This window comes from Pseudomonas cannabina, assembly GCF_900100365.1.
GTDB classification, from domain to species: Bacteria; Pseudomonadota; Gammaproteobacteria; order Pseudomonadales; family Pseudomonadaceae; genus Aquipseudomonas; species Aquipseudomonas cannabina.
Genome location: NZ_FNKU01000001.1, coordinates 4,487,899 through 4,603,241 on the forward strand (window position 1 = coordinate 4,487,899; position 115,343 = coordinate 4,603,241).

The window sequence follows — 115,343 nt, forward strand, 5'->3', positions numbered from 1 at the left end:
CGAAGCCCGCCACGATCATCGCCACGATGGCGCTGACTTTGAGGATGGACAGCCAGAATTCGGTTTCGCCGAAGACCTTCACGTTGTATAGGTTGAGCGCGCCGATCAGGAACACGATGCCCAGTACCCAGATCCAGCGCGGTACTTCCGGAAACCAGAAGCCCATGTAAATGCCGAAGGCGGTCACGTCGGCGAGACAGACGATGATCATCTCGAAGGCGTAGGTCCAGCCCAGCACGAAACCGGCCAGCGGGCCCATATAGCGCGTGGCGTAATGGCTGAACGAACCGGACACCGGGTCGTGAACGGCCATCTCGCCGAGTGCGCGCATCACCATGTACACCGCCGCGCCGCCGATCAGGTAGGCCAGCAGTACCGCGGGACCGGCCTGTTGAATCGCCGAGGCCGAGCCGTAGAACAACCCTGTGCCGATGGCAGAGCCCAGGGCCATGAAGCGGATGTGGCGGGCGGATAACCCGCGTTTCAAACCATCTTGTGACGTCATTTCAGGTCCATTTCATTACAGGTATGGCAAAAGCCGCGAGAGCGCCTGCATCCGGCTTCCCGCAGCGATGACCAAAGCGAGCCCTGCCAGGCTCACGGTGCATCACAGACTCGGTAGCAGACGTGCAGGAACCAGCGGGTTCAGGCAAGTGGAAGACAACAGCTGACTGGCAGCTTCGATGTCCGGTGCAAAAAAGCGGTCCTTTTCATAGAACGGGACCTTGCTGCGCAACAGGCTGCGGGCTTGTTCCAGCTTCGGAGAGGTTTTCAGCCCCTCGCGCAAGTCCAGCCCCTGGCAGGCAGCCAACCATTCTACGGCAAGAATCCCGCGAACGTTTTCTGCCATTTCCCATAACCGCTTGCCGGCAGCCGGAGCCATCGACACGTGGTCTTCCTGATTGGCGGAGGTCGGCAGGCTGTCGACACTGTGCGGATGGGCCAGCGCCTTGTTTTCACTGGCCAGCGCGGCGGCCGTGACCTGCGCGATCATGAACCCGGAATTGACGCCTCCGTTGGCCACCAGGAAGGGCGGGAGCTGCGACATATGCTTGTCCATCATCAGCGAAATACGCCGTTCGCTGAGCGAGCCGATCTCGGCGATGGCCAGCGCCAGATTGTCCGCCGCCATGGCGACCGGCTCCGCATGAAAATTGCCACCGGATATGACGTCGTTCTCGGCGGCGAACACCAGCGGGTTGTCGGACACCGCGTTGGACTCGATTTCCAGTACCTCGGCAGCCTGACGCAACTGGGTCAGGCATGCGCCCATCACCTGTGGCTGGCAGCGCAGCGAGTAGGGGTCCTGAACCTTGTCGCAGTTGCGGTGCGACTCCGACACGCCACTGCTTTCGCCCAGCAGATCGCGGTAGCAGGCTGCCGCATCGATTTGCCCGCGCTGACCGCGCGCTGCATGAATCCGTGCATCGAAGGGCGAGCGTGAGCCGAGCACCGCTTCGACAGTCAACGAACCGCAGGTCAGCGCGGCGGCAAACAGGTCTTCGCCCTCGAACAAACCGCGCAGCGCATAAGCGGTGGAAACCTGGGTACCGTTGAGCAGCGCCAGCCCTTCCTTGGCGGCGAGGGTCAGCGGTTGCAGGCCAGCAACGGCAAGTGCGTCGACGGCATTCAGCCATTCACCTTTGTGGCGTGCCTTGCCTTCGCCCAGCAGCACCAGCGACATGTGCGCCAGCGGGGCCAGGTCGCCGGAGGCGCCGACCGAGCCCTTGAGCGGGATGTGCGGATAAACCTCGGCATTGATCAGCGCGATCAGCGCATCGATCACCACCCGACGAATCCCCGAGAAGCCGCGGCTCAGGCTGTTGACCTTGAGCACCATGATCAAGCGCACGAGATCATCGCTGATCGGTTTGCCGACACCGGCCGCATGCGACAGCACCAGCGAACGCTGCAGGTTTTCCAGGTCTTCGCTGGCGATCCGCGTCGAGGCCAGCAGGCCGAAACCGGTGTTGATGCCATAGGCAGTACGGTTCTCGGCCAGAATGCGCTCGACGCAGGCAACGCTGTCGTCGATCTGCTGGTTCGCGCTGCTGTCCAGCGACAGGACAACCGGCTGCCGATGAATGGCGCGCAGCTGCGCCAGGGTCAACTGGCCGGGGATCAGGTTCAGCGTCTTGGCAGATGAAGTGGTCACGATGCAGCTACTCCTTGATTGATGTCAGCGACGGTTTTTGGCCGTCAGCTGCTTTTTATTGGTCTGGCGCATGATCGCGGCAGTGCTGGAAAACCCTTTCCAACGATGTTTCGTCTGTGAGCAGCGCAGCGCTGCTGGCGATGTCGGGGGCCAGCCAGCGATCTTCGTCGTAGGCCGGAACCCGCTCGCGCAGCAGCCGCCAGGCCATGTCCGTACCGACGCCAAAACGTTGCGTCTTTAGAAATTCGAACGCCTGCGCTGCCAGCAAATACTCGATGGCCAGAATCTGTGTGGCATTGCCCAGCACCTTGTGCAGCTTGAGCGCGGCGCTGGTGCCCAGGCTCAGGTGATCTTCCTGCAGGCCGGAGGTGACGTAGTTGTCGACCACTGCGGGCTGGGCCAACTGGCGGTTTTCCGCGCACAACGAGGCGGCGACGTACTGGACAATCATCATTCCCGAGTTGACCCCCGGCTGGCTGACCAGAAACGCCGGCAGGCCGCTGACCAGCGGGTTGATCAGGCGATCCAGCCGCCGCTCGGCGATAGAGCCCAGTTCGGCCATCGCCATGCACAGCACATCCGCCGCCATCGCTACCGACTGGCCATGCGGGTTGGCCTGAGACACCACGCGCCAGGCGTCGGGCGTGCCGAGCAGCATCGGGTTATCGGTGACCGAGTTCAGCTCGGTCTCGACCTGGCGAATGGCGTGGGCCAGTTGGTCGCGGGTCGCGCCGTGAACCTGAGGAATCGAGCGAATGCTGAGTGCGTCCTGCGTGCGAATGCCCTGGCTGCTGGCCAGCACGTCGCTGCCTGCCAACACGCTGCGCAGGTTCTTGCCCATTTGCTGCATGCCCGGATGCGGCTTGAGCGCGAGAATGCTTTCATCGAACGCATCGAGTTGGCCGCGCAGGGCTTCAAAAGTCATGGCGCCGATCACGTCGGCCCACTGGCTCAGACGCTCGGCATCGGCGATAGCCAGGCAGCTCAGGCCGGTCATGCAGGGCGTACCGTTGACCAGGCACAGCCCGTCTTTGGCGCCGAATATTACCGGTGCCAGACCTTCTTCGCTCAACGCCTGCACAGCCGGGACGATCTGCCCGCGATAACTGACCTGACCCACGCCCAGTAGCGCGATGCCAACGTGCGCCATGTGGGTCAGATAACCCACCGAACCCTGCGAGGGCACTTGTGGCGTTATGCCCCGGTTGAGCAAGGCCAGCAGCGCTTCGACCACTTGCCGGTGAATGCCGGACTTGCCCTGGCTGTAGTTGAGAATGGCGGCGCAGATGATCGCGCGGGTCTGTTCATCGGCCAGCGGCGCACCGACGCCGCAGGCGTGGCTGAGCAGGGTATTGCGCGACAGACGGCTGAGTTGTTCGCCCTCTAGCGACACGTTGCACAGCGCGCCGAGCCCGGTGTTCACGCCATACGCGCGCTCGCCGCTGAGGACGATCTGCTGCACGATGGCCTGGGCGTTATCGACTCGCGCCCATGCGGCGTCCGACAGGCGCAATGGCGCGCCATGTCGGGCCACGGCGACGACGTCCTGCCAGCCCAACGGGGCTTCACCGATGACGATCTGTTCTGCTCGCGACATCTGCAACAGTCCTTAAAGGGTGGCCACGCGGCGCTGAACGAAACGGTCCACGTAATCGTCGGCGGGCGAGTGAAGAATTTCTTTCGGCGTACCGACCTGAATCAATCGCCCGTCCTTGAGAATCGCAATGCGATTGCCGATGCGCACCGCTTCGTCCAGGTCGTGGGTGATGAACACGATGGTTTTGTGCAGGCTGGCTTGCAGTTCCAGCAACTGGTCCTGCATCTCGGCGCGGATCAACGGGTCGAGGGCGCTGAACGCTTCGTCCATCAGGATAATGTCGGTGTCTGCGGCCAGTGCTCGCGCCAGGCCAACGCGCTGGCGCATGCCACCGGAAAGCTGGTGTGGGTATTTGTTTTCGTAGCCTTTCAGGCCAACGGTTGTGACCCAATGCTGCGCGCGCTCCTGACACAGCGCTTTGCTCTCGCCGCGCACTTTCAGGCCGTAGGCCACATTCGCCAGCACGGTCTTGTGCGGCAGCAGGCCGAAGCTCTGAAACACCATGCTGATCTTGTGCCGCCGGAATTGGCGCAGGGCTTCCATGTCGTAGCGCAGGATGTCTTCGCCATCGACCAGAATCTCGCCGCTGGTCGGGTCGATCAGCCGGTTGAAGTGGCGCACCAGCGTCGATTTGCCGGAGCCGGACAGGCCCATGATGACGAAGATCTCGCCACTGCCGATTGACAGCGACAGATCGTTGACCCCGACCACGCAGTCGGTCTGCGCCAGCACCTGATCCTTGCTCTGGTTCTGTTTGATCAGCGCCAGCGCTTCCTTCGAGCGGTTGCCGAAAATCTTGAACACGTTTTTGACGACGATCTTGTTCGGTTCCACGCTACTCATTTGTGCGCCTCATGCCGTGGGCGGCCGTAGGCCTGCGTGATGCGGTCGATGACGACCGCCAGAATGACGATGGCAAGTCCCGCTTCCAGCCCGCGTCCGACGTTGAGGGTCTGAATGCCCACCAGCACGTCTTCGCCCAGCCCGCGTGCGCCGATCATCGACGCGATGACCACCATCGACAGCGCCATCATGGTGGTCTGGTTGATACCGGCCATGATGCTCGGCATGGCCAGCGGCAGTTGCACGCCGAACAGTTGTTGCCAGCGATTGGCGCCGAAGGCGTTGATCGCTTCCATCACTTCGCCATCGACCTGACGAATGCCCAGATCGGTCAGACGAATCAACGGCGGGGCGGCATAGATCACGGTGGCGAAAATCGCCGGGACTTTGCCCAGACCGAACAGCATCAGCACCGGGATCAGGTAAACGAAACTGGGCATGGTCTGCATGATGTCCAGCAGCGGCATCAGCACCGAGCGCAGGCGATTGCTGCGCGCTGAGAGAATGCCCAGCGGAATGCCGATCAGCACCGCAATGATCGTGGCGACCAGCATCAGCGCCAGGGTCTGCATCAGCTTGTCCCACAACCCGACCGCGCCGACCAGAAACAGCAGGCCGACGATCACCACCGTGGTGATGATCTTGCGCGTCGCGTGCCAGGCGATACCGCCGACTATGATCAGCATCAGCCACCACGGGGCCATGCGCAGCAGGCTTTCGAGGTTGACGATGGCCCACAGCAGGGTGTCGGAGATGTGCCGGAACACATCGCCATACTGAGTCACCAACGAGTCGACCCCGTCGTTGACCCAGTTGGCGATCGAGAAAGTGAAGCTTTCAGGGAACATAAGCGGCTCTCAAATGAGGTGTTTCGGGTCAACGGTCAGGGCAGACGGCTCGTCAGGCTGGCTGCCCCGGCGTTTACAGCGAGGCGTCCACCTTCTTCGCGGCGTCTTCACTGACCCACTTGTGCCAGACTTCCGGGTGTTCTTTCAGGAAAATCTTCGCCAGCTTTGGCGATTCGATGCGTTCCTTGGCCATGCGCCCCAGGTTCTGGTTGAGCAAATCGATAGGCAGGTTGACCTTTTCCAGTACCGCGATCAGCTCAGGTGCCTGTTCGTGGAACACTTTGGACACACCGACTTTGATGTCGATGGTCTTGTTGACCCCGGCTTTCTCTTCCAGACGCACCAGATCCACCTGGCCCATCAACGGCGTTGGCGACCAGTAGTAGGTCAGGATCGGCTCGCCACGTTTGTAGCTGGACAGAATAGCCGCATCCAGCGCAGGACCAGTGCCGGGGCGGAAGTTGGTGTATTTGTTTTCCAGTCCGTAGCTCTTGAGCATTTCGCTGTTTTCCAGCTCGCAGGTCCAGCCCGCCGGGCAGTTATAGAAGCGGCCTTTGCCGGGCTCTTCCTGATCCTTGAACACCGCCGAATACTGAGCCAGATCGCTGATGGATTTCAGGTTGGTTGCCTTGGCTTCCAGTTTGCGCTTGGCGTCACCTTCGATCACGTAACGCGGCACGTACCAGCCTTCGACAGCGCCGACGATGGGCGCGCCGACACCGACCACTTTCCCGGCAGCGGCAGCCTTGTTCCAGACTTCACTGCGACCGACCCATTCTTCGGCGAAAATCTGAATATCGTTGGTGCTCAGGGCGTTTTCCATGGCGATGGAGTTGCCGGGCAGGGCGTCGACAGCGCAGCCGTAACCCTTGTCCAGAATGACTTGAAGCATGTCGGTCAACAGCATCGCGCTTTCCCAGTTCAGGCCGGCGAACTTCACCGGTTTGCCTGATTCGCACCAGCCGGCAGCCTGACTTGCGCCTGCACTGGCGAGCAAACCTGCGGATACCCATGTGGTCAACAGGGCTTTTTTCATGTTCATTGTCGATGCTCCCAAGCGTGAAATGGATGACGGCAGCTTCAATCAGGCATCCGGCCCATGGGCATGCTTATGCCCGCTCCCGAGTTTGTCGGTTTGATAACCGCGAAACTCCTAACGTCCGATCATCGGCAGGTTCAAGCCCTGCTCTTTGGCGCACTCGATAGCAATGTCGTAACCGGCATCGGCATGGCGCATCACGCCGGTGGCCGGGTCGTTGTGCAGTACACGGGCGATGCGTTCGGCGGCTTCGTCCGTACTGTCACAGACAATGACCATTCCGGAATGCTGCGAAAAGCCCATGCCGACGCCGCCACCGTGGTGCAGTGACACCCAGGTCGCGCCGCTGGCGGTGTTGAGCAGGGCGTTGAGCAGTGGCCAGTCGGAGACGGCGTCGGAGCCGTCACGCATGGATTCGGTTTCGCGGTTGGGGCTGGCGACCGAGCCGGAGTCCAGGTGGTCGCGGCCGATCACCACCGGTGCCGACAGCTCGCCGCTGCGGACCATTTCGTTGAACGCCAGGCCCAGCTTGGCGCGCTGACCCAGGCCGACCCAGCAAATACGCGCTGGCAAGCCCTGAAAACTGATGCGCTCGCGGGCCATGTCCAGCCAGTTATGCAGGTGATCGTCGTCCGGGATCAGTTCCTTGACCTTGGCGTCAGTCTTGTAGATGTCCTGCGGGTCGCCCGACAGCGCGGCCCAGCGGAACGGGCCGATACCACGGCAGAACAACGGGCGGATGTAGGCCGGCACGAAACCGGGGAAATCGAAGGCATTGGTCACGCCGACTTCTTTGGCCATCTGACGAATGTTGTTGCCGTAGTCGAAGGTCGGAATACCGGCTTGCTGGAACGCGAGCATGGCTTCGACGTGTTCGGCCATCGACTGCTTGGCGGCCTTGACCACCTCGGCCGGCTCGCTCACCGAGCGGGCGCGGTACTCGTCCCAGGTCCAGCCTTTGGGCAGGTAGCCGTTGAGCGGATCGTGGGCGCTGGTCTGGTCGGTGACCATGTCCGGACGTACACCGCGACGAACCATTTCCGGCAAAATGTCCGCCGCGTTGCCGCACAGGGCGATGGAAATGGCTTTGCCTTCGGCGGTGTATTGGGCGATGCGCGCCAGTGCGTCGTCCAGATCAGCCGCTTGCTCGTCGACATAGCGCGTCTTGATGCGGAAATCGATGCGGCTTTGTTGGCATTCGATGTTCAGCGAGCAGGCCCCGGCCAGTGTCGCGGCCAGCGGCTGTGCACCACCCATGCCGCCCAGGCCTGCGGTCAGCACCCAGCGGCCTTTGAGGTTACCGTCATAGTGCTGACGACCGGCTTCGACGAAGGTTTCGTAAGTGCCCTGAACGATGCCCTGGCTGCCGATGTAGATCCAGCTGCCAGCGGTCATCTGGCCATACATCGCCAGGCCCTTGGCATCCAGCTCGTTGAAATGTTCCCAACTGGCCCAGTGCGGTACCAGGTTGGAGTTGGCGATCAGTACGCGCGGGGCGTTGCTGTGGGTCTTGAACACACCGACCGGCTTACCGGACTGCACCAGCAGGGTTTCGTCATCGTTGAGCCGGGTGAGGCTTTCGACAATTTTGTCGTAGCACTCCCAGTTGCGCGCTGCGCGACCGATACCACCGTAAACCACCAGTTCATTGGGGTTTTCGGCGACTTCCGGGTCAAGGTTGTTCATCAACATGCGCAGCGGCGCTTCGGTCATCCAGCTCTTGGCCGTCAATTGAGTGCCGCGAGCAGCCCGTACAACACCTTCGCGGTGGCGGGTCCAGTCCTGCTTCAGGTCTTGATTATTCTCGGTCACAAAAAAATCCTCAGCGATCAGTCCAGATCAGCCCCATGAAGGGCGGGCAGTGCCTGGCGAAGCAGGCTGGTTCAGTCCGGTGGAGCACAGGTTGGCTGGCCTGTCTCTACTTGTACATACAAGCATATGCAATCAAAAGACCAACTTTGTACCGCGCTGCTTTTTTGATTCTTACAGCGCTGTGAAAGCCCCGTAATCAGGGCATCGGGAGGGATATTACGATCTGACGGAAATTCCTGACGCACGACGAGTGACGTTACCCGATGAGTGTTTTGCGCCGTTTTGAGGCGGCCGGTAACAGATTGGTGCGCAGAGTGTGCACAGGGTTGCGAGGCCGGAAGCATTAGCGGTCAGTAGCGACTTTACAGCTGCCTGATTGCCTCGCTCTGGCATGGGAACGAACGCGCTCTGCCGCACGTCATACCGAGGCCTGAGCCAGCGTTCACCGGCCTGCGATTAGTCTTCGCAGGCGCTTTCATGTTTAAATTGAACGTTCATTCAAGTTAAACCGGTGGTTCGCTGCCCGCTCACAACTGGAGGCTTACCCTTGCCGTATCCGTTTTTTGCAGTTGGTTTTATCAGTCTGGAGGTACGTTCTCGATGAGTGCCACGAGTACACCTCCCAGCGGAATGGTCCGCATGAACGCCCCAATGTTCTACTTCGCTGCGAGCTTCATCCTGATCTTCGGCATCGTTGTCATCGCCTTCCCGCAAGCCAGCGGTGCCTGGCTGCTGGCCGCACAGAACTGAGCGGCCAATACGGTCGGCTGGTATTACATGCTGGTCATGACCCTCTATCTGGTCTTCGTGGTGGTCACCGCCTTGTCGGGCTTCGGCAAGATCAAGCTCGGTGCCGACCACGACGAACCCGAGTTCAGTTACCTGTCGTGGGCCGGCATGCTGTTCGCTGCCGGGATCAGCATCACGCTGTTCTTTTTCTGCGTTTCAGAACCCCTGACGCATTTGCTGCAACCGCCACAAGGCGAGGGCGGCACCACCGAAGCTGCGCGTCAGGGCATGCAGTTGCTGTTTCTGCACTGGGGCCTGCATGGCTGGGGCGTGTTTGCCTTCGTCGGCATGGCGCTGGCCTACTTCGCCTATCGCCACAACCTGCCGCTGGCCCTGCGTTCGGCGCTGTATCCGCTGATCGGCAAGCGCATCAATGGACCTATCGGCTATGCCGTCGATGGCTTCGGCATTATCGCGACCATCTTCGGCCTGGGCGCAGACATGGGTTTCGGGGTGCTGCACCTTAATTCCGGTCTCGATTACCTGTTTGGCGTGGCGCATACCCACTGGATTCAGGTCGGCCTGATCACTTTGATGATGGGCGCGGCGATTCTGGTGGCCATCGCCGGTGTCGACAAGGGCGTGCGCGTCATGTCCGACATCAACATGCTGCTGGCCTGCGCGCTGCTGCTGTTCGTGCTGTTTGCAGGTCCTACTCAGCACTTGCTCAACACGCTAGTGCAGAACATCGGCGACTACCTGGGCGCGCTGCCGAGCAAGAGTTTCGACGTCTATGCCTACAACGAGCCGAGTGACTGGCTGGGCGGCTGGACCGTGTTCTACTGGGCCTGGTGGATTGCCTGGGCGCCGTTCGTGGGCCTGTTCATCGCGCGTATTTCCCGTGGCCGGACCATCCGTGAATTCGTTTTCGGTGTGCTGCTGATTCCGTTGGGCTTCACCCTGGCGTGGATGTCGATCTTCGGCAACAGCGCAATCGATCAGGTGCTCAACCACGGCATGGTTGCATTGGGCCAGTCGGCGATCGATGACCCTTCGATGACGCTGTACTTGCTGCTGGAAACCTACCCGTGGAGCAAAACGGTTATTGCCGTCACGATGTTCATCAGCTTTGTGTTCTTCGTCACCTCTGCCGATTCCGGCACTGTGGTGCTGTCGACGCTTTCGGCCAAAGGCGGCAACCCCGACGAAGACGGGCCGAAATGGCTGCGTGTGTTCTGGGGTGTGGCAACGGCGCTGATCACCAGCGGCCTGCTGTTCTCGGGCAGTATCGATGCGCTGAAATCGGCGGTAGTGCTGACCTCGCTGCCGTTCTCGCTGATCCTGCTGCTGATGATGTGGGGCCTGCACAAGGCGTTCGTCATGGAGTCCCAGCGCAAAATCGCGCAGCTGTACTCGCTGGCCCCGGTATCCGGTTCACGTCGCGGCGGCTGGCGTCAGCGCCTGAGCCAGGCTGTGCATTACCCGTCGCGAGACGAGGTGTACCGCTTCCTCGACCAGACCGTGCGCCCGGCGATTGAAGAAGTGACGGCGGTGTTTGTCGAGAAGGGCTTGAGCGTCGTCAACGTGCCTGACCCGTCCAACGACTCGGTGACTTTGGAGATCGGCCATGGCGAAGAGCGCCCTTTCATCTACCAGGTGCAGATGAAAGGCTTCTTCACACCGTCGTTCGCGCGCGGCGGCATGGGCTCCAAACAGCTGAACAACTGCCGCTACTACCGCGCCGAAGTTCACCTGAGCGAAGGCAGCCAGGATTACGACCTTGTGGGCTACACCAAGGAACAGGTGATCAACGACGTACTCGACCAGTACGAACGGCATATGCAGTTTCTGCATCTGGTGCGTTGACAGGGGACTTGGAGCACCTATCTTTCCTCACGCTCCAGCAGACTGCCCTTCGTGGCGCTCCGCGTCATAGATCTGCGCCACGCCGCAGAGTCAAGACCGGACGCGGAGCGTCCAAAAATGCATCCATACGCAGAGTGCTCTTTGTGCTATTGAAGTCAGGAGAGCATGAGCGGACAGATAGATCTGAGTCGTGTGGAAATGTATTCCAGGTTTTCAGCTGTCCATACAGCAGGCCAGAACGCGGTTTTCATAAATCGACAGGATGTCTTGATGCAGACGATGATTGTTCGCTATTTCGACACTGCGTCGAGGCTGCCTGCATCGAGTCTTCTTGGCGCTGAAGTCTACGAGAACATTCGTGAAGCACTCATTCCGGGCCTGCCAGTTCCTCGTGCAGGAAAGGCATCCGGTCTACATCACCAGATGCTTCTCGACCTGTGATAACCATCGCTGGGAATTAATATCGGTTGTCGGCGAACCGGCTACGGCCTGCAGTCCAGCTGTCTTCAATATCTTCCTCAAAGCTCAAGACGTGTCTAAGGAGGTATTTCTCTACCAAACGCTCAAGAAGGACAAGAATCAGACAGTGTGGAAGATACTGAGGCCTGGAACATTGGTTGAGGTTGACTACGGCTTCGCTCAGCAAACGGGACGCCCGGATGCGAGTACGAAGACCAATAAGCGCTACAGCGACATGCTTCTGTGGGGAGAGATGCACAAGCGCCGATTAGCTGTGGTGGTTAAGGTTGTTTCAGCCAACCTCGTTCAGGTGGCTCCAGTGACGTCGGTAGCTCCCTCGCAGGGCGACAAATCGGTCTTCAAGATTGATCAGGCTACCCTGAACCGAATGCCCCGTTACAAATTTAGTGGTCATTCCAGTTATGTACTTTGTGGTCGTACAGAGGCCGTTTCGATTCAAAGGCTGTTACCTCCGATGAGCTTTGGTACAGGCAGCCCTTCGCGTAACGTGCGTTACACGGTCGCCTTGGCGAAGGCCGAAGAAAAGCTTCTCAAAGCCGCATTGATTCATGCGATTGGTGCCAGCAACTACGTGCCTTACAACCTGTTTCTTCAGGAAAAACTCAGGGCCGATAAACTCCAGCATGACGTCGAACGCCTCGCCCGAGAACTCTTAGTGTCTCTTAATACCTTCCAGAAGCTGAAGACTGTCGAGAATCTGGCGAAACGATGGGCGTCGGAGTGGGAGCTGGATTATGACGCCGGCCTTGCTTGTCAGCGCGGGCTGGATGGTGCTTCGGCCGAGTAGTGGCTGTCTGCTGTCTTCCGTCAATCAGGTTGACACGGGTCACATCCACTCACTAGAATCGGCGCCACATGGTCGAGCCAAGAGTGCAGGACTCCACCTCGGCGACACGGCTAATACCGTCTCCTGTGAAAGTAATATGTTCAAGAAAACCGTCCATCAAAGACGGTTTTTTTGTGTCTGGCGTTTAGTGAGTCGGGCCTGGAGATTCACGTACTCTCCCGCTCCACCAACCTGCAATCCAGCAGATTCAGCCGCTGTATCTCACCCTCCACCGGTAACACCCCAAGGCTTTCAAGTACGCGTGTCGCCGCCATGACGCCGATCTCCAGTGCGGGCGGTTTGATGGTGGTGAGGCTGGGTAACATCATTTCTGCGAAGGCGTAGTCGCCAAAGCCCATGACGGCGCAGTCCTGCGGTATGTGCAGGCCTGCGCGCTGGCTGGCGAGCAGGGCGCCAGCGGCGAGGTTGTCGTTGGCGAAGAAGATGGCGTCAGGGCGTGGCGTCTGGCTCATCAGTGTTTCCATCGCCTGTTTACCCGCCTCGAATGGCGCTCGCCCGGCGTCCGGGACGAACACCCATGGCTTGATGCCGAGTCTTTTCAGGGTGACGGCGTAACCGTCGCGCCGCTCCAGTGCGCTGAAGTCACCTGCGATGCTGTTCTGCACGAACGCGATGCGGCGATAGCCTTTGGCGTGCAGATAGCGGGCTGCGGTAACGCCGACGTCGTAGTGAGAGAAACCAATCTGGATCGGGCTGCGTTCGGGCTGGTGGTCCCAGGTTTCGATCACCGGGATATCGGTCTGCTCGATCATCTTTTCCGTAGCGGTGCTGTGAAAGCGACTGGTCAATACCAGTGCTGCCGGTGACCAGCCCAGAAACGCCCTTACGGCGCTTTCTTCCTGTTCGGCGGAAAAGTAGCTGGAGGCCAACAGCAACTGGAAACCATGCTGGCTCAACGTGTCGCTGAAGCCCTGAATGGTGTTGGCGAAGATAGGGCCGGAGATATTGGGAATCACCATGGCTACCACCTTGCTGCGCGCCGACGCCAGACCCCCCGCCACCAGATTGGGTACATAGCCCAGCGCGCTGACTGCCGCCGCGATGCGTTCGCGCAACTCTGGCGACACTTGTCCGGGCTGATTGAAATAGCGCGACACAGTGATGGCCGACACCCCCGCCTGGCGTGCCACGGAGGTGATCGTCACCCGGCCTGCGCCTCGGCGTTTGCGTGTCGCAGGTTTTTCGTCGGCCATGCTCGAGCACTTCATATAAAAGTAAAAGGAATATAAAACTAATTTTTCAGTATTGGACGATCTATCTGTCAAATCCTGATACTAGCGATGTTAGCGCTAACAACGATGGTTGTCTGCTACTCGCCACCGCGAATGCCCGGACCCGGTTTAGCCAGCACGAACACGCGTCAGTGCGCATTGCACTGTCGGATCAGGGCATATTTCAGGCAGGCACGCAGATGCACACAACTCATGGGGATGTCGTCGAACACACACTTCTGGCGCAAGCCATCGATCAGGCTCATGCGGCGCGGGGGCGTCGTTATGGATGGCTGTTGATGGGGCTGACGGCTCTACCGTGGGTGCCGGCCATGGCGGATACTGATGCAGCGCAGAATACGGAAACCGTCGCGCTGGAATCGGTCACCGTGACCGCCACACGCCGTGAAGAGTCGCTGCAAAAAGTCCCGGTCGCAGTCTCGGTGATTCAGGGCGAACAACTGGAGCGGGACAACCGCAACGGCGTGGCCAGCATCGTGCAGCAAGTGCCATCGCTGAATTTCCGTACTGGCGCTTCCAACAAGGACACCTCGCTGTTCATTCGCGGTGTCGGCACCATTTCCACCTCGCCGGGCGTCGAGCCGACCGTGGCGACCGTGATCGATGGTGTGGTGTATGCGCGCCCGGGTCAGGCCACGCTGGACCTGCTCGACCTTGAGCGCATCGAAGTGCTGCGCGGCCCGCAAGGCACGCTGTTCGGCAAGAATGCGTCGGCCGGTGTGCTCAACGTCACCACCAAGGCGCCGACCGAAGAGACCCACGGTTATATCGATCAGTCGTATTACAGCGGCAACGAAAGCCGCACCCGTTTCGGCATCGGCGGCAGCCTGATTCCGCAAACCCTCAAGGGCTCGATCACCACGCTGTTCGGCAGCTACGACGGCAACGTCGACAACAAGCGCAACGGTCAGGAAGTCAACGGTTACAACCGCAAGGGCGCGCGCGGCAAACTGGAATTCACGCCCAACGATGACATCACCTTCACCCTCGCTGCGGACTATATGCAATCCCACGATGACGCGCCCAATGGCGTGGTAACCAAGGCGCTGACCCCGTCGTTCGCCAGTGCGCTGGCACCGGTACGTGCCGGCAGTGACAACCGTAACGTGCTCAGCGATTACCGCAGCCATGTCGAGGACGTCAACAAAGGTTTGTCCGGCCAGCTTGACTGGCAACTGGGCGATTACACCCTGACGTCCATCACCGCCTGGCGCGGCTGGGACAACACCCAGTATCAGGATGGCGACCGTCTCGGCACCATCACCGCCGCCTTCCCCGGCACAGAAGACAAAGGTGATCTGGAGTTCAACCAGTATTCTCAGGAGCTGCGTCTGGCGTCGCCGAAAGGTCAGTTTGTCGAGTACGTCGGCGGGCTGTTCTACATGCACGGCAAGAGTGACGAAACCTATCAGCGCACGCTGATCACCCCGACCACGCAAAACCGTGGCATTGCCGATTACAGCACCACCACCGACAGCTACTCGGTGTTTGGCGAAACCACCTTCAATTTCACACCGGACTTCCGCGCGATTGCCGGTGCGCGCTGGACTCACGACGATCTGGAGTACGACCATCGCCGCGTTTCGACATCGGCGACCACGGTCAGCGGCATTCAGCCTGCGACCAGCAGTTCCGGGTCGGTGGACGAGGACGGCAAGTCCGGGCGTCTCGGCCTGCAATATGACCTGAGCGACAGCGTGATGACCTACATCACCTACTCGCGTGGCTACAAAGGCCCGGCCTATAACGTGTTCTTCAACATGCAGCCGCGCGACACCGAAGCCCTCAAGCCGGAAACCTCTAACACCTGGGAAGTCGGCCTCAAGGCCACCACGTGGGACAATCGCCTGACCACCAATCTGGCGGTGTTCCACAGCGATTACGACAACTACCAGGCGAACTTCTTCGACAGCGTTGCCGGGCAGGTCGTAACGCGGTTGATCAACGCAGGCAGCGTCAGCACCGAAGGCGTCGAGCTGGATTACGCCTTGCAGGCCACCCATAACCTGAAGCTTTCCGGCGCGTTGTCCTACACCCGTGCGCGCATCGACACGTTTGCCTGCCCGGCCGGTGCGGCGGCGTCATGCAATGTCGACGGTAAAACCCTGCCGTACAGCCCGGACTGGAAAAGTTACGTGCGCGCCGATTACACCATCCCGCTGGACAACGGCCTGGATATCGAACTGGGCACCGATTACAGCTGGCAAAGCGAAGTGCAGTACGACATCAGCCAGAACCCGGACACCAAGCAGGGTGCGTACGGAATCTGGAACGCCAGCGTGGCACTGGCCGATTACAACAGCGGCTGGCGCGTGGCGCTGCTCGGCAAGAATCTGGCGGACAAGTCTTATTCACCGATGCTGGCGACTGGCGGCAACTACGTTTACCGATCTGTGCCGCGTGATGATGAACGCTATTTCGGCGTGCAGCTGCGCAAGGATTTTTGAGCTGCTGCCCGCAGCAACACAGTAAGGAGTGAAGCATGAGCACGACTGCTCGACAGATGAAACTGGGCGCTTTTCTGATGGCCACCGGGCACCACGTTGCGGCCTGGCGTCACCCGGATGTGCCTGCGGATGCGGGGCTGGATTTCAAGCACTACCGGCATTTGGCCCAGGTCGCCGAGGCAGCGAAATTCGATGCGTTGTTCGTGGCCGACAGTGTGGCTGCGGCGACCGGTGATATCGCCAGTCGCATGGCGCGCTCCGATCATTTCGAACCGTTGACGCTGCTCTCGGCACTGAGCGCGGTGACCGAGCACATCGGCCTGATCGCAACGGCGACGACTACTTACAACGAGCCCTATCACGTCGCCCGCAAGTTCGCCTCGCTGGATCATCTGTCGGGCGGTCGGGCGGGCTGGAATCTGGTGACGTCGGATGCCGCCGCCGAAGCGCAGAATTTCGGTCGCGCCGAACATGTCGCCCATGCCGAGCGTTACAGCCGAGCGCGGGAGTTTCACCACGTTGTGACCGGCCTGTGGGACAGCTGGGCAGACGACGCTTTCACTCGTGACAAAGCCAGCGGCGAGTATTACGCCCCGGCTAAAGTGCATGTGCTCGATCATGTGGGCGAGCATTTCAGCGTCAAAGGCCCGCTGAACGTGGCGCGCTCGCCCCAGGGTCAGCCGGTGGTGGTGCAGGCCGGTTCCTCGGAAGTCGGTCGCGACCTGGCGGCGCAGACGGCGGAAGTGGTGTTCACCGCGCAGACCTCGCTGACCAGCGCCCAAGCGTTTTATGCGGACATCAAGGGTCGTTTGAGCGCTTACGGGCGTGACGCGGATTCACTGAAAGTCATGCCCGGCGTGTTCATCGTCGTGGCCAAAACCGAAGCGCTGGCGAAAGAGAAATTCGAGTCGTTTCAGGAGCTGGTCGAGCCGCAGGTGGGCGTTGCTTTGTTGGGGCGCATGCTGGGCAATTTCGACCTGTCCGGCTATCCGCTGGATGGACCGTTGCCGGAACTGCCGTTGACTGACAGCGGCCAGCGCAGTCGGCAAAAGCTGCTCACCGAACTGGCCGATCAGGAGAACCTGACCCTCGCGCAACTGGGGCGGCGGATTGCCGGTGGGCGAGGGCACTACAGCCTGATCGGTACGCCTGAGCAGATCGCCGATGAACTGCAAATCTGGTTTGAGCAAGGCGCGGCTGACGGCTTCAACGTTCTCGTGCCGCATCTGCCGGGCGGTCTGGAAGACGTCGCCCGGTTGCTGGTGCCGGAGTTGCAGCGGCGCGGGCTGTTTCGTACTGAGTACGAAGGCACAACGTTGCGCGAAAACCTGTGCTTGCAGCGGCCTGCTTACAGGTTTTGATTGTTACCGTGCATTCATCGTTATACACAAGGCCGCTCCCACGCCCTGCGGGCAGAGTCAAAGACAGATTTGTGTATGGCAATGGCTTTAGGGCATAGACCACTGAATTAAAGGATTACCCATGAAACCATTCACCTTCATCGCCGCCATTCTGGCTTTCAGTGGCTTGTTCAATACAGCCTCTGCCAACGATCCCGACACGTTGCGCATCGGCTATCAGAAAGGCTCGATCACGCTGGTTCTGGCCAAGGAGCACGCGCTGCTGGAGAAGCGTTTTCCTGATACAAAAATCAAATGGATCGAGTTTCCGGCCGGGCCGCAGATGCTTGAGGCGTTGAACATCGGCAGCCTGGACATCGCTTCGACCGGCGACATTCCACCGATCTTCGCTCAGGTCGCAGGCGCAGATCTGGTCTACATCGGCGCGGAACCCGCCAAGCCGCAGGCGGAAACCCTATTGGTGCGCAACGAAAGTCCGCTGCACAGCGTTGCAGACCTGAAAGGCCGCAAGGTCGCGTTGCAGAAGGGCTCCAGCTCTCATAACGTGGTGCTGCGTGCGTTGAACAAAGCCGGTTTGACATTCAAGGATATCCAGCCGATTTACCTGACCCCGGCGGATGCCCGCGCCGCGTTTGAAAACGGCAGCGTCGACGCCTGGGCGATCTGGGACCCGTACTATTCAATCGCCATGACTGAAGGTCATAGCCGCCTGCTGGCCAACGGCGAAGGTCTTGGGCTGTCGGGGCCTTTCTATACCGCACGCCGGGCGTTTGCCGAGAAAAACGGGCAGTTCGTGCAGCAGATCCTCGACGAACTGACTGTGGCTGATGGCCTGTCCCGCACCCAGCGCGCCGAGAGTATTCAGATTCTGGCGCGCAGCATGGGGTTGTCCGAGGCGGTCATCACTCAGTATCTTGACCACCGGCCCGTATCGCCGAGCTTGCCGATCACCCCTGAGATCGTGCGTGCGCAGCAGGCGACCGCTGATCTGTTTTACGACAACCACTTGATACCCAAGCGGGTCGACATTCAGCAGGTCGTCTGGCAAAAGCCATGATTCCCGCGCGGCGAGCAGACGCTTCACGCTCGCGAGCGCAGCGCAAGACGCCTCGAATATCCCCCAGACAAGAGAGGATTCAATGACCTACATCGCTGCCGAAAATCGTTACAACGACATGCCTTATCGCCGTACCGGCCGCAGCGGGCTGGTGCTTCCGGCGCTGTCTTTGGGCCTGTGGCACAATTTCGGCGACAGCACGCCGATCGACACCCAGCGCGCCATGCTGCGCACGGCATTCGATCTGGGCATCAACCATTTCGACCTGGCGAACAACTATGGCCCACCCTACGGCAGCGCCGAGATCAACTTCGGTCGTTTGTTGCGCGAAGACTTCAAGCACTACCGCGACGAGCTGATCATCTCCAGCAAGGCAGGCTGGGACATGTGGCCGGGGCCTTACGGGCAAGGCGGTGGTTCACGCAAATACGTGCTGGCCAGCCTTGATCAGAGCCTGCAACGCATGGGGCTGGATTACGTCGATATTTTCTACTCGCACCGCTTCGACCCGGACACCCCGCTGGAAGAAACCGCCAGCGCGCTGGCCACTGCGGTGCAGCAGGGTAAGGCGCTGTACATCGGCATCTCGTCGTATTCCGGCGCCAAAACCCGCGAAATCGCTGCGCTGTTGAAAGAGTGGAAAGTACCGTTGCTGATTCACCAACCGGCCTACAACCTGCTCAACCGCTGGGTCGAGAAAGACCTGCTCGATGCGACCGAGGAGCTGGGTGCTGGCGTGATTGCCTTCACTGCGCTGGCGCAGGGATTGCTGTCGGACAAATACCTGAACGGCGTGCCCAAAGACGCGCGGGTCAATCGTCCGGGCGGCGGTTCGCTGCAGGCTTCGCACTTGTCCGAGCAGAACATCGCCCATGTACGTGCGCTCAACGAAATTGCCCAGCGTCGTGGCCAGAGCCTGGCGCAAATGGCCCTTGCCTGGACCCTGCGCGATCCGCGTGTGACTTCAGCGCTGATCGGTGCCAGCCGCCCGGAGCAGATCATCGAAAACGTCGGTGCGCTGCAGAACCTGGCATTCAGCCCGGAAGAGCTGGCGGAAATCGACAGCTTTGCAGTGGAAGGCGGGATCAACCTCTGGGAGAAACCATCGCTGGCTGAGTAGGCACAGCGAGGGCCGGGTAATAAACCTGGCCCTGCGTCGGCCGCCAACGGACGTTGAAAAATGCGTCTGGCGGCACACTCGCTTGTGCTCGCAGCAGTGCCGGGTTGTTCAGAGGCTTCCACTGGATGACGAAGTAGCAGGTTGAGCTCATGATTTTTTTCTCCTGCCCTCGGTAATGACCAGTGGATCAGCTGAGTACTGCGGAGGAATTTCTTCCTGCGTCCAGATATGAAAGGCTGCGGGCGAGGCGAAATCCGGGTCTGGCGGGGCTTTGGTGTGGTACTCGGGATAATGGGTCTGGAAGTCGATGGCAGCCTGCACCAGCAATGGCTCACTGAAGCGTCTTCCCCAGAACGCCGCCGTGACGGGTAATTGCTTTGGAACGCCGGTTGCACCATAGCCGATGGGCAATGTGAGCATCGGCCAGGCCAACGCATTGGGCATATCGAAATACCTACGCTGTACCGGGAGCGTCTTTGTCAATTCGCCTGCCCGCTCGCCGACGTGTGCGCCGAGAGGCAGCACCATCATGAAGTCAATCTGGTGGTCATTCAGCGCCTTTTCAAAAAGCCTCTGTTGTTCACGACGTCTGTTCTCTGCTTCAACTCTTATCCCCACCGGAATGAGCGAGGCTACCTGATCAAAGAACTCGGAATACCGTTGCAGCAAATAGTTTTTGTCATCTTCATTCTCCAGTGATTCTGCGAAATCACGCACGGCCGACCAGTGCCGGGTTTCCACTTGATTGGCGTAGGTAGTGACTGCCTGGGCGTTAACGCTCATCAAGAGACCGCCATCACTGTCCGACACGTCATGAAACGGGTAAGGGGAGGAGTAAGGAATGTTTTCAATGTTTTCAGCATCCAGCCAGGGAAATTCAATGACTCTGGCACCCAGTGTCACTAACTGGTCCTTGAACCTGATGAAAGCCGTGCTGTAGTCTTGGTCGTAAGATTGCGCCGGAGGCTGACCCGGCTCAGACATCCAGTCCGTCTGCGGAATACCGATGGTCAGTCCTTCCAGGGGTGCAGAGCCTGCCGATGGTGTAATCGATAGCTGGTCGCCTATAGGTGGCGCAGACAGGCTTTGCGGGTCGTTTTCTCCATCAGGGCCAGCGAGTATCGACAGTACCAGCGACGCATCACGTATCGAGCGCGCCATGGGGCCGATCACGTCCCAGCCACTGCGTAATGGCATGACCCCGGCACCTGACACCAACCCCAACGACGGCTTTATCGCGCTGGCACCATTGGCAGCGGCTGGAATGATGATTGAGCCCGTAGTCTCTTCGCCCAGCGTGGCGGCGCACAGGCGTGCAACCGGAGCAACTCCCGAGCCCTGACTGGACCCGCCAGGCGTGCGGGCCGGGTCCCATGCATTACCGGCAAACTGCCCGACAGTATGGGTCGAGAGTTCGGAGCAGATGGTATGACCGATAATGATTGCGCCCTGGGCTCTGAGCCGGGCTACACATGTCGCATCGCGTAATGCCAGATTGCCTGAAAAAGCCTGGGTGCCGTTCTTGCTTTCAAGGCCCTTGATGGCGACAGAGTCTTTTATTCCGAAGGGAATTCCGCACAGCGGAGGTGCCGGGCCGCGTTCATCGTCCGGGTTTGTCAGCCATTCATCGGCAAGTCTTGCCTGTTCCAACAGTGTCGAAAGATCTTCCAGCCGGACGAAAGCGTTGTACTTGCCGTTATCGCCATAGATTTCTTCCGGGCCATTGAACTGAGTGATGCGGCTCCAGTATTCGACGAAAACCTGTTCCGCTGTCAGCTTTTCCGGATTGCATTCGCGCAACAGCGCGGCGAGTTCGACGATTTCGTAGTCAACAATCCGGTCGCGTTTTTCAACGCTGGCGCCACGCGGCAGTGCCGCCAGTAACCGCACGTTATTGGCTTGCTCTTCGGGCGTGGTGGCAGTTTCGATGGATAACTGACTTCTCATGGCGATAGGCTCCTTCCGACCCTTTGAGTAGGGTCAGAGGAAGTTAATCACTAGTAGGCGCTACGGGTAACTGTCAGAAATAACAGTTACCCGTCTGGTCAGGAGGGATTGCTCAGCCCTCATCAGCCTCGTCGTCGTCCCCACCATCGATCTTCATACCCAGTTCCTTGATCTTGCGGGTCAAGGTGTTGCGGCCCCAGCCCAGTAGCACAGCAGCGTCGCGGCGGCGGCCGGCGGTGTGTTTGAGGGCGGTTTCGATCATGATTCGCTCGAAGGTCGGCACCGCGCTGTCCAGCAGGCTGGACTGACCGCGCGACAACGCCTGATCGGCCCATTGGCGCAGCGCCTGTTCCCAGTTGGTCACCGGGGCGGCGTCTTGCGGCAGGCTGAGCAGTTCCGGCGGCAGATCGCTGATGTGCACTTCACGACCCGACGCCATGACCGTGATCCAGCGGCAGGTGTTTTCCAGCTGACGAACGTTGCCTGGCCACGGCAGATGCTTGAGGTATTCCTCAGTCTCGGCCTTGAGCAGTTTGGGCTCGACAGACAGCTCCTGCGCCGCGCGGCTCAGGAAGTGCTTGGCCAGCGTCGGAATGTCTTCACGACGGTCCGACATGCGCGGGATGTGGATGCGGATCACGTTCAGGCGGTGAAACAAATCCTCACGGAACTTGCCGGCCTGCACCAGGGTTTCGAGGTTCTGGTGAGTCGCGGCGATGATCCGCACGTCGACTTTGACCGGCGTGTGACCGCCAACCCGGTAGAACTCGCCGTCCGCCAGAACGCGCAGCAGGCGGGTCTGTGTGTCAGCGGGCATGTCGCCGATTTCATCGAGGAACAGCGTGCCGCCGTCAGCTTGTTCGAAGCGACCGCGACGCAGATTGGCCGCGCCGGTAAACGCGCCTTTCTCGTGACCGAACAGCTCTGATTCCATCAAGTCCTTGGGAATCGCCGCCATGTTCAGCGCAATGAACGGCGACGCCGAGCGCGGGCTGTGGCGGTGCAGGGCGTGGGCGACCAGTTCTTTACCGGTCCCCGATTCACCGTTGATCAGCACGGTAATGTTGGAATGACTCAGACGCCCGATGGCACGAAACACTTCCTGCATGGCCGGGGCTTCGCCGATGATTTCAGGGGTACGGGTCAGCGTCGGCGCAACGTCCAGGCCTTGTTGTTCCTGAGCGTGCTGATTGGCGCGTTTGACCAGCGAGACCGCCTCGTCGACATCGAATGGCTTGGGCAGGTACTCGAAAGCGCCGCCCTGATACGAGGCCACGGCACTGTCCAGGTCCGAATGGGCGGTCATGATGATCACCGGCAAGCGCGGATGCTGCTCGCGAATCCGCGCCAGCAGGTCCAGACCACTGGCGCCGGGCATGCGAATGTCGGAAATGATCACGTCCGGCTGCTGACGGGCCAGACGGCTCATCACCCCGTCGGCGCTGTCGAAGCTTTGCGTGGTCATGCCTTCCTGTTGCAAGGCTTTTTCCAGTACCCAGCGGATAGAACGATCGTCGTCTACGATCCAGACAGTTTCACTACGGCTCATGTCGAAGCTGCTCCTTGTTCCAGCGGCAGGAAGATCGAGAACGTGGTGTGGCCGGGATGGCTGTCACACTCGATCAGGCCCTGGTGCTGGCTGATGATGTTCTGGGTAATGGCAAGACCGAGCCCCGTACCATCCGGGCGGCCACTGACCATCGGGTAGAAAATGGTTTCCTGAAGCTCGGCCGGGATGCCCGGTCCGTTGTCGATGATTTCGATCTTGCTCACCAATCGGTGTCGAACGTGGCCGATGGTGAACTGGCGCATGGCGCGGGTTTTCATGGTGATCCGGCCCAGGCGCAGTTCGTTCTGGCCGCTGATGGCCTGCATCGCATTGCGCACGATATTGAGCACGGCCTGAATCATCTGCTCGCGGTCGATCAGTACATCGGGAATGCTCGGGTCATAGTCGCGCACCAGCGTGATGCAGCCCTGGCTTTCGGCCTCGACCAGGCTGCACACCCGTTCGAGCACTTCATGCACGTTGGTCATCGCCAGCGATGGCAACTTGTTGGAGCCCAGCATGCGGTCGACCAGATTACGCAGCCGGTCGGCCTCTTCGATGATGACGTTGGTGTAATCCTTGAGGCTTTCTTCCGGCAGTTCGCGGGCCAGCAGCTGCGCGGCGCCGCGAATCCCGCCCAATGGATTCTTGATTTCGTGGGCCAGGCCGCGCACCAGCATTTTGGTGGTTTCCTGCTTGGACAACTGCGCCTCTTCCTTGGTGATGCGCAGCAGGCGGTCACGTGGGTGCACTTCGAGCAGTAGCAGCGTTTCGCCTTTGCTAAGGATCGGCGTCACCGCGTAGTCGACGGTCAGGGTCTGGCCGGCGAGGGCGGTGAGCATCGCTTCGCGCTTGGTAAACGGGTGCGCCTGTTCCACCGCTTGGCGCAGTGAACTCAGTGCTTCAGCCGACTCGGTGAACAGCTCGCTGATGAATTGCCCATGGCTGCGCTGCCCGCTGATCGCCAGCAGCATTTCCGCCGCCGGGTTCATGTACTCAAGCCGCAGGTCGGAATTGAGCAGAATGGTGGCAGTGGTCAGGTTATCCAGTAACAGTCTGTGCAGCGCGTCGCTGATAGTCATGAATCGTGTTGACCTCTTTTGGCGCATTGCAGTCGCGCAATGCGGGTGCTGGGTGGTCTTCGCCAGCATGAGCAAAATCACCGATTCGGTGCTTGATAAGTGCTGTATCGGTGAAGTTGCAAAAACCAAACCAAGGCTCCGAAAAGAAGCGTTTTATCTGCAAAATCTGGGCGTTTTTTGAAAGTGTGCCCGCATACGGCGCTATCCAGTCAGCATTTCTGAACCAGTTTGGGCTGTATTGTTGCGCAGGCGGGTAAAAGGCGCACCAAAAAGGTGCTTGCAAAGGGCGGTCGTCAGAAGAACGGCAGAATGCTGCTTTTCGGCTCTGGCTTGTCCTTGAGTGGGCATTCCGGGCGGACACCGTATTGATCGTCCGTGCAGGGATGGGTCATGCGCTTTTGCGCGAGGGAAACACGCTGCACATGCAGCGGCTGATTCGGGGTCTTTTCCAGAACCCGCCCGAGCTCGTCAAAAACCTCTACCGACAGTTGATGAGTGCCACGATCGATATTGCTGACCGGAAACACCGGGCTGCGTCCGGGCTGGCCGACGGCAACGCCATCCAGCAGCAGTCGATAGCTGTGCCCTGGCTGTAACGCTGGCTCGCTGGTCACCGTGACGATGAAATCACCGCTCGGGTTGTTCAGGGTCGCATCCGGCTCCGGGACCAGAATTCTCAGCAACTGATAGTGAAACATCGGTGCCGGCGGCGCAGGCCTGGCAGGGCCGGCTTTCAGGGTTCTGGTGGGCGGCGTGCCGGTCATGTTGTTGCTGGGCGGGATGTCGACGCGTTTGGCGTTTTTGCGCGGTTGATCGGTAAAGACCCGATTACCCTGCGCGTCGATGTAGGTGTAGACGTCGGCCATGGCAGGCAGTGTCGCCAGTAACAGCAGACAGATCAGCAGGCCGCGCGTGTTCATGGTTTGCCGAGATGGACGCGTTGTACGGTCAGGGTGATCGTTTCGCTCTGTTGAATGATCCGTTCGCCATCCTTCACCACCACAGCGAAGCTGTGTTCGCCACGGTCGATATTGACCACCTGAAAACGTGGCAGGTTGGACGGCTGTCCATACAGATTGCCGTCCAGCAGCAGTTGCAGGCGATGATTTTGCTGCAGGCGCGGCTGGACTTTCACGCCGATGATGAACGTGCCATTGTTGGCGCGTAAGGCCTCATCGGTGGGCAGGTCTGTGAGCTCCAGTACGTCGTAGGCCGTTTGCGGCTGAGATTGCGCTGGCGCCTGGGGCGGGGCCGATGGCGGCGCGCTGTTCACCGCCGTCCTCGATGGCGTCTGGGTTTCGATGCTGTTCAGCGGTGGCAACTCGATCACTTCGGTTTTGGTGCCATTGGGTGGCTGATTGCTGAACGCGGTATTGCCGTTCGCATCGGTGTACTTATAGATCTGCGCCATGGCAGGCAGGCTGATCAACAGCAGCAGGCAAATCAGGCTTTGACGCATGAGGCTCTCGACAGCAAGGGGCATGAATGGCCGTCAGCATAGAACACATCGGCCTATGCTGCGCTACCTGCCTGCCATGTCAGCGTTTTGCAGCGCACAGGTCAGCGGTGGCCAGCACCAGCGCCTGATCATGAATCGAATCGGTCTGATAACGCTTCAGCGCGGCGTCGAGCTGAATCTTGCAGTCTTCGCTTGCCCGCAGCGGCTGGAAGTCGGCGTAGGCCTGCAACAATTGGGTTTGCAGACGGTCGAGTTTCGGGCGGATATCGTCCGTCAGGCTCAGCCTGACCGTATCAGGCGCCTTGCCCGCCGCATGCCACTGGGCGAGCAGGGCATTCTGCACTTGCTTGTTGGCTTCGATCTGCGCCCGGAACAGCTGTTGAACATCGTCGGGGTTCAGCTTGAACTCGGCCGCACGGGCCTGTGCGGCACTGATGACTTGCTGTTCGCGCGGCGGGTCCTCGACAGCCTTGCCGCTGTCCCATTTGCTCAGGGCGACTTGATCGGCAATGCTCAGGCGCTCGCTGATCGCTTGCAGCAGCGGATCGATAACGGAAGACGTTTGTCCGGCGGCAAACACAAAGCCTGTGGACATGAACGTCAGAGTCAGCAGGGAAGTGGCCAGAAGCAGGCGCATGGCGGTTCCATCTCGTATCGGTTGGGAAGATGCAGATTTAACTTCAGGTGATCGACCAGAGCAAGTGGCGCGGGGTGAACAAAACTTCACGCTGTGAATTGCGGGCAAAAAAAGACCTCCCGAACAGACTGTGTGAAAACACACTGATGAAGGCCCAAGCAAACGCCCCGACTTGTTCGGGGCGTTTTTTTTGTATTGGCAGCAGACGAAAAAAATGTCCGCTCAGCCCATCAAAGCCATCAGATGGCGCACACCGAGCACTTTAATCGCTCGTTTCAGGTTATAGGCATTCACCGCCAAGGCCATTTCAGCTTTTGTACCCTCCAGTTGTCGCAGCAAGAAACGGCCATTACCAAATAGCCATTGCTTGAGGTTGCCGAAGGGGTGCTCAACGATGGATCTTCGGTTGGCCATCATCTCAGGATGCGCCTGCATTCTTTGCTCCATCCGCTCGAAAGCCTCTTCATGGGCATGTCGTGAGACATAACGGCGCCGGGCTCGAGTGCATTGCGTTTTCAGCGCGCAGTTGGCGCAGTCATCGACCTCAGCCTGATAGATCCGATCACCTTTGTTGTGCTGTTTTAGCGTTAACCATTTGCCTGCCGGACACTGGAAACGATCGTGTCCGGTCTCATAGATAAAGTCTTTTCGCTCAAAGAGCTGCTCTTCCTGACTGCCAGGGTTTTTCGAACGATTGGGCGGTACATAGGCCGTAATCGAAGCATCCTCGCAGGCCTGAAACTGCTTGCCATTGGAGTAGCCGGCATCGGCAGTGACCGTCAGATCATCTTGCTGTAACTCTGCTTTGGCGGCCTTGGCCATCGGCTCCAGTTGCTTTCGGTCATCGCCATCTTGGGTGACCTCATGATGCAAAATCAGGCAATGCTCGGCGTCCACGACGGTTTGCACGTTGTAGGCCACACGTGGCCCTTTGGCCGTGCGCATCATTCGGGCATCGCTTTCATGGGTGTTGAACTGCTCGATGCCCATCGAACGCATCAGTGCCTGGCAACTCTGATTATCCTGTTGTCGAGCCTCAAGCTGTGCCAGGGCTACCTTGATTGCGCTGCGATCAATTGAATCTGTGGTTTCAGCCTTGTCGGCCTCATCCAGCTCGGCCAGATACTGAGCGATGCGCTTATCCAGTTTTTCTTCCTGGCGCTTGAGCTGCTTCAAATTCACATGACGCCGTGAGGATGCGACCGCCTGAAACTTGCTGCCGTCGATGGCCACCAACTCACCGGCGATCAAGCCTGCCGTGCGACAAAACCGAACGAAAGCACGGCAGGTCGCGATGAAGGCGGGTTTATTGTTCTTGCGAAAATCGGCGATGGTCTTGAAGTCGGGCTTGAGCCGGTTGATCAGCCACATCACTTCGATGTTGCGCTGACACTCGGCTTCAAGACGTCGCGATGAGCGAATCCGCTGAAAATAGCCGTAGAGGTAGAGTTTTAGCTGATCGGCGGGATCATAAGCAGGGCGCCCCGTGCTTTTTGGAATCGCTTTATCGAAGCCCAGTTGCACCAGATCGAGCCTGGCAACGTACAGGTCAATGACACGAACGAGGTGATCCTCGGGGATCAACTCTTCCAGCGAGACCGGGAATAGGCTGGTCTGGCTGCGGGACTCACCTTGGATGTAGGCCATAACGAAAAATGCTCTGTATCTTTCGATACGGAGCATTTTCTTTGAGCGCTGCGCAGATTGCTAGGTTTTCACACAGTCTGTTCTGGTGGGTTTTTTTGTGCCTGCAAAATCGGGCTGACCTAGAGGCTCAACCTTGGGGATTTCAGCCAAAAGCCAGAATGCAGAACGCCCGACGCAATGCGCCGGGCGTTTTCAAGTGTGAATCCTTGTAGCAAAGCGATCAGGAAAAAACTCCCGGGTCAGCCGAAAATGAAACCGGATACCAGCCCTGCCTTATCGACCTTGACATGCAGTCGCATGGGGTTCAAATCCATGGTTGTGATGTCGCCAGGGCCGATTACCTTCTGAAGACCGGTAATTTCGCTGATGTAAGCTTTGACGGTAGGTACGTAGCGGCTACCGACGAGGTATTCAAGGGATTGGGCGATTACTTCGTTAGTCATTTTCAACATCCTGTTTGAGTGAATGTCCTTCATTGGACGCACCTAAAATGACCCATACCCGCCCGAGCAAAGCGTTACTTATTTATGTGCGGCCGCTTCAAACACCACATAAATCTTGCGGCATGTTTCCAGCACCTCCCATGTGCCCTTGAAGCCTGCCGGGATCACGAATCTGTCACCCGCACGTAGCGTCTTGGCGTTGCCTTGCTCGTCGCGCAGCACGCTGACGCCTTGAACGATTTCGCAGTATTCGTGCTCGGTGTAATTCAACTGCCACTGACCGGGCTCGCCATTCCAGACGCCCGCGCTCATCTGGCCACATGGACTGTTGTAGTGGTTGTAGATGGTCTGAGCCGGATCGCCCTTGAAGACCTTTTCCGGCGCAGGACGGTAATGTTCGGCGCTGGTGCTGGCTTCGCTGAAATCGACGATGCTTGCGATACCCATGATGACCCCTTGTCTTGAACACGTTGACGATTTAACGAACAAACTAGGCAATAGTGCCTTGGCTGCGAACACCGACCGTTTAATAAAATCAACAAAAAAGCGCGAAAACAGCTATTTCTGTCAAAAATATTGGTTTTGCCTGATCGCTGGTTTAGGGTATTGACTGGCCTGAAACTCAGGATTGTGTCTGTAATCCATCATGACACGCCAACACTCAAAAGGAGGACTGCCGATGACCACCCTGACTCGCACTGACTGGGAACAACGCGCCCGGGATTTGAAGATTGAAGGCCGCGCCTTCATTCAAGGTGAGTACACCGCTGCCGCCTCCGGTGAAGCATTCGACTGCATCAGCCCGGTCGATGGCCGCCTGCTCGCCAAGGTCGCCAGTTGCGATGTTGCCGATGCCCAGCGCGCCGTGGAGAGTGCCCGCAGCACCTTCGACTCGGGCGCCTGGTCACGACTGGCTCCGGCCAAACGCAAGGCTATCATGATCCGTTTCGCGGGGCTGCTCGAGCAGAACGCTGAAGAGCTGGCCCTGCTCGAGACGCTGGATATGGGCAAGCCGATCAGCGATTCGCTCGGTGTCGACATCCCCGGCGCCGCCAGAGCCTTGAGCTGGAGCGGCGAGGCCATCGACAAGCTGTATGACGAAGTTGCCGCAACGCCCCACGACCAGCTGGGCCTGGTGACTCGCGAGCCGGTCGGCGTCGTCGCCGCCATTGTGCCGTGGAATTTCCCGCTGATGATGGCCTGCTGGAAACTTGGCCCTGCGTTATCCACAGGCAACTCGGTGATCCTCAAACCGTCGGAGAAATCTCCGCTGACCGCCGTTCGCGTTGCGCAGCTGGCCATTGAAGCCGGTATTCCGGCAGGCGTGCTCAACGTATTACCGGGCTATGGCCACACCGTCGGCAAGGCGCTGGCGTTGCACATGGACGTCGATACCCTGGTGTTCACTGGCTCAACGAAAATCGCCAAGCAATTGATGATTTACTCGGGCGAATCGAACATGAAGCGCGTCTGGCTAGAAGCCGGGGGCAAGAGCCCGAACATCGTGTTTGCCGACGCGCCGGACTTGCAGGCGGCGGCCAACTCAGCGGCCAGCGCGATTGCGTTCAACCAGGGCGAGGTGTGCACTGCGGGTTCGCGCCTGCTGGTCGAACGCTCCATCAAGGATCGCTTCCTGCCCATGGTGATCGAAGCACTGAGCACCTGGAAGCCCGGCAACCCGCTGGACCCGGCGACCAATGTCGGCGCACTGGTCGATACCCAGCAGATGGACACCGTACTGTCCTACATCGAAGCGGGTCACACCGATGGCGCCAAACTGGTCGCAGGCGGAAAGCGCATCCTGCAGGAAACGGGCGGGACTTACGTTGAGCCGACTATTTTCGACGGCGTGAACAATGCGATGAGGATCGCTCAGGAAGAAATCTTCGGCCCGGTACTTTCGGTGCTCACATTCGACAGCGCCGAAGAAGCGATCCGGATCGCCAACGACACCCAGTACGGGCTGGCCGCTGCGGTGTGGACTGCGAACATCTCCAAGGCCCACCTGACCGCCAAGGCATTGCGCGCAGGCAGCGTCTGGGTCAACCAGTACGACGGCGGCGACATGACCGCGCCGTTTGGTGGCTTCAAGCAGTCGGGTAACGGTCGCGACAAATCGCTGCATGCATTCGACAAATACACAGAGCTGAAGTCTACCTGGATCAAGTTGTAAAGCCGGAAAGCGGAACACCTGACCTCTCGTCGCCAAACTCCGCGTGGGCGTGCCGTTCTGGACGCTCTGCTTCCGCCTTCGACTGTGCGGTGCTGCGCGGATTTGTGACGCGGAGCGTCACCCAGGGCATTCCTACGCTGGAGCGTGCGGAACGAGCAGTGTACGGCTGGAACGCGCGGAACAAGCGGCGGCCGAGAAGGCTGATCGTGCCCATGCTCCGCGTGGGTATGCTTTTCTGGACGCTGTGCGTCCGCTCTTGATCGCATAGCGCCGGGTAGATTAGCAAACGAGTTGCAGGAGCTTCAAAATGCGTTGGGGTACCTATTTTGCCGTGCTGGCGTCGGTATTGGGCGTCGGTCTGGCAATGGGCGTCAGCATGCCGCTGGTTTCATTGCGTCTGGCAGGCTGGGGCTACGGTTCGTTTGCCATCGGCATCATGGCGGCGATGCCCGCCGTAGGTGTGTTGGTGGGTGCCGCACTGGCCAGTCGTCTGGCGGCGCGCTTCGGCACTGCCAATCTGATGCGTCTGTGCCTGTGGGGCGGGGCTGTGTCGGTGGGCGCGCTGGCGCTGTTGCCGTATTACGGGATCTGGCTGATCCTGCGCCTGACGCTCGGGGTGATTCTGACCATCGTCTTCGTGCTGGGTGAAAGCTGGATCAACCAGCTGGTGATCGAGCGCCTGCGCGGGCGACTGGTCGCACTGTATGGCAGCACGTATGCACTGAGCCAACTGGCGGGCCCGTTGCTGCTGGGTGTCATCGGCACACAGGCTGACTACGGATTCTGGATCGGCGTGCTACTGCTGGTCGGCTCGCCTTTTCTGCTGCTGGGAAGAACCGGCGCACCGTCGACCGAGTCTTGCAACGTCACCTTCACCGACCTGTTCGGCTTCTGTCGCGGCATGCCCGCCATCGCCTGGGCGGTGGCGCTGTTCGCAGCCTTCGAGGCGCTGATCCTGACGCTACTGCCGCTGTACTGCATACGCCACGGTTTCACACCGGAAATCGCCCTGATCATGGTCAGCGTCGTGGTGGTTGGCGATGCGTTGCTACAACTGCCGATCGGCATGCTCGCAGACCGCATATCGCGACGCGCCATGTTCACCGGCTGCGCGTCACTGCTGCTGGCGTCCAGTCTGCTGGTGCCACTGCTGATCGATACCGTTCTGATCTGGCCGCTATGGACTGTGTTTGGTGCCAGCGCCGGCGGGCTGTTCACCCTGTCGTTGATCCTCATCGGTGAGCGTTACCGCGACGACGCGCTGGTTCGCGCCAACGCACACGTCGCTCAGCTCTGGGGCATTGGCTGCCTGATCGGACCTTTAGCGGCAGGTGCGGGCAGCCAATGGGTCAGCGGAGAAGCCTTGCCGCTGCTGATGGCAGCAGGTGCGTTCGGGCTGTTAATGCTGATCAGGCGGCGCGGCGCTTTCGGAACACCGGCAGCGCCTGCTTAAAGCATCCGTTCAAGGCCGATGGCGCGACTCATCCATGCGTTGAAGCGCCGCCAAAGGTCGCCCGGCTCGGTGTGCAAGGTGTGGAGCTGGCCGTTGTCCTCGGTCACCCACACCACCTTGCCGTCTTCCAGCCGCGCCTCATACGTGAGCGATGGCGCCATGCCCTGCAAGGTCAACTCACGCAGCTCTTCGGCCAGTTGTGGGCTGTCGACCAGCACCCCGACTTCAGTGTTCCACAACACCGAGCGCGGGTCGAAATTGAATGAGCCGACGAAGACTTTCTGCCGATCAAAGATCATCGCCTTGCTGTGCAGACTGGATTCGGAACTGACCAGCGAATGGCTTTTCTTGAACAAATGCGGACCATTGCTGCGCATGGTTTCGGTATCGCCAGGCTGGCGGCGCAGCTCGAACAGCTTCACCCCGTGCTCCAGCAACGCCTTGCGATACGGCGCATAACCGCCATGCACGGCGGGCACATCGGTGGCCTCCAGCGAATTGGTCAGCAGGCTGACCTGGACACCGGCATCGGCACGCCCCGTCAGGTACAACAAACCTTCCTGGCCCGGCACGCAGTAGGCGGAGATCAGCATCAACTCCTTGCGCGTGTTCAACAACTCCGGGGCCAGCTGCGTGGTCAGCAACAGGTGCGAATCAGGCTCGCCCTGCGCCAGCACTTTGGTCGGCGCATCCCACAGCGCCTGGTTGTACGCCCAGACCAGCTCGTTGAGCCAGGTTTTCATGCGTGGCTGAGTCTTGTACGCCATCAGCCGCTCATAAAGGGCCTTGTGCTGCTGATGCGCCTGCTCCAGCGAATCGTCCAGGTTCTTGCGGGCCTGCGCCAGGTCCTGGCGGTCCGGCAGGAAATACATGAAGTCGCCGATCGGCTTGCTGAGCGTGCTATTCCAGTACTGATCGAAGCTGTGCCCCAGTTGTTCGGCGACCGGCCCGACGCTCAGCATGTCGATATCGGTGAAATTCAGGTTCGGCTCGGCATCGAAATACTCGTCACCCAGGTTGCGTCCGCCAACGATTGCGACGCTGCTGTCAGCCAGCCACAGCTTGTTGTGCATGCGCCGGTGCTGACGCGACAGGTTCATCAAGCGCCCCAGGCTGCGCGTGATGCCGGTCTGACGCCCGAGGTTCTGTGGGTTGAACAGCCGAATCTCGATGTCCGGATGCGCCGCCAGCGTGGCAATCGCCTGGTCCAGCCCGTCGCTGGTGGTGTCGTCCAGCAGGATGCGCACGCGAACGCCACGGTCAGCCGCCTTGAGCAACTCATCGATCAGCGCGCGTGTGCTCAGGCCGTCGTGGACGATGTAGTACTGCAGGTCGAGGCTGCTTTTGGCGTTGCGGATCAGTTCGGCGCGCGCCTTGAATGCATCACTGCTGTCAGGCAGCAAGCGAAAACCCGAGCGCCCCTCGTGCGGCATCGCCATGGCCTGGATCGAACGGCCAAACGCCGAGCCCGAGGGTGGCATGGCCTGGCTTGGCTCGCTGGCGATTTGCTGATGTGCGCAACCGCTGACGCACAAGGCAACCAGCAAGCAAAAGGGCAAGGCCCATGAAGTATTCAAATTGATTTCCGCGTCTGGACTCGACTTGGCGATATGACCCGCAAAACCGGGAAAGATTTGCCGGGTTCAGTCAGTTTGCGCAATCAGTGACGCAATGGTCTCGCCCACGATACGCACCGCGCTCTCGATTTCCCGCGTGGGTTTCGACGCGTAGTTCATGCGCAGGCAGTTTCGGTACTTGCCCGACGCCGAAAAAATACTGCCCACCGCGACCTGCACACCCTTGTCCAGCAAGACACGATTCAAGCGCTGGCTATCGAAATCTTCGACCAGTTCCACCCACAGCAGGAAAGCGCCTTGTGGGCGACTGGCGCGGGTGCCTTCTGGAAAGTAACGCATCACCCAGTCGATGATCTGATCGCGACTGCGCTGGTATTGCGTGCGCATTCGCCGGACGTGCGGCTCGTAATGATCGCCTTCGAGAAAATCGGCGATTGCCAGTTGCGGCTGCGGTGCCGTCGAGCCGGTGCCGATGTATTTCATGTGCAGCACCTGCTCCAGATAACGGCCCGGCGCTACCCAGCCAACCCGTAAACCGGGCGCAAGCGTCTTGGAAAACGAACTGCACAGCAGCACGCGACCGTCCTCGTCGAAGGACTTGATGGTGCGCGGGCGAGGGTAGTTGTAGGCCAGATCGCCATACACATCATCCTCGATGATCGCCACGTCAAAACGTTGCGCCAGGCTCAGCAACGCGCGCTTGCGGGCTTCCGGCATGATGTAACCCAGCGGATTGTTGCAGTTGGGCGTGAGCTGGATGACCTTGATCGGCCACTGTTCAAGGGCCAGCTCCAGCGCCTCGAGGCTGATGCCGGTCAGGGGGTCGGTCGGAATTTCCGTGGCCTTCATGCCGACGCCCTTGAGGGTCTGCATGGCGCCAAAGAAGCTCGGTGAATCCACCGCCACGATATCACCCGGCTGGCAGAGGGCGCGAATACTGGCCGATAGCGCTTCGTGGCAGCCGGTCGTGATGATCAGGTCATTGGCGGTCAGGTTGCAGCCCGAATCGAGCATCAGGCGAGCGATCTGCTCACGCAGTCGCGGCACGCCGTAGATGTTGTCGTAATACAGACCCGGCATGTCCTGATGGCGACTTAACTGCCCCAGCGCGCGCATCAGCGGTTTCAGCGTAGGGCTGGTGACGTCCGGCATGCCGCGCCCCAACTGGGTCACGGCATCGCGGGGCGCAACCCGAATCAGATCCAGCACCTGATCCCATTGCGAGATATCCACAGGCCGCTGCACCGGGCGCCCCACGGCGGGCAATGCCGGGGCTCGCTTGCTGGCGGACACGAAGTACCCCGATTTGGGTTTCGGCGAGGCCAGCCCGTTGTCTTCCAGCGCCCGATAGGCCTGCTGCACGGTACTCAGGCTGACACCATGCTCCACGCTCAAGGCGCGCACAGAAGGCAGGCGGTCGCCAGGACGGTAAAAGCCGTTTTCGATGCGCGAGCCGAGCAGCTCGGCAAGATTGACGTAGAGCGTCATGGCGTACTCTTGAGTTTTTCGGACTATAGAACCATACAGATGCAGCGAAAATATAGCATTCAGTCGAGCATTCACACTCACTGTATTGAAAATAAAAAATATTTTTGAATCTGTAATGGTTTTGCGATTCCTCTCATCATGGGCTCACACCCACCCAGGATGAGGGAACCGTAAATGAACGGGTTTAGCGATGTACGCCTAGCGCTTCACCGTCAGGAATTGAATGAATATCGGCCAGTCATGCTCAGGACGGTTCGTCCCGAGAAAGCTGACGCGCTGACGGAAATGAGTCGCTGGACGCTGTACCGTCACCGCTGGACATCGCGCCGCACGTTGCTGGATCTGACCGACGATCAACTGCGCGACATTGGTCTCGACTTCCAGCAGGCCAGAGCCGAGGCCATGAAGCCGTTCTGGAGGACGTAAGCGTTCAGCGCAGCTCCTTCAAGCGGTGCCAGAGCATGCCCAGCGCCAGTAGTGGCGAACGCAGATGCTTGCCGCCGGGGAAGGTCATGTGCGGCACGGTGGCGAACAGTTCGAAGCCATCGCTGTGTTGCCCGGCGATGGCTTCGGCCAGCAGGCGGCCGGCCAGATGCGTGGCGTTCAGGCCGTGCCCCGAGTAAGCCTGGGCGTAGAGCACGTTCGGATGCTGCTTGAGTCGGCCGATCTGCGGTAGGCGATTGGCACCGATGCCGATCATCCCGCCCCACTGATAATCGATCTTCACGCCGGCCAGTTGCGGAAATACCTCCAGCATCTTCGGCCGCATATACGCCGCGATGTCTTTCGGGTCACGGCCGGAATAATGACAGGCGCCGCCGAACAACAAGCGGCGGTCGGCGGACAACCGGTAGTAATCCACGGTCACGCGCTGGTCGCAGACCGCCATGTCCTGCGGCAGCAACTCGCTGGCCTGCGCCTCGCTCAGCGGTTCGGTCGCAATGATGTAACTGCCTGCGGGCAGCACCTTGCCGCTGATTTCCGGGTTCAGATCATTCAGGTAAGCATTGCAGCCCAGCACCAGCGTTTTTGCCGATACCGAGCCTTGCGCCGTATGCACGTTGACCTGCGGGCCGTAATCGATGCGCGTCACGGCAGAGTGCTCGAACAGCTGCACGCCCAATGACTGCGCGACAGCCGCCTCGCCCAGCGCCAGATTCAACGGATGCAGATGCCCGGAGCCCATGTCGATCAGCCCGCCAACGTAGCGTTCGGAACCCACCACACTGCGCATCTGATCGGGCGGCACCAGTTTCAGCGCATGGCGATAACCCAGGCTACGCAGCTCATCCGCATCTTCGGCCAGGCTAGTCAGGTCACGCGGTTTGTTGGCCAGATCGCAATAACCCCATTTCAGGTCGCAATCGATGCCATGCCGTTCGATACGCTGGCGGACAATTTCCACCGCTTCGATGCCCAGCAGCTTGAGCTGACGCACGCCGTCAGTGCCGATGACATTGGCGAACTGTTCGACACCATGCCCGACACCGCGAATCAACTGCCCGCCATTACGCCCGCTGGCCCCCCAACCGATCTTGCGCGCTTCCAGCAATGCGACGCTGAAGCCACGTTCGGCCAGTTCGATAGCGGTATTGAGCCCGGAGAATCCGCCGCCCACAATGCACACATCTACATTCAATTCGCCTTGCTGTGCAGGGTGATCCGGTTGCGGATGGCTGCTGGCGGCGTAATAGGAGGCGGCGTGCTGGTCGTGACGGGCTGGCTGCTGAACGCGGGCGTTCATGGATTTTTCCTGTTGGCGGCGTCTGAGTGGTCTGGAGGATAAGCCGCTGTCCTGCCGCTGCCAACTGAGGCAAACTCCCGGCATTGCGTCCGGGTGGTCTATTCAATGAGCTGCAACCGTCAGAAAGTCCTCGATTTGCGACGTCAGATTCCCTCGTTCGAGTGCGTGCCTGGCTGTCATGACTGCTGCGGCCCGGTCACCACATCGTCCGAAGAAATGTCGCGCCTGCCACGCAAGACCGCCGGCGAACAAGAAGCTGCGCTGGACGAACTCAACTGTGTGCACCTCGGCCCGCAAGGCTGCACGGTGTATGAAGAACGTCCGCTGATTTGTCGCCTGTTCGGCACCAGCGCCAGCCTGCCTTGCCCCAATGGCCGGCGTCCGGTCGAGCTGATTCATCCACGGGTCGAGAAGCAGATACACGCGTACATGGCCTCGACCCGGCAAGTGCTGGTGTAACTGCCGGCGTCAGTCGGCAATCGGCAGGTTCAAGCTCTCTTTCACCTCTTCCATCACGATATAGCTCTTCGATTCGCGCACGTGCGGCAGTTTGAGCAGGATGTCGCCCAGCAGCTTGCGGTAGGACGCCATCTCGGAAATACGCGCCTTGACCAGATAGTCGAAGTCGCCGGACACGAGATGGCACTCCAGCACATGTGGCAGCTTCAACACCGCGCGGCGAAACTCTTCGAAGGTGTCACCGGACTTGTAATCCAGGCTGATTTCCACGAACACCAGCAGGCTGGCCTTGAGGCTTTGCGGGTTCAGGCGGGCGTTATAACCCATGATGATCCCCTCGCGCTCCAGCCTGCGGACCCGTTCCGTGCAGGGTGTGGTCGAGAGACCAACCCGCTCACCGAGCTCGGTGAACGAGATGCGCCCGTCCGCCTGAAGAATGCGCAGAATGTTACGGTCGATCTTGTCCAGCTCGCGGTTTGACTGGTGTTGAGTGCGCACGGGTAAATTCCCCTCTGGCAAAGCGTTATTGGCCGTAAATAAACGCTAAATATAGACGTTTATACAGTGAGAAGCACTGCCTGTTGCTCAATATACTGCGCACATTCTTGCTTAAAACTCAGAAATATCAGCGGATATCCGCGATGAGGTCGTCGACATGCGTGTTCTGGTCCTTGGTAGTGGTGTGATCGGTACAACCAGTGCGTACTATCTGGCGCGTGCCGGCTTCCAGGTGACTGTGGTGGATCGCCAGCCTGCGGCGGGCATGGAAACCAGTTTCGCCAATGCCGGCCAGGTCTCGCCGGGCTATGCCTCGCCATGGGCCGCGCCGGGTGTTCCGCTCAAAGCCATCAAGTGGCTGTTGCAGCGTCACTCCCCGCTGGCGATCAAGGCCACAACGGATATCGATCAGTACCTGTGGATGGCGCAAATGCTGCGCAACTGCACCGCCAGCCGTTATGCCGTCAACAAAGAGCGCATGGTGCGGCTGTCCGAATACAGCCGCGACTGCCTCGACGAGCTGCGCATCGAAACCGGCATCGCCTACGAAGGCCGCAGCCTGGGCACCACTCAGCTGTTCCGCACCCAGGCGCAACTGGACAATGCCGCCAAGGACATTGCCGTGCTGGAGCAATCGGGCGTCCCCTACCAATTGCTGGATCGCGCAGGCATCGCCCGGGTCGAACCCGCACTGGCCGGTGTCACCGGCATCCTCAGCGGCGCACTGCGCCTGCCCAATGACCAGACCGGCGACTGCCAGCTGTTCACCACCAGGCTGGCCGAGATGGCAATCGCACTGGGCGTCGAATTCCGTTACGGGCAGAACATCGAGCGCCTCGACCACGACGGCGACCTCATCAATGGCGTGTGGATCGATGGCAAGCTGGAAACAGCCGACCGCTACGTGCTGGCGCTCGGCAGTTACTCGCCGCAGCTGCTCAAGCCGCTGGGTATCAAGGCCCCGGTGTACCCGCTCAAGGGCTACTCGCTGACCGTGCCGATCACCAACCCTGACATGGCACCGACGTCGACCATTCTCGATGAAACCTACAAGGTCGCCATCACCCGTTTCGACAACCGTATTCGGGTCGGCGGCATGGCGGAAATCGCCGGTTTCGATTTGTCGCTCAACCCGCGTCGACGCGAAACACTGGAGATGATCGTCGGTGACCTCTATCCTCAGGGCGGCGACCTGGCTCAGGCCAGTTTCTGGACCGGGTTGCGTCCGACCACGCCCGACGGCACGCCGATCGTAGGTGCAACACCGTTCCGCAACCTGTTCCTGAATACCGGTCATGGCACGCTGGGCTGGACGATGGCGTGCGGTTCCGGCCGTCTGCTGGCAGACCTGATTGCCTGCAAGACGCCTCGAATAAGTGCCGAAGGTCTTGATATCTCTCGCTATGGCAACACCCAGGAGAATGCAAAGCATGTCAATCCAGCGCCAGCTCACCAATGAGCGCATGAGTCAGGTTGTTGTCCATAATGGCACCGTTTATCTGTCGGGCCAGGTCGGCGATGACCTGACTGCGGGTGTCGAGCAGCAGACCAAAGAGATCCTCAACAGCATCGAGCGGCTGCTCGACCTGGCCGGCACCGACAAGACGCGCATTCTGTCGGTCACCATTTACCTGAAAGACATCGACGCCCACTTCGCCGGCATGAACAGCGTGTGGGACAAATGGCTGCCAAAAGGCTTTGCACCGGCGCGGGCGACAGTCGAGGCCAAGCTGTGCGAGCCGGAAATTCTGGTCGAACTGTCGGTGGTGGCTGCACTGCCGTAACGCGTCACACGTGCCCGGCGACCTGTTCACGGCGTCGGGCACTTTCCTCTGTCTACTTTCTTCAGGCGATCAACGTCACCATGCGTCCAGCCCGCGCCCTTATCGATCTCCAGGCACTGCGCCACAACTATCAACTGGCCCGCGAAAGCAGCGGCGGCAAAGCCCTCGCGGTGATCAAAGCCGATGCCTACGGGCATGGCGCAGTGCGTGTGGCTCAAACACTCGAAGCGCAAGCCGACGGCTTTGCGGTGGCCTGCATCGAAGAAGCGCTGGAACTGCGTGCGGCGGGTACTCGCGCACCGATTCTGCTGCTGGAAGGTTTTTTCGAGGCCGACGAGCTGGCCCTGATCGTCGAGCATGACCTGTGGACCGTTGTGCATTCGACCTGGCAACTGGAGGCCATCGAGCGCGCGCATCCCGGCAAGCCGCTGACTGTCTGGCTCAAGCTGGACACCGGCATGCACCGCGTCGGGCTGCATCCGTCCGAATATCGTGCGGCGTATCAACGCCTGCTGAGCACCGGCAACGTGGCGAAAATCGTCCTGATGACTCACTTCGCCTGCGCGGACGAGCTGAACAGCCCGTCCAGCGCGGAGCAATGCGCGGTGTTCGAAGCGACCTGCCAGGGCTTGGCGGCAGAGACCAGCCTGAAGAATTCTCCTGCCGTGATGGGCTGGCCGAAGATCCCCGGCGACTGGTCGCGCGCCGGCATCATGCTGTATGGCGCGACGCCGTTCGATCAGGCGCAGCCCTTGGCCGAACGCCTGCAACCGGTCATGACCCTGGAATCGAAAATCATCAGCGTGCGTGACCTGCCAGCCGGTGAAGCGGTGGGCTACGGGGCGACGTTCGTCACCGACAAGCCTTCGCGCATCGGTGTGGTCGCGATGGGCTATGCCGACGGTTATCCACGTCACGCCCCGACCGGAACCCCCGTGCAGATCGACGGCCAACGCTCCCGGCTGGTCGGGCGGGTGTCCATGGACATGCTCTGCGTCGACCTCACCGAGCTGCCGCAAGCGGGTATCGGCAGCCGGGTCGAGCTGTGGGGCAAAGCGGTGCTGGCAAGCGACGTCGCGGCGCAGGCAGGCACCATCCCGTACCAGATATTCTGCAATCTGCGGCGCGTTCCGCGGGTCTATTCCGAAAACTGATTTCCGAGCATTCCCGTTGCGCCCTCGCTGTGCCGGTGCCTGTCGAAGTGTTGTAAATATTGAACGCTGTTGCCATGATGGCGTTCATACCGACTTGACCTGACAAAAACTGAGGGAATATCGCATTGGACGTGGGTGAACGGCTGCAATCGATCCGCAAGCTCAAGGGCCTGTCCCAGCGCGAACTCGCCAAGCGGGCAGGTGTGACCAACAGCACCATTTCCATGATCGAGAAAAACAGCGTGAGCCCTTCAATCAGCTCCCTGCGCAAGGTGCTGAGCGGCATTCCCATGTCCATGGTCGAGTTCTTCTCGGAAGAGACCGTGCCGGAAAATTCGGCACAAGTGGTCTACAAGGCCAGCGAGCTGATCGATATTTCAGATGGTGCAGTGACCATGAAGCTGGTCGGCAAGTCGCACCAGGGCCGCGCCATCGCCTTTCTCACTGAAACCTATCCGCCGGGTGCCGATACCGGCGAAGAAATGCTGGTTCACGAAGGTGAGGAAACCGGCATCCTCGTGGAAGGGCGGCTGGAGCTGGTTGTCGGGCTCGATACCTACGTACTCGAGGCGGGCGACAGCTACTATTTCGAAAGCACCCGACCGCATCGCTTTCGCAACCCGTTCGACGTCCCGGCGCGCCTGATCAGCGCCGCAACGCCAGCCAATTTCTGACGCCTTGCCGCGATGAGTGCTGCGTGAAACTGACCCGGAAGATTGTGAGCATTGCAGGCATTCTGGCGCTTTGGGCCGTCAACGCCCAGGCTGCCCGAGCCCCTGACGAGATCATTGCCGCGCACTGCGTGGCCTGCCACAGCGTGGGCCTGCTCAACGCGCCGAAAATCGGTGATACGCCAGCGTGGGAAGAACGCGCGAAGAAAACCGGCGGCCTCGATGGCCTGCTGGCCAGCACGATCAAAGGCATCGGCATCATGCCCCCGAAAGGCACCTGCGGCGATTGCACCGACGACGAACTGAAGAGCGCCATACGGAGCATGTCAGGGCTGGAGTGAGCGGAGCTGTACTGGCCGCTCTGAGCACCCGCTATGCAGCACTTTCACTGCATCAACGGTCCAAGCTGCATCCAATAATAATTCAGGAGAGCCGGGATGCCGTATTCCTGTTCCATCGAGCAAGCCGTCGATCACGTTCTGGCGCAGTTACCCGAGCACATTCATCTCGGCATGCCGCTGGGCCTCGGCAAGCCCAACCGGTTCGTCAACGCCCTTTACCAACGCATCAGCCAGTTGCCCGAGCGGCGGCTGACGATCTACACGGCCTTGACGCTCGGCCGCCCCACGCCGGGCGAAGGGTTGCAGGCGCGCTTTCTGGAGCCTTTCCTGGAGCGGACCTTCGGTGATTACCCGGAACTTGATTACCTCGCCGCGCTACGTCGCGACAAATTGCCCCCCAACATCCGCGTCCAGCAGTTTTTCATGCAACCGGGCAGCCTGCTCGACAGTGCGCCCGCCCAGCAGGACTACGTCAGCAGCAATTACAGCCACGCCGCGCGCGATATCAACGCCAATGGCCTGAACCTGATTGCGCAACTGGTGGCGCGCGATGAGCAACGGCCGGGCACGCTGAGCCTGAGCTGCAACCCGGACGTCACCCTCGACCTGCTGCCGATGATCGCCAAACGCCGGGCCGCCGGGGAAACCATTCTGCTGCTCGGCCAGGTCCACATCGACCTGCCGTACATGCCAGGCGACTCGGAGCTGGACGTCGAGGCCTTCGACCTGCTACTCGACGAAGACGAGCGCAGCACGCTGTTTTCCACCCCGAACATGCCGGTGGGTTATCAGGACCATCTGATCGGCCTGCACACCAGCACGCTGGTCCGCGATGGCGGCACGTTGCAGATCGGCATTGGCTCGATGGGCGATGCGCTGACCGGTGCTTTGCTGGCCCGGCAGGCCGACAACGAAACCTGGCGCCGCCTGCTGGCCGATCTGAACATGAGCAACTGGCAGACCCTGATTGACCGAGAAGGGGGTACTCAGCCTTTTGCCAGCGGGCTTTACGGTTGCAGCGAAATGTTCGTCAACGGCCTGCTGGTACTGGCCGACGCCGGCATCGTGCGACGCAAGGTGTACGCCGATGCCGAGCTGCAACGGCTGGCCAATATGGGCACGCTGGACGAGGACGCACATCCCGACGGCGTGGTTGTGCATGGCGGGTTCTTTCTCGGGCCGGCGAGTTTCTATGAACGACTGCGCGAACTGTCAGCCGAACGGCTGGCGCAATTCAACATGACCGCCATCAGCTACATCAACGAACTGTACGGCCAGGAAGACCTCAAACGCCTGCAACGCCGCGATGCGCGCTTTATCAACAGCGCGTTCACCGTCACCCTGATGGGCGCAGCAGTGGCGGATCAACTGGAAGGCGGCAGGGTGCTCAGCGGTGTCGGCGGCCAGTACAACTTCGTCGCTCAGGCCCACGCACTGGAAGGCGCCCGTTCGATTCTGATGCTGCGCAGCTGGCGCGAGTCAGGCGGCGAGGTCAGTTCCAATATCGTCTGGCAGTATGGACATACCACTATCCCCCGGCACCTGCGAGATATCGTGGTGACCGAATACGGCATTGCCGATTTGCGCGGGCAGACGGACGCCACGGTGATCGAACGGATTCTGAATATCATCGACTCGCGATTTCAGCCTGGCTTGATTGAGCAGGCGCAGAAGGCTGGCAAGCTGCCCAAGGATTTCCAGCTCGACCCGCGCTTCACGCAGAACACGCCGGAGCGACTGCGGGACATCGCAACGCATTACCCGTCGCTGTTCACCGAATACCCGCTGGGCTGCGACTTCACTGCCGAGGAACGCGACCTGCTACGTGCGCTGAACTGGCTGAAAAGCAAACTCAAGCTGAGCGAGATCCTGGACCTGGGCAAAGCCACCCTCGACGCGCCGGAACCGGAAGCCTTCCAGCAGCACCTGCAACGCATGCAACTGGACAATCCACAGGGCCTGCGCGAGGAGCTGTATCAACGCTTGCTGCTGGCCGGGTTGCAGAATACAACCGGGCTGACGAGTTGATCACTCTCACTGAGCTAGACAAGTAGGGCTAAAACCGCGATATCGGGCTGGACAGAAAAGCTCTGTAGGAGTGAGCTTGCTTACGAAGACGTTGACCCAGGCAGCCCATTTTTCGGGAGCTATACCGGCACCTTCGCGAGCAATGCGATCGCCACTCCGGTCGCTGCCACAAGACTTGCGTATAACAACAAGCGCTCCAGCGTGGGCACAAGAGTCATAGAAGAACCAACGCCAGCTACACCACTGAAAACACCAACATCAATGCAGCAACAATCCCGCACACAGCAAACAGCTGCTGCACGCGCGGGCCGGCGAGGTAGCAGGCGATCTGCCTGCCGCCAATCAGGCCGAGTACCGCGCCACACGCAAACGGCGCACCCACCGACCAGTGCATCACGCCACTGAGCGACGCCGTGATGACGCTGCCGGTCGAAACCAGTGCGATCACCGCAAGTGACGTCGCCACCACGCTTTTCATGTCGAGATCGCTGTAGCGGGTCAGCGCCGGAATGATCACGAATCCGCCGCCCACACCCAGCAGACCGGACAACAAACCGGAGCCCATGCCGGTCAGCGTCAAGGCGCGTAGACACGGCATGGTCCAGCGCAGCCGCCCTTGCAGCGGGTTGAGCACGCAGGGCAGGGTTTCCGGGCGTGGAGCAGGACGGCCGTCGCGCAGTTCGCGACGGGCTCTCATGAACATGCGCCCGCAGGCATACAGCAACACGGCAGAAAAGATCAGCGCCAGCGGTGCATTGGGCAGACGATGGGCGAGCCACAGGCCGAGCGGAGCCGCGAGCACACCGATGCCAGCGATGTAGCCCGCAGCCCGATAGCGGACGATGCCCTGACGCAGCCCCAGCACGGCACCGACTCCGGCCGCCAGCCCCACTGCCAGCAGGCCGACAGGGGCCGCTTCGACAATCGTCAGCCCCAGCCCGAACACCAGCAATGGTACCGCGAGAATACCGCCGCCCGCCCCGGTCAATGCCAGCACCACACCGATAATCGCGCCCAGACCAGCACCCAACAGTTGATGCTCAACCATGCGGGGCATCAGTCTTTTTCGGCTTGGCCAGCCACTCGCGCCCTTTGAGCATGCCGTGCCAGTACAGCGCAGGCAGCGCGCGTTCCTTCAGCCACCAGGCCAGTCGTGTCGGCTTGCGCCCATCCAGCAACCAGTTCGGGAAGCTCGGTGCGACCTTGCCGCCGTAAGTGAACTCGGCGAGCACGATCTTGCCCTTCTCGACGGTCAGCGGGCAGGAGCCATAGCCGTCATACGTGGCCGTTTCGCTCAGGCGGCCCAACGCCAGCAGCAGGTTATTGGCCACCACCGGCGCTTGCTTGCGCGCGGCGGCAGCGGTTTTCGCGTTGCTGGTGTTGGTGGCATCGCCCAGCCCGTGAACATTGGCGAATTGCCGATGCCGCAGCGTGGCAGGGTCCACATCTACCCAGCCGGCTGCATCGGCAAGCGGGCTGCGGCGGATGAAATCAGGCGCAGTCTGCGGGGGTACAACGTGCAACATATCGAAGCGTTGCTCGACGGTTTCGCTGCTGCCGTCCGGCAAACTGCGGATGAACGTCGCACGCTTGCCCGGCCCGTCGACTGACACCAGCCGATGGCTGAACCTGAGGTCGATGGCGTAGCGATCCACGTAGCTCATCAGCGCCGGTACGTAGTCCGCGACCCCAAACAGCACGCCGCCTGCGTTATAAAACTGCGTATTGATCTGCGCGAGGCGCCCGGCTTTCAGCCAGTGATCGCAGGACAGGTACATGGCCTTCTGCGGCGCACCTGCGCATTTGATCGGCATCGGCGGCTGCGTGAACAGTGCGCGACCTTGTTTCAGTTCCTGCACCAGTTGCCAGGTGTACGGCGCGAGGTCAAAGCGGTAGTTGGACGTCACGCCATTGCTGCCAAGGGTTTCGACCAGCCCGTCGATGGCGGCCCAGTCCAGCTTCAGGCCTGGGCAGACCACCAGTTGCTGATAGCCAATCGTGCGCCCGTCTTCCAGCGTCAGCGCGTTGTCCTGCGGTTCGAAGCTTGCCACCGCAGCCTTGATCCACTGCACGCCTTCAGGAATCAGCGACACCATACTGCGCGCCGTCGACTGCGGCTCAAAGATGCCGGCACCGACCATCGTCCAGCCTGGCTGGTAATAATGAGTGTCGGCCGGATCAATCAGCGTGATCTGCAGCGAAGCATCGCGGGCGAGCAGGCTTGCGGCGGTGGCGATACCGGCCGCACCAGCGCCGACGATCAGGATCTGGCAGGTGGTGTTCGAAGCATTCATTGCAGGATTTCCAGAAGCGGACAGGGTTCAGAGCGCATTGAGCGGGATCTTCAGATAGACGACGCCGTTGTCTTCCGGCTCCGGAAAGTGTCCGCAGCGCATGTTGACTTGCACCGACGGCAGCATCAGCACCGGCATTTCCAGCGTCATGTCGCGGGCTTCACGCATGTTGACGAACGTGTCTTCATCGATACCGTCACGCACATGAATATTGCAGGCGCGTTGCTCGGCGACGGTAGTCATGTATTTCAGCGCCCGACCATTGGGCAGGTAGTCGTGACACATGAACAGGACGGTCTGCGGCGGCAAGGCGAGCAGCTTGTGAATCGAGCGATACAGCGTGCGCGCATCAGCACCCGGAAAATCACAGCGGGCGGTGCCGTAGTCGGGCATGAATAATGTGTCGCCGACGAACGCGACGGTCTTGTCCCCGACCTGCACCAGATAGCTCATACAGGCCGGGGTGTGCCCCGGCGTGTGCATGGCTTTCACCTGCAGCGTGCCGATGGCGAAAGACGCGTCATCTTCCAGCAGCACATCGAACTGACTGCCGTTGCGTGCAAAATCGGATGGGGCATTGAACAGCGCACCGAAGGTTTTTTGCACCGCCGTGATGTGGCTGCCGATCACGATCTGCCCGCCGAGCTTCTGCTTCAAATAGGGCGCTGCCGACATATGATCGGCGTGTACATGGGTTTCGAAAATCCATTGCACGGACGCCTGCAAGGCACGCACCCGGCCGATCATCCGGTCGGCAGACTCGGTGCGTGTGCGACCGGATTTGGGATCGTAATCCAGCACGCTGTCGATCAGCGCGCACTGCTTGCTGTGCATGTCCATCACCAGATAACTGATGGTCCCGGTATCGCTGTCGAACAACGCTTCGACGTAAAGCTTTTCACCAATGATCATGCGCACTTCCCATGGCTGTAATCGCCTTCCAGGCCGCTGCGGCGGGCTGGGCGGTTGGCAGTCGTCATTTGGCAGTCTCGATGGACCTGCCGACAAAGCTGAAACGCCTACCGCTTAGTAACTGCAAGGGAAGGTCGGTTCTGTGGTTTATCCTGCCGCCAGTCAGATGGCCCTGACTGGCATGCCCCCTCACGTAACTCACACCCAACGCTCAGCGTTATGCATAAGCCCTGAAGAGATCAGGAAAGTCGTGCTTTTTGTGGGAGTACCCTCGAGTGTTCTACCTGAACGTCACAACCCCGCCCGCCAGCGATTCGACCCTTGCCAGCGACTCTACACGATAGCCCTGTGCATCCAGCTCGGCGCGACCGCCCTGGAAGGACTTCTCGATGACGATGCCCAAGCCGGCAACCGTGGCGCCTGCCTATTTGATGATCGAGATCAATGCCTGCGCGGCTTTACCGTTGGCCAGGAAGTCGTCGATGATCAACACCTTGTCGTTGCTGTTCAGATGGCGCGGCGAGATGGCCACGGTACTTTCCACCTGTTTGGTGAACGAGTAAACGCTGGCCGACAAGAGGTTCTCGGTCAGGGTCAACGACTGGTGCTTGCGGGCGAAGATCACCGGCACCCCCATGTTCAGGCCGGCCATCACTGCCGGTGCGATACCGGACGCTTCAATGGTCACGATCTTGGTCACGCCTGCATCGGCGAACCGCCGGGCGAACTCGTCACCGATGTCCTTCATCAACGCCGGATCGATCTGATGGTTGAGAAACGCATCGACCTTCAGCACCTGATCGGACAGTACGATGCCTTCTTCGCGAATCTTCTTGTGCAGTGCTTCCACTTCAATTCCCCGGCTGCGCCATTGCGCAATAAATGATCAAGTTCGTGTGTCGGCTAGCGTTTCAGCATGGCGCGAATGTCGGCCAGCGCGGTGTTGCCGCGCACCGCTTTGACTTCTGTCGGCGTGTCGTCGTTGCCTTCCCAAGCCAGATCGTCCGGAGGCAGTTCATCCAGAAAACGGCTGGGTGCGCAGTCGATGATTTCCCCGTACTGCTTGCGTTTGGCCGCGAAGGTGAACGCCAGGGTCTGCCGCGCGCGGGTGATGCCCACGTAGGCCAGACGGCGTTCCTCTTCGATGGTGTCGGCTTCGATGCTGGAGCGGTGCGGGAGGATCTCCTCTTCCATGCCCATGATGAACACATAAGGAAATTCCAGCCCCTTGGACGCGTGCAAGGTCATCATCTGTACGCCTTCGGCACCGTCTTCCTCCTCCTGCTGACGCTCGAGCATGTCGCGCAAGACCAGTTTGCCGATGGCTTCCTCGATGGTCATGCCGCCTTCTTCGTCCTTTTCCAGCGTGTTTTTCAGCGCTTCGATCAGAAACCAGACGTTGCTCATCCGGTAGTCAGCGGCCTTTTCGCTGGAGCTGTTCTGACGCAGCCAGTTCTCGTAATCGATGTCCATGACCATGCTGCGTAACGCGGCGATAGGGTCGTTCTGCGCGCATTGCTGGCGCACGCCATCCATCCAGCGTTTGAAGCGCTGCAAGCGGTCGGTGTAACGGCTGTCCAGGTGCGCACCAAGACCGATCTCGTCGGTGGCGGCGTACATCGATACTTTGCGCTCGGTGGCGTAGTTGCCCAGTTTTTCCAGCGTCGTCGAGCCGATTTCGCGGCGCGGAACGTTGATCACCCGCAGGAACGCGTTGTCGTCATCCGGGTTTACCAGCAGGCGGAAGTAGGCCATCAGGTCTTTCACTTCCTGACGGCCGAAGAAGCTGTTGCCGCCTGACAAGCGATACGGCACCTGATGGTGCTGCAGTTTCAGCTCGATCAGCTTGGCCTGGTAATTACCGCGATACAGAATGGCGAAATCGCTGTAAGGCCGGTCGGTGCGCAGGTGCAGGGTGAGGATTTCCATCGCCACCCGCTCGGCCTCGGCGTCTTCGTTGCGGCAGCGAATCACCCGGATCTCGTCGCCATGGCCCATGTCGGACCACAGTTGTTTTTCGAAAGCATGCGGATTGTTGGAGATCAGCACGTTGGCGCAACGCAGGATGCGGCTGGTCGAGCGGTAGTTCTGCTCGAGCATGACCACTTTCAGCGACGGATAATCGTCCTTGAGCAGCATCAGGTTTTCCGGCCGTGCACCGCGCCAGGCGTAGATCGACTGGTCGTCGTCGCCAACCACGGTGAACTGGTTGCGCGAGCCGATCAGCAGTTTAACCAGCAAGTACTGGCTGGCGTTGGTGTCCTGGTACTCGTCCACCAGCAGGTAGCGCACCTTGTTCTGCCATTTCTCCAGAACGTCGGGGTGTTCCTGGAACAGCTTGACCGGCACCAGAATCAGGTCATCGAAGTCCACCGCGTTGTACGCCTTGAGCGTGCGCTGATAATGCGTGTAGACGATGGCGGCGGTCTGTTCCTTGGGGTTACGAGCGTTTTCCAGCGCCTCGGCAGGCAGGATCAGGTCGTTTTTCCACGAGCCGATCATGTTCTTGATTTCGTCGACGCCGTCGTCGCCCGAATACTCTTTCTGCATGATGTCGGTCATCAGGGCCTTGACGTCCGTCTCGTCAAAGATCGAGAACCCCGGTTTGTAACCGAGCCGCGTGTGTTCCTTGCGGATGATATTCAGGCCCAGGTTATGGAACGTCGAGACCGTCAGACCGCGCCCTTCGCCGCCCCTGAGCAATGTGCCGACCCGCTCTTTCATCTCGCGCGCGGCCTTGTTGGTAAAGGTCATGGCGACGATGTACTGGGCGCGGATGCCGCAGTTCTGGATCAGATGGGCAATCTTGCGGGTAATCACGCTGGTCTTGCCGGAACCGGCACCGGCGAGCACCAAGAGAGGGCCGCCGACGTAGTTCACGGCTTCCTGCTGCCGGGGATTGAGTCGGGACATGGCGGTATGAAGCATCGTCTGCGAAAAAGGTCGAGCATTTTAACAGGCCCACGGTTTTGTGCAGCGATCATCGTCACCGGCAGTGACCGCTATCTAATTTTTCTGGTTTTGTTACATTTGCGCCGCGACGCGACGATACGTGTGCCTGTCACGCTCCCTGAAGCGTGCGGCCACCGATTTTTCCTTTGTACTTAGGAAGTTAGATTGCCTACGCCTGTCGAACCCTTGCAATTGCTATTGTTGGCGCACGAGCCTTTCTGGCAGGCGCTCTTGAGCGACTGCCTCACAGCGCCAGGCAGCAACATAACGCTGGTGTCAGCCACCCATTGGGATGCTTTCGATGTGCGTTATGGCAACGAGCGCAACACCGTGCTGTTGACAACACCCGAGCTGCAACCCCGTACCGGTAGCTGCCTGTTACCAACGGTTGTGCTGCTCGAAGAGGAACCGCTGGTCGGACCGAGTGGCGTCAGTGACTGGCTGGTGCGGGATTCGCTGACCGGCGATGCCCTGCGCCGATGCCTGCGTTACGTGCACGAACGCGGCCGTCTGGAAGACAGCCTGCGACGCCTGGCGGGTCAGGACCCGCTGACCGGCATCGCCAACCGCCAGGGTTTTCAGGTGCTGCTGGCGTCTCGTCTGGCCGAAGGCGGCGATCTGGCGCTAGGCCATCTTGACCTCGACAACTTTCGAAGTGCCAATGATTCACTGGGCCATCAGGCCGGTGACCGGCTGATCATGCAGGTCGTGGCCCGTCTGAAGAATCAGCTCGATGCCGGTGACCAGATCGCGCGTCTGGGCGGCGACGAATTCGCACTGCTGATCGACACCCGCAACACACCCGAACGCGCCATGCAGCTGGCCGAACGAATCACCGACGTGCTGTCCGAACCTTACTGGGTCGACGGTGAAAGCCTGTTGCTCGGCTGCAGCCTGGGAATTGCCCATTCGCAAACCGAACCTGAAGTCGACCCGCTGATGTGGCATGCGCATATTGCCATGCGTCAGGCCAAGAGCATGCAGGGCTGCACCTTCCACCTGTTCGACGAGCGCATCAGCCGCAACGCCCGCAGCCTCGCAGACCTCGAAGGTGAACTGCGACGCGCCTTGCGCCGCGACGAGATGGAGCTGCATTACCAGCCACGGCTTTGCCTGCAAACCGGGCGCATCGTCGGGCTGGAGGCACTGGTGCGCTGGCGTCATCACGAGCGCGGGCTGCTGCCGCCCAGCGAATTCGTGCCGCTGGCCGAACAGAGCGGGCTGATCGTGCCGCTGGGCTACTGGGTGATTTTCCGGGCGTTGCGCGATATGCAGGCCATGCGCGAACAGGGTTTTGCGCCTTTGCACATGGCAATCAACCTGTCGTTCCGGCAGTTTCAGGACAGCCAGCTACTCCCGACGCTCAGCCGTCTGATTGAAGAACACGACGTCGATGCGCGCTGGCTGGAATTCGAACTGACCGAAACTTCGGTTATGCGCCGCAGCGATCAGGTCAGGCAGACCATGGAAGCGCTGGGCCGGCTGGGTGTTCGTTTTTCGCTGGATGACTTCGGTACCGGCTATTCGTCATTCATGCACCTCAACAGCCTGCCCATCGCGCTGCTCAAGGTCGACATGGGCTTCGTCGGGCAGATGGAGTCACGCGAAGAGAACCGCAAACTGGTCCACGCGATGATCAATCTGGCGCACAACCTGAACTTGGAAGTGGTTGCAGAAGGCGTCGAAACGATCGGACAAATGGCCTTGCTGCGCAGTTTCGGCTGCGATCAGGTGCAGGGCTATCTGATCAGCAGGCCGCTGCCGATGGCGGCGCTGGTGAAGTATCTGCGCTCGGGAGCCGGCTACACGGAGGTATCGACGTCGGGATGACGGTGTGCCGGTTCAGCCCGGCACCGCCACGCCCGAGGCTTCCCGACGTAGCAGGCGAGCCGTCTTCCACTCGAACGCGTAAGTCAGCGCCGCCGCCGAGCAGAACAGGCCCAACGCCAGCCCCCACCACACGCCCGGTGCGCCCGCGTCAGCATAAAATCCGAGCAGCCACGCGGCAGGCGCAGCGATCAGCCAGTAGCAACCAAGGCCGATCAGGAACGTGGTCCGCGCATCCTTTAGCCCGCGAATCGCGCCCATCGCAATGGTCTGAGTGCCGTCGAAGAACTCGAACCACGCGGCGATTGCCAACAGCTTCGCCGCCAGCACGACAATCTCGGCAAATGCCGGGTCATCGAGGTCCAGAAACAGACCGATGACCCAATGCGGGGCCAGCCAGAACAGAATCCCGAACATCAACATCACGGTGCCGCCAAAACCGATGCCTACACGTCCGGCGGTGCGCGCCATGAGCATATTGCCAGCGCCGTAGTGCTGACCGATCCGCATGGTCACCGCATAGGAAATACCCACCGGAATCATGAACGCCATGGACACCGTCTGCAGGGCGATCTGGTGCGCCGCCATCTGCGTACTGCCCATTGCTCCCATGCAGAAGGCCGCGAAGGTAAAGAGCCCGACTTCTACTGCGTAAGTCCCGCCAATTGGCAGGCCGAGGCGCCACAGCTCTTTCAGATGACTGCGCGACAGCTTCGAGAGCCCTTTGCTGATCGGATACGCCGCATAGGCCGGATGCTGCTTGATGTGCCACGCCAGCGCCAGCGCCATGCAGTTGGTCACGACGGCGGTGACCAGGCCGATGCCCATCAACCCGAGGTTCGGCAAGCCGAGCCATTGATGAATCATCGCGTAATTGAGCGCGAAGTTGGCGACCGCGCCGGCCACGCTGATAGTCATGACCGGCCCCGCACGGCCCAGCGCACTGGTGAAGCCGCGCAGCGCCATGAAGCTGAGCAGACCGGGCAAGGCAAGGGGCAGGGTGATCAGAAATTGAGCAGCCATGTGCACGTTGGCTTCGGCCTGACCGAACTGCAACAGCACCGGTTCCAGGTTCCACAGCACCAATGCGGCCACCAGTGCCATGCCCCACGCCAGCCACAACCCGGCCTGCGTCAGACGCGTCGCCCCCTCGGTATCGCCGGCCCCATGGCGAATGGCAACCAGCGTACCGACCGCCGCCATCACACCGACACAGAAGAACGAGATAAAGCTATAGGTCGCCGCCCCCAGACCACCGCCAGCCAGCGCTTCGGGGCCGATCTTGCCCATCATGACGGTGTCGGTGAACACCATCAGCATGTGCGCCATTTGTGAAGCGATCAGCGGCCCGGCCAGGCGCAGGATAATCCAGAGTTCTTTGAGGGCGGGCTGCTGCATGTTGGGGGTGCTCTACGGCGAAGGACTAATGAGCCGCGTATTCTGGGCATTTAAACAATGGAGCACAAAACGATAAATCCGATGCTCAGCATGACTAAAACTCATCTGAAGCAATTTGCAGTAAAGTAACGCTTCATCGCCAGCAGGACGCGCCGCATGCCTCGCAGTCTTCCGCCACTTTATGCACTTCGGGCATTTGAAGCCGCCGCCCGGCATACCTCGTTCACCCGCGCAGCAGCAGAATTGTCGATCACCCAAAGTGCGGTCAGTCGACATATCCGCACGCTGGAAGAGTACTTCGCCTGTCGTCTGTTTCAGCGCAACGGGCGCAACCTGCAACTGACCGAGTCGGCACGCGCCCTGTTGCCCGGCGTGCGTGATGGCTTTCTGGCGCTGGAGCGGGCGTGCAGCACCTTGCAGACCGAAGAAGGCATCCTGCGCATGAAAACGCCCTCCACCCTGACCATGCGCTGGTTGCTGGCGCGGCTCAGCCGTTTTCGTCATCTGCAACCGGGCAATGAAGTGCAACTGACCAGCGCCTGGATGGACATCGACGCTGTGGACTTCACTCAGGAGCCTTTCGACTGCGCAATTTTGCTCAGCCATGGCCACTTTCCGGCGGACTGGGAAGCGACGCTGCTGTTCCCGGAGTTACTGATACCCGTGGGTGCGCCCACGTTATTGCAGGACCCGCCGTGGAATGTCGAGCGACTGGCCAGGGCCGAACTGCTGCACCCGACGCCGGATCGTCGTGACTGGCGCACCTGGCTCAACCGCATGGGCCTGGCTGACAAAGTCTCTCTGAAAGGCGGGCAGGTATTCGACACGCTTGAATTGGGGATGATTGCCGCAGCACGCGGTTATGGGCTGTCGATGGGCGACTTGCTGATGGTTGCCGAGGATGTCGCGCAGGCCCGCTTGAGCCTGCCGTGGCGCACGGCGGTGTTCAGCGGAGAAAACTATTATCTGGTCTGGCCACGTACCAGGCCCGGCGCAGAGCGCTTGAAGCGTCTCAGCGATTTTCTTCAGGGGGAAGTGAAGGCTATGGAATTGCCACTAGTTGAAGTCTTGCACTAAAAATTAGTTTAGTATTGAACTGCCACTACTGATTAATGTCTCGCTACGCCCTCAAGTAACGAAGTTGCTGGCCGAATAATTGTCTGACGACCGCCTGTCCGGTGGCGTAAAAACCCAACCTAAATTCGCTGAATGGTAAGCCAGGGAACCGGCAACTCCAGTCATTTGGCGTGGAGTGCCTATGTCCAAGCCCCGTACCAGAATCGCCTCGCAACTCGGTATTGCTCTAGCAGTGATCCTTGCCGTCGTGATCAGCGGCAGTACGCTGTTCGCCTTGAGATCCCTGGACGCGTCCAACCTGGTCATTCGCGAAGAACATATGTCGAGCGAGGCCCGGCTGCTCGCCGACCAGCTCAACACGTTTCACAGCACGCTGCGCGACAGCACCCAGCGCCTGAGCGGGTTGTTCGAGAAGCGCTTCGCCGAAGGCTTGACGCTACAAGCCGACAAGCCGGTGACCGTGGCGGGCACGTCGACGCCAGGCCTGTACCTGCGCGATGCCGCACTGAACAACGACTTTACCGAAGTGGATGAATTCCGCTCGCTGACCGCAGGCGTGGCGACGATTTTCGTGCGCAGCGGCGATGATCTGATCCGCATCAGCACCTCGCTGAGCAAGCAGGATGGCACACGCGCCATTGGCACCGTGCTGGACCGCAAAGGCGCAGCTTACGAGCGCTTGATGGCGGGTCAGAGCTATGTCGGCAAAGCGGTCCTGTTCGATCGCTATTACATGACCCAATACAGCCCGGTTCGCGACAGCAGCGGCAAGATCATAGCGGCACTGTTCGTAGGATTCGATTACACCGACGCGCAGAAAACCCAGTTCGATAACCTGAAGAATTTCCGCATCGGCTCTACCGGTTCGCTGGCCCTGCTGGACGAAAAAGGCAGCTGGCTGGTTCCGCCTGCGGGCGTCAAATCCCAGGAAGGTGCTGCGAAAGCAGTCGCCGACCTCGCCAGCAAACCCGGCAAGGCGCAGTTCTGGAGTGAAGGCGACGATGACTATTACAGCGTCGGTCAGCCGTTCGCCGGCGGCCCCTGGACGGTCATTGCCAGCATGCCGCGCGATGAAATCAGCGAAGTGACCTGGAATGTCGGCACCCAGTTGGCCATCGGCAGTCTGCTGGCCATGATTATCGCGGTGGTCAGCGCCATCTGGCTGCTGCGCAGCAAGCTGCGTCCGCTCTCCGAACTGGTTCGCCAAGCCGATGCGCTGGGCGCAGGCGATCTGAGCGTTCGCCTCAACGTGACCAGTAATGACGAAATCGGTCAGTTGTCCGGCAGCTTCAACAAGATGAGCGAAGCACTGTCGTCCATGGTCTCGCACATCCGTACTGCCGCGCAGGAAGTCAGCAGCCGCGCCCACGCACTGTCCGGGTTATCCGGCGGCGCTTATGAGGGCATGGAACAACAGTCCGGCGAGATCACCAGCATGGCCGGCGCGGTTGAAGAATTCAGCGCCACATCGATGAACATCGCTGACAACATGGGTAATACCGAGCGTCTGGCGCAGGAAAACGCGCAACAGACCCGCATCGGTCGCACCTCCATGGAAGAAGCGTCTTCCTCGCTGCAACAGATCGCAACCTCGTTGAGCAGCACCGCAAAAGTCATCGACACGCTGGGCCAGCGCTCGCAGGAAATCGGCAGCATCGTCGGGGTGATCACCTCGATTGCCGACCAGACCAACCTGCTTGCCCTCAACGCCGCCATCGAAGCAGCACGTGCCGGCGAACAAGGTCGCGGCTTTGCCGTAGTGGCCGATGAAGTGCGCAGCCTGGCATCACGCACCCGCGAAGCCACCGACGAAATTTCCGGCATGATCGCCAGCATCCAGCAGGAAACCGGCAACGCCATCAGCACCATGCAGCAGGGCAACACCCTGATGCAGGAAGGCCTGTCGCTGAACACCAAAGTGGCTTCAGCACTGGCGCAGATCGACGAACAGAGCCGCTCGGCCGGGCATCAGTTCGCAGCCATCACCACGGCGACTCAGGAACAAAGCAGCACCGCGACCATGCTCAGCAGCAACCTGCAAAGCATCGCCATGGCCAACAGCGAACAACGCCAGGTCATGTCCAACCTCGCGATCACCGCCCAGGAGCTGAACGGCCTGGCAACCGAATTGCGCAATGAGGTTGACCGGTTTCGTTGAGGGCTCTCGCTGCCTATTTGCTAGCTGATAGCTGACGCTCGTGCCAGAGCATTGGTACGAGAGTCAGTCAGACTTGTGTATCACGAAATTAAACAGTCGGCCGATAGCCAATAGCGTGCGCAGGCATATCTGCCTCATCTAACCCGTCAAGGACCTCAACCATGAAGCAATATGTTGAAAACTATCAGCCTACCGGGGGCTTCCTGCCTGCAACCGGCTATGTAGAAGGTGATTCGGTCTCTCCCAAGGCGATGATTTTCCATATTCTGAAAGATCTCAGTGCCGACGTAGAAGTGCTGGATATCGGCTTCGGTTCAGGAACACTGGGCACCCTGATCAAGGGCAACCCGGACACTGCGCACTGGTCGGTGGATGGCATCGATGGCTGGGAGGCCAACTGCCAGAATTCGCGGCTGTATGAAAATGCCACTTACCGCAATATCTGGCACGGAATGGCTCAGGAGTTGTCATCCGAACGACTCGCTCAGTACCGGATTATCTGCCTGCTTGATGTGGTCGAACACCTGACGGCCGACACGGCGAGATGGCTCGTGCGCACGCTGCTCTCCAGTCTGGGGCCGGATTCCTATCTGTTCATCAGCACTCCGCTGTGGTTCTACCCGCAGGACACTCAGCAGGAAGGTGATCTTGAGGAGCATCTGATCGGCGTGCCCGCGTCATCGATGATGGCGTTGTGTCCGCACCTGTATGCAGTCAACCAGCCGCTGATAGGCGGGTTTGTCTTCAGCCGTCGCAGTCTGGATTTCGTAGAGTTCTTCCAGCCCACTGCAGACAAATCGTTTTCGTACGAGAAAGGCACCAAAGTCGCCAAAGCCGTCGGGATGAAACTCGACCCCAACGTCGCTTTCGCCATGGACTGACCCGGCAAGCGACCTGTCGCCTGCGGGCGACAGAGGTCACGGTGAACGTAAGGGCAGGAGCGAAGTCTGTTAAACATACCGGCCCGCCAGGAAAGCTGTTTTATGCGTTGCCTGCTGTTCGCTTGTCTGCTCCTCGGTTCACTCCCTTCGTTTGCCCTTGTCCGTCTTCAGGTCGAGGGCTATCTGCTGCCCAATGGTTTGCAAATCCTCCTCAAGCCCGGCTACGAAAAAGGCCATGTCGCGATTCGGCTGGTTGTCGGCATCGGTTTCGACGATTTCTCCTGCGCGGACAAAGAACTGCCGCATCTGCTCGAACACCTGCTGTTCAGCGGGGTGGATGACAGTGGCGAAGGCGGGCTCGAAGAGCGCATGCAGGCACTCGGCGGCGAGTGGAATGCGTATACCAGCAATGCCGACACGACCTTTGTGATTGAGGCCCCGGCGCGCAACCAGCGCAAGGTGCTGGACCTGCTGCTGGAAATCATGACCCGAACCGAGCTGAGTCAGGCGCGACTGGACGGCGTCAAACGTGTGGTCGAACGTGAAGACGGCGGGCACTTCTCGCACTTGCAGCACCTGCTCGATCAACGCGACTCCGGACGCAGCGCCAGCAGCCGGCTGGCCGTGGAACTGGGTTTGAAATGCGCTGAACGCCCCGAGGTCGACAATATCCGGCTGGAGCATGTCGAGGACGTTTTTGCCAACTGGTACGCCCCCAACAACATGACGCTGATCGTAGTGGGCGACCTGGACAAGCTGCTGCCGGCCTATCTGGAACGCACGTTCGGCAAGCTGGCACCCACCGACCCGATCGATCACCCGCCCTTGGCGCAAAGCAATGGCGCTGCCGAACCACGTCGCGAGTTGCAAAGGGGCGGGCTGGGCGCCAACGCCAAACTGCATTTGATCTATCCTGAGCCTCAACTCGATGATCAGCACGATGAGACGTGGGATCTGGTCAAAGCGTATCTCGACTGGGCGCTCTACACCGAGCTGCGCCTGAAGCACGGCCTGTCCTATGGTCCCTCGGCAGAACGCGAAGTGTTTGGCGACGTCGGTTTTCTGAGCCTGAACGCCGATGTCGAGCGTGAAGATGTCACCGAAGCCGAGCAGGATATCCGGGCCATGGTCGAGCGGTTGCAGAAGGAAGGCATGCAGCCCGCCACGTTTGCCCGACTGCAACAACTCGCCATTGACCGGCAATCGTGGGCCACGCAGGGCAACAGTGCGCTGGCCGAGTACTATTGGAGCGCGCTCAACGATTACGAAAACGGGCGTTTCGGCGATCCGGCAAAACGTATCAAGGCGGTGAGTCTGGAAAAAGCCAACCAGGCCATGCGCCAGCTACTCGCTCAGCCTGGTTATATGCGTATCGAAAAACCGTTATTCAGCTACGACGGCCTGTACGGGTTGCTGGCGGGAATACTGGGCTTGATCGTACTGCTGGCCTTGTGGCGTTGGCGGGTACGAAAAAAATAGAAGGCTGACGCCGGATTGCGCCTCCGAGGCAGGCACCGCGCAGTGTTGGTATGCTGCGCGGTTTTTTGTATGAATCCACTTGAGTGAACGACCCAAATGCTTGATCTGAACCGCTATGTGACACCCGTGCTCGATTTGATGCAGCGTTATCCGGGGCTCATTGCGGCGTTTGGTTTCGTTTCCGGGATCGCCAGTTTCATTCTGGTCGACCGCCAAGAGAGCCTGGCCACCTGGATCGCGGTGGTGATGCTGATCAGCTGGCTGTGGTTGATGATCGAAAACACCATGGTCGGCCTGCTCAACAAGGCACTGGGCCGCGAAATCCCGCAGGGCCTGCTGCGCTACGGCACGCAGATGATCCATCAGGAAAGCCTGTTTTTTGTCCTGCCGTTCTTTTTCATTACCACCACCTGGAACAGCGGCCAGGCCGTTTTTACTGCGGTACTCGGGGCCGCCGGGCTGATTTCGATCATCGACCCGCTCTACTACAAATGGCTGGCACCGCGACGCTGGCTGTTCATGACGCTGCACACCCTGACGCTGTTCGCTGCGCTGCTCACCGCGCTGCCGATCATCCTGCACCTGACCACCGCCGAGAGCTACAAGCTGGCACTGGGCGTGGCGATGCTGTTGTCGGCACCCAGCCTGATGGCGAATTTTCCGCTCAACACCTGGCGCAGCGCGCTGACCGTCATCACGATGATTCTGGCCATCGGCGCCGCGGGCTGGCTGCTGCGCTTCTGGGTGCCACCGGCGACGCTCTGGCTGACCGAGGTGGCCGTCAGCCCGGATTTCGATAACAAGAATCGCACGCCAGGCGACAGCATCTCGCTGATCAGCGCCAGGCAATTACGCAACGGCGGCTTGTACGCCTACACCGCCATCAACGCCCCACGCGGCCTGGATGAGCGCATTTACCATGTGTGGTGGCACGAAGGTCAGGAGATGGACCGAATCGCCCTGGACATCCACGGCGGGCGCACGGAAGGCTATCGCGCCTGGACGCGCAAGCAGAACTTCCCGCAGGACGTCACGGGTCGCTGGCAGGTTAGAGTGCTGACGGAGGATGGACAAATGATCGGCGTACTGCGCTTTGTGGTCACCGATAACGATCAACCGGCAGTCAAGCGACCTACCGGCAGGCTGATCAAACTCAAGCCGGGCGGCGATTCGAGCGAAGAAGCAGTGCCTGAAGCGGTGCCTGCGCAGCCTCCGGCGAGCGAGCCCAGGCAGAATGCTGCGCCTGCACCGGCCGAGGCAGCACCGCCTGAATCGCCGCCCGCAGCGCCAGCGCCATAGTGCGTTAGCTGGCAGTGGCGCCGAAGAACCAGTAGCAGACGAAGATCGCGGCCACAACGCCGGAAAACTCCGCCAGCAGCGCGCAACCCACCGCATGGCGGGCGCGCTGAATGCCCACTGCGCCGAAATACACTGCCAGCACGTAGAAGGTGGTTTCGGTGCTGCCCTGAATCGTGGCGGCAGCCAGTGCGGCGAAGCTGTCCACGCCTTGGGTCTGCATGGTTTCGATCAGCAAGGCGCGAGCAGCGCTGCCGGAGAACGGTTTGACCATCGCGGTGGGCAGCGCATCGACAAAACGCGTGTCCAGCCCCAACCACTGCACCACATGCCGAATGCCTTCCAGGCCGAAGTCCAGCGCACCGGAGGCACGCAGTACGCCCACCGCGCAGAGCATGGCGACAAGATAGGGAAGCAGACTCTTGGCGACGTCGAAACCTTCTTTTGCGCCTTCGACGAAGGCCTCGTAAACCAGTACTTTGCGCAGCGTGCCGATGAGCAGAAACATCATGATCAGGCCGAACAGGGTCAGGTTGCCGAGGATCGATGACAAGCCCGCCAGCGCAGCCGCCGACAGTGTGCCAAGAAAAGCCATGAACGTGCCGAGCAGCAAGGCGCCGGGGATCAGATAGGCCAGCACCACCGGGTCCCAAAGACGCAGACGCTGCATGAACGCGACTGACAGCAGGCCGACGATGGTCGAAACACTGGTCGCCAGCAGGATCGGCAGAAACACCAGCGTCGGGTCCGGCGCTCCTTGTTGGGCGCGATACATGAAGATCGTCACCGGCAGCAGGGTCAGAGACGAGGCGTTGAGCACCAGAAACAGGATCTGCGCGTTACTGGCAGCGTTTTTGCTGGGATTGAGCTCCTGCAACGAACGCATGGCTTTGAGGCCGATCGGCGTGGCTGCGTTATCCAGCCCCAGAGCATTGGCAGCAAAGTTGAGGGTAATCAGACCCAGCGCCGGATGGCCCGGCGGGACTTCCGGCATCAGGCGCAGAAACAGTGGCCCGAGCACCTTGGCCAGCCAGTCGACGATGCCTGCCTTTTCCGCAATACGCAGAAAGCCCAGCCACAGGGTCAGCGTACCGAACAGCAGCACCATCACCTCGACCGACAGCTTGGCCATGGCGAAGATGCTTTCGACCATCGCCGCAAAAATGCCCGCGTTGCCGCCCACCAGCCATTGCACCAGCGCGGAAATCGTCGCCACGACAAAAAAACCAAGCCACAGGCCATTAAGCATCGGAAAAGTCCCTCACAAGATGCGGGGATGATAGCGGCGGGCTGCGCCGGAGGGAAATCGGCTGATGCTGCGCGGCGCAATAAAGAGCAGACGCGGAGCGTCGCACGATAGTCGAGTTCCGATAAGCAGGCACAACGCGGCTTCTGCCCGGAGGGCGTGGGAGCTTCAGGAGGTTACGACGGCTGCGATGGGCTGCGAAGCGGCCCTGAAACAGGCCGCTTCGGTTGTGTCTGATACACCGGGGCGGCTGGTTTTACTGCCGGTTCCCGGCAGATCGCGGACAAGTCCGCTCCTACAAAAATCGGCAGTTCGCGGACTATCGAAGCGTCGTCCGGTCCACTTTCACGGCCTTCGGCCAGAATCAAAAGCAGACCTATGTATGACGATGAGCTTAAAGCGTGGGAACGATACCCGGCGTGTTCAACGCCCGGCCAGCAACGCCTGACCACGAACCACGGCGGCGCGGACTTGTTCGGGGGCGGTGCCGCCGATGTGGTTACGGGCGTTGACCGAGCCTTCCAGGGTCAGCACGGCGAACACGTCCTGCTCGATCTGATTGCTGAACTGGCGCAGCTCTTCCAGGCTCATCTCCGCGAGGTCTTTGCCGGTTTCGACGCCGTACTTCACGGCATGGCCGACGATTTCGTGGCAGTCACGGAAGGGCAGGCCGCGGCGCACCAGATAGTCGGCCAGATCGGTCGCCGTGGAGAACCCGCGCAGCGCCGCTTCGCGCATGATCGCGTGCTTCGGCTTGATCGCAGGGATCATGTCGGCGAACGCGCGCAACGAGTCGCGCAGCGTGTCGGCAGCGTCGAACAGCGGCTCTTTGTCTTCCTGATTGTCCTTGTTATAGGCCAGCGGCTGGCCCTTCATCAACGTCAGCAGGCCCATCAAGGCGCCGAAGACACGGCCGCTCTTGCCGCGTACCAGCTCAGGCACGTCAGGGTTTTTCTTCTGCGGCATGATCGAGCTGCCAGTGCAGAAACGGTCCGGCAGATCGATGAACTGGAACTGCGCACTGGTCCACAGCACCAGTTCTTCCGAGAAGCGCGACAGGTGCATCATCGCGATGGACGCGGCCGAGCAGAATTCGATAGCGAAATCGCGATCCGATACGCCGTCCAGCGAGTTGCCGCCCACGGCGTCGAAACCCAGCAGTTTGCAGGTCAGTTCGCGGTCGATCGGGTAGGTGGTGCCCGCCAGCGCAGCGCTGCCCAGCGGCATGCGGTTCAGGCGCTTGCGGCAGTCGACCAGACGCTCGTAATCGCGGCTGAGCATCTCGAACCAGGCCAGCATATGATGACCGAATGTTACCGGCTGAGCCGTCTGCAAGTGCGTGAAACCGGGCATGATGGTTTCCGCTTCGCGCTCGGCCTGCCCCAGCAAACCTTGCTGCAGACGGGTGATTTCACTGAGGATCAGGTCGATTTCGTCACGCAGCCACAGGCGAATATCGGTGGCCACCTGATCGTTGCGGCTGCGACCGGTGTGCAGCTTTTTGCCGGTGATGCCGATGCGATCGGTCAGGCGTGCTTCAATGTTCATGTGCACGTCTTCCAGATCGACGCGCCACTCGAAGCTGCCGGCCTCGATCTCGGCCTGAATGGTGTGCAGGCCGTCAACGATGGTATCGCGCTCGGCGTCGGTCAGCACGCCCACCTTGGCCAGCATCGTGGCGTGGGCGATGGAGCCCATGATGTCGTGGCGATACAGGCGTTGATCGAAGGTGACGGAGGCAGTGAAGCGCGCGACGAACGCGTCGACGGGTTCACTGAAGCGGCCGCCCCAGGACTGGTTGGTCTTGTCGGTGCTCATGGATTCGCTCGTTGCTCTACAGAAAGTGGCGTGCCCGGTACCTGGCACAAGGGCGATAGCGATGATAACAGGGTTGATGCTTTTTTATTCCCGGATGGCTTGCTGCTGACGAGGCCAGGGCAGAGACTGCACGCATGCAGACCAAACCGTTGAAACACCCTGCCAGGCCCGTCCCCGGCAAAGACTTTTTCCTCCCTGAACTGTGCCTGCCGCAGGCATTGCTGGTGCTCGTGGTACTGGCCGAGCTGCTGGTTCTGATTCTGGTGCTGGTGGAACCGATGCGCAGCGGTTTCGACTGGGTACGCCTGGCGCTCATGTCGCTGTTCGTGCAATGGATCGTGCTGCTCTCGGCGGCGCTGCTCTGCGGGCTGCGCCCATGGCTGGCACGCCTTACGCCAGGGCTGGCCGGCATGCTCAGCTGCCTGTTGGTGGTCGGCCTGACGCTGCTCTGCACCGCCGTCACTGATGTGTGTCAGCTCACCGGACGGATTTCCGTCAGCGGCATGGTCGAGCGTTATCTGCGTTACTCGACCATCGCCCTGATCATGTCCGCCCTGATGCTGCGCTATTTCTACTTGCAGAGTCAGTGGCGCAAACAGCAGCAAGGTGAGTTGCGGGCGCGCATCGAATCGTTGCAGGCGCGCATCCGCCCGCACTTTCTGTTCAACACCCTCAACAGCATCGCGAGCCTGGTCGCCAGCGACCCGGTCAAGGCGGAGCAGGCGGTACTGGATCTGTCAGACCTGTTTCGCGCCAGTCTGGCCAAGCCCGGAAGCCTGGTAACGTGGCGTGAGGAGCTGGCTTTGGCAAAACGATATTTATCGATTGAGCAATATCGTCTCGGCGAGCGTCTACAGTTGGACTGGAGAGTGAGTGCAATTCCTGATGACTTGCCGATTCCCCAGCTAACCTTGCAGCCATTACTTGAAAACGCTTTGATTTATGGCATTGCTCCGCGTATCGAAGGGGGCGTAGTAACAGTCGAAGCAGACTATGAAGAGGGAGAGTTCATATTGAGCGTCAGCAATCCCTATGAAGAAGTTGCCACTCGGCAGACTTCCAACGGTACTCAACAGGCCCTGACAAATATCGGTGCACGTATTGCGGCACTTTTTGGTCCGCACGCCAGTCTGAGCGTGGAGCGCCGTGACGGTCGTCACTACACCTGTCTACGCTATCCTTGTGCGAGACTCACGCAGGAAGCCAGAGCTATATGAATGTCCTGATCGTTGATGACGAACCCCTGGCCCGCGAGCGACTCAGCCGCATGGTCAACGAAATCGAGGGTTACCGAGTACTGGAATCCAGCGCCTCCAATGGTGAAGAAGCCTTGGCGCTGATTGAAACCCACAAGCCGGATATCGTGTTGCTCGATATCCGCATGCCGGGCCTTGATGGCCTGCAGGTCGCGGCTAAGCTGTGCGAGCGGGAAGCGCCGCCCGCCGTCGTGTTCTGCACCGCGCACGACGAATTTGCCCTGGAAGCTTTCCAGGTCAGCGCGGTCGGTTATCTGGTCAAGCCTGTGCGCTCCGAGCACCTTGCCGAAGCGTTGCGCAAAGCCGAGCGCCCAAATCGTGTTCAACTGGCGGCGATGACCCGTCCTGCCGCCGAAAGCGGTTCAGGCCCACGCAGTCATATCAGCGCCCGGACCCGCAAGGGCATCGAGCTGATTCCGCTGGATCATGTGATCTATTTCATCGCTGATCACAAATACGTCACCCTGCGCCATGAGGGTGGTGAAGTGCTGCTGGACGAGCCGTTGAAAGCGCTGGAGGATGAATTCGGCGACCGGTTCGTGCGTATCCACCGCAACGCACTGGTGGCCCGCGAGCGAATAGAGCGCTTGCAACGCACGCCACTGGGGCATTTTCAGCTGTTCCTCAAGGGGCTCAACGGTGACGCTCTGATTGTCAGCCGCCGCCATGTGGCGGGCGTTCGCAAGATGATGCAGCAACTGTAGGCGTCCCGCAGCCTTGCAGGCCGAGGCCGAGTCACAGAACTGACTGACGTTTCAGAACTGTGTGTTTTCCGGCTTTTCCATCGCCAGCCTTCTTTTCGCTTCCTCAGCCACTGGCCGATTCGTCGCTCGGAATCAGTAGGCTGACGCAAGTTTTCAGGCAGCACTGAAGTCGTTCCGGCTGAGCTGTTATTATCCGTCGCATCTATTCAGTACGGATTGTTCAATGTCCTCTCGCGAAATCCGCATTGCCACCCGCAAAAGCGCGTTGGCCCTCTGGCAGGCCGAATACGTAAAAGCGCGTCTGGAGCAGGCTCATCCGGGCCTGATCGTTACGCTGGTGCCCATGGTCAGCCGTGGCGACAAGCTGCTGGACTCACCGCTGTCGAAAATCGGCGGCAAAGGCCTGTTCGTCAAAGAGCTGGAAACGGCGCTTCTGGAAAACAACGCCGACATCGCCGTGCACTCGATGAAAGACGTGCCGATGGACTTCCCGCCAGGGCTGGGCCTGTTTTGCATCTGCGAGCGTGAAGACCCGCGCGATGCATTTGTATCCAATACCTTCGACAGCCTCGAAACGCTGCCTGCCGGAAGTGTGGTCGGTACCTCCAGCCTGCGTCGTCAGGCGCAACTGCTGGCGCGACGCCCGGACCTGCAAATCCGCTTCCTGCGCGGCAACGTCAATACCCGGCTTGCCAAACTGGATGCCGGTGAATACGACGCGATCATCCTCGCCGCTGCCGGTTTGATTCGCCTTGGCTTCGAAGACCGGATCACCTCTTCGATCAGCGTCGACGACAGCCTGCCCGCAGGCGGACAGGGCGCGGTCGGTATCGAATGCCGCAGTGTCGATGCCGAAATCCACGCCTTGCTGGCGCCGCTGCATCACGAAGACACCGCTGTGCGCGTGATTGCCGAGCGCTCGCTGAACAAGCACCTCAATGGCGGCTGCCAAGTGCCCATCGCCTGCTACGCCGTGCTGGAGGGCGACAACGTCTGGCTGCGCGGTCTGGTCGGCGATCCGTCCGGCAGCCTGCTGCTGCATGCCGAAGCGCGAGCACCGCAGACAGCGGCCCAGGCGCTGGGCGTGGAAGTGGCCGAAGCGCTGCTGGCACAGGGTGCAGCCGACATCCTCAAGGCCGTCTACGGCGAGGCCAACAACCCATGAATGGCTGGCGTCTACTGCTGACCCGTCCTGCCGAAGAATCGGCGGCGCTGGCCAGAGTGCTGGCCGATGCCGGAATCTTCAGCAACAGTTTGCCGCTGCTTGAAACCGAGCCTCTGCCCTTGACGCCTGCGCAGCGTTCGATCATTTTCGAGCTGCTCGATTATTCTGCTGTGATCGTGGTCAGCAAGCCCGCCGCGCGTCTGGCCATCGAGCTGATCGACGAAGTGTGGCCGCAACCATCCCTGCAACCCTGGTTCAGTGTGGGTTCAGCTACCGGGCAGATACTGCTGGATTACGGCCTGCAAGCGAGCTGGCCGGAGCAGGGCGATGACAGCGAGGCCTTGCTCGAACTGCCGCGTTTGAAACAGGCCATTGCCACCCCGGGAAGCCGCGTGTTGATCATGCGCGGTGACGAAGGACGCGAGCTGCTGGCCGATCAATTGCGCGAGCAGGGCGTCGATGTCGACTACTTGGCGTTGTACCGGCGCTACCTGCCGCAGTACGCTCCCGACACCCTGTTGCAGCGTGTGACGTTGGAACGCTTGAACGGGCTGGTGGTCAGCAGTGGGCAGGGTTTTGAACATTTGCTGCAAATGGCGGGTGATTCATGGCCGGATCTGGCCGGTTTGCCATTATTTGTACCGAGCCCCCGAGTTGCCGACATTGCGCGTGCAGCCGGTGCCCGAACCGTTATTGATTGCCGTGGCGCCAGCGCCGCGGCATTGCTGGCAGCGTTGCGGAATCAGCCTCAGCCTGCCGTGAAGGCGTATTGATCGACACTTGTCGTTTACGCTATTACGCCAAAATGCAAAGGATGGGATACGTGAGCGAAACAGCCTTGCCTAAAGACGAAGAATCGTTGTTGAAAACGTCGACCCCCACGCCCGACCCTGTGCGCGTCGAGCGTACCGGCAGCCGCAGCAGCAGCCTGGTGATCCTCGCCTTGCTGCTCGGCATTGCCGGCGTCGCCGTCGCGGGCTGGGGAGTCTGGCAGCTGCGCATGTTGCAGGCCGGGCACCAGCAACAGCGCGGGCAGGTTCAGGACATCGCCGAACAGACGCTGGTGCTGGCGCAGAACGACCAGCAACTGAGCGCACGTCTTGCGCAACTTCCGCCTGCCGATCAACTGGAAGACAGCCGTCGCCTGGTGGCGCAGTTGCAGGGCGACCAGCAACGCCTGAGCCAGCGTCTTGAAACCGTGCTGGGCGCCAGCCGCAAAGACTGGCGTCTGGCCGAAGCCGAACACTTGCTGCGGCTTGCCAGCCTGCGCCTCTCAGCGTTGCAGGACGTCAACAGTGCGCAGGCGCTGGTTCAGGGTGCCGATGAAATTCTGCGTGAACAGGACGATCCAGGTTCGTTCGCCGCACGCGAGCAACTGGCCAAAAGCCTCGCCGCGCTGCGCAGCGTCGAGCAGCCGGATCGCACCGGACTGTTCCTGCAACTGGCTGCACTGCGCGAGCAGGCCGTTCAGCTCAACACGCTGGCCCCCGAGTACGAAGACAACGGTCAGTTATTGCCGGGCCTGACCGAAGACAAGACTGAAAACAGCCAATGGTCGCGCTGGTGGGATCAGATTTCCCATTACTTCCGCATCGACTTCAATGCCGACAAGGACATCCGTCCGGTTCTGGCAGGACAAAGCCTGTCGCAGGTGCGTCTGGCGTTGAGCCTTGCCCTTGAGCAGGCGCAATGGGCCGCGCTTAACGGTGAGCCACAGGTGTATGCCAAAGCCGTTGCCGAGGCGCAAAGTGTGCTCAAGGCCAATTTCAGCCAGGAAGACCCGCAAAGCAAAGCGCTTAGCCAGGGCCTGGAGGCTGTGGCCAGCAAACCGGTATCGGTCAAGACGCCTGACCTGGCGCCAACCCTGAGCGCCGTGCAGGCTTATCTTGAGCGCCGCCATGCCGTCGGCCAGCCAGCCGAGGCGCAGCAGGGGACAAGCCGATGAAGCGCTTTTATGTGCTGTTGTTCATCGCCATCGTCGCTGCGGCGCTTATTGGCGTTGCCATAGCGGACCACGCCGGCTATGTGCTGATCGCCTACAAGAACTTCCGCTACGAATCGAGCCTGTGGGCGACCCTGGCGCTGCTGCTTGCGGTGATGCTGGTGATCTTCCTCGTCAGGCTGGTGATCACTTTGCTGACCACCTCAGGCGGCGTGGTTAACCCATGGTCACGTCGCAACCGTCATCGTCGCGTGCAAATGGCTATCGAACAGGGCCAGATGGACCTTGCCGAAGGTCGTTGGGCCAGCGCGCAACGTCATCTGCAACGCGCGGCCGAAGTCGATGCGCACCCGCTGCTGTATTACATCGGTGCTGCACGCGCGGCCAATGAGCAAGGGCGCTACGAAGACTGCGACAGCCTGCTGGAGCGCGCTCTTGAGCGCCAGCCACAGGCCGAACTGGCAATTGCCCTGAATCACGCTCAATTGCAGCAGGACCGTGGTGACACCGACGGTGCGCTGATCACGCTCCAAGCCATGCAGCAGCGCCATCCGCATAACCCGCAGGTGCTGCGCCAGTTGCAGCGCCTTTATCAACAGCGTGGCGACTGGTCCGAGCTGATTCGTCTGCTACCCGAGCTGCGCAAGGACAAAGTTCTGCCCCCCAAGGAACTTGCCGAGCTGGAGCGCCGCGCCTGGGGTGAAAACCTGACGCTGGCCGGTTATCGCAATGACAGCGAGGGGACCCTGACCGGCCTGCCTTCGCTGGAACAGGCGTGGCAAAGCCTGAGCGCTGCGCAGCGCCAGGAACCGCAGCTGGTGCTTGCCTATGCCGATCAATTGCGTCGCCTGGGCGCCGAGACTCAGGCAGAAGAGGTTCTTCGCACAGCAATCAAACGCGACTACCACAGTCACCTCGCGCGCCTGTATGGGCTGGTGCGTGGCAGCGACCCACTGAAGCAGCTACAGGCTGCGGAAGGCTGGCTCAAGCATCACCCGAGCGATCCAAGCCTGTTGCTGAGTCTGGGCCGCATCTGTCTGCAAGGCAGGTTGTGGGGCAAGGCGCGCGACTATCTCGAGAGCAGCCTGCGCCTGCAACGCAATCCCGAAACCTGTGCAGAGCTGGCGCGGTTGTTGGCGCAGATGGGCGAGACGGATCGCAGCAATCAATTGTTCCAGGAAGGTCTGGGTCTGCTGGATGAGCGCTTCCTGTCACGACCGCTGCCTGCGCTGACCCAAGGCTGAATCCATCCAGGGCCCTGCTTAAGGGCTCTTTTACCCTGAAAACCAGCAAACATAGGCATGTGGGAATTCTCCTACATGGATGTGTAAAAGAACCGCATGACAGCGTGTTCATTTTCTTCGTTAAACAGCGAAGCATCCGCACACCGCCACCTTGAAAGCCTCTCGTCCTTTCCTCTACCGTAATCGTCTCGTCCTTTGTTACGGATTTGCCATGTATCTGGCTCGCACACGCTTCCTGTATTTCCTGGTATCGCTGGCCTGCGCATTGATCATCGGCACCGCTTTCTACCTTCAGCACACCTTTGGCCTCGAACCCTGCATCCTGTGTGTCTTGCAACGGGTTGTGTTTGTCACGTGTGGTGTTCTGGCGCTGGCTGCCGCCTGCCACGCGCCGGGCAAGACCGGTTTGCGTCGTTACACCCTCGGGCTGCTGCTGGTCGCGCTGGCAGGCGTGGGTGCGGCAGGTGCTCAAGTGTGGCTACAGACTGCCTCGGTCGATCAATTGATACCGTTCATTGCAAGGCTGGAACATTTACTGAGCCTTCTGTCGCTCGACGCGTGCGTCGACCGGCTGCGCAGCGACGCCATGCTGTGTGCTGAAATCACCTGGTCCTTGTTTGGCATAACCCTGCCGGAGTGGAGCCTGCTGGCTTTTACCGGGTTCACCGCCGTATCGCTGTATCCACTTTTCAGCGAATTGCTCGGCTGGCTGGCCGCCAAAAGTCGGGGAGAGTATTAAACGCTTGTATGAACTTTATCTCCTGCGTACCTTGATGGCCTTACCGAGCGGGCATAATCTGGGCCGCACGCGTCACTGGAAACAGGCTGTCCTGACGCACCATCAAGCCTGCTCCTTGTTTGTCATCAAGGCTGGCACAGGACCGCACGCCCCCGAAGGGAAGAGAGAAAACCATGCTGGAAAGTTGTCAGAATGCTCAGGAACGCTGGGGTGGAGTCAATAAGCTGATTGATCGCTGGCTGGAAAGCCGTCTCGAACTGATCGAAGCCTACGATGCGCTGGGCGACACGCCCGAAGCCCTTGCCGCCGACCTGGACGGTTTGCAGAATCTGTGCGGGATTCTGGTGGATTACGTTTCAGCCGGGCACTTCGAAGTCTACGAACAGCTTGGCGATGAAGCCCGAGCCTTCAATGACCAGCGCGGGCTCGAACTGGCGGACACTATCTATCCCCGTCTGGATGTCATCACCAAGTTTGCGCTGGCCTTCAATGATCGTTGCGACAAGGGCGATTGCTCGGACGCTGCGGTCGTTGCCAAGGAGTTCAACCAGCTGGGTCGCTTGCTGCATGAGCGCTTCGAACTGGAAGACTGCCTGATCGAAGTGCTGCACACCTCGCACAAGGAAGAGCTCGCCGCACAGGCGTGACGCTGGAACGCAGGATCGCCAAGGGTGCTTTTTGCACCCTTTTGTTTATATGCGGCGAGCTTGTCGTCGCTTATTGTGAAACGGCGACCAGCTCGATTTCGAATACCAGCGGCGTGAACGGGTCGATCAGATCACCCGCCCCCTCGGCCCCGTAGGCCTGATCCGACGGAATAACCAGCCGCCATTTCGCACCTGTCGGCATGTTCTGCAGCGCAGTGGTCCAGCCACTGATCACGCTGTCGAGCCTGAACCACTGTGGCTGCGCACTCTGGTCGAAGATCGTACCGTCCGGCAGCCGCCCGACGTAGCGCACTTCCACTCGGCCATTGACGTCCGGTTTGGGGCCGGTCCCGGGTGTCAGTTCGGTCATGAGAATGCCGTCGGCCAGCACCTTGACGCCCGGCTTGGCCTTCTCGCTGTCCATGAACGTGCGTTCTGCCTTGAGGGCTGCCTCGGTGGGCGCGTCGGTACCTGAAGTCTCGGCTTGCGCGATCGCCGCGTCGTGCTCGCGCAGAAGCTGATCGATGCGCTCTTGCTTGAGAGCCAGCGGCTTGCCTTGATAAGCCTGCTTCAAACCTTCTACCAACGCCTTGAGATCAAGGTCCGGGACTTCCTGATGCAGACGCTCGCCAAGGCTTGCGCCCAGGCTGTAAGCCAAGTCATGACTGTCACTGGAGGGCGGCGTTTCGGCAGCCTGGGCCAGGGGTAGCAAGAGGAACAACGACGTTAACAAGTAGCGCGACATTAATGCTCTCCGGCCTGGGAAGTCAGCGATTATGCCAGCGTCAGGGCGTGTAGTGATCAGTCTTGAAAGGTGAATTTCACGATACCTGCGCAGTGTCGCGCCGTAATCATTTTTTGCAGTATGCAACAGCGCCCTGTTAGTGGTGTCAAGATGCCCTAGCGGCGATGCGCGCAGAAGCCTAGTATGAGCCGCAATTTCGTCACCCAGGAGGTAAGTCATGTCGGCCAAAAAGAAGCCAGTAAATACTCCGTTGCATTTGCTCCAACAATTATCGGGCAGCTTGCTTGAACATCTGGAAGACGCCTGTTCCCAAGCTTTGACTGATGCCGAGAAATTGCTCGCCAAGCTTGAGAAGCAACGCGGCAAAGCGCAGGAAAAACTGCACAAGTCCCGCACCAAACTGCAAGACGCCGCCACCGCCGGGAAGGCCAAGGCGCAGACCAAGGCAAAAGATGCCGTGGCTGAACTGGAAGAATTGCTGGATGCGCTCAAGGAGCGTCAGACCGAAACCCGCACTTACATTCTGCACCTCAAGCGTGATGCTCAAGAGAGCCTGAAGCTGGCCCAGGGTATCGGCCGTGTGAAAGAAGCGGTTGGTAAAGTGTTGAGCACTCGCGACGCCAAACCCGTCGCGTCTAAAGTCGCGGCCAAGGCGCCTGCTGCAAAAGCTCCGGTGAAAGCCGCCACCAAACCCGTTGCCAAAGCTCCGGCCAAACCGGCTGCCAGTGCTAAAGCAGCGCCTCGCCCTGCCGTGAGCAAAGCACCGGCCGCAAGTAAAGCGCCTACCAAGCCAGCCGCTAAACCGGCTACCCGGTCGACTGCTGCAGCCAAACCGGTTGCTGCGAAAACCGCTGCGGCCAAGCCCGTTGCAGCCCGATCGACTGCCGCCAAACCGGCTGCAAAACCTGCCGCAACCAAAGCACCTGCTGCCAAAACCCCTGCAAGCAGCGCTGCCAAACCTGCCGCCGTAAAAGCGCCGGTTGCCAAGCCTGCCGCGAAAGCTCCAGCCAAGTCGCCGGTAAAAGCAGCAGCCAAACCCGCTGCTAAACCTGCGGCCAAGCCAGCTGCAAAACCTGCTGTCGCCAAGTCAGCGACGCCAGCGCCTGCCGCCACGCCGGCTGCTGCACCCGCCACACCGACCAACAGCGCAACGCCTGGCAGCGCCTCTTAAGCCCGGTCAACGCTGACATCGACCGCGATGCGCAACACCTGTAGCGCATCGCGGTTCTCTGCGGCACTCCCCTCTGCAAGTCCTTTCAGCCAGTCGCCTGCATTTCGTGCATCACCCTCTGGCCAGCCATCGGCTAACGCCTCAAGCCTCAGCAGCAGACTCCGCTCCGCCTCTAGTTCGAGCGCCTTTACGTTGCTTCGTAACGTACTCAGCGCAGCGTCCTGCTGTGCCGCATCACGCCACTGAGTGCGCAAATCCCGCAGTGGGCGCACTACTTCATTGTGCCAGGGCGTCGCCAATTGTCCGATTTGCATGATTCGTTGCGTCGTGCAGGCCACGCCGCGCGACTCGAGCCAGACACCGCAAAGCACCATGCACACGTTGGCCCCGTTGGCTTGTAGCGCAAGACAAGCCTGTTCCACACCCGGTCGGGCGTAGAAATCGAGGGTGAAACTCCAGAGCGCTGAAGGCATAGTGATCCACCTGTTCAGGACGAAGCTGGTAGACTCCGCCGCCATTATGATTCGACTTCAAAGCCTTACCTTACAGCGTGGTCCGCAACGTCTGCTAGAAGACGCCGAGCTGACTCTGCACGCCGGCCATAAAGCCGGTCTGATCGGTGCCAACGGCGCCGGTAAATCCAGCCTGTTCGCTTTGCTGCGCGGCGAGCTGACGCCCGACGCCGGTGACTGCCTGCTGCCCGCCGACTGGCGCATCGCGCACATGCGTCAGGAGGTCGATACCCTCGAACGCCTGGCCGTGGACTACGTTCTCGACGGCGACGAGCGCCTGCGCGAAGTGCAACGCTCGCTGGCCGAAGCCGAAACCGCGCAGGACGGTGCAGCTCAGGCGCGCCTGCATTCGGAGCTCGACAGCGCTGACGGTTATACCGCCGACGCCCGCGCGCGCAAGCTGCTGGCCGGGCTCGGCTTCACCAACGAGCAGATGGAACGGCAGGTCGGCAGCTTCTCCGGCGGCTGGCGGATGCGTCTGAACCTGGCGCAGGCGCTGATGTGTCCGTCAGACCTGCTTTTGCTCGATGAGCCGACCAACCACTTGGACCTCGATGCCATTCTGTGGCTTGAAGACTGGCTCAAGAGCTACCCCGGCACGTTACTGCTGATTTCCCACGACCGGGATTTTCTCGATGCCGTGGTCGACCACATCGCCCACGTCGAACAGCGCAAAATCACCCTCTATCGCGGGGGCTACAGCGCCTTCGAACGTGCTCGCGCCGAACGTCTGGCCCAGCAGCAACAGGCCTACGAGAAACAGCAGGTGCAACGCGCGCACATGGAGAAATACATTGCGCGCTTCAAGGCCCAGGCCACCAAGGCCCGCCAGGCGCAGAGCCGCATAAAGGCACTGGAGCGCATGGAAGAGCTGTCCGCCGCGCACGTCGATTCGCCGTTCAACTTCGTCTTCCGCGAGTCCGACAAAATCTCCAGCCCGCTGCTGGACCTGTCCGATGCGCGCCTGGGCTACGGCGATAAAACCGTGCTGGAGAAGGTCAAGCTGCAACTGACCCCAGGCGCGCGCATCGGCCTGCTAGGGCCCAACGGCGCGGGCAAGTCGACACTGATCAAAAACCTCGCGGGCGAGCTTGAACCGCAAAGCGGTCGGCTGGTGCGTGGCGAAAACCTCACCGTGGGCTATTTCGCCCAGCATCAGCTCGACTCACTGGACTCCAAAGCAACGCCGTTGCTGCACTTGCAGCGCTTGGCACCGACCGAGCGCGAACAGACCCTGCGCGACTTTCTCGGCGGCTTCGACTTCCGTGGCGCACGTCTGGACGAGCCGGTCCTGAATTTCTCGGGTGGCGAAAAAGCGCGCCTGGCGCTGGCGCTGATTGCCTGGGAAAATCCCAACCTGCTGCTGCTCGATGAACCGACCAACCACCTGGACCTGGAAATGCGCCTGGCGCTGACCATGGCGTTGCAGGAATTCGGCGGAGCGGTACTGGTGGTGTCTCACGATCGGCATTTGCTGAAGAGCACCACCGATGATTTCCTGTTGGTGGCCGACGGCCGCGTGCAGGAGTTCGATGGCGATCTGGATGACTACACCCGCTGGCTGGCCGACTACCGTCTGCGCAACGCGCCGGTCAGCAACACGCCGGTCAACGCTGACAAGACCGACAAGAAAGCCCAGCGTCAGCAGGCCGCAGCGCTGCGTCAGCAACTGGCTCCGCACAAGCGCGAAGCCGACAAGCTAGAGCGCGAGCTCGGACTGGTGAATGAAACACTCGCCAAAGCCGAAGCAGCCCTGGCGGACAGCACCAATTACGATGCCGCCAACAAAGACAAACTGCGCGATCTGCTGGCCGAGCAAGCGAAGCTGAAAGTGCGTGAATCCGAGCTGGAAGATGCCTGGATGCAGGCACTGGAGCTGCTGGAGTCGATGCAGGCCGAACTGGAAGCGCTGTCGTGAGCGAGGCAAGGGGTTGATGGAAGTGTTGGGTTTGCCGATCTCCGCCTACTGGATTGAGCCGCTGTTGATCGGCGTGCAGATTCTGCTGATCCTGCTGGCCGGCTATGTGTTGCAGCGAATCGTCGGCGGCTTTCTGACCGGCCTGGGCGAACGCTATCCGTTGCCACCCGAGCTGCTGGTGCCGGTTCGCGGTGGCTTGCGCTGGCTGATCATGGGCAGCGCGTTCGTCTTCGTGCTGGGCAGGCTCGGCGTTTCGGCCACGGTGCTGTGGACTGCCTTGTCTGGCTTCGTCGCCGTCGCGGCGGTAGCCTTCTTCGCCATGTGGAGCGTGTTGTCGAACCTGCTCTGCGCCATCCTGATCTTCACCATCGGCCCGTTCCGCATCGGTGACATGGTCGAGCTGGTCGACACGCTGGACAAGCCCGGCGTGAAGGGGCGGGTGACCGCCATCAACCTGATGTTCACTACCCTGATCGAGACCCCAGAGGCCGGTGGCGCGCTGGTTCAGGTGCCCAACAGCCAGTTTTTCCAGAAGTCGGTTCGACGCTGGCGCGGCAGCGATCTGCTCCCGCAGGTGGCGGTCGCAAAACAACCGGATGAGCAGGACTAGAAATAGTTAGCGTTGCAAACCGTTAGGCACTAATTTATCGGGCATTGGACTTTGCTTGAGGTGCAAGATGGCGTTTGAAACGTGGCTGGGCTTTTTTGCAGCCTGCTGGATTATCAGTCTTTCCCCTGGCGCAGGCGCTATCGCTTCGATGTCCTGCGGGCTGCAGTATGGCTTCTGGCGCGGTTACTGGAATGCGCTTGGGCTGCAAATCGCCTTGGTGGCACAGATCGCCATCGTTGCTGCCGGTCTTGGCGCCGTGCTGGCAGCCTCCGAGATGGCGTTCACGCTGATCAAGTGGTTCGGCGTGGCGTATCTGGTCTATCTGGGCATCAAGCAGTGGCGCGCACTGCCTGCCGACTTGGCTGACGAATCTGCAGTTCGCCCTGTAGGCAAACCGATGACTCTCGTCATGCGCGGCTTTCTGGTCAATATCAGCAACCCCAAGGCGCTGATTTTCATACTGGCAATTCTGCCGCAGTTCATCGATCCGGCTGCGCCACTGTTGATCCAGTACGTCATCATCGCGGCGACCATGGTGGTGGTCGATCTGATCGTCATGGCGGGCTACACCGGGTTGGCGTCAAAGGTGTTGCGACTGCTCAAGACACCTCGCCAGCAGCGCCGTCTGAATCGTACCTTCGCCAGCCTGTTCGTGGGCGCGGCCGGCTTTCTGGCGACGCTGCATCGCGGTACGGCCTGAATCGGTCGCACACCGGCTGCTGCCTGTATACCGATCACCTGAAACAGAGCATGACGCACTGTTTAAGGCCTCCTCAGGGCTGATTGTAAAATTCAGTAACAAAAATGCGCCGCTGCTATTGAGAAGCTCTCTTGCGAAGTTAACAATGCAACGCATCGCATTCTTGTTGAGATTCTGCAATGCCCCTCCGCTCTCATGTCCTTGCCTGGCTGCTGACGCCGCTATTGATGCTGTGCAGCCTCAGCACTTTTGCCGACCCTGTTGAAGGTGCGGCCCAGGCGCTGCATCTGCTGGATTACCTCGGCGCTGATTACCCGGCTGCGGTAGCAGATGGCAAGGTTGTGGCCGACGCCCGGTATCAGCAGCAGCTTGAAAACCTGACCGCGCTGCAAGGCTTGATTGTGACGTTGCCGCAGCGGGCCGAGCGCGCAGAACTGGAGCAGGGCGTTGCGGAGCTGAAAAGTGCCGTGACCAGCCACAAGGACAGTGCGCAGGTTGCACGTCAGGCACGGCAATTGGGCGCGAAGCTCGCGCTGGCCTATGAAGTCAGCCAGGCACCAGCTATCACGCCGGACCCGGCTCGTGGTGCGCCGCTGTATGCACAGCATTGCTCGGTCTGCCACGGTGACAGCGGCGCGGGAGACGGCCCGGCAGGCATCGGTCTGGAACCGCCACCGTCGAACCTGCGTGACGCGGCGCGCCTCGATCGCCTGAGCCTTTACGACCTCTACAACGCAACCGGTCTGGGCATTGCCGGCACCGACATGCCCGCGTTCGTCGATCAACTGGATGACCGCCAGCGTTGGGACGTTGCTACCTACCTCGCCAGTTTCAGTGCGCAGCCGGTCGCCAATCCCGCCAAGACCTTCAATATCGCCGACCTGGCTCGCCAGACGCCCGCCGAAGTTCTGGCTGCCGAGGGCCAGGACGCCGCCGCGACGTTTCGCGCTCAACGCGCGCAGCCGCCACAAGTGCAGCGCGGTCCGGCCCAACTGCTGGATTACACCAGTGTAACGCTGGACAAGAGCATCGCTGCCTACAAGGCAGGCGATCACGAGCAAGCCTACGACTTGTCGGTCGCAGCCTATCTGGAGGGCTTCGAGCTGGTCGAAAGCTCGCTGGACAACGTGGACGCGAATGTCCGCAAGGACACTGAAAAGAGCCTGATGGCCTACCGTCAGTCGTTGCAGGACGGCCTGCCGTTGCCGCAGGTTGCGCAAAAACTGGAAACGGCGAAGTCCAGGCTTAAAGAGTCGGCTGGCCTGCTGGGCAGCGACGGCCTCAGTCAGTCACTGAGCTACATCTCGGGCCTGTTGATCCTGCTGCGCGAAGGGCTGGAAGCGATTCTGGTGCTGGCAGCGATTCTGGCGTTCCTGCGCAACACCGGGCAACAGTCTGCCGTGCGCAGCGTCAATATCGGCTGGGGGCTGGCGCTACTGGCCGGGTTGGCTACCTGGGCGCTGGCGGCTTACGTGATCGATGTCAGCGGCGCGCAGCGTGAGTTGCTGGAAGGCGCCACCGCTCTGTTTGCCAGCGTGATGGTGCTCTGGCTCGGCGTGTGGATGCATGACCGTCGTCACGCGGCCGCGTGGCAGGATTACGTCAAGAGCAGCCTGGTCGGCGGTGGCGGCCGATTCGGGTTCGCGGTGCTGGCATTTTTCTCGGTGTATCGCGAGCTGTTCGAAGTGATCCTGTTCTATGAAACCCTGTGGTTGCAGGCTGGCCCGGCTGGCCACGATGCGGTGCTGGCGGGCGGCGCCACGGCGCTGGTGCTGTTGGTGGGTCTGGCATGGGTCATCCTGCGCGGCTCGGCGAAACTGCCGCTGTCGATGTTCTTCGGCATCAACGCCGCGCTGCTCTGTGCGCTGTCGGTGGTGTTCGCCGGTCATGGCGTCAAGGCGCTGCAGGAAGCAGGCATATTCGGCACCCGGCCGGTGCCATTCTTCGAGTTCGACTGGCTGGGCATTCACGCCGACCTATATTCGCTCAGCGCACAGGCCATCGCTCTGATTGCCATCGCGGTGCTTTACGGGCGCAGCCTTCTGGCAGAGAAACGCAGGGTTCAGGCAACGGACTGATACTTTTGCAGATGCAGGACAAGTGACATTGGTCGCTTGTCCTGCGTTACCTTTCGGTGAGCCCTTGCTGCGTGCCATCCCGCTGTTTCCAGACCCTGTACAAACAACCACCTGCCATTTCTGTCAGCAGACGCCTTTTTAGTTCAGGCCTAGTGTAGTGAAACGCCAACTCGGCAACCGGGGACTGGCGCATTTACCTGAGAACGAGGTGGGTGATGGCCAAGTACGAGATACGGTTGTGGGCGGAAGATACAGCGCGACATAACCATCCTGTAATAGCCATTGAGTTTTATGAGGACGATGAACTGCAAGAGCATGTCCTGATAAAACTTTACCCTCATGGGCGATACGAAATAATTGAAGGCGAATTGGGCAGGGACGAGGCGATGCTGCAGGTTTTGGCCTTGGCGTTCAGGAAGAAGGTCGCTGAGTTAGTGGCTTGGTAAAAACACGATTGAAATCTTCGTCGCTAAAGGACAACTAAAAAAGGTTCGCTCAAACGAGCGAACCTTTTTATCGAGACTGAGCCAGCCCTCAGTCCAGATCAACCGGCTTCTTCAACTTCGGATTGGGAAAGAACTGCACACCCTGCACTTTCGGATCTGCCGGTTTGACCACCGCCTTGTTGACCCGCGTGCCCAGCTCCTTCGGGATCGAAAGCCCCTGTGCATTGAGCGTATCGCTGTAGCCGCAGCCGACGCACTCGCGGTGCGGCACGTCGTCTTCGCTCCACATCATCAGCTTGTCAGGCTCGCTGCATGCCGGGCACACAGCCCCGGCGATAAAGCGTTTTTTGGTAATGACTGCCGGTGTCTCAGTCATGCTGCCGCATCCTCACTCAAGCCGCTGTGACGCAACAATGCGTCAATCGACGGCTCGCGTCCGCGGAAGTCGACGAACAGCACCATCGGCGCCTGCGATCCGCCACGCGCGAGAATGGCTTCGCGGAAAGCCCGTCCGGTTTCTGCGTTAAGCACGCCGTCTTCTTCGAACTTGGAGAACGCATCGGCGGACAATACTTCGGCCCACTTGTAGCTGTAATAACCCGCTGCGTAACCGCCTGCAAAGATGTGCGCAAAGCTGTTCGGGAAGCGGTTGTAAGCGGGCGGGCGCATTACCGACACTTCGTCACGCACGCCTTCCAGCACGTCAAGCACACTGCGGCCATCGCCATGCGTGGCATGCAGCTCGAAGTCGAACAGCGAGAACTCAAGCTGACGCACCATCATCAGACCGGACTGGAAGTTCTTGGCCGCGAGCATTTTCTCCAGCAGGTCCTGCGGCAGTGGCTCGCCGGTTTCGTAATGACCGGAAATCAGCGCCAGACCTTCAGGCTCCCAGCACCAGTTTTCCATGAACTGGCTCGGTAACTCGACCGCATCCCAAGCCACGCCGTTGATACCGGAAACACCGGCATGCTCGACGCGGGTCAGCAGGTGATGCAGACCGTGACCGAATTCGTGGAACAGGGTGGTCACTTCGTCATGGGTCAGCAGCGCAGGCTTGCCCGCCACTGCCGGGGTGAAGTTGCACACCAGATTGGCCACCGGGCTTTGCAGCGTGCCTTCAGCGGTGCGGCGACGGTCGCGAGCGCCGTCCATCCAGGCACCGCCACGCTTGTTGGCGCGGGCGTACAGGTCGAAGAAGAAGCGCCCGACGTGTTGGCCGTTTTCCTTGATCTCGAACAGACGAACGTCCGGGTGCCAGGTATCGAAGCCTTTCTGCTCGGCGATTTCGATGCCATACAGACGCTGAACGATAGAGAACAGGCCGTTCAGCACCGTATCGATAGGGAAGTAAGCGCGCAGAATTTCCTGAGAAACGCTGTAACGCTGCTCACGCAACTTCTCGCCGTAGAAACCGCTGTCCCAGCTTTGCAGATCCGCGCAGCCCTGTTCGGCGGCATACGCCTTGAGCTGCTCAAGGTCCTGAGCGGCGAACGGTTTGCTGCGCTTGGCCAGATCACGCAGGAAGCTCAGCACCTGATCGCTGGACTCGGCCATCTTGGTCGCCAGGCTCAGCTCGGCAAAGTTCGCATAGCCCAGCAGTTGCGCCAGCTCCTGCCGCAGATCGAGAATCTGCTCCATGACCGGCGTATTGTCGTTCTTGCCAGCGTTGGGGCCTTGGTCCGAAGCACGGGTGCAGTACGCCGCATAGACTTCTTCACGCAGGGCGCGGTCTTCGGCGTAGGTCATCACCGCGTAATAGCTCGGGAATTCCAAGGTAATCAGATAACCATCGAGGTCTTTGGCCTTGGCGGCGGCAGCCATCTGCTGCTTGGCAGAGTCAGTCAGGCCGGCGAGGGCGGACTCGTCAGTAACCAGCTTGGTCCAGGCCTGAGTGGCATCGAGCAACTGGTTGGAAAACTGGCTGCCCAGCTCCGACAGTTTGCTCTGCACTTCGGCATAACGTTTCTGCTGCTCGGGCGGCAGATCGATGCCGGACAGACGGAAGTCACGCAGCGCCTGCTCCAGAATGGTCTTTTGAGCCACATCGAAACTGGCCGCTTCAGGGCCATTGGCCAAGGCTTCATAGGCCTGGAACAGCTCGCGATTCTGGCCCATCTCGGTGGAGTAGGCGCTCAATGCTGGCAGGCAGGATTCATAGGCTTCACGCAGTTCGGCACTGTTGCACACGGCATTCAGGTGGCTGACCGGACTCCATGCCGCGCCGAGGCGGTCATTCAATTCGTCCATGGTCAGCACCAGCCCGGCCCAGGTCGGCGTCGAGCCCTGTGTGGCGAGGATGTCGGCAATCGCGGCACGGTTGTCGGCCAGGATCTGTTCGATAGCAGGTTTGACATGTTCGGCACGGATCGCCGAAAAGGGTGGCAGGTCGTACGATTGCAGAAGAGGGTTGTTCGCGCTCACGGTTTTGCACCTTGCCTGGAAGAAACACCCAGCCATCTTAATTACAATCGACGCCGACCGCAGCAACCAAACCCGTTCCGGGTGTCTATCACTGCCAAAGAAGGAGCCTATCGTGGCCATTCGCAAGTTCCAGGACCACACCCCAGCCCTCGGCGAACGGGCCTTTGTCGACCATTCGGCAATCGTCATCGGCGACGTCGAAATAGGCGCCGACAGCTCCATCTGGCCGCTGACCGTTGTGCGCGGCGACATGCACCGCATACGTATTGGCGCGCGCACCAGCGTGCAGGACGGCAGCGTGCTGCACATCACCCACGCAGGCCCCTTCAACCCGGACGGCTTCCCGCTGCTGATCGGTGACGAAGTGACCATCGGCCACAAATCAATGCTGCACGGCTGCACCATCGGCAACCGGATTCTGGTCGGCATGGGCACCACCATCATGGACGGCGCAGTTGTTCAGGACGAAGTGATCATCGGCGCAGGCAGCCTGGTGCCACCGGGCAAAGTGCTGGAAAGCGGCTTTTTGTACGTCGGCAGGCCGGTTAGGCAGGTGCGTGAATTGACCGAAAAGGAAATCGCCTTTTTTCCGTACAGCGCCACCAACTACGTGAAGCTCAAGGATCAGCACCTGGCTGAGGGGTTTGATAAGGCCTGACTATCGTTCCTGTTACACATGGGTCCGCTTTTGATTCTGGCCGAAGGCCGTGGGAGCGAACTTGTTCGCGAAGAGGGCGGTTCAAACGCCCTGTATATGAGCACGACACTGGCCTCTTCGCGAGCAAGCGAAGCGTCGCCCGGCTCGCTCCCACAAGGTAGCTCAAGGCATCAACTGTTGCAGCGCCGCCTTGCGCGCCTCAACCGGCATTCCGCCTAACTTCTCTACCGCTTGATAAAACGCCGGCCAATCCCCGTTCACCTGCCTGAACAACGCCGCAAAAGCCGGCACCCATTGGTCATACAAACCAAACGGCAGCAGCTTGGCGTTGTTCATCGGGCTGTTGATCCAGCCATCGAAACGCTTGTCACCCGCCCACTGCTCATCACGCAGCGCCCGGTAATCACGGCGCAGCTGTTCAAACTCCGCAGCCTTGCGCGCCCGCATAACCTCCGCCGACAACGGCTGACGATAAAGCGCCTTGAGCCGCTCGCGAGTCTCCAGCACCAACCGAATGAACTGATCACGCCGCGCCGACTGAGAAACACTCTCCGGCGGCAAGCCCCGCGCCGCACACCACTGCCGCGTGCCTTCCTGCTCGACGAAGCTGGCGTAGGACTCATTGAACTCAGTGTCGTCCTTTACGTAAAAACGCTGATGCGCCAGCTCATGAAAAATCAGCGTCGCAAGACGCTCATCGCCCCAACCCAGCATGGAGCTGAGGATAGGGTCATCGAACCAGCCCAGCGTCGAATAGGCCTCTACGCCACTCAAATAAACATCCTTGCCCGCCTGACGCTGCAACGCCGCCTCACCACGCGCCCCGCCAGGGCTGTAATAACCGCGATACGCGACACACCCGGCAATCGGAAAACAGTGCGTGACCGGCTCCAGCGAAAACTCATCCGTGGCAAACACATTCCACACCACATAAGGCCGACCCAAGTCCGCATACAGGCGATAACTCTTGTTATCTGGAAGATGCAAATGCTCGCTGGCAAAAGTACGCGCCAGTTGCGATCGGGCCAGATGCTCGCGCAACCCGGCATCCCGAGTCGGGTCGGCAATGATCTTTTCCACTGGCTCGCGAGCTTGTAGCAACTGCCACTGGCCGTGGGCCAACTGGCCGTAGTAGGAAACGCTGGAGCAGCCGGCGAGCAGCGTGAGTGCTAGCAGCGATAGCAGATGGCGCAGGTGTGAGGCAGAGGGTCTGGGCATGGAGGGCAGGGCTTGGGTGGCTTGGGTATGGCAATGTTATGCCGGACGAGCGTGGGGGTTTGCAAGTGACGTGAGGGGCAGCACTCTACAGCCGAAACCAGGCTCGTTGATCAAATTTGATTGACAGCTTGCCAGCGCATCAATAGCCTTGGGCCCAAGAATAACCCCCACGCCTCGGGCGGGACCTGTCCCGTACTGCGCACCAGGGGGTTAGTTTTTTCTATACCTTGCCAGCAGGAAGCTAAGGTTTGTCGCACCTCCCCGCCCTTTTTGATAAGCCTGCAAAAACCCCTCATGCACTCCTTCGCCACCTGCGTAAGAAGGGATTGGACACACAAGGTCAAACAGAGATAGCACTTCGCGCTTTGCAGTTTATCGGCCATTATCGACTCCTGATCTACATGCGCCCTCTGCAGAATTCAGCCAAGCAGTTTCATCCGTCTGTAAAGTTTGATGATATCCTGGCGCTCTACGATTTTGATCGAAAACTGCGACTACTTTGTCTGGATGGCATCGACCGTATTGAAGTGGCGTTTCGTTCAGCAATAGCCAACACATTGGCTAATCATCGTGCCTGCGGCCCCCATTTTTACCTAAGGAGGCGCTGATTTATTCGATTTTTCGTCCCTGCAACGCTCTGGAGGCCTTGATTTATCTGGGGGCAACAGCTGGGTTTTAGAATAAATCAGCGTCTCCCTAAATGCTATTCATTTTCGGAATATGGAAGAGCATCGCGCTTTTCTGAAACAAGTGATGGGGCTTCGAAACCAGAGCCTTGCAATTCAGCATTATTACAACAACTATAACACTCCGGCTTTTCCGCCTATCTGGGTCGTGTTAGAGCAGATGACCATTGGCCAACTGTCACGATTAATGGCAGGACTGCATCTCGATCACAAGAAAAAAATTGCAGCGTGCTTTGGTTATAACGAAGGCGTATTGGGCAGTTGGCTAAAAAGTCTTACGCTGCTACGCAATATAAGTGCTCACCATAGTCGATTGTGGAATGCATCAATCACATCCGATACACCCCAATATGCGAAGTCAATAAAGAGCGAGTTTCCGACAGAGGCAGATCGAGGGCGTCTATTTGCACGAGCAGTGGCAGTGCAAGCCTTGCTACAGGTAATTGATCCTACGGCGGACTGGAAACATCGTTTTAAAGCGTTAAGGAGACGCTGAACAATTAACCCGTTCGCACCGTCCCCATTTCCAAGCCGGTTTTTTTCAACCTGCCGGCCTTATTTTACGTTTCTCGAGCAGATTTCTGCCCTCATTTTGCTGAAAGGCGGGCCAGTCCCGCCTTTCAGATGGATTTATCCTGCCGTCTGTTGTAAATACCGCTTGGCCAGCATCAGATTGGCCAACCCAAACAAACTGAACAACTGCGCTGTATTCTTTTCCAGCCCACGGTAGCGAACCTTGCGATGATTGAAGCGCACCTTGATTACCTGGAAGGGGTGCTCGACCTTGGCACGCAGTTGCGCCTTGGCATATTCAATTTTGCGCTTGACCCGATACAGCACGCTGCCTTCGCCGTGCTGCTTGTAACTGCTTGGCCGTTCTGCAATCGACCAGATAACGTCCCGTTCAGCATGCTCCGGTCGCTTGGCCGCACCGGTGTATCCAGCGTCACCCGAAACATAGGTTTCGTCACCGTGAAGCAACTGGCCAACCTGGGTGACATCCGCCACGTTAGCGGCCGTCCCTACTACGCTGTGCACCAGCCCCGACGTGGCGTCTACACCAATGTGGGCCTTCATCCCAAAGTGCCATTGATTGCCTTTCCTGGCCTGATGCATCTCAGGATCACGCTTGCCTTCTCGGTTCTTGACCGAGGGCGGCGCGGCGATCAGAGTAGCGTCGACGATAGTGCCTTCCTTGAGCAGCAGCCCCCGGCTGGCCAGATGCTGGTTAATCGTTTCAAACAGCAGCCGGGTTAGCTGATGGACTTCCAGCAAGCGGCGAAAACGCAGCAAGGTGGTGGCATCCGGTGCAGACTCGCGACCCAGGTCGATACCCATAAAACCGCGGATGGCCTGGCTGTCGTAGACGGCATCTTCGCAACCTTCATCGGAGAAACCGAAACACTGCTGCACGACGTACATGCGCAACATGCGCGACACCCCTATCGCAGGGCGTCCGCGCTTGCCTGCGGTGTTGCTATAAAACGGCGCCACTTGCGCCTCCAGCAGGGCCCAGGGCACCAACTGTTCAAGGTCAGCCAGGAAGCGATCTCGGCGAGTCTGCTTTTTCTTGCCGGTATATTCGAGTTCGGAGAAGGTCTTCTGCACGCGCGTAACGCTCACGGAGAGGGAGGCTGTTGAAGGAACTTAGTGTGCCAAGGGTGGGGACAGTTGGCTATTTTTGCAGCGCCTCCCTAGGAAAAGCCGGATTGACCCCAGCTGTGTTAGGTTTGCCTGCCGACTGGGAGCGTCGTCCTTTTTGGAATTAATCATGCTGTCGTGACAGATTCCGTTAATAGATGACCTTCGACAGGTCCAACTCATGCCCCTCTACGCCCATCGCCGAAAGGATTCCGCATGCCAACATCCCCCATTCCGCAAATCCCCCCGGTCCAACGCGAGCTCAGCCTGCGTGCCGTCATCACCGGCATCGTTCTGGGCATTCTGCTCACCCCCTCCAATGTCTACGCGGACCTGAAGATCGGTTGGTCGTTCAACATGTCGATCATTGCTCTTTTGATCGGTTACGCCATCTGGCAAGGGCTGGCCAGGCGCTCGCCCAATCAGCCGCCGTGGACGTTGCATGAGAGCAATATCAATCAGACGGTAGCGTCAGCCGCCGCATCGATTATTTCCGGCGGGTTGGTGGCGCCGATTCCGGCTTATACGTTGTTGACCGGGCAGCAGCTGGATGCGATTCCGATGATGGCGTGGGTGTTTTCGGTGAGTTTTCTGGGGATCTGGATTGCGTGGTATTTGCGGCCTTCGTTGCTCAATGACTCGTCGCTGAAGTTTCCCGAGGGCATGGCAACGCTGGAGACGCTGTTGCACATTTACAACCACGGGCGGGAGGCGGCGACACGGTTGAAGGTGCTGCTCAGTGCGGCGTTACTGTCCGGGTTGGCGAAGTGGGTTGATACGTTTGTCTGGGCGTTCCCGCGCTGGTCGCCGAGTGTGCAGTTGGAGCGTTTGACGTTTACCGCAGACCCTTCGCTGTTATTGGTAGGGTTCGGTGCAATCATCGGCATTCGTGTGGGTGTGACGCTGTTGCTCGGTGCCTTGCTGGCGTGGGGTGGTCTGGCGCCGTGGTTGTTGGCTCAGGGGCTAGTGACGTTGCCCGCAGGGAGCAGTGGCCCGCAGTTCGCGGCACTGGTGGAGTGGCTGTTGTGGCCGGGTGTGAGTTTGATGGTCTGCTCGACGCTGGCGTCGCTGGCGATTCGGTTGTGGGGGCTGCACAGGTCAACCAAGGCGAGCAACGGGAGAATCTGGGCAGTACCGAAAACCGGACCTGCGTTCGGTCTGGTGTTGTCGATCATTCTGGTGGTGAGCCTGCAAGCGCTGTTGTTCGGCATCAATCTGTGGATGGCGTTGCTGACCATTCCTCTGGCGATATGCCTGGCTGCGGTGGCTGCGCGAGTGGTGGGGGCGACGGGTATTCCGCCGATTGGCGCAATCGGGCAGTTGTCGCAATTGAGCTTTGGCATCGTCGCGCCCGGGCAGGTGACGATCAACCTGATGAGTGCCAATACGGCAGGCGGTTCAGCCGGGCAGTGCACGGATCTGATGAACGACTTCAAGGTGGGCATGGCAATCGGGGCCACGCCACGCAAGCAGTTGGTCGCGCAGACGCTGGGGATTTTCGTCGGCAGTATCGTCGGGGTGCTGGCTTATATGGCGCTGATTCCAGACCCGCAAAGCATGTTGCTCACCGAGGAGTGGCCCGCCCCGGCGGTCGCCACCTGGAAGGCCGTGGCGCAAACCCTGACGCACGGGCTGGACTCGTTGTCGGCGAGTATTCGCTGGGCTATTTTTATTGCAGGCTTGGCGGGGTTGTTGCTGGGCATCCTCGACAGCACGTTGCCTGCCCGACGTGCCCGCTATTTGCCGAGCGCTGCGGCATTGGGCCTGGCGTTTGTGCTACCGGCGTCGGTGTCGTTGATGATGGCCCTTGGTGCAGTGATCACGTGGCTAGTGAGCTGTCGCTGGGCGAGCCTTACCGAGCGCTTCGCGATTACCGCAGCGGCGGGTTTGATCGCCGGGGAGAGCGTCACTGAGTGGGTGCCTCGTTGTGGCAGATGTTTGGTAATGGGTGAGTGGTGGCCTATTCGTGAGCAAGCTCACTCCCACATCCGCCTTGCTCGCGGAAGCAATCTTCCAGTCGAAGGATCTGCACACGCCTGTCACGCGTGCACGCGTGTGGCATGGTATGACCCAGCAACACCTCAACCCAAAAACCCCGGGACCACGACAATGCGCCTCATAACCCTGATAACCGCATTAACCCTCGCCGGATGCGCCGGTCCCCTGCCTGCGGTTGACCCGAACATGGCGTGGGTCGACATGCGCACCCTGACCGGCCAGTTGATCATGGCCGACAAGCTCGATGGCGAAAACACCTACGACGCAGACTGTGTGAAAACACACTGATGAAGGCCCAAGCAAACGCCCCGACTTGTTCGGGGCGTTTTTTTTGTATTGGCAGCAGACGAAAAAAATGTCCGCTCAGCCCATCAAAGCCATCAGATGGCGCACACCGAGCACTTTAATCGCTCGTTTCAGGTTATAGGCATTCACCGCCAAGGCCATTTCAGCTTTTGTACCCTCCAGTTGTCGCAGCAAGAAACGGCCATTACCAAATAGCCATTGCTTGAGGTTGCCGAAGGGGTGCTCAACGATGGATCTTCGGTTGGCCATCATCTCAGGATGCGCCTGCATTCTTTGCTCCATCCGCTCGAAAGCCTCTTCATGGGCATGTCGTGAGACATAACGGCGCCGGGCTCGAGTGCATTGCGTTTTCAGCGCGCAGTTGGCGCAGTCATCGACCTCAGCCTGATAGATCCGATCACCTTTGTTGTGCTGTTTTAGCGTTAACCATTTGCCTGCCGGACACTGGAAACGATCGTGTCCGGTCTCATAGATAAAGTCTTTTCGCTCAAAGAGCTGCTCTTCCTGACTGCCAGGGTTTTTCGAACGATTGGGCGGTACATAGGCCGTAATCGAAGCATCCTCGCAGGCCTGAAACTGCTTGCCATTGGAGTAGCCGGCATCGGCAGTGACCGTCAGATCATCTTGCTGTAACTCTGCTTTGGCGGCCTTGGCCATCGGCTCCAGTTGCTTTCGGTCATCGCCATCTTGGGTGACCTCATGATGCAAAATCAGGCAATGCTCGGCGTCCACGACGGTTTGCACGTTGTAGGCCACACGTGGCCCTTTGGCCGTGCGCATCATTCGGGCATCGCTTTCATGGGTGTTGAACTGCTCGATGCCCATCGAACGCATCAGTGCCTGGCAACTCTGATTATCCTGTTGTCGAGCCTCAAGCTGTGCCAGGGCTACCTTGATTGCGCTGCGATCAATTGAATCTGTGGTTTCAGCCTTGTCGGCCTCATCCAGCTCGGCCAGATACTGAGCGATGCGCTTATCCAGTTTTTCTTCCTGGCGCTTGAGCTGCTTCAAATTCACATGACGCCGTGAGGATGCGACCGCCTGAAACTTGCTGCCGTCGATGGCCACCAACTCACCGGCGATCAAGCCTGCCGTGCGACAAAACCGAACGAAAGCACGGCAGGTCGCGATGAAGGCGGGTTTATTGTTCTTGCGAAAATCGGCGATGGTCTTGAAGTCGGGCTTGAGCCGGTTGATCAGCCACATCACTTCGATGTTGCGCTGACACTCGGCTTCAAGACGTCGCGATGAGCGAATCCGCTGAAAATAGCCGTAGAGGTAGAGTTTTAGCTGATCGGCGGGATCATAAGCAGGGCGCCCCGTGCTTTTTGGAATCGCTTTATCGAAGCCCAGTTGCACCAGATCGAGCCTGGCAACGTACAGGTCAATGACACGAACGAGGTGATCCTCGGGGATCAACTCTTCCAGCGAGACCGGGAATAGGCTGGTCTGGCTGCGGGACTCACCTTGGATGTAGGCCATAACGAAAAATGCTCTGTATCTTTCGATACGGAGCATTTTCTTTGAGCGCTGCGCAGATTGCTAGGTTTTCACACAGTCTGGACGGGCGCTATTTTCAGGTGACGCTTGGCCGTCATGAGTTGCAGGTGCGGTATGACTACGAATACCGGTCGGGCGGCATGGGGATGATCGGCGATGAGTACACCGAAATCACCTGCTACGTCAGTGTTCGTTACGACCATTTCGCCGCAGGGCAGCGTTACATGCTGGAGGTGCGCTCACTGGCCAACAGTGTCGATGCCTGGCTTTACGATGAGAAACGCAACGTAGTGGCCGAAGAGGAGGAAGAGGGCGGCGTGCACTGCATCTGATCAGCGATCGTTACGCTGGTAGATGATTTTTTTCGTGCCGTTATCGCAGGTGCCGACGACCATATTCGGGTCGGTGGCTTCTTCGTTGGCAACGATTTCCAGCGTGTAGGACGTGACGTTGTTGGCCTGGATCTTGGCTTCGATTTCATCCTTGAGTTCTTCACAGGATTTCGGCGCTGCCAGCGCGCTGGTCGCCAGTACGGTACAGGTCACTGCCAGAATAAAACGTTTCATGCTCGACTCCTGATCAAACTCAAACCACGCGCCGATGGACGCATGACCGGTGAAGCAAGCCAGCTTTATACAGTAGATACAGGAGCGCACAAGGCGCTCCTGCACGGATCAGCTCAACAATGTGGCGTCCAGCGTGATCTTGGCGTTCAACACCTTCGAAACCGGGCAGCCTTCTTTGGCCTGCTTGGTCAATTCGTCGAATTTCTCTTGTGTTGCGCCCGGTACTTTGGCCTTGAGGGTCAAATGCACAGCGCTGATTTCAAAACCGCCTTCAATCTGGTTCAGCGTGACATCAGCCTGGGTGTCGATGCTTTCAGCGGTAAGGCCCGCATTGCCCAGAATCATCGACAGCGCCATCGAAAAACAGCCCGCGTGGGCCGCGCCGATCAATTCTTCGGGGTTAGTGCCCTTGCCGCCTTCAAAACGTGCCTTGAAGCCGTAAGGTGCTTCGCGCAACACGCCGGTTTCCGTGGAGATGCTGCCGATACCGCTTTTCAGATCACCTTCCCAGTGGGCAGATGCTTTCTTGACGATGCTCATGGTCGCTCCTTTTGGAATGAATGTGGATCATTACTCGTTACAAGGTTCTGAGGATAGCAGGCTCTGGAAAGTTCAACCGTCGGAAAGACCTACCGTTTAAGGAAGGTCTGAAAAAGCCTTTTCTTCAAAAGTCGAAGCCAGTAAATACAGGCGCTCCAGCCCGGTTCCTCTCCAAAAAAATGGGCTTTTTCAGAGGATACTTAAGTAGGTTTTTATCCGTCTACCATTGAAAAGCGAGACTCGCGCCCGCACTGCTGTTTCATCGTGGGCAGCTCCAGCAGCCAGCCCATCTCAATTCGAGGAGCTACCCCGGCCTATGAAACGTCTGGAAGATGTAAAAATTTCTACGCTTGATCTGGTGCCCGTGCGCCATGACAAGGGCCCCGCCGAATCACTGCGTAATTCCCTGAGCCTGGCTCAGCATGTTGAAAAACTGGGTTACAACCGCTTTTGGGTGGCGGAGCACCACAACATGGACGGCATCGCCAGTTCGGCGACGGCGGTACTGCTGGCATATTTGGCCGGTGGCACGTCGACCATTCGTGTCGGGGCTGGCGGGATCATGCTGCCCAATCACGCGCCGCTGGTGGTGGCCGAGCAGTTCGGCACGCTGGCGAGCCTTTATCCTGATCGCATCGATCTGGGTCTGGGCCGTGCACCGGGCTCCGATCAGATGACCGCCCGCGCGCTGCGCCGCGAACGCTCTGGCAGCGCCGAGGATTTCCCGGATGATGTCACCGAGCTGATGGAGTATCTGGGTCCGCGCACGCCTGATCAAAAAGTGATCGCCGTGCCAGGTTCGGGCACCAATGTGCCGATCTGGCTGCTGGGCTCTAGCCTGTTCAGTGCTCAGTTAGCGGGCATGCACGGGCTGCCGTATGCCTTCGCCTCGCATTTTGCACCGCGCTACATGCACGAGGCGATTCGCGTCTATCGCAATCATTTCCAGCCCTCGGCAGTGCTCGACAAGCCTTATGTGATGCTTGGCGTGCCGCTGTCTGCGGCCGACACCGACGAGCAGGCCGAATACCTGGCGACCTCGGTCTACCAGCGCATTCTGGCGTTGATGCGCGGGCACAGCCTGATGCAGCGGCCGCCAGTCGACTCCATGGATGGCCTGTGGCTGCCGCACGAACGTGAAGCCGTGGCGAGCTTTCAGGGGCTGGCGATGGTGGGCGGTCCGGAGAAGATCCGCGCCAAACTGGACGTGTTGCTTGAGCAAACCGATGCCGATGAGCTGATCTTCACCTGCGACATGTACGAGCATGAAGACAGGCTGCGCTCCTACGAAATCCTGGCGCAGGTCGCACACGGCTAAACGATTTTTCCGATTCGGAAAAAGTGCGCGACCAGAAACAGAATCGCCCCGGACTGGATGACAGTCCGGGGCGATTCTGTTCGTGAAGCCTGCAAACGGGATTAACCGGCGGCCTGACCTGAGTCAGATTCAGGCCCAACGGTAATCAACCGCGCTGGTAAACGATTTCCTTGGTGCCGCCTTCGCAGGTACCGACGACTTGCTTGCCGGCCGCGCTGCCTTTTTCAACCACTTCCAGCGTGTAGGACGTTACGCCTTTCGCCTGGAGCTTGGCGTCGAGTTCACTTTTCAGCTCGTCGCATGGCTTGCCTGCCGCGAGGGCAGTGCCTGCAATGCTCAACAAGCCTACAGCCAACAAAAACTTCTTCATGGGTAATCCCTCTCGTCCGGCCAGATACAGACGCCATCGGAACAGGCGCCCATTGAACATCCCCGCGCTTATACCCGCCCCGTTGACGGGTCACGTGGTATATAGCGCAGGTTATGGCAATCGGCCAGCCGAAAGGTTCAGCGGTGTCAGCTGTTGGTAATACGGAAGCCGACTTTCAGGGTGACCTGAAAATGCGCAACTTTGCCGTCTTCGATGTGGCCACGGGTTTCGGTCACTTCAAACCATTCCATATGGCTGAGGCTTTTGCTGGCTTCGGCCAACGCATTGTTGATGGCATCTTCGATGGTAGTGGTGGAAGAGCCGACGATTTCAACTTTTTTGTACGTGTGGTGATCGGTCATGGCAGTTCTCCTGAGGGTCTGAAAAAGACGCGATATAGAGCGCGCTCCCTGCTTCTGTCAGGGGAACGCGCGCAAAAGTTCAGCGCTTTGTACAAATCGCATCGCACTTTCCAAAAAGCCCGGAGTCCGAAGCAACACACGCTCACTCAATTGCAGGAGAAACACCATGGCTACTACTTCACTACGTAAGGCCTCGTTGCAGAGCATGGAAGCGGAGATCGAGAGCCTCTTGAAGTCGCTCGAAGGCCTGAAAGCGGATGCTACCGACGAGTCGCGCAAGACCCTGAAAAATCTCAAAGCCAACGCTGAAAGCGCGCTGAGCCACTCGCGCAGCCTGCTGAGCGATGTCTACGAAGACGTCAAAGAAAAAACCCGCGAAAACGCACTGGCTACCCGTGACTACGCTCAGGAACACCCATGGACTACCGCCGGCGTTGCCGTAGGTGCCATCGGCCTGATCGCAGCCTACATGCTGTTCAAGCGCGGCAACTGATCAGATTCTGATCGGGTCCCCAGACTGCTTAAGCTCATTTTTCAACCACTGAGCCAATTGTTGCGCCCGACCATCGGCCGCACGTCTGGGTACCCACAACGCCAGCTGCGCCGGGGTTTCGCTGAAGCCCCACGGCGCAGCCAGGCGTCCGGCCGTCAGGTCATCGACGACCAGCGGCTCCGGTGCAATCGCAATCCCCAGGCCGGCCACGGCCGCTTCCAGTAAATAATACAAATGCTCGAAACCCTGCCCGTAATGCAACGCCTGCGCGTCGATGCCGTTCTGCTGCGCCCAACTTGGCCAGGCTTGCGGGCGCGAGGTGGTCTGCAACAAGGGTTCTGCCAGCAGGGACGTGGCGGGCGCATGGCGCAGGCGTTCGAACCGTTCGAAACGAGGGCTCAACACCGGCCCGATTCGCTCGCTGACCAGTTCGAAGACTTGCATATCGGCAGGCCATGGCGGCTCGGCGAATACCAGCAAGGCGTCCAGCCCCGGACGCCGCGGATCAAGATCGCCTTCGCCCGCCGACAGGTGCAGGCGCAAGTCCGGCAGATCGGCATTCAGTCGGCTCAGCCGCGGAATGAACCAGCGCGCCAGCAGGCTGCCGGAACAACCCAGCACGAAGGGCGCATCGGCACTGCCCTTGCTCAGTTCGATACACACGCTGCGCAGCCGGTCGAACGCTTCGCCGCTGACATCGCGGAGCCGGATGCCTGCATCTGTGAGTTTCAGGCCACGCCCGTCCTTGCTGAACAGGCTGACGCCCAGATGCTCTTCAAGCACCTTCAATTGGCGGCTGACTGCGCCGTGTGTCACGCTCAACTGCTCGGCGGCGAGACTGACGCTGCCTAGCCGGGCGGTACTTTCAAAAGCGCGCAACGCATTGAGGGGAGGGAGATCGCGACTCATGATCTGTGAGTTTTCCTGACAGGTTGTGGCGATCTTATCGGTTTTCATCCAGGCGTGCGCTGGTTAAAGTGGACCCATTGCCGATCCGGCTCACTCAATTCGCCCAATACTGCAACTGGAGCACTTCATGACTCAGACAAACTTGCGCAGCGGCCCCGACGCCAACGGCCTGTTCGGCTCATTCGGCGGCCGCTACGTAGCTGAAACCCTGATGCCGCTGGTGCTAGACCTCAACCGCGAATACGAAGCGGCCAAGGCCGATCCTGAGTTCATCAAGGAAATGGCCTATTTCCAGCGTGATTACATCGGCCGTCCAAATCCGCTGTACTTCGCCGAGCGCCTGACCGAGTTCTGTGGCGGCGCGAAAATCTACTTCAAGCGTGAAGAGCTCAACCACACCGGCGCGCACAAGATCAACAACTGCATCGGCCAGGTGCTGCTGGCCAAACGCATGGGCAAAAAACGCCTGATCGCGGAAACCGGCGCGGGCATGCACGGCGTTGCCACTGCCACCGTTGCGGCGCGTTTCGGTCTGCCTTGCGTGATCTACATGGGCGCGACCGACATCGAACGCCAACAGGCCAACGTGTTCCGCATGAAGCTGCTGGGCGCCGAGATCGTGCCGGTCACTTCCGGCACCGGCACCCTGAAAGACGCGATGAACGAAGCCCTGCGCGACTGGGTGACCAACGTCGATGACACCTTCTACCTGATCGGCACCGTGGCCGGCCCACACCCGTATCCGGCGATGGTGCGTGATTTCCAGGCCATCATCGGCAAGGAAACCAAAGAGCAGATGCAGGAGAAGGAAGGCCGCCTGCCGGACAGCCTGATCGCCTGCGTCGGTGGCGGCTCCAATGCGATGGGCCTGTTCCATCCGTTCCTCGATGACGCCAGCGTAGAAATCATCGGCGTCGAAGCGGGCGGTCATGGCGTGAATACCGACAAGCACGCGGCCAGCCTGAACGGCGGCGTACCGGGTGTGCTGCACGGTAACCGCACTTACCTGCTGCAAGATGGCGACGGGCAGATCACCGATGCGCACTCGATCTCTGCCGGTCTGGACTACCCAGGCATCGGCCCGGAGCACGCCTTCCTGCACGAAGTGAAGCGCGTCGAATACGTCAGCATCACCGACGAAGAAGCGCTGGACGCCTTCCATCAGTGCTGCTTGCTCGAAGGCATCATTCCGGCTCTGGAAACCGCTCACGCACTGGCCGAAGCCATGAAGCGCGCGACCAACCTGCGCGACGATCACTTGATGGTCGTATGCCTGTCCGGGCGCGGCGACAAAGACATGCAGACCGTCATGAACCACATGGCAGCCGCCGACAAAACTCAGGAGAAGCTGGTATGAGCCGTCTCGAACAACGTTTCGCCCAGCTGAAAACCGAAGGTCGTGCGGCGCTGGTCACCTTCATCACCGCTGGCGACCCTGGCTACGACACCTCGCTGAAAGTCCTCAAGGGCTTGCCGGCTGCGGGTGCTGATGTGATTGAGCTGGGCATGCCGTTCACTGATCCGATGGCCGACGGTGTGGCGATTCAGCTGGCTACGCTGCGCGCTCTGGATGCTGGCCAGACGTTGCAGAAGACGTTGCAGATGGTCAGCGAGTTTCGGGTCGACGATCAGACCACGCCGATCGTGCTGATGGGTTACTACAACCCGATCCACCGTTTTGGCGTCGAAGCGTTCGTGGCGCAAGCGAAGGAAGCGGGCGTCGATGGTTTGATCATCGTTGATCTACCGCCCGAGCATGACGCTGAGCTGGCGACGCCTGCACAGGCGTCGGGCATCGACTTCATCCGCCTGACCACGCCGACCACCGACGATGCGCGCCTGCCGCGTGTGCTGGAGCGCAGCTCGGGTTTCGTTTATTACGTGTCGGTGGCCGGTGTGACCGGTGCTGGCTCGGCGACCACCGAGCACGTCACCGAAGCCATCGCACGCCTGCGTCGTCACACCAGCCTGCCGATCAGCGTCGGTTTCGGTATCCGCACACCTGAGCAAGCAGCCGCCATTGCGCGCCTGGCTGACGGCGTGGTGGTGGGCTCGGCGTTCGTCGACAAGATTGCGACGGCCGAATCGCCGGAACAGGCAATCGATGGCGTGTTGACGCTGTGCGCCGCATTGGCCGAAGGTGTGCGTAACGCGCGCGTCAGCTGAGGGTAAAGTTTCTGATACAGAGGAATCAAAGCGCTGGCCGCGGTTCTATGTAGCAAGACACAAGGGGTTCATGACCAGCGTCATGAACCCCTTTTTGCTGCATTGCGCAACGCCGAGGAACACCCATGAAACGGCCAAACCGTATTATCACCGGGCTGGGCATCTTGATGATCAGCGCCAGCCCGCTGCTGCAAGCTGCACCGCCAGACCAGCGCGGCGACGGCCCGGAAGACAATCGCGGCGGCCAGCAACAGGGCCCACAGAATAATGGCGGGCACAACGAGCGCGGTAATGACCGTGGCCCGGGGAATGACAAAGGCAACGGCCCAGGCAAACCGGCCCATCAAGACAAGCGTGGCGGCAACCGTCCGCCGCAGGATTTTGGCGACGTACGCCAGACCTTTCAGCAACACCGCGACGTCATCGGCCGTGGCCAGCCACTGCCACCGGGCGTGCACATCGTCAAAGGCAAACCGCTGCCACGTGGCTACGGCAAACGTCTGGACAGCCGTTCACTGCAATACCTGCCACGCTACGAGGGCTACGAATGGCGCCGCCTGGGCACCGACGTCGTACTGATCGCCGTGGGCTCGGGGATCGTTTACGCGATTCTGGATGGTGTGTTGAATTGATGGAGCGCTAACGCAGAGCGTCACTCAAAGCATTCCGACGCTGGAGCATAAGGAAACCGCCATTTTCAGGCTGAGCATAATCCCTTGTGGGAGCGTCGCCCGGCTCGCTCCCACAAGATATGTGACTTGAGCGTCTAGCTTAGATCCGCCAGCTCAACCCTGCTTCTGATTAACCCGCGCCAGGAACGTCATCAGCGCACCCGATACGAACGCGGGATTTTCCAGATTGGCGATATGCCCGGCCTCAGGCACCAGCACGTAAGGGCAGCCAATCAGACTCGCCATCTCACGCGTCTCCTCAGGCGGCCTCGGGATGTCCGCGTCGCCGCACATCACCAGCGTGGTGTCCGCATTCAGTTGCTCGATCAGCCCCAGCCGGTCATCCCGCCCAAAGATCATCCGCCCGAGTGGCACCACATACTGGCGCATGCGCTCTGCATTCATCCCCGCCAATGCGACTCTAAACGCCTGATACACCGGCGACTGCGGATCGATGCCGGGACGGAAGAAAATCGGCACCACGATGTCCAGCAGCGGCGCAGGAAAAGCATCGGCCTCTTCGAGCTTGTCGAGCAACGAGAAGTAATAGGCCTTCTTGGCCTCCGACTCTTTGCCCAGATAAGTGTCCATCAGCACCAGCCCGGTAATCCGCTCGGGCGCGAGCAATGCCGCAATCGCACCCCACATACCGCCCACCGACAGCCCGACGATACTGCAACGCTCGATATTCAAATGATCCAGCAGCGCCAGCGCATGCCGGGCCAGATCATCCAGATTCCGGGTGCCTTCCGGAAACCCGTCAGACTCACCGTGCCCCCAGAGGTCCGGCGCGATCACCCGATACTGACTGGCCAGCGTGTCGACCTGCGCACTCCACATCGCCTTGTCCCAGAGATAACTGTGACCCAGCAAAACAACCGGCCCGGTGCCTTGGTCTGTGTAGTGAAGGGTCTTACCGTCGATGAGTAGATCCGGCATTTCTGATGATCCTCTGTCTGGTCTTTCAGCATTCAGTTCAAACCACCCATGGCAGGCAGCTCATGATGTTGACGTGTATGCATGACCATTTTGTTTAAGTTCGCGCTGCAACGGACCAGTCGGTCATTTTTCAGCGGGACTATCTTACACCGATCTTTTCGCCGATGGATGCGCTTGTAATCGCTGAAGATAATTGGCCGAAAAGCTGGCTATCAGCCAGTCAGCGCGCTCAAATTCAGAGGCCGAACCGCGCCCATCCAGATCGCATGATCGGTATGGTCACGCAGCTCGTCGCCGGTCAGAGGATGCATAAAGACAACCAGCCCATCGCGATTCAACGCCAGCCACAGCGTGATATCGGCCAACTGCTCATGCCCGAACGCCAACTGACAACTCCACTCCGGATGCGGCCCGACCCGCTTCTGATGAACCCGCCCCATCTGCACCGCAAATTTCTCGGCCGCGGCTTCGCACAGGGCTCGGGCCTGGTCGAGGGTTTGGGCGTTGAAATAGACGTGGGCATGGTAGCCGTAGATGTCTTGCATTGAGGTAGAGGCTCCTTTCTCGGCTGAAGGCCTGGCGGATGCAGGTGTATCGCCAGCCTTGATCATTTTTTCTTGGGTGTGTGCCGATAGTAGGTCCTGCATGATGGTTGAGAAAGCCTCATGACCGTCTTACGTGTGAAGTCTCGCAGCATGGAGCGGCTCCAAAACAACGCTCTCTGCCAACAAAATACACGCGGCACCGTAAACAGCCTCAATCTCAAACAACACAAGCTTACCGGTGCGAACGAGATCCAGCTTCCGTAAGAAGTCAACGCTGTTTAAGTCGTCTGGTTGGGGATCGCGTCCTCTCATCAGGAAAAACAAACAATGTGCAGTTTCTACTTCTTGACCGTTACTGACATCGAGAAAATTCACGCGATCTACAATATTCAGAAGCCTCATATCGTTCAGGGCAAAATTATCGACTCCTTTGGCAATTATTTGATAACACTTTCTGCCTTTCCACGGGCTTGTCACGTGTATGCGAATTTCTTTTTCGATTGAAAATACATGAATCGAATCAATCGTAGCCTCTACTAAAACATCCCATAGACTCATAACACCTCCTTGCGCTCAAAGCGGTTGCTGTCAAGAAAACTGACATTCCCGCCCTTTGCTCATATAGAAAAATTATCGAAGCAGCTATACAAACGTCTGCTTTTTATCTTTCCATACATCAACGCTTGCCTCATGGAACCGGTAACCAAAGGGCAAGGCTAAAAACTTCACAAGGTCAGGACGATGCTCCGCCACATGGTGTGCGTGAACCGTCTTTAGCGTTTGTGTATCGCCGTTATACCGGTCTGTGGTTATCCACCAGCCAGACATATGCTCGGGCGACGGATAGCGAACGCCCTCAACGGCGTCGCCCCCGAACACACCATCAGAAATGACTATCAGTTGATCGTGAAGTGGGACGGAATACTCGACGCCGAGTTTTGCGCATATTGCGTGCTGCTCGGCCCACATTTTTAGCGTAGTCGTGATACCGAGTACATAGTCATCTGTCAAAGGAATTTGTTCAAAAAATATCAGCTCCTGAGAATCATTAAGCTGCATTTTTGTTATCCAGGAGCCATAGCCCAAGGTTTCATTTGGTGAAATTTTATGACCCGTTTCGAGATAATGAAAGACCGTCTCAACAAACTCAATTGCGTATTCTTCTAAATCTTCATCATGAATCTGAACATTTATCTCGTAACCGTACTTTTGTAGAAGCCCATGTGTTTTTAGCATCCATCCAGATTTATTTAGGGAGCCGCTGATTTATTCGATTTTTCGTCCCTGCAAGGCTCTGGAGGCCTTGATTTATCTGGGGGCAACAGCTGGGTTTTAGAATAAATCAGCGTCTCCTTAGGGAAACATTTATCTTCACCGGCTATCCCTCTAGGGAGGCGCTGATTTATTCGATTTTTCGTCCCTGCAACGCTCTGGAGGCCTTGATTTATCTGGGGGCAACAGCTGGGTTTTAGAATAAATCAGCGTCTCCCTAGGGAGACGCTGAACAATTAACCCGTTCGCACCGTCCCCATTTCCAAGCCGGTTTTTTTCAACCTGCCGGCCTTATTTTACGTTTCTCGAGCAGATTTCTGCCCTCATTTTGCTGAAAGGCGGGCCAGTCCCGCCTTTCAGACGGATTTATCCTGCCGTCTGTTGTAAATACCGCTTGGCCAGCATCAGATTGGCCAACCCAAACAAACTGAACAACTGCGCTGTATTCTTTTCCAGCCCACGGTAGCGAACCTTGCGATGATTGAAGCGCACCTTGATTACCTGGAAGGGGTGCTCGACCTTGGCACGCAGTTGCGCCTTGGCATATTCAATTTTGCGCTCGACCCGATACAGCACGCTGCCTTCGCCGTGCTGCTTGTAACTGCTTGGCCGTTCTGCAATCGACCAGATAACGTCCCGTTCAGCATGCTCCGGTCGCTTGGCCGCACCGGTGTATCCAGCGTCACCCGAAACATAGGTTTCGTCACCGTGAAGCAACTGGCCAACCTGGGTGACATCCGCCACGTTAGCGGCCGTCCCTACTACGCTGTGCACCAGCCCCGACGTGGCGTCTACACCAATGTGGGCCTTCATCCCAAAGTGCCATTGATTGCCTTTCCTGGCCTGATGCATCTCAGGATCACGCTTGCCTTCTCGGTTCTTGACCGAGGGCGGCGCGGCGATCAGAGTAGCGTCGACGATAGTGCCTTCCTTGAGCAGCAGCCCCCGGCTGGCCAGATGCTGGTTAATCGTTTCAAACAGCAGCCGGGTTAGCTGATGGACTTCCAGCAAGCGGCGAAAACGCAGCAAGGTGGTGGCATCCGGTGCAGACTCGCGACCCAGGTCGATACCCATAAAACCGCGGATGGCCTGGCTGTCGTAGACGGCATCTTCGCAACCTTCATCGGAGAAACCGAAACACTGCTGCACGACGTACATGCGCAACATGCGCGACACCCCTATCGCAGGGCGTCCGCGCTTGCCTGCGGTGTTGCTATAAAACGGCGCCACTTGCGCCTCCAGCAGGGCCCAGGGCACCAACTGTTCAAGGTCAGCCAGGAAGCGATCTCGGCGAGTCTGCTTTTTCTTGCCGGTATATTCGAGTTCGGAGAAGGTCTTCTGCACGCGCGTAACGCTCACGGAGAGGGAGGCTGTTGAAGGAACTTAGTGTGCCAAGGGTGGGGACAGTTGGCTATTTTTGCAGCGCCTCCCTAGACGCAGCGTAATTTTTTACACCATATACAGCTAGGGAGACGCTGAACAATTAACCCGTTCGCACCGTCCCCATTTCCAAGCCGGTTTTTTTCAACCTGCCGGCCTTATTTTACGTTTCTCGAGCAGATTTCTGCCCTCATTTTGCTGAAAGGCGGGCCAGTCCCGCCTTTCAGACGGATTTATCCTGCCGTCTGTTGTAAATACCGCTTGGCCAGCATCAGATTGGCCAACCCAAACAAACTGAACAACTGCGCTGTATTCTTTTCCAGCCCACGGTAGCGAACCTTGCGATGATTGAAGCGCACCTTGATTACCTGGAAGGGGTGCTCGACCTTGGCACGCAGTTGCGCCTTGGCATATTCAATTTTGCGCTTGACCCGATACAGCACGCTGCCTTCGCCGTGCTGCTTGTAACTGCTTGGCCGTTCTGCAATCGACCAGATAACGTCCCGTTCAGCATGCTCCGGTCGCTTGGCCGCACCGGTGTATCCAGCGTCACCCGAAACATAGGTTTCGTCACCGTGAAGCAACTGGCCAACCTGGGTGACATCCGCCACGTTAGCGGCCGTCCCTACTACGCTGTGCACCAGCCCCGACGTGGCGTCTACACCAATGTGGGCCTTCATCCCAAAGTGCCATTGATTGCCTTTCCTGGCCTGATGCATCTCAGGATCACGCTTGCCTTCTCGGTTCTTGACCGAGGGCGGCGCGGCGATCAGAGTAGCGTCGACGATAGTGCCTTCCTTGAGCAGCAGCCCCCGGCTGGCCAGATGCTGGTTAATCGTTTCAAACAGCAGCCGGGTTAGCTGATGGACTTCCAGCAAGCGGCGAAAACGCAGCAAGGTGGTGGCATCCGGTGCAGACTCGCGACCCAGGTCGATACCCATAAAACCGCGGATGGCCTGGCTGTCGTAGACGGCATCTTCGCAACCTTCATCGGAGAAACCGAAACACTGCTGCACGACGTACATGCGCAACATGCGCGACACCCCTATCGCAGGGCGTCCGCGCTTGCCTGCGGTGTTGCTATAAAACGGCGCCACTTGCGCCTCCAGCAGGGCCCAGGGCACCAACTGTTCAAGGTCAGCCAGGAAGCGATCTCGGCGAGTCTGCTTTTTCTTGCCGGTATATTCGAGTTCGGAGAAGGTCTTCTGCACGCGCGTAACGCTCACGGAGAGGGAGGCTGTTGAAGGAACTTAGTGTGCCAAGGGTGGGGACAGTTGGCTATTTTTGCAGCGCCTCCCTAGCAAAGCAGGACGTGTATGTATACATACAAGCCCATGCTCGTTAAACCAAGTGAAGCTAATTCCATATAACCCGAGGAAATCCTGGCCTCGAAAGCTGCATAGCTTCCGGCCCATTAAACCCCTCCGGGCTCATATCAATTCTAACTTTTGCTAAACCTTCGAAAACAAACTCAATTTCCTGTTCGCCTTCTGAGACGCTTACAAGCTTTTTCCCTTGTAGACCCTTAATTGTCGAGCCAATAATACTGTATGAATTATAGACGCTCACTATAATGTCCTTAAAAAAAATAGTTGAAAATAGTCGTGAATAACAAGCGCCATTACAACATCACTTCCAACAAGATTGGTAAGAACATTCATCGCACAATACTAAATTATTTTATGGCAAAATCACTTTTTGAATGGGACAAAACAAACCAGGAGACGCTAGTCCCATATCACCAGAGGGAATCCTGGCCTCAAAAGCTCGATAGCCTCCGGACCATGAAAACCATCCGGGCTCATATCAACTCTAATTTTTGCGGGGCCTTCAAACACCCACTCAATCTCTTACTCGTCTTCTGAAACATTTATAAGTTTTCTTCCCCGTAGACCTTTCACTGTCGAGCCAAGAATACAATATGAGTTATTGATATTCAGAATAGAACCACCTACAAAATAAATTTGCATATAGTCATGTACGATGCACGCATCTGTAACACAACGTCCAACAAGACAGTCAAAAACGCTCATTCTGTGATACTCCAGTGCCGAGTTGAACGACGCGTGCCTAATACAGGATTTGCAACCCGAACTCGTATTAATATTTGTATGCCGATGCGATCAAAAAGCACATACGCCTACTTCCGTAAGCTCTGTAGGAATGTTCCGCTCCAACCGATAGTCGCTGCTGACACGTTCTACATTCGGCCTATGAATGAGCCCCCCCTCAAACAGCAATCGAAGGCAACGGCCTGCCCGCCAACGAAACCCCGCTCAACGCCTGCTCGTTCGCCAGCCAGTCCATGAACTGCTGAACAATCTGCACCCGCCGTTTACGCTGGGGCAAAACCACGTAATAGCCGTACCCGGAGATTGCGGCGCCGGCGATGGGGCGGCAGAGCAGGCCTTGGTCGAGGAGGTCGTCGACCAGGTGTTTCCAGCCGATGGCGATGCCTTGTCCGCCGATGGCGGCCTGGATCAGCAGGGTGTAGTTGTCGAAGCGTAACTGGCCGGGCGCGGGCGCTTGGGGGATGTCGAGGGCGCGGAATACGCCAGCCCAGTCGAACCAGTTGTTGATGCTTTCGCCACGCAGGTGCAGCAGCGGGAAGTCGCGCAGTGCGTCGTTGGGCAGAGGCGTCTGGCGCCCGGCGATCAGTTGCGGACTGCACACCGGAAAGACTTCTTCGCTGAACAACCAGCGGCTTTCGCCCTGTTTGAAGCGCCCGTCGCCGAACAGCACGGCGACGTCGATATCGGCGCGTAACATACTGTAGGTACGCTCGCTGGTCACCAGGCTGACGTCAACGTCGGGGTTGACCTTGTGGAAGCGGTGCAGGCGTGGCATCAGCCAATAAGCGGCGAAAGCGAAGTCTGTCGCCACTTGCAGCACCTCATGCTGGTGCTGCTCGGTGATCGCTGTCAGCCCGCTGTCGATGGACTGCAAGCCAGCCTGCACATGGCTGAACAATATTTCACCCGCTTCGGTAAGCTCGATGCCGCGATAGATGCGGTCAAACAGGCGGGTGGCCAGTTGTTCTTCAAGGCGCTTGATCTGCTGGCTGACGGCAGGCTGAGTAGTGCCCAGCTCGATGGCCGCGGCAGTAAAGCTGCGCAGCCGGGCCTCGACTTCAAAAGCACGCAGCAGGTCGAGGGACATGTCGCGAAAAGCTTCAAACATAAGCGGTGCTTATCCTAGGTATTGCTGCGCATGGGCTTTACCATCAAACAAGAGGACTCCATCCTCATGCCCAGCACTTTCGCATAACTTTTCACAATGGGATGCAGCGATTACATGAAGCGCAAAAATATTCTGTTCATCATGGCCGATCAAATGGCCGCGCCAATGTTGCCGTTCTACGCCCCGTCCCCGGTCCTGATGCCGAACCTGAGCCGCCTTGCTGCCGGCGGCGTGGTGTTCGACTCGGCCTATTGCAACAGCCCGCTGTGTGCGCCGTCGCGTTTTACGCTGGTCAGCGGCCAGTTGCCGAGCAAGATCGGGGCGTATGACAACGCGGCCGACTTTCCGGCGGACATCCCGACCTATGCGCATTATTTGCGCGCGCTGGGCTACAAGACCGCGCTCGCGGGCAAGATGCATTTTTGCGGCCCGGATCAGTTGCACGGGTACGAAGAACGTCTGACCAGCGATATTTACCCGGCCGACTACGGCTGGTCGGTCAATTGGGATGAGCCGGATGTGCGCCCGAGCTGGTATCACAACATGTCATCGGTGTTGCAGGCTGGCCCGTGCATTCGTACCAACCAGCTGGATTTCGATGAAGAGGTGCTGTTCAAGTCTCAGCAATACCTTTATGACTATGTGCGTCAGGACGGTGATGCGCCGTTCTGCCTGACCGTTTCCATGACCCACCCTCACGACCCGTACACCATCCCGCTTCCGTTCTGGGACCTGTACAGCAACGACGAAATCCCGATGCCGACGCCGCACGCCAATCAGGCCGCGCTGGACCCGCATTCGCAACGGCTGCTCAAGGTCTACGACCTGTGGGACAAGCCGATGCCGACCCATAAAATTCGTGATGCGCGCCGCGCCTACTTCGGCGCGTGCAGCTACATTGACCTTAACGTTGGCAAGCTGATGCAGACGCTGGATGAAGTCGGGCTGGCCGAAGACACCATCGTGGTGTTCTCTGGCGATCACGGCGACATGCTGGGCGAGAAGGGCCTCTGGTACAAAATGCACTGGTTCGAAATGGCCGCCCGCGTGCCGCTGGTGGTGTACGCGCCGGGGCAGTTCAAGCCGGGCCGGGTCAGTGCTTCGGTATCGACCGCCGACCTGTTGCCGACTTTTGTCGAGATGGCCAAGGGCACACTGGACGCCGGGTTGCCACTGGACGGGCGTTCGCTGATGCCGCACCTGAAACGCAAAGGCGGGCACGATGAGGTATTTGGCGAATACATGGCTGAGGGCACGACCAGCCCGTTGATGATGATTCGTCGCGGCGCTTACAAATTCATCTATTCGGAACAGGACCCATGCCTGCTGTTCGATGTGAAGAAAGACCCGAAAGAGCAGAAAGACCTGAGCCAGTCGCCAGCCCATGAAAAGCTGTTCAATGACTTTCTGGCCGAAGCTCGGGCCAAGTGGGACATCCCGGCGATACACCAACAGGTGCTCGCCAGCCAGCGCAGAAGGCGCTTTGTCGCCAAATCGCTGGCAACCGGCAAGCTGAAGAGTTGGGATCACCAGCCACTGGTCGACGCCAGTCAGCAGTACATGCGCAACCACATCGATCTGGACGATCTGGAGCGCAAGGCACGTTTTCCGCAACCTTGACCCTGCCCACACCAATAATCAAAAAGGGGTACATCGATGAAGAAGCTATCCACAGTCGTTGCGGTCGCGGTCATGACGCTCGGCAGCTTTGCAGTGCAGGCAGACGATGCCAGTTGCAGCACCGTAAAAATGGCCGATCCAGGCTGGAGTGACATCGCCGCCACCAACGCCATCACCGGCGTGGTGCTGGAAGGGCTGGGCTACAAGCCCAAGGTCGATACGCTGGCGGTGCCGATTGCCTACGGCGGTTTGAAAGACGGCAAGCTGGATGTGTTTCTGGGTAACTGGATGCCGGCGCAGCAGGGCTTTTACGACAAGTTCGTGGCCACGGGTGACGTGACGCAACTGGCCAAAAATCTGGAAGGCACCGAGTTCACCCTGGCCGTACCGGATTACGTCTGGGACGCAGGTGTGCATGACTTTGCCGATCTGAGCAAATTTGCCGACAAGTTCGACAAGAAGATCTACGGCATCGGTTCCGGCGCACCGGCTAACCTGTCGTTGCAGGAGATCATCAAGAAGAACGAGTTTGATCTGGGCCAGTGGAAGCTGGTTGAATCCAGCGAACAGGCCATGCTCGCCGAGGTCAATCGCAACGTGAAGAAGAAGGCGTTTGTGGTCTTTCTCGGCTGGACGCCGCACCCGATGAACGTGCAGATCAAAGGCATGCACTACCTCAAGGGCGGCGAGAAATACTTTGGCGACACCGGCTCGGTCTTCACCCTGACCCGCAAGGGTTATGCGCAAGCCTGCCCGAACGTCGGCAAGCTGTTGACCAACCTGAGCTTCACCCTGGACATGGAAAACAGCATCATGGCCGAGGTGACCAACAAGAAGGTCAGCAACAGCGCAGCCGCCAAAGCCTGGATCAAGGCCAACCCGGCGGTGCTGGACACGTGGCTTGAGGGCGTAAAGACGGTTGATGGCAAGGATGGACTGGCGGCAGTGAAAGCGAAGTTGTAGGCCTCGACATTAAGTATTGACCCGGCGTCGGGGGTTCCCACCACGCCGGTTTTCAGCAATATTGGCACCTCGAAGCGTCATTCTGGAAGACACCTGGGAACCAACGGAGGGGGGCAAACCACTAGGTGGCCGTACGGCCTATCCGCCAAAAACTGGAGAACAGTATGAAAAAGTCACTTATACCCCTCTCGCTGGCCCTGATTCTGAGCGCATCCTTTTCCTCTGCGGCTAGCTGGCCACCAGAAACCAGCGCCAAAGTGCCTGGTAACGCGCTGGAATATCCGACCAAGCTAGAGGCCGTCAATGTCTCGATGGAGGAGATGCTCAATGCAGGAGCAACGGTCGTTTCTTCGTACGTGGCAGACATTGGTCCGGTAGTGACCCTCAAGAACAAGAAACACTATGTTATCTGCATGCTCAGAGGTGCTGGAACCGGGTCAGACACAAACGTCGCCACCTCGAAATGCTACGCCATGAACTAGCCTTCGCTCGCGGCTCCGGGCAGGAACGGTCTGACGTGGCGATGCAGTGATCCATCCAATATGAGGGACCGATGCGCTGGCTCAATCTGCATAAATTCCTGCCCTTTCTCGCCTGGCTGCCGCGTCAGACTCGCGCCAGCGTCGGGCGGGATGCGCTGGTGGGTTTGAGTGGGGCGATTCTGGCGCTGCCGCAATCCATCGCATACGCACTGATCGCCGGCTTGCCGCCAGAATACGGCCTGTACGCCGCCATCGTTCCGGTCATCATCGCCTGCCTGTGGGGCTCGTCCTGGCACTTGATCTGCGGGCCGACTGCGGCGATTTCCATCGTGTTGTATGCCAGTGTCAGTCCGCTTGCCGTCCCGGCCAGTCAGGACTACATCATGTTGATCCTGCTACTGACGTTCATTGCCGGGGTCTTCCAGTTAGCGCTCGGCATGATGCGTTTCGGCGCGCTGGTGAATTTCGTTTCACATTCGGTGGTGCTCGGTTTCACCCTGGGCGCGGCCATCGTGATTGCCCTCGGGCAGATGCCCAATCTGCTGGGCCTTGATCTGCCGAGTCAGACCACAGCCCTCAACAGCCTGAACGCCGTGCTTGAGCATTGCGGTGAAGTCGATATGCCGTCGCTGATACTTGGATTGCTGACGCTGATGCTGGGCATCGGCCTCAAGGCTCTGGTGCCACGCTGGCCGACCCTGCTGATCGCGCTGGTATTGAGCAGCCTGCTGGTCTGGCTGTGGCCGGCGATGTTCGGTCAAGTGCGGGTGGTCAGCGCCTTCGTCGGGCATTTGCCGCCGTTCAGCCCGCTGTCGCTGGACCTCGAGTTGATCCTCAGACTGCTGCCGACGGCCGTAGCTGTGGGCATGCTCGGGCTGGTCAACAGCTTGTCGATTGCCCGCTCGCTGTCGGCACGCTCGCAGCAGATGTTCAATGCCAATCAGGAAGTTCGCGCTCAAGGGCTGTCGAATATGGTCGGCTCGCTGTTTTCCGGCTACCTGTCTGCGGGTTCGTTCACCCGCGCCGCGCTGAATTATGAAGCCGGCGCACGCTCGCCGGTGGCCGGGGTGTTTTCCGCGCTGTGGGTGGCGCTGTTCGCGGTCGCCGGAGCCTCGTTGATCTCGCACATTCCGATTCCGGCCATGGCGGCCTCGATCCTGCTGATCTGTTGGGGGCTAGTGGATCGGCGTGGCATTCGTGCGCTGTTCCGCGTCAGCCGCGCGGAGTTTTTCGTGATGGCGCTGACCTGTCTGGCCACGCTGTTGCTGGAGCTGCAAACCGCGATCTATGCGGGCGTGCTGGCCTCGCTGTTCTTTTACCTCAAACGCACCTCACAACCCCGCGTGCAGCAATGGCGCGAGGGTGATGAGGAGGTTCTGCGAGTGGGTGGTTCGATCTTTTTCGGCGCCAGCCACTACCTGCAAACCCGCCTGCAGCGCACCGAAGGCCAGCGTGTGGTGATCGATGCGCAGCAGATCAACTTCATCGATTATTCGGGCGTGGAGATGCTTCATCAGGAGGCCAGGCGGCTGGGGCAGCAGGGGCGAGTGCTGGTTCTGCGCAATGCAAGACCGCAGGTGATCGAGGAGTTATACAAGCTGGAAGGTGCGGAGCAATGCCCGATTTTGTTTGAGGATTGAGTTATAACTCATCGTCGCGACGCTCTGCGTTCAGCGTTATACGCAAGTCCTGATAAGCCCGTAGATTTGGCTTCTGCCCGAAGGGCGTGGGCAGAGGCCAAATCTGCAGGCTTAGCAAGACTCGTGGATAACGCAGAGGGTTGGAAAAATAGTCGTTCAGTTAGCGTGCCAGTGATTCAACCCGCCGCCAGCAGCCTGCGCAACTTCGCCAGCACTGGCGCTGAATCCGGGCGCACGCCGCGCCAGAGCAGGAAGGCCTCTGCCGCCTGCTCGACCAGCATCCCCAAACCGTCAACCGATTGCGCCGCGCCGTGCGCCGTGGCCCAGCGGCAAAAGGCGGTGGGCTCTTTGCCGTACATCATGTCGTAGCAGAACGTTACGCCGGGCTGGATCAGGCTTGGGGAAACAGGCGGCAGTTCTCCGGCCAAGCTGGCGGACGTGGCATTGATGATCACATCCACCGACTCTTCAAGCCAGTCGAAACTGCTGGCAAACACCGGACCAAGGTCGGCAAATTCCTGCGCCAGACGTTCGGCTTTCTCGACCGTGCGATTGGCGATCACCAGCGCTGCAGGCTCTTGCGCAAGTAACGGTTCAAGCGCGCCACGCACTGCACCGCCCGCGCCCAGTACCAGAATCCGCTGGCCCCGCAAGCTTATTGAGCAATTGACCGTCAGGTCGCGTACCAGTCCCGCACCGTCGGTGTTGTCGCCCAGCAACGAGCCGTCGTCGAGTTTGCTCAAGGTGTTGACCGCGCCAGCGCGCTGGCCGCGCTCGGTCAGGCTGTCAGCCAGACGAAACGCTTCTTCCTTGAACGGCACGGTCACGTTGGCACCACGCCCGGTCTGGAAAAATGCCTGGGCAAACGCAGTGAAGTCGTCGAGCGGGGCCAGCGCAGCCTGGTAATCCAGTGGCTGCCCGGTCTGCTCGGCAAACAGGCGATGAATCAGCGGCGACTTGCTGTGACCGATAGGGTTACCCAAGACAACGTAGCGATCCATCAGTTGTCCGCCAGCCAATCGCGATCGGTCAAAAAGTAATCAGTCAAATGCGCTTCTTCGCTGCCCGGTGCGGCTTTCCAGTCATAACCCCAACGCACTTGCGGCGGCAGCGACATCAGGATCGATTCGGTTCGGCCACCGGACTGCAGACCAAACAGCGTGCCACGGTCATAGACCAGGTTGAACTCGACGTAACGCCCACGCCGGAACTCCTGAAACTCGCGTTGCTGCACGGTGTACGCCGCAGCCTTGCGACGACGCACAATCGGCAGGTAGGCATTGATGAATGCATCACCGATGGCGCGGATAAACGCGAAGCTGGTGTCGAAATCCCACTGGTTCACGTCGTCGAAAAACAGGCCGCCGATGCCGCGCGGCTCGTCGCGATGCTTGAGGTGGAAGTAGGTGTCGCACCACGCTTTGTAGCGCGGATAGACGTCATCGCCAAACGGCGCACAGGCGCGCTCGGCGACCCGGTGCCAGTGCACGCAGTCTTCTTCTACGCCGTAGTAGGGCGTCAGGTCGAAACCACCGCCGAACCACCAGACCGGCTCTTCGCCTTCTTTTTCAGCGATGAAGAAGCGCACGTTGGCGTGAGACGTCGGCACATGCGGGTTGTGCGGATGGATTACCAGCGAAACACCCAACGCCTCGAACCCCCGCCCGGCCAGCTCAGGCCGATGTGCGCTGGCCGATGGCGGCAGGTTGCTGCCGAACACGTGGGAGAAGTTGACGCCGCCTTTCTCAATGACCGCGCCGTTCTCGATCACCCGTGTGCGACCGCCGCCGCCCGCCGGACGTGTCCAGGCATCTTCGATGAAGTGTGCGTTGCCATCTTCCTGCTCAAGCGCGATGCAGATGCGGTCTTGCAGGTCGAGCAGGTAGGCTTTTACGGCCTCGGTGCGGGTACTCATGGCGATCCCTTACGGCTGACTTCAAACGGCTGGCCCCCGGAGCAGAAGGGGCGCAGGCAAATTGGCGCGTAGCATACCATCGGCAGGCAGGACTGGCAGTTGACGCAGGTCGGGCGAAGGAGTCCGATAGGGTTTTTCGCAGCCCTTCAACCATCAAGGAGAGAACACATGGCAAAGCGTATCCAGTTCAGCACGGTCGGAGGACCCGAGGTGCTTGAATATGTCGATTTCGAGCCAGAGGCGCCGGGGCCGCAGGCGGTGGCTGTGCGCAACAAGGCGATTGGCCTGAATTTCATCGATACCTATTACCGCAGCGGGCTGTATCCGGCCTCGTCATTGCCGTCCGGTCTGGGCGCGGAAGGGGCCGGGGTGGTCGAGGCGGTGGGCGTTGAGGTGACGCGCTTCAAGGTCGGCGACCGGGTCGCTTACGGCACCGGGCCGCTGGGGGCGTACAGCGACGTGCATGTGCTGCCCGAGGCGAATCTGGTCAAGCTGGCCGACTCGGTCAGCTTCGAGCAGGCCGCTGCGCTGATGCTCAAGGGCCTGACCGTGCAATACCTGCTGCGCCAGACTTATCAGGTGAAGCCAGGCGAGATCATTTTGTTTCATGCTGCTGCGGGCGGTGTCGGCTCGTTGGCGTGCCAATGGGCCAAGGCACTGGGCGCGAAGCTGATCGGCACGGTCAGTTCGCCGGAGAAGGCGGCACATGCCAAGGCGCTCGGTGCCTGGGAAACCATCGATTACAGCCACGAAGATGTCGCTAAACGTGTGCTGGAGCTGACCGACGGCAAAAAATGCCCGGTGGTCTATGACGGCGTAGGGCAGGACACCTGGCTGACGTCGCTCGACAGCGTGGCGCCGCGTGGGCTGGTGGTGAGCTTCGGCAATGCCTCGGGGCCGGTTTCCGGTGTGAATCTGGGCATTCTGGCGCAGAAGGGTTCGGTGTATGTCACGCGCCCGACGCTGGGCAGCTACGCCAACAACGCGCAGAATCTGCAGACCATGGCCGACGAGCTGTTCAACATGCTCGCCAGCGGCAAACTCAAGGTCGACAACATTCAGCAATACGCCCTCAAGGATGCCGCCGAGGCGCAAACCGAGCTGTCAACCCGGCGCACCACGGGCTCGACCATTCTGATCCCGTAAGTCAGCGTCAGCCTGCGCGCACGACCTGACCGGTCGCGATGTCGCGGATTACGCTGGGGTTTCGGCGGCCGCCCAGGCTGCCGCCGAGCACGCCGTCGATCTGACCCCGGAAGTATTGCTCGACACGCAAGCGCGAACGGGCCGCCGGACGACCCGCCGGGTTGGCCGAGGTCGAGATCAGTGGGCCGACCAGCGCGCACAGCTCGCGCACGGTCGGGTGATCGGTGACGCGCAGCGCCACGGTTTCATGAATTCCGGTGATCCACTCGGGCAACAGGTTCTGATGCGGCACCAGCCAGGTGTTCGGCCCCGGCCAGGTGCTGGCCATGCGGTCGAGCCACAATTCGGGGAAATCTTCGAACAGGAAGTCGAACTGGCGAATGTTGTCGGCAATCAGGATCAGGCCTTTTTCCACCGGCCGCGATTTGATCGCCAACAGGCGATAGACCGCTTCTTCATCCCATGGATCACACCCCAGCCCCCAGACTGCTTCGGTCGGGTAGGCAATCACCGCACCGGCTCGAATATCCTGAGCGGCTTGTTGCACACGCCAACTGCTGACCATTGTTTGTCTCTCCGCTAAATCCTGGCAGCAGTTTAACCTCAGGGCGCTCTGGCGAACCATCGTCCTGCTTCACAGCTTATTCTTCCATCCAGTTCCAGCTCGGTCAGGCCTGCCAGGACCTTGGGCAACGGCCAGCCGCTGGAAACCGAAAGCCCCTCACTGGTATGCGGCGCGGCATGCAACAGCGCCAGCAACGGATGATCGCAGGGCGCGGGCCTTGCAGGTTGCGGGGCAGGGCCGGGCGCTATGCTCCTCCAGTGCTGCAAGCCTTCAAGGATGTGCTCGACGGTCTCGACCAGCGTCGCGCCGTCACGGATCAACTGGTGACAACCTTTCGCGCCCGGATGATGAATCGAGCCCGGTATCGCGTAAACCTCACGGCCATGTTCGGCCGCCAGTCGGGCGGTGATCAACGAGCCGCTGGCGACGCTGGCCTCGACCACGAGTACGCCAAGCGACAAGCCGCTGATGATCCGGTTACGACGCGGGAAGTTGCTGGGCTGAGGTCCGGCGTCCAGCGGGAACTCGGAAATCACCGCGCCGCCCTGTTCCGCCATCTGTGCTGCGAGGGCACGATGCTGCTGTGGATAAAGTTTTTCGAGCCCGGTGCCCAACACGCCGATTGTCAGCCCGCCGACATCCAGTGCGCCCTGATGCGCGGCGCCGTCAATGCCGCGAGCCAGACCGCTGGTGACCACAAAACCGGCTCCCGCTAGGCTGCGCGCAAACGCCCTGGCGGTGTCCAGTCCGGGTCTGGAGGCACGACGACTACCGACCATGCCCAACTGCGGACGTTCGAGTATCGAGGGGTTGCCGGCAATGAAAATCAGCGGCGGCGGATCGGCGATCTCGGCCAGCAGCGCGGGGTAGCAAGGGTCGTCCCACATCAGCAAATGCTGGCCCGGACGCTCTAGCCAGGCCAGGGCTGCGCTTGCACCATCGCGTACCGAGGCATCCCGTCGCGCGTCCGCGCATGCACTCGGAATACCCAGCGCACGCCATGCACTGGCCGGCGCGCTCAGTGCCGAGGAAGCCGAACCGAACGCATCGATGAGCTTGGAGAAGCGTTTCGGTCCGACCTCAGGCAAGCGATGTACGCGCAAACGCGCTTCCAGCTCTGCGGGTGAAGAGAGAGCTTTTTCGAACAGTGGCATGAGATCGTCCCTGATCCATCGTGCATCTCAAGCGATGCACAAACCTGTGGATAACTCTGTTGACAACAATTTGATAACTGACTGGCTGGTAACACAATTCCGTATCAGAACTGAAACACGGGCTACGGGTTGCGAACCTTGTCCATGATGGCCAAAGATCGGTTAGCTTGCAGGACCAAGGCGTAACTAAGCTTGTCGTAGGTGCGGAAAACCATCAGCAGGCCGGCCCGTTCGTCGGGGATTTTCACGTATTCACCCGTGACCCGGTCGCGCACCGTTTCGCTGGTCTTGTAGATCGCCAGCACATTGCCTTCGGTCAGACCGTCGCGCTTGCCTCTGTTCAAGGTCACCACGTCCATCACGCCCACCTGGGTGACGCCACGCGGCACATCCAGAATCAAACCGTCGACCGGGCCCTGCGGCGCGCTCGGCAGGAAGGTCGAGTTGATCGCCCGCTCTTCGCTGGCGAACAGGCGATCGCCGGGGCGTACCTCCTGGGTGGTGCGCTGCAACGTCAGGGTCGAAACATCGCCCTCGGCGGCAATCACCTCAGCACTGCCGACATCGTCGGCGTTGATCCCCAGCACTTCGTTGGTTTGCGGATCGACGTAGACCTTGCCCTGACGAAAGATGCCGTAGACGGAGTGCGCCGGGTCCAGCCGGCCGCGCGAATAGGCGCGATCACCCGCGCCGCTGAGCACGCGCTCAGCGTTGCCGGCGACGATGTACGGCGCTCTGTCGAACTGTTCGGCACTGTCGACGATGCGGTTGCTGATCAGGAACGCGTTGAGCGCGCCCAGCGGAATGCTCGGAATCGCCTCGACCATCGGCGTGCTGCGCACACGCGGTGACAATTTAATGGTGCCACGCGACTCGCCACGGTTGAGCGTCACCCGTGGCTGGCCGTCGACCCAGGTCAGCGCAAGCGTGTCGCCGGGGTAGATCAGGTCGGGATCACGGACCTGCGGATTGGCCCGCCAGATCTCGCGCCATTTCCACGGTTCACGCAAAAACTTGCCGGAAATATCCCAGAGCGTGTCTCCGGCGACCACGGTGTAGCTCTGCGGGTAGCCTTCCCTGAGTTGCACTTGCGCCTGGGCAAGACCGCTGGCGGTCAGGAACAGCAGGGCGAGTAGTGATTTCCTCATGCGGTGAATCCCTTTATCATGTTGCCTCACGCGAACCCTAGAGTCCTGTCCTGGGCTGCCTGCCTTGAACTCCCGAGCCCGGCACCCGACCTTGACTTTACCTTAACAGTGCAGCTCTTACGTATATGGCCATTCTAAACATCCTCGAATTTCCCGATTCGCGCCTGCGTACCATCGCCAAACCTGTAGCGATGGTAGACGACGGCATTCGCCAGTTGGTCGACGACATGTTTGAAACCATGTACGAAGCGCCGGGCATCGGCCTGGCCGCGACACAGGTCAACGTCCACAAGCGCGTGGTGGTCATGGACCTCAGTGAAGACCGCAGCGAACCGATGGTCTTCATCAATCCTGAAATCGAAAAGCTGACCGATGAAATGGATCAGTATCAGGAAGGCTGCCTCTCGGTGCCGGGTTTCTACGAGAACGTCGACCGCCCGCAAAAAGTCCGCGTCAAGGCGCTGGACCGCGACGGCAAGCCTTACGAACTGGTTGCCGAAGGCCTGCTCGCCATCTGCATCCAGCACGAATGCGATCACCTGAACGGCAAGCTGTTCGTCGATTACCTGTCCAACCTCAAGCGTGACCGGATCAAGAAAAAGCTCGAAAAACAGCACAAGCTCAACGCTTGATCCGTTGCCCCCCCCAAAAGGCCTGCACAAGGCCTTTTTGTTTTTTCAGAATGAGAAGCCCATGACTGAGCCACTGCGCATCGTCTTCGCCGGCACCCCGGAATTTGCCGCCGAACACCTCAAGGCCCTGCTCGACAGCCCTCACCAGATTGTG

General features: G+C 59.6%; 103 protein-coding genes and 7 pseudogenes (2 of these 110 only partly in view). 55 read left to right on the forward strand and 55 right to left on the reverse strand.

Translation table 11 applies throughout. The features are described 5' to 3' along the window. The 7 genes from BLT55_RS21300 to hutU form a co-directional block, all read right to left on the reverse strand. Positions 1 to 505: the start of an amino acid permease gene (locus tag BLT55_RS21300; protein ID WP_055000463.1), read on the reverse strand. It extends 872 nt beyond the left edge of the window; 505 of the gene's 1,377 nt are visible here — the first part of the coding sequence; the start codon lies at positions 503 to 505; its stop codon lies off the left edge, out of view. Positions 506 to 607: 102 nt separating this feature from the next. Next, the gene (gene hutH, locus BLT55_RS21305; protein ID WP_055000464.1) at positions 608 to 2,155 is read right to left on the reverse strand and encodes a histidine ammonia-lyase; all 1,548 of its coding nucleotides are present in this window, start codon (positions 2,153 to 2,155) and stop codon (positions 608 to 610) included. A gap of 55 nt (positions 2,156 to 2,210) precedes the next feature. Next, entirely contained in the window at positions 2,211 to 3,752 is a 1,542-nt protein-coding gene (locus BLT55_RS21310; protein WP_055000465.1) for an HAL/PAL/TAL family ammonia-lyase, read from the reverse strand. A 12-nt stretch (positions 3,753 to 3,764) separates the two neighbouring features. Beyond that, a complete protein-coding gene (locus tag BLT55_RS21315; protein ID WP_055000466.1) occupies positions 3,765 to 4,595 on the reverse strand; it encodes a quaternary amine ABC transporter ATP-binding protein in 831 nt (276 codons plus the stop codon). Further along, a complete protein-coding gene (locus BLT55_RS21320; RefSeq protein ID WP_007252759.1) occupies positions 4,592 to 5,443 on the reverse strand; it encodes an ABC transporter permease in 852 nt (283 codons plus the stop codon). Before BLT55_RS21320 ends, BLT55_RS21315 begins: the two co-directional genes overlap by 4 nt. A gap of 73 nt (positions 5,444 to 5,516) precedes the next feature. Next, positions 5,517 to 6,485, reverse strand: a complete 969-nt coding sequence (locus tag BLT55_RS21325) for an ABC transporter substrate-binding protein (protein WP_055000467.1) — start codon at positions 6,483 to 6,485, stop codon at positions 5,517 to 5,519. Between the two features lie 111 nt (positions 6,486 to 6,596). After that, on the reverse strand, positions 6,597 to 8,294 hold the full coding sequence (hutU, locus tag BLT55_RS21330; protein WP_055000468.1) for a urocanate hydratase: 1,698 nt from the start codon (positions 8,292 to 8,294) through the stop codon (positions 6,597 to 6,599). A gap of 639 nt (positions 8,295 to 8,933) precedes the next feature. Between hutU and betT the strand changes: the two are divergent. Continuing rightward, a pseudogene (betT, locus tag BLT55_RS21335) lies at positions 8,934 to 10,889 on the forward strand (choline transporter BetT). Between the two features lie 358 nt (positions 10,890 to 11,247). Continuing rightward, on the forward strand, positions 11,248 to 12,156 hold the full coding sequence (locus BLT55_RS21345; RefSeq protein WP_139206423.1) for a hypothetical protein: 909 nt from the start codon (positions 11,248 to 11,250) through the stop codon (positions 12,154 to 12,156). Between the two features lie 206 nt (positions 12,157 to 12,362). Here the strand turns inward: BLT55_RS21345 and BLT55_RS21350 are convergent, their stop codons facing one another. Further along, positions 12,363 to 13,409 (reverse strand): LacI family DNA-binding transcriptional regulator, encoded by a 1,047-nt coding sequence (locus BLT55_RS21350; RefSeq protein ID WP_055000470.1) that lies wholly within the window; start codon positions 13,407 to 13,409, stop codon positions 12,363 to 12,365. A 170-nt stretch (positions 13,410 to 13,579) separates the two neighbouring features. On the opposite strand from BLT55_RS21350, the gene BLT55_RS21355 reads away from it, so the two are divergent. The 4 genes from BLT55_RS21355 (at position 13,580) to mgrA (ending at position 19,433) form a co-directional block, all read left to right on the forward strand. Beyond that, positions 13,580 to 15,895, forward strand: coding sequence for a TonB-dependent receptor (locus tag BLT55_RS21355; protein WP_104442773.1), 2,316 nt, complete (start codon positions 13,580 to 13,582; stop codon positions 15,893 to 15,895). Positions 15,896 to 15,930: 35 nt separating this feature from the next. After that, complete coding sequence (locus BLT55_RS21360) at positions 15,931 to 17,256, forward strand: LLM class flavin-dependent oxidoreductase (protein WP_055000471.1); 1,326 nt, start codon at positions 15,931 to 15,933, stop codon at positions 17,254 to 17,256. A gap of 121 nt (positions 17,257 to 17,377) precedes the next feature. Then, the gene (locus tag BLT55_RS21365; protein WP_055000472.1) at positions 17,378 to 18,313 is read left to right on the forward strand and encodes a sulfonate ABC transporter substrate-binding protein; all 936 of its coding nucleotides are present in this window, start codon (positions 17,378 to 17,380) and stop codon (positions 18,311 to 18,313) included. 82 nt (positions 18,314 to 18,395) lie between these two features. Next, entirely contained in the window at positions 18,396 to 19,433 is a 1,038-nt protein-coding gene (mgrA, locus tag BLT55_RS21370) for an L-glyceraldehyde 3-phosphate reductase (RefSeq protein ID WP_054087707.1), read from the forward strand. A 147-nt stretch (positions 19,434 to 19,580) separates the two neighbouring features. Here the strand turns inward: mgrA and BLT55_RS21375 are convergent, their stop codons facing one another. The 10 genes from BLT55_RS21375 to BLT55_RS21420 all read right to left on the reverse strand — a co-directional run bounded on the left by BLT55_RS21375 (position 19,581) and on the right by BLT55_RS21420 (position 28,644). Continuing rightward, positions 19,581 to 21,380, reverse strand: coding sequence for an amidase (locus tag BLT55_RS21375; protein WP_082438122.1), 1,800 nt, complete (start codon positions 21,378 to 21,380; stop codon positions 19,581 to 19,583). 112 nt (positions 21,381 to 21,492) lie between these two features. After that, entirely contained in the window at positions 21,493 to 22,929 is a 1,437-nt protein-coding gene (gene ntrC / locus BLT55_RS21380; protein ID WP_054999540.1) for a nitrogen regulation protein NR(I), read from the reverse strand. After that, a complete protein-coding gene (glnL, locus tag BLT55_RS21385; protein ID WP_054999541.1) occupies positions 22,926 to 24,011 on the reverse strand; it encodes a nitrogen regulation protein NR(II) in 1,086 nt (361 codons plus the stop codon). The genes ntrC and glnL overlap by 4 nt, the downstream gene beginning before the upstream one ends. Further along, complete coding sequence (locus tag BLT55_RS33550) at positions 23,971 to 24,294, reverse strand: hypothetical protein (protein WP_162234945.1); 324 nt, start codon at positions 24,292 to 24,294, stop codon at positions 23,971 to 23,973. The genes glnL and BLT55_RS33550 overlap by 41 nt, the downstream gene beginning before the upstream one ends. 10 nt (positions 24,295 to 24,304) lie before the next feature. Continuing rightward, positions 24,305 to 24,931 (reverse strand): DUF4124 domain-containing protein, encoded by a 627-nt coding sequence (locus tag BLT55_RS21395; RefSeq protein WP_054999543.1) that lies wholly within the window; start codon positions 24,929 to 24,931, stop codon positions 24,305 to 24,307. Beyond that, entirely contained in the window at positions 24,928 to 25,470 is a 543-nt protein-coding gene (locus BLT55_RS21400; RefSeq protein ID WP_054999544.1) for a DUF4124 domain-containing protein, read from the reverse strand. Before BLT55_RS21400 ends, BLT55_RS21395 begins: the two co-directional genes overlap by 4 nt. 79 nt (positions 25,471 to 25,549) lie before the next feature. Further along, positions 25,550 to 26,107, reverse strand: coding sequence for a chorismate mutase (locus BLT55_RS21405; RefSeq protein WP_054999545.1), 558 nt, complete (start codon positions 26,105 to 26,107; stop codon positions 25,550 to 25,552). A 222-nt stretch (positions 26,108 to 26,329) separates the two neighbouring features. After that, positions 26,330 to 27,754 (reverse strand): IS1182-like element ISPsy6 family transposase, encoded by a 1,425-nt coding sequence (locus tag BLT55_RS21410; RefSeq protein WP_055001182.1) that lies wholly within the window; start codon positions 27,752 to 27,754, stop codon positions 26,330 to 26,332. Between the two features lie 239 nt (positions 27,755 to 27,993). After that, a complete protein-coding gene (locus BLT55_RS21415; RefSeq protein ID WP_055001295.1) occupies positions 27,994 to 28,197 on the reverse strand; it encodes an I78 family peptidase inhibitor in 204 nt (67 codons plus the stop codon). 78 nt (positions 28,198 to 28,275) lie between these two features. Next, a complete protein-coding gene (locus tag BLT55_RS21420) occupies positions 28,276 to 28,644 on the reverse strand; it encodes a cupin domain-containing protein (protein ID WP_055001267.1) in 369 nt (122 codons plus the stop codon). Positions 28,645 to 28,876: 232 nt separating this feature from the next. Here BLT55_RS21420 and BLT55_RS21425 point away from each other — a divergent pair, with 232 nt between their 5' ends. Next, positions 28,877 to 30,370 (forward strand): aldehyde dehydrogenase, encoded by a 1,494-nt coding sequence (locus tag BLT55_RS21425; RefSeq protein ID WP_055001268.1) that lies wholly within the window; start codon positions 28,877 to 28,879, stop codon positions 30,368 to 30,370. 307 nt (positions 30,371 to 30,677) lie between these two features. Continuing rightward, positions 30,678 to 31,823: an MFS transporter gene (locus tag BLT55_RS21435; protein WP_007248311.1), complete on the forward strand. Its 1,146-nt coding sequence runs from the start codon at positions 30,678 to 30,680 to the stop codon at positions 31,821 to 31,823. Here BLT55_RS21435 and BLT55_RS21440 read toward each other — a convergent pair. Together BLT55_RS21440 and BLT55_RS21445 are read right to left on the reverse strand one after the other, a co-directional pair. Further along, entirely contained in the window at positions 31,820 to 33,400 is a 1,581-nt protein-coding gene (locus BLT55_RS21440) for a phospholipase D family protein (protein WP_055001269.1), read from the reverse strand. The genes BLT55_RS21435 and BLT55_RS21440 overlap by 4 nt on opposite strands. Positions 33,401 to 33,466: 66 nt before the next feature. Beyond that, complete coding sequence (locus tag BLT55_RS21445) at positions 33,467 to 34,888, reverse strand: aminotransferase-like domain-containing protein (protein WP_055001270.1); 1,422 nt, start codon at positions 34,886 to 34,888, stop codon at positions 33,467 to 33,469. A gap of 174 nt (positions 34,889 to 35,062) precedes the next feature. On the opposite strand from BLT55_RS21445, the gene BLT55_RS21450 reads away from it, so the two are divergent. Further along, the gene (locus BLT55_RS21450) at positions 35,063 to 35,314 is read left to right on the forward strand and encodes a DUF1127 domain-containing protein (RefSeq protein ID WP_055001271.1); all 252 of its coding nucleotides are present in this window, start codon (positions 35,063 to 35,065) and stop codon (positions 35,312 to 35,314) included. 4 nt (positions 35,315 to 35,318) lie between these two features. Here the strand turns inward: BLT55_RS21450 and BLT55_RS21455 are convergent, their stop codons facing one another. Further along, a complete protein-coding gene (locus BLT55_RS21455; protein ID WP_055001272.1) occupies positions 35,319 to 36,632 on the reverse strand; it encodes an NAD(P)/FAD-dependent oxidoreductase in 1,314 nt (437 codons plus the stop codon). A gap of 105 nt (positions 36,633 to 36,737) precedes the next feature. Between BLT55_RS21455 and BLT55_RS21460 the strand changes: the two genes are divergently transcribed. After that, on the forward strand, positions 36,738 to 37,091 hold the full coding sequence (locus BLT55_RS21460; protein WP_055001273.1) for a YkgJ family cysteine cluster protein: 354 nt from the start codon (positions 36,738 to 36,740) through the stop codon (positions 37,089 to 37,091). Positions 37,092 to 37,100: 9 nt separating this feature from the next. On the opposite strand, the gene BLT55_RS21465 is transcribed toward BLT55_RS21460, so the two are convergent. Then, positions 37,101 to 37,589: an Lrp/AsnC ligand binding domain-containing protein gene (locus BLT55_RS21465; RefSeq protein ID WP_004655323.1), complete on the reverse strand. Its 489-nt coding sequence runs from the start codon at positions 37,587 to 37,589 to the stop codon at positions 37,101 to 37,103. Positions 37,590 to 37,746: 157 nt separating this feature from the next. Between BLT55_RS21465 and dadA the strand changes: the two genes are divergently transcribed. From dadA to BLT55_RS21500, 6 genes are all read left to right on the forward strand, one after another. Next, complete coding sequence (gene dadA / locus BLT55_RS21470; protein ID WP_055001274.1) at positions 37,747 to 39,048, forward strand: D-amino acid dehydrogenase; 1,302 nt, start codon at positions 37,747 to 37,749, stop codon at positions 39,046 to 39,048. Then, a complete protein-coding gene (locus tag BLT55_RS21475; RefSeq protein ID WP_007248318.1) occupies positions 39,020 to 39,373 on the forward strand; it encodes a RidA family protein in 354 nt (117 codons plus the stop codon). Before dadA ends, BLT55_RS21475 begins: the two co-directional genes overlap by 29 nt. Before the next feature lie 80 nt (positions 39,374 to 39,453). Then, on the forward strand, positions 39,454 to 40,527 hold the full coding sequence (alr, locus tag BLT55_RS21480) for an alanine racemase (RefSeq protein WP_055001275.1): 1,074 nt from the start codon (positions 39,454 to 39,456) through the stop codon (positions 40,525 to 40,527). Between the two features lie 125 nt (positions 40,528 to 40,652). Next, positions 40,653 to 41,201 carry a cupin domain-containing protein gene (locus BLT55_RS21490; protein WP_007248320.1) on the forward strand — a complete coding sequence of 183 codons (549 nt, stop codon included), beginning with the start codon at positions 40,653 to 40,655 and terminating at the stop codon, positions 41,199 to 41,201. Between the two features lie 23 nt (positions 41,202 to 41,224). After that, positions 41,225 to 41,539, forward strand: coding sequence for a c-type cytochrome (locus BLT55_RS21495; RefSeq protein ID WP_055001276.1), 315 nt, complete (start codon positions 41,225 to 41,227; stop codon positions 41,537 to 41,539). A gap of 96 nt (positions 41,540 to 41,635) precedes the next feature. Further along, a complete protein-coding gene (locus BLT55_RS21500; RefSeq protein ID WP_074800875.1) occupies positions 41,636 to 43,567 on the forward strand; it encodes an acetyl-CoA hydrolase/transferase C-terminal domain-containing protein in 1,932 nt (643 codons plus the stop codon). A 235-nt stretch (positions 43,568 to 43,802) separates the two neighbouring features. Here the strand turns inward: BLT55_RS21500 and BLT55_RS21505 are convergent, their stop codons facing one another. The 5 genes and pseudogenes from BLT55_RS21505 to rep form a co-directional block, all read right to left on the reverse strand. Continuing rightward, on the reverse strand, positions 43,803 to 44,615 hold the full coding sequence (locus BLT55_RS21505; RefSeq protein WP_055001277.1) for a sulfite exporter TauE/SafE family protein: 813 nt from the start codon (positions 44,613 to 44,615) through the stop codon (positions 43,803 to 43,805). Continuing rightward, a complete protein-coding gene (locus BLT55_RS21510; protein ID WP_055001278.1) occupies positions 44,608 to 45,861 on the reverse strand; it encodes an NAD(P)/FAD-dependent oxidoreductase in 1,254 nt (417 codons plus the stop codon). The genes BLT55_RS21505 and BLT55_RS21510 overlap by 8 nt, the downstream gene beginning before the upstream one ends. 27 nt (positions 45,862 to 45,888) lie before the next feature. Then, positions 45,889 to 46,773: an MBL fold metallo-hydrolase gene (locus BLT55_RS21515; protein ID WP_055001279.1), complete on the reverse strand. Its 885-nt coding sequence runs from the start codon at positions 46,771 to 46,773 to the stop codon at positions 45,889 to 45,891. A gap of 280 nt (positions 46,774 to 47,053) precedes the next feature. Beyond that, positions 47,054 to 47,623 (reverse strand): annotated as a pseudogene (locus tag BLT55_RS21520) (xanthine phosphoribosyltransferase). 53 nt (positions 47,624 to 47,676) lie between these two features. Beyond that, entirely contained in the window at positions 47,677 to 49,686 is a 2,010-nt protein-coding gene (rep, locus tag BLT55_RS21525; RefSeq protein WP_054087900.1) for a DNA helicase Rep, read from the reverse strand. 204 nt (positions 49,687 to 49,890) lie between these two features. Between rep and BLT55_RS21530 the strand changes: the two genes are divergently transcribed. Beyond that, a complete protein-coding gene (locus tag BLT55_RS21530) occupies positions 49,891 to 51,555 on the forward strand; it encodes a putative bifunctional diguanylate cyclase/phosphodiesterase (protein WP_055001280.1) in 1,665 nt (554 codons plus the stop codon). 12 nt (positions 51,556 to 51,567) lie between these two features. Here BLT55_RS21530 and BLT55_RS21535 read toward each other — a convergent pair whose 3' ends face one another. Continuing rightward, positions 51,568 to 52,950, reverse strand: a complete 1,383-nt coding sequence (locus BLT55_RS21535; protein WP_055001281.1) for a NorM family multidrug efflux MATE transporter — start codon at positions 52,948 to 52,950, stop codon at positions 51,568 to 51,570. Between the two features lie 156 nt (positions 52,951 to 53,106). Here BLT55_RS21535 and BLT55_RS21540 point away from each other — a divergent pair, with 156 nt between their 5' ends. From BLT55_RS21540 to BLT55_RS21560, 6 genes and pseudogenes are all read left to right on the forward strand, one after another. Further along, positions 53,107 to 54,027 carry a LysR substrate-binding domain-containing protein gene (locus tag BLT55_RS21540; RefSeq protein ID WP_055001282.1) on the forward strand — a complete coding sequence of 307 codons (921 nt, stop codon included), beginning with the start codon at positions 53,107 to 53,109 and terminating at the stop codon, positions 54,025 to 54,027. A 181-nt stretch (positions 54,028 to 54,208) separates the two neighbouring features. Continuing rightward, a pseudogene (locus BLT55_RS34865) lies at positions 54,209 to 55,330 on the forward strand (Cache 3/Cache 2 fusion domain-containing protein); the annotation flags it as partial. A gap of 132 nt (positions 55,331 to 55,462) precedes the next feature. Next, complete coding sequence (locus BLT55_RS34870) at positions 55,463 to 56,185, forward strand: methyl-accepting chemotaxis protein (protein ID WP_397389527.1); 723 nt, start codon at positions 55,463 to 55,465, stop codon at positions 56,183 to 56,185. Positions 56,186 to 56,346: 161 nt separating this feature from the next. Further along, the gene (locus tag BLT55_RS21550; RefSeq protein ID WP_055001284.1) at positions 56,347 to 57,066 is read left to right on the forward strand and encodes a class I SAM-dependent methyltransferase; all 720 of its coding nucleotides are present in this window, start codon (positions 56,347 to 56,349) and stop codon (positions 57,064 to 57,066) included. Between the two features lie 102 nt (positions 57,067 to 57,168). Then, positions 57,169 to 58,545 carry a M16 family metallopeptidase gene (locus BLT55_RS21555; RefSeq protein ID WP_055001285.1) on the forward strand — a complete coding sequence of 459 codons (1,377 nt, stop codon included), beginning with the start codon at positions 57,169 to 57,171 and terminating at the stop codon, positions 58,543 to 58,545. 96 nt (positions 58,546 to 58,641) lie between these two features. After that, positions 58,642 to 59,844: a DUF5924 family protein gene (locus BLT55_RS21560; protein WP_055001286.1), complete on the forward strand. Its 1,203-nt coding sequence runs from the start codon at positions 58,642 to 58,644 to the stop codon at positions 59,842 to 59,844. A 4-nt stretch (positions 59,845 to 59,848) separates the two neighbouring features. On the opposite strand, the gene BLT55_RS21565 is transcribed toward BLT55_RS21560, so the two are convergent. Together BLT55_RS21565 and argH are read right to left on the reverse strand one after the other, a co-directional pair. Next, a complete protein-coding gene (locus tag BLT55_RS21565; protein WP_054087841.1) occupies positions 59,849 to 61,090 on the reverse strand; it encodes a nucleoside recognition domain-containing protein in 1,242 nt (413 codons plus the stop codon). A 420-nt stretch (positions 61,091 to 61,510) separates the two neighbouring features. After that, positions 61,511 to 62,905, reverse strand: a complete 1,395-nt coding sequence (gene argH / locus BLT55_RS21570) for an argininosuccinate lyase (RefSeq protein ID WP_055001287.1) — start codon at positions 62,903 to 62,905, stop codon at positions 61,511 to 61,513. Positions 62,906 to 63,039: 134 nt separating this feature from the next. Between argH and BLT55_RS21575 the strand changes: the two genes are divergently transcribed. The 8 genes from BLT55_RS21575 to BLT55_RS21615 all read left to right on the forward strand — a co-directional run bounded on the left by BLT55_RS21575 (position 63,040) and on the right by BLT55_RS21615 (position 70,602). Further along, entirely contained in the window at positions 63,040 to 64,122 is a 1,083-nt protein-coding gene (locus tag BLT55_RS21575) for a sensor histidine kinase (protein ID WP_055001288.1), read from the forward strand. Next, on the forward strand, positions 64,119 to 64,865 hold the full coding sequence (locus tag BLT55_RS21580) for a LytR/AlgR family response regulator transcription factor (protein WP_007248339.1): 747 nt from the start codon (positions 64,119 to 64,121) through the stop codon (positions 64,863 to 64,865). Before BLT55_RS21575 ends, BLT55_RS21580 begins: the two co-directional genes overlap by 4 nt. Before the next feature lie 223 nt (positions 64,866 to 65,088). After that, a complete protein-coding gene (gene hemC, locus BLT55_RS21585) occupies positions 65,089 to 66,030 on the forward strand; it encodes a hydroxymethylbilane synthase (protein WP_007248340.1) in 942 nt (313 codons plus the stop codon). After that, the gene (locus BLT55_RS21590; protein ID WP_055001289.1) at positions 66,027 to 66,803 is read left to right on the forward strand and encodes a uroporphyrinogen-III synthase; all 777 of its coding nucleotides are present in this window, start codon (positions 66,027 to 66,029) and stop codon (positions 66,801 to 66,803) included. Before hemC ends, BLT55_RS21590 begins: the two co-directional genes overlap by 4 nt. 50 nt (positions 66,804 to 66,853) lie before the next feature. Continuing rightward, a complete protein-coding gene (locus BLT55_RS21595) occupies positions 66,854 to 67,975 on the forward strand; it encodes a uroporphyrinogen-III C-methyltransferase (protein WP_055001290.1) in 1,122 nt (373 codons plus the stop codon). Then, the gene (locus tag BLT55_RS21600) at positions 67,972 to 69,216 is read left to right on the forward strand and encodes a heme biosynthesis protein HemY (protein ID WP_055001291.1); all 1,245 of its coding nucleotides are present in this window, start codon (positions 67,972 to 67,974) and stop codon (positions 69,214 to 69,216) included. The genes BLT55_RS21595 and BLT55_RS21600 overlap by 4 nt, the downstream gene beginning before the upstream one ends. Before the next feature lie 211 nt (positions 69,217 to 69,427). After that, the gene (locus BLT55_RS21605) at positions 69,428 to 69,955 is read left to right on the forward strand and encodes a disulfide bond formation protein B (protein WP_055001292.1); all 528 of its coding nucleotides are present in this window, start codon (positions 69,428 to 69,430) and stop codon (positions 69,953 to 69,955) included. Positions 69,956 to 70,128: 173 nt separating this feature from the next. Next, positions 70,129 to 70,602: an Rsd/AlgQ family anti-sigma factor gene (locus tag BLT55_RS21615; protein WP_055001293.1), complete on the forward strand. Its 474-nt coding sequence runs from the start codon at positions 70,129 to 70,131 to the stop codon at positions 70,600 to 70,602. A 70-nt stretch (positions 70,603 to 70,672) separates the two neighbouring features. On the opposite strand, the gene BLT55_RS21620 is transcribed toward BLT55_RS21615, so the two are convergent. Then, on the reverse strand, positions 70,673 to 71,347 hold the full coding sequence (locus tag BLT55_RS21620; protein ID WP_007248346.1) for an FKBP-type peptidyl-prolyl cis-trans isomerase: 675 nt from the start codon (positions 71,345 to 71,347) through the stop codon (positions 70,673 to 70,675). Positions 71,348 to 71,564: 217 nt separating this feature from the next. On the opposite strand from BLT55_RS21620, the gene BLT55_RS21625 reads away from it, so the two are divergent. After that, a complete protein-coding gene (locus BLT55_RS21625) occupies positions 71,565 to 72,518 on the forward strand; it encodes an AlgP family protein (RefSeq protein ID WP_055001294.1) in 954 nt (317 codons plus the stop codon). On the opposite strand, the gene BLT55_RS21630 is transcribed toward BLT55_RS21625, so the two are convergent. Beyond that, entirely contained in the window at positions 72,515 to 72,991 is a 477-nt protein-coding gene (locus BLT55_RS21630; RefSeq protein ID WP_055001296.1) for a TIGR02444 family protein, read from the reverse strand. The two genes, BLT55_RS21625 and BLT55_RS21630, sit on opposite strands and share 4 nt — an antisense overlap. Positions 72,992 to 73,037: 46 nt before the next feature. Between BLT55_RS21630 and BLT55_RS21635 the strand changes: the two genes are divergently transcribed. The 5 genes from BLT55_RS21635 (at position 73,038) to BLT55_RS21655 (ending at position 78,782) form a co-directional block, all read left to right on the forward strand. Next, complete coding sequence (locus BLT55_RS21635) at positions 73,038 to 74,948, forward strand: ATP-binding cassette domain-containing protein (protein WP_074800880.1); 1,911 nt, start codon at positions 73,038 to 73,040, stop codon at positions 74,946 to 74,948. A gap of 16 nt (positions 74,949 to 74,964) precedes the next feature. Continuing rightward, positions 74,965 to 75,558, forward strand: coding sequence for a mechanosensitive ion channel family protein (locus tag BLT55_RS21640; protein WP_055001954.1), 594 nt, complete (start codon positions 74,965 to 74,967; stop codon positions 75,556 to 75,558). Between the two features lie 67 nt (positions 75,559 to 75,625). Continuing rightward, a complete protein-coding gene (locus BLT55_RS21645; RefSeq protein ID WP_007248351.1) occupies positions 75,626 to 76,258 on the forward strand; it encodes a LysE family transporter in 633 nt (210 codons plus the stop codon). Between the two features lie 179 nt (positions 76,259 to 76,437). Continuing rightward, a complete protein-coding gene (locus BLT55_RS21650; RefSeq protein WP_055001953.1) occupies positions 76,438 to 78,336 on the forward strand; it encodes a cytochrome c/FTR1 family iron permease in 1,899 nt (632 codons plus the stop codon). 215 nt (positions 78,337 to 78,551) lie between these two features. After that, the gene (locus BLT55_RS21655) at positions 78,552 to 78,782 is read left to right on the forward strand and encodes a hypothetical protein (protein WP_055001952.1); all 231 of its coding nucleotides are present in this window, start codon (positions 78,552 to 78,554) and stop codon (positions 78,780 to 78,782) included. A gap of 88 nt (positions 78,783 to 78,870) precedes the next feature. On the opposite strand, the gene BLT55_RS21660 is transcribed toward BLT55_RS21655, so the two are convergent. Both BLT55_RS21660 and prlC read right to left on the reverse strand, forming a co-directional pair. After that, on the reverse strand, positions 78,871 to 79,158 hold the full coding sequence (locus BLT55_RS21660; RefSeq protein WP_055001951.1) for a YheV family putative zinc ribbon protein: 288 nt from the start codon (positions 79,156 to 79,158) through the stop codon (positions 78,871 to 78,873). Further along, entirely contained in the window at positions 79,155 to 81,206 is a 2,052-nt protein-coding gene (gene prlC / locus BLT55_RS21665) for an oligopeptidase A (protein WP_055001950.1), read from the reverse strand. The genes BLT55_RS21660 and prlC overlap by 4 nt, the downstream gene beginning before the upstream one ends. A gap of 112 nt (positions 81,207 to 81,318) precedes the next feature. On the opposite strand from prlC, the gene BLT55_RS21670 reads away from it, so the two are divergent. Next, positions 81,319 to 81,864, forward strand: coding sequence for a gamma carbonic anhydrase family protein (locus BLT55_RS21670; protein ID WP_055001949.1), 546 nt, complete (start codon positions 81,319 to 81,321; stop codon positions 81,862 to 81,864). A 162-nt stretch (positions 81,865 to 82,026) separates the two neighbouring features. Here BLT55_RS21670 and BLT55_RS21675 read toward each other — a convergent pair whose 3' ends face one another. Continuing rightward, on the reverse strand, positions 82,027 to 83,082 hold the full coding sequence (locus BLT55_RS21675; protein WP_055001948.1) for an aminopeptidase: 1,056 nt from the start codon (positions 83,080 to 83,082) through the stop codon (positions 82,027 to 82,029). Between the two features lie 248 nt (positions 83,083 to 83,330). On the opposite strand from BLT55_RS21675, the gene BLT55_RS21680 reads away from it, so the two are divergent. Together BLT55_RS21680 and BLT55_RS21685 are read left to right on the forward strand one after the other, a co-directional pair. Further along, positions 83,331 to 83,690, forward strand: a complete 360-nt coding sequence (locus tag BLT55_RS21680; protein WP_082438218.1) for an Abi family protein — start codon at positions 83,331 to 83,333, stop codon at positions 83,688 to 83,690. A gap of 112 nt (positions 83,691 to 83,802) precedes the next feature. Further along, positions 83,803 to 84,264 (forward strand): Abi family protein, encoded by a 462-nt coding sequence (locus BLT55_RS21685; RefSeq protein WP_082438217.1) that lies wholly within the window; start codon positions 83,803 to 83,805, stop codon positions 84,262 to 84,264. Positions 84,265 to 84,398: 134 nt separating this feature from the next. Here the strand turns inward: BLT55_RS21685 and BLT55_RS21690 are convergent, their stop codons facing one another. Continuing rightward, the gene (locus BLT55_RS21690) at positions 84,399 to 85,376 is read right to left on the reverse strand and encodes an IS5 family transposase (protein ID WP_007247761.1); all 978 of its coding nucleotides are present in this window, start codon (positions 85,374 to 85,376) and stop codon (positions 84,399 to 84,401) included. 249 nt (positions 85,377 to 85,625) lie between these two features. Here BLT55_RS21690 and BLT55_RS21695 point away from each other — a divergent pair. Together BLT55_RS21695 and BLT55_RS35115 are read left to right on the forward strand one after the other, a co-directional pair. Then, positions 85,626 to 87,361 (forward strand): annotated as a pseudogene (locus BLT55_RS21695) (OPT family oligopeptide transporter). 157 nt (positions 87,362 to 87,518) lie between these two features. Next, a pseudogene (locus tag BLT55_RS35115) lies at positions 87,519 to 87,671 on the forward strand (PA0061/PA0062 family lipoprotein); the annotation flags it as partial. 99 nt (positions 87,672 to 87,770) lie between these two features. Here the strand turns inward: BLT55_RS35115 and BLT55_RS21705 are convergent. Beyond that, complete coding sequence (locus BLT55_RS21705; RefSeq protein WP_055001182.1) at positions 87,771 to 89,195, reverse strand: IS1182-like element ISPsy6 family transposase; 1,425 nt, start codon at positions 89,193 to 89,195, stop codon at positions 87,771 to 87,773. A gap of 71 nt (positions 89,196 to 89,266) precedes the next feature. On the opposite strand from BLT55_RS21705, the pseudogene BLT55_RS21710 reads away from it, so the two are divergent. After that, positions 89,267 to 89,545, forward strand: a pseudogene (locus BLT55_RS21710) (PA0061/PA0062 family lipoprotein); the annotation flags it as partial. On the opposite strand, the gene BLT55_RS21715 reads toward BLT55_RS21710, so the two are convergent. After that, entirely contained in the window at positions 89,546 to 89,779 is a 234-nt protein-coding gene (locus BLT55_RS21715; RefSeq protein ID WP_005894724.1) for a DUF1161 domain-containing protein, read from the reverse strand. It abuts the pseudogene before it with no gap. A 108-nt stretch (positions 89,780 to 89,887) separates the two neighbouring features. Continuing rightward, positions 89,888 to 90,319: an OsmC family protein gene (locus BLT55_RS21720; RefSeq protein WP_007248363.1), complete on the reverse strand. Its 432-nt coding sequence runs from the start codon at positions 90,317 to 90,319 to the stop codon at positions 89,888 to 89,890. 316 nt (positions 90,320 to 90,635) lie between these two features. On the opposite strand from BLT55_RS21720, the gene BLT55_RS21725 reads away from it, so the two are divergent. After that, the gene (locus BLT55_RS21725; protein ID WP_054999328.1) at positions 90,636 to 91,637 is read left to right on the forward strand and encodes an LLM class flavin-dependent oxidoreductase; all 1,002 of its coding nucleotides are present in this window, start codon (positions 90,636 to 90,638) and stop codon (positions 91,635 to 91,637) included. A 145-nt stretch (positions 91,638 to 91,782) separates the two neighbouring features. Here BLT55_RS21725 and BLT55_RS21730 read toward each other — a convergent pair whose 3' ends face one another. Together BLT55_RS21730 and BLT55_RS21735 are read right to left on the reverse strand one after the other, a co-directional pair. Further along, the gene (locus tag BLT55_RS21730) at positions 91,783 to 92,007 is read right to left on the reverse strand and encodes a DUF1161 domain-containing protein (RefSeq protein WP_007248365.1); all 225 of its coding nucleotides are present in this window, start codon (positions 92,005 to 92,007) and stop codon (positions 91,783 to 91,785) included. Positions 92,008 to 92,153: 146 nt separating this feature from the next. Continuing rightward, positions 92,154 to 92,369, reverse strand: coding sequence for a dodecin (locus BLT55_RS21735; RefSeq protein ID WP_007248366.1), 216 nt, complete (start codon positions 92,367 to 92,369; stop codon positions 92,154 to 92,156). Positions 92,370 to 92,535: 166 nt separating this feature from the next. On the opposite strand from BLT55_RS21735, the gene BLT55_RS21740 reads away from it, so the two are divergent. Next, positions 92,536 to 92,862 (forward strand): ElaB/YgaM/YqjD family protein, encoded by a 327-nt coding sequence (locus BLT55_RS21740; protein ID WP_003318456.1) that lies wholly within the window; start codon positions 92,536 to 92,538, stop codon positions 92,860 to 92,862. On the opposite strand, the gene BLT55_RS21745 is transcribed toward BLT55_RS21740, so the two are convergent. Beyond that, positions 92,863 to 93,819: a LysR family transcriptional regulator gene (locus BLT55_RS21745; protein WP_054999327.1), complete on the reverse strand. Its 957-nt coding sequence runs from the start codon at positions 93,817 to 93,819 to the stop codon at positions 92,863 to 92,865. Positions 93,820 to 93,898: 79 nt separating this feature from the next. Between BLT55_RS21745 and trpB the strand changes: the two genes are divergently transcribed. From trpB to BLT55_RS21760, 3 genes are all read left to right on the forward strand, one after another. Further along, positions 93,899 to 95,128 carry a tryptophan synthase subunit beta gene (trpB, locus tag BLT55_RS21750; protein WP_007248368.1) on the forward strand — a complete coding sequence of 410 codons (1,230 nt, stop codon included), beginning with the start codon at positions 93,899 to 93,901 and terminating at the stop codon, positions 95,126 to 95,128. Continuing rightward, the gene (gene trpA / locus BLT55_RS21755; protein ID WP_054999326.1) at positions 95,125 to 95,937 is read left to right on the forward strand and encodes a tryptophan synthase subunit alpha; all 813 of its coding nucleotides are present in this window, start codon (positions 95,125 to 95,127) and stop codon (positions 95,935 to 95,937) included. The genes trpB and trpA overlap by 4 nt, the downstream gene beginning before the upstream one ends. Before the next feature lie 125 nt (positions 95,938 to 96,062). Further along, positions 96,063 to 96,569 (forward strand): anti-virulence regulator CigR family protein, encoded by a 507-nt coding sequence (locus tag BLT55_RS21760; protein ID WP_054999325.1) that lies wholly within the window; start codon positions 96,063 to 96,065, stop codon positions 96,567 to 96,569. 153 nt (positions 96,570 to 96,722) lie between these two features. Here BLT55_RS21760 and BLT55_RS21765 read toward each other — a convergent pair whose 3' ends face one another. From BLT55_RS21765 to BLT55_RS21805, 8 genes and pseudogenes are all read right to left on the reverse strand, one after another. After that, positions 96,723 to 97,547 (reverse strand): alpha/beta fold hydrolase, encoded by an 825-nt coding sequence (locus BLT55_RS21765; RefSeq protein ID WP_054999324.1) that lies wholly within the window; start codon positions 97,545 to 97,547, stop codon positions 96,723 to 96,725. 212 nt (positions 97,548 to 97,759) lie between these two features. Then, on the reverse strand, positions 97,760 to 98,092 hold the full coding sequence (locus tag BLT55_RS21770; RefSeq protein ID WP_054999323.1) for a DOPA 4,5-dioxygenase family protein: 333 nt from the start codon (positions 98,090 to 98,092) through the stop codon (positions 97,760 to 97,762). A 129-nt stretch (positions 98,093 to 98,221) separates the two neighbouring features. Continuing rightward, complete coding sequence (locus BLT55_RS21775; protein ID WP_054999322.1) at positions 98,222 to 98,650, reverse strand: hypothetical protein; 429 nt, start codon at positions 98,648 to 98,650, stop codon at positions 98,222 to 98,224. Between the two features lie 84 nt (positions 98,651 to 98,734). Beyond that, on the reverse strand, positions 98,735 to 99,328 hold the full coding sequence (locus BLT55_RS21780) for an immunity protein Imm33 domain-containing protein (protein WP_054999321.1): 594 nt from the start codon (positions 99,326 to 99,328) through the stop codon (positions 98,735 to 98,737). A 402-nt stretch (positions 99,329 to 99,730) separates the two neighbouring features. Next, a complete protein-coding gene (locus BLT55_RS21785) occupies positions 99,731 to 100,708 on the reverse strand; it encodes an IS5 family transposase (protein WP_074800885.1) in 978 nt (325 codons plus the stop codon). A 269-nt stretch (positions 100,709 to 100,977) separates the two neighbouring features. After that, a complete protein-coding gene (locus BLT55_RS21790; RefSeq protein WP_007247761.1) occupies positions 100,978 to 101,955 on the reverse strand; it encodes an IS5 family transposase in 978 nt (325 codons plus the stop codon). Between the two features lie 516 nt (positions 101,956 to 102,471). Then, positions 102,472 to 102,777: pseudogene (locus BLT55_RS34875) on the reverse strand (hypothetical protein). Between the two features lie 196 nt (positions 102,778 to 102,973). Further along, positions 102,974 to 103,924 (reverse strand): choline sulfate utilization transcriptional regulator, encoded by a 951-nt coding sequence (locus BLT55_RS21805; RefSeq protein ID WP_055000192.1) that lies wholly within the window; start codon positions 103,922 to 103,924, stop codon positions 102,974 to 102,976. A gap of 114 nt (positions 103,925 to 104,038) precedes the next feature. Between BLT55_RS21805 and betC the strand changes: the two genes are divergently transcribed. From betC to BLT55_RS21825, 4 genes are all read left to right on the forward strand, one after another. Beyond that, positions 104,039 to 105,544 carry a choline-sulfatase gene (gene betC, locus BLT55_RS21810; RefSeq protein ID WP_055000193.1) on the forward strand — a complete coding sequence of 502 codons (1,506 nt, stop codon included), beginning with the start codon at positions 104,039 to 104,041 and terminating at the stop codon, positions 105,542 to 105,544. A 36-nt stretch (positions 105,545 to 105,580) separates the two neighbouring features. Beyond that, positions 105,581 to 106,507 (forward strand): choline ABC transporter substrate-binding protein, encoded by a 927-nt coding sequence (locus BLT55_RS21815; RefSeq protein WP_055000194.1) that lies wholly within the window; start codon positions 105,581 to 105,583, stop codon positions 106,505 to 106,507. 164 nt (positions 106,508 to 106,671) lie between these two features. After that, the gene (locus BLT55_RS21820) at positions 106,672 to 106,989 is read left to right on the forward strand and encodes a hypothetical protein (protein ID WP_055000195.1); all 318 of its coding nucleotides are present in this window, start codon (positions 106,672 to 106,674) and stop codon (positions 106,987 to 106,989) included. Positions 106,990 to 107,060: 71 nt separating this feature from the next. Then, on the forward strand, positions 107,061 to 108,629 hold the full coding sequence (locus BLT55_RS21825; RefSeq protein WP_055000196.1) for a SulP family inorganic anion transporter: 1,569 nt from the start codon (positions 107,061 to 107,063) through the stop codon (positions 108,627 to 108,629). A 176-nt stretch (positions 108,630 to 108,805) separates the two neighbouring features. Here the strand turns inward: BLT55_RS21825 and aroE are convergent, their stop codons facing one another. After that, positions 108,806 to 109,630, reverse strand: coding sequence for a shikimate dehydrogenase (gene aroE, locus BLT55_RS21830; RefSeq protein ID WP_055000197.1), 825 nt, complete (start codon positions 109,628 to 109,630; stop codon positions 108,806 to 108,808). Then, positions 109,630 to 110,544: an oxygen-dependent coproporphyrinogen oxidase gene (gene hemF / locus BLT55_RS21835; protein ID WP_055000198.1), complete on the reverse strand. Its 915-nt coding sequence runs from the start codon at positions 110,542 to 110,544 to the stop codon at positions 109,630 to 109,632. The genes aroE and hemF overlap by 1 nt, the downstream gene beginning before the upstream one ends. 168 nt (positions 110,545 to 110,712) lie before the next feature. Between hemF and BLT55_RS21840 the strand changes: the two genes are divergently transcribed. Then, positions 110,713 to 111,690, forward strand: a complete 978-nt coding sequence (locus BLT55_RS21840) for an NADPH:quinone reductase (protein ID WP_055000199.1) — start codon at positions 110,713 to 110,715, stop codon at positions 111,688 to 111,690. A 7-nt stretch (positions 111,691 to 111,697) separates the two neighbouring features. On the opposite strand, the gene tsaC is transcribed toward BLT55_RS21840, so the two are convergent. The 3 genes from tsaC to BLT55_RS21855 form a co-directional block, all read right to left on the reverse strand. Then, entirely contained in the window at positions 111,698 to 112,255 is a 558-nt protein-coding gene (gene tsaC, locus BLT55_RS21845) for an L-threonylcarbamoyladenylate synthase type 1 TsaC (protein ID WP_007248383.1), read from the reverse strand. Positions 112,256 to 112,293: 38 nt separating this feature from the next. Continuing rightward, a complete protein-coding gene (gene dprA / locus BLT55_RS21850; protein ID WP_055000200.1) occupies positions 112,294 to 113,409 on the reverse strand; it encodes a DNA-processing protein DprA in 1,116 nt (371 codons plus the stop codon). A 122-nt stretch (positions 113,410 to 113,531) separates the two neighbouring features. Further along, complete coding sequence (locus BLT55_RS21855) at positions 113,532 to 114,557, reverse strand: LysM peptidoglycan-binding domain-containing protein (protein ID WP_055000201.1); 1,026 nt, start codon at positions 114,555 to 114,557, stop codon at positions 113,532 to 113,534. Between the two features lie 125 nt (positions 114,558 to 114,682). Here BLT55_RS21855 and def point away from each other — a divergent pair, with 125 nt between their 5' ends. Both def and fmt read left to right on the forward strand, forming a co-directional pair. Further along, a complete protein-coding gene (def, locus tag BLT55_RS21860) occupies positions 114,683 to 115,189 on the forward strand; it encodes a peptide deformylase (protein ID WP_003401459.1) in 507 nt (168 codons plus the stop codon). Positions 115,190 to 115,250: 61 nt separating this feature from the next. Beyond that, positions 115,251 to 115,343, forward strand: partial view of a methionyl-tRNA formyltransferase gene (gene fmt / locus BLT55_RS21865; protein WP_055000202.1) — the 5' end (the start) only. Its footprint extends 852 nt past the window's final position; 93 of the gene's 945 nt are visible here — the first part of the coding sequence; its start codon is at positions 115,251 to 115,253; the stop codon falls past the right edge of the window.

Coding starts and splice junctions, on each gene's coding strand:
- BLT55_RS21310 (WP_055000465.1), bottom strand. CDS start 3,752: ATGTCGCGAGCAGAACAGATCGTCATCGGTGAAGCCCCGTTGGGCTGG.
- BLT55_RS21315 (WP_055000466.1), bottom strand. CDS start 4,595: ATGAGTAGCGTGGAACCGAACAAGATCGTCGTCAAAAACGTGTTCAAG.
- BLT55_RS21320 (WP_007252759.1), bottom strand. CDS start 5,443: ATGTTCCCTGAAAGCTTCACTTTCTCGATCGCCAACTGGGTCAACGAC.
- BLT55_RS21325 (WP_055000467.1), bottom strand. CDS start 6,485: ATGAACATGAAAAAAGCCCTGTTGACCACATGGGTATCCGCAGGTTTG.
- BLT55_RS21350 (WP_055000470.1), bottom strand. CDS start 13,409: ATGGCCGACGAAAAACCTGCGACACGCAAACGCCGAGGCGCAGGCCGG.
- BLT55_RS21360 (WP_055000471.1), top strand. CDS start 15,931: ATGAGCACGACTGCTCGACAGATGAAACTGGGCGCTTTTCTGATGGCC.
- BLT55_RS21365 (WP_055000472.1), top strand. CDS start 17,378: ATGAAACCATTCACCTTCATCGCCGCCATTCTGGCTTTCAGTGGCTTG.
- mgrA (WP_054087707.1), top strand. CDS start 18,396: ATGACCTACATCGCTGCCGAAAATCGTTACAACGACATGCCTTATCGC.
- BLT55_RS21375 (WP_082438122.1), bottom strand. CDS start 21,380: ATGAGAAGTCAGTTATCCATCGAAACTGCCACCACGCCCGAAGAGCAA.
- ntrC (WP_054999540.1), bottom strand. CDS start 22,929: ATGAGCCGTAGTGAAACTGTCTGGATCGTAGACGACGATCGTTCTATC.
- glnL (WP_054999541.1), bottom strand. CDS start 24,011: ATGACTATCAGCGACGCGCTGCACAGACTGTTACTGGATAACCTGACC.
- BLT55_RS21395 (WP_054999543.1), bottom strand. CDS start 24,931: ATGAACACGCGCGGCCTGCTGATCTGTCTGCTGTTACTGGCGACACTG.
- BLT55_RS21400 (WP_054999544.1), bottom strand. CDS start 25,470: ATGCGTCAAAGCCTGATTTGCCTGCTGCTGTTGATCAGCCTGCCTGCC.
- BLT55_RS21405 (WP_054999545.1), bottom strand. CDS start 26,107: ATGCGCCTGCTTCTGGCCACTTCCCTGCTGACTCTGACGTTCATGTCC.
- BLT55_RS21410 (WP_055001182.1), bottom strand. CDS start 27,754: ATGGCCTACATCCAAGGTGAGTCCCGCAGCCAGACCAGCCTATTCCCG.
- BLT55_RS21415 (WP_055001295.1), bottom strand. CDS start 28,197: ATGACTAACGAAGTAATCGCCCAATCCCTTGAATACCTCGTCGGTAGC.
- BLT55_RS21420 (WP_055001267.1), bottom strand. CDS start 28,644: ATGGGTATCGCAAGCATCGTCGATTTCAGCGAAGCCAGCACCAGCGCC.
- BLT55_RS21425 (WP_055001268.1), top strand. CDS start 28,877: ATGACCACCCTGACTCGCACTGACTGGGAACAACGCGCCCGGGATTTG.
- BLT55_RS21435 (WP_007248311.1), top strand. CDS start 30,678: ATGCGTTGGGGTACCTATTTTGCCGTGCTGGCGTCGGTATTGGGCGTC.
- BLT55_RS21445 (WP_055001270.1), bottom strand. CDS start 34,888: ATGACGCTCTACGTCAATCTTGCCGAGCTGCTCGGCTCGCGCATCGAA.
- BLT55_RS21450 (WP_055001271.1), top strand. CDS start 35,063: ATGAACGGGTTTAGCGATGTACGCCTAGCGCTTCACCGTCAGGAATTG.
- BLT55_RS21455 (WP_055001272.1), bottom strand. CDS start 36,632: ATGAACGCCCGCGTTCAGCAGCCAGCCCGTCACGACCAGCACGCCGCC.
- BLT55_RS21460 (WP_055001273.1), top strand. CDS start 36,738: ATGAGCTGCAACCGTCAGAAAGTCCTCGATTTGCGACGTCAGATTCCC.
- dadA (WP_055001274.1), top strand. CDS start 37,747: ATGCGTGTTCTGGTCCTTGGTAGTGGTGTGATCGGTACAACCAGTGCG.
- BLT55_RS21475 (WP_007248318.1), top strand. CDS start 39,020: ATGTCAATCCAGCGCCAGCTCACCAATGAGCGCATGAGTCAGGTTGTT.
- alr (WP_055001275.1), top strand. CDS start 39,454: ATGCGTCCAGCCCGCGCCCTTATCGATCTCCAGGCACTGCGCCACAAC.
- BLT55_RS21500 (WP_074800875.1), top strand. CDS start 41,636: ATGCCGTATTCCTGTTCCATCGAGCAAGCCGTCGATCACGTTCTGGCG.
- BLT55_RS21505 (WP_055001277.1), bottom strand. CDS start 44,615: ATGGTTGAGCATCAACTGTTGGGTGCTGGTCTGGGCGCGATTATCGGT.
- BLT55_RS21510 (WP_055001278.1), bottom strand. CDS start 45,861: ATGAATGCTTCGAACACCACCTGCCAGATCCTGATCGTCGGCGCTGGT.
- BLT55_RS21515 (WP_055001279.1), bottom strand. CDS start 46,773: ATGATCATTGGTGAAAAGCTTTACGTCGAAGCGTTGTTCGACAGCGAT.
- rep (WP_054087900.1), bottom strand. CDS start 49,686: ATGTCCCGACTCAATCCCCGGCAGCAGGAAGCCGTGAACTACGTCGGC.
- BLT55_RS21535 (WP_055001281.1), bottom strand. CDS start 52,950: ATGCAGCAGCCCGCCCTCAAAGAACTCTGGATTATCCTGCGCCTGGCC.
- BLT55_RS21540 (WP_055001282.1), top strand. CDS start 53,107: ATGCCTCGCAGTCTTCCGCCACTTTATGCACTTCGGGCATTTGAAGCC.
- BLT55_RS34870 (WP_397389527.1), top strand. CDS start 55,463: ATGGCCGGCGCGGTTGAAGAATTCAGCGCCACATCGATGAACATCGCT.
- BLT55_RS21550 (WP_055001284.1), top strand. CDS start 56,347: ATGAAGCAATATGTTGAAAACTATCAGCCTACCGGGGGCTTCCTGCCT.
- BLT55_RS21555 (WP_055001285.1), top strand. CDS start 57,169: ATGCGTTGCCTGCTGTTCGCTTGTCTGCTCCTCGGTTCACTCCCTTCG.
- BLT55_RS21560 (WP_055001286.1), top strand. CDS start 58,642: ATGCTTGATCTGAACCGCTATGTGACACCCGTGCTCGATTTGATGCAG.
- BLT55_RS21565 (WP_054087841.1), bottom strand. CDS start 61,090: ATGCTTAATGGCCTGTGGCTTGGTTTTTTTGTCGTGGCGACGATTTCC.
- argH (WP_055001287.1), bottom strand. CDS start 62,905: ATGAGCACCGACAAGACCAACCAGTCCTGGGGCGGCCGCTTCAGTGAA.
- BLT55_RS21575 (WP_055001288.1), top strand. CDS start 63,040: ATGCAGACCAAACCGTTGAAACACCCTGCCAGGCCCGTCCCCGGCAAA.
- BLT55_RS21580 (WP_007248339.1), top strand. CDS start 64,119: ATGAATGTCCTGATCGTTGATGACGAACCCCTGGCCCGCGAGCGACTC.
- hemC (WP_007248340.1), top strand. CDS start 65,089: ATGTCCTCTCGCGAAATCCGCATTGCCACCCGCAAAAGCGCGTTGGCC.
- BLT55_RS21590 (WP_055001289.1), top strand. CDS start 66,027: ATGAATGGCTGGCGTCTACTGCTGACCCGTCCTGCCGAAGAATCGGCG.
- BLT55_RS21600 (WP_055001291.1), top strand. CDS start 67,972: ATGAAGCGCTTTTATGTGCTGTTGTTCATCGCCATCGTCGCTGCGGCG.
- BLT55_RS21605 (WP_055001292.1), top strand. CDS start 69,428: ATGTATCTGGCTCGCACACGCTTCCTGTATTTCCTGGTATCGCTGGCC.
- BLT55_RS21615 (WP_055001293.1), top strand. CDS start 70,129: ATGCTGGAAAGTTGTCAGAATGCTCAGGAACGCTGGGGTGGAGTCAAT.
- BLT55_RS21620 (WP_007248346.1), bottom strand. CDS start 71,347: ATGTCGCGCTACTTGTTAACGTCGTTGTTCCTCTTGCTACCCCTGGCC.
- BLT55_RS21625 (WP_055001294.1), top strand. CDS start 71,565: ATGTCGGCCAAAAAGAAGCCAGTAAATACTCCGTTGCATTTGCTCCAA.
- BLT55_RS21630 (WP_055001296.1), bottom strand. CDS start 72,991: ATGCCTTCAGCGCTCTGGAGTTTCACCCTCGATTTCTACGCCCGACCG.
- BLT55_RS21635 (WP_074800880.1), top strand. CDS start 73,038: ATGATTCGACTTCAAAGCCTTACCTTACAGCGTGGTCCGCAACGTCTG.
- BLT55_RS21640 (WP_055001954.1), top strand. CDS start 74,965: ATGGAAGTGTTGGGTTTGCCGATCTCCGCCTACTGGATTGAGCCGCTG.
- BLT55_RS21645 (WP_007248351.1), top strand. CDS start 75,626: ATGGCGTTTGAAACGTGGCTGGGCTTTTTTGCAGCCTGCTGGATTATC.
- BLT55_RS21650 (WP_055001953.1), top strand. CDS start 76,438: ATGCCCCTCCGCTCTCATGTCCTTGCCTGGCTGCTGACGCCGCTATTG.
- BLT55_RS21655 (WP_055001952.1), top strand. CDS start 78,552: ATGGCCAAGTACGAGATACGGTTGTGGGCGGAAGATACAGCGCGACAT.
- BLT55_RS21660 (WP_055001951.1), bottom strand. CDS start 79,158: ATGACTGAGACACCGGCAGTCATTACCAAAAAACGCTTTATCGCCGGG.
- BLT55_RS21675 (WP_055001948.1), bottom strand. CDS start 83,082: ATGCCCAGACCCTCTGCCTCACACCTGCGCCATCTGCTATCGCTGCTA.
- BLT55_RS21685 (WP_082438217.1), top strand. CDS start 83,803: ATGGAAGAGCATCGCGCTTTTCTGAAACAAGTGATGGGGCTTCGAAAC.
- BLT55_RS21705 (WP_055001182.1), bottom strand. CDS start 89,195: ATGGCCTACATCCAAGGTGAGTCCCGCAGCCAGACCAGCCTATTCCCG.
- BLT55_RS21715 (WP_005894724.1), bottom strand. CDS start 89,779: ATGAAACGTTTTATTCTGGCAGTGACCTGTACCGTACTGGCGACCAGC.
- BLT55_RS21720 (WP_007248363.1), bottom strand. CDS start 90,319: ATGAGCATCGTCAAGAAAGCATCTGCCCACTGGGAAGGTGATCTGAAA.
- BLT55_RS21725 (WP_054999328.1), top strand. CDS start 90,636: ATGAAACGTCTGGAAGATGTAAAAATTTCTACGCTTGATCTGGTGCCC.
- BLT55_RS21730 (WP_007248365.1), bottom strand. CDS start 92,007: ATGAAGAAGTTTTTGTTGGCTGTAGGCTTGTTGAGCATTGCAGGCACT.
- BLT55_RS21735 (WP_007248366.1), bottom strand. CDS start 92,369: ATGACCGATCACCACACGTACAAAAAAGTTGAAATCGTCGGCTCTTCC.
- BLT55_RS21740 (WP_003318456.1), top strand. CDS start 92,536: ATGGCTACTACTTCACTACGTAAGGCCTCGTTGCAGAGCATGGAAGCG.
- BLT55_RS21745 (WP_054999327.1), bottom strand. CDS start 93,819: ATGAAAACCGATAAGATCGCCACAACCTGTCAGGAAAACTCACAGATC.
- trpB (WP_007248368.1), top strand. CDS start 93,899: ATGACTCAGACAAACTTGCGCAGCGGCCCCGACGCCAACGGCCTGTTC.
- trpA (WP_054999326.1), top strand. CDS start 95,125: ATGAGCCGTCTCGAACAACGTTTCGCCCAGCTGAAAACCGAAGGTCGT.
- BLT55_RS21760 (WP_054999325.1), top strand. CDS start 96,063: ATGAAACGGCCAAACCGTATTATCACCGGGCTGGGCATCTTGATGATC.
- BLT55_RS21765 (WP_054999324.1), bottom strand. CDS start 97,547: ATGCCGGATCTACTCATCGACGGTAAGACCCTTCACTACACAGACCAA.
- BLT55_RS21770 (WP_054999323.1), bottom strand. CDS start 98,092: ATGCAAGACATCTACGGCTACCATGCCCACGTCTATTTCAACGCCCAA.
- BLT55_RS21775 (WP_054999322.1), bottom strand. CDS start 98,650: ATGAGTCTATGGGATGTTTTAGTAGAGGCTACGATTGATTCGATTCAT.
- BLT55_RS21780 (WP_054999321.1), bottom strand. CDS start 99,328: ATGCTAAAAACACATGGGCTTCTACAAAAGTACGGTTACGAGATAAAT.
- BLT55_RS21805 (WP_055000192.1), bottom strand. CDS start 103,924: ATGTTTGAAGCTTTTCGCGACATGTCCCTCGACCTGCTGCGTGCTTTT.
- betC (WP_055000193.1), top strand. CDS start 104,039: ATGAAGCGCAAAAATATTCTGTTCATCATGGCCGATCAAATGGCCGCG.
- BLT55_RS21815 (WP_055000194.1), top strand. CDS start 105,581: ATGAAGAAGCTATCCACAGTCGTTGCGGTCGCGGTCATGACGCTCGGC.
- BLT55_RS21820 (WP_055000195.1), top strand. CDS start 106,672: ATGAAAAAGTCACTTATACCCCTCTCGCTGGCCCTGATTCTGAGCGCA.
- BLT55_RS21825 (WP_055000196.1), top strand. CDS start 107,061: ATGCGCTGGCTCAATCTGCATAAATTCCTGCCCTTTCTCGCCTGGCTG.
- aroE (WP_055000197.1), bottom strand. CDS start 109,630: ATGGATCGCTACGTTGTCTTGGGTAACCCTATCGGTCACAGCAAGTCG.
- hemF (WP_055000198.1), bottom strand. CDS start 110,544: ATGAGTACCCGCACCGAGGCCGTAAAAGCCTACCTGCTCGACCTGCAA.
- BLT55_RS21840 (WP_055000199.1), top strand. CDS start 110,713: ATGGCAAAGCGTATCCAGTTCAGCACGGTCGGAGGACCCGAGGTGCTT.
- tsaC (WP_007248383.1), bottom strand. CDS start 112,255: ATGGTCAGCAGTTGGCGTGTGCAACAAGCCGCTCAGGATATTCGAGCC.
- dprA (WP_055000200.1), bottom strand. CDS start 113,409: ATGCCACTGTTCGAAAAAGCTCTCTCTTCACCCGCAGAGCTGGAAGCG.
- BLT55_RS21855 (WP_055000201.1), bottom strand. CDS start 114,557: ATGAGGAAATCACTACTCGCCCTGCTGTTCCTGACCGCCAGCGGTCTT.
- def (WP_003401459.1), top strand. CDS start 114,683: ATGGCCATTCTAAACATCCTCGAATTTCCCGATTCGCGCCTGCGTACC.